Below are 115,241 nucleotides of genomic sequence, written 5' to 3' on the forward strand. Positions count from 1 at the left end.
AATGATAAAGATGAAGAACATATTGTATGCTGTAAGTTCATATAGTTTTCTAAATTTTTTTCCTTTTGTCATAGTCAAATCATATAATGAATAATTATATATAAATCAATTGATAAACTTTAGGAGGTATGTGAATGAAGGAAGTATGTGCAGATTTGACTGTTTACTTTCAAGAGCCTTATTGGGTAGGAGAATACAAACGCATTTCAGAAGAAAAAATTGAAACAAGTAAAGTATTTTTTGACTATGAACCATTAATTCATCAAGTTTATAATTATTATTTGAAAAATTGGAACAAACTTAATTTCACCGTATCTTATGAATAAATAAATGTATGGAAAAATAGCTAGGCTTATGTTTTATGATATAATAATCTAGCTATTTTTATATTGAGTTTTTCATTGCAATATTTGCATCTCCTAGTACATATTAAACTAATGTATGATTTCTTGGTTTTTCTTTAAGTAGGTCTTTTATTACCTCTTTAAACATTATTGGTTTATGTAAAAAATCTCTCAAATCAATTTCTTCATCTGCATAAAGGCAAAGCCTTACAAATCCATCATTAGTAATAATCATTTTATTGCACCTCTCACAAAAACAATCACTAATTGGTGAAATAATTCCTACTCTCCCTTTTGACTTTTCCATCTTATAATATTTAACATTATGATCTTCCTCAAATCCTGATATATTAATATCTTCAAGGCTTTCCATTAATTCTTTTGTATTAACATAACTTAAATCATAAAGTCTTTTACTGCTACCCCATGGTGTAAGTTCTACAAACCTAACATCCACATTATTGTATTTTGTCAGTCTAATAAAATCATATACTTCGTCTGTATTAAATTCATCTATAAGTACACAATTAATTTTAACTGGCAATTTAAGTCTTATACATGTATTTAAAGCATTTAACACTTGTGTTAAACTTCCACCCCTAGTTACTGCATTATATTTATATTCTTTTAGAGAATCAATACTTAAATTTACCCTATCAAGACCGCTATTTTTCAATTCCAATGCTTTTTCACTGAAATGTTGACCGTTTGTTGTAATAGAAATATCTTCTATATTACACTCATGTTTAGCAAAATAAATTAAATCCTTTAAATAAGGATATAAGAGAGGCTCTCCTCCTATAAACTTTATTTTGTTGACACCAAGTTCTTTAAAGTTTTTTATTATAAACTTATAATCATCAAAACTTAGTATATTATTAACATATTCATCTTCAACTGTTTCGTCTTCCTCTTTACAGTAAACGCACCTTAAATCACATTTATCTGTAAGAGAAATTCTAAGATAGTTTATTTCTCTTGAATAGCTGTCTTTCATTTAGTTACCCTCTTTGCTTATAATTTTCCTCTTTAATTATATAATATTACTTAAAGTCAATTAATTCAAATATTTTCATGAAAAATAGCATAAAAATATAAATTTTTATGCTATAAGTCTTAATATTTATCGTATTTATCTAAATTTTCTTCTTTTTTCTCTTTTTGTCTCTCAATAATTTTCATAATAAGTAGAATTATGGAACCAATTATTATTACTCCATAAAATAATATAAATATACTAAAGATAATCATATCCATAAATATGCTCCCTAAAAATTACTCCTCTATTAAAACTGCTGTACCATAAGCAATTACTTCACTAGCACCAGCCATAATTGCTGAAGTACCTATTTTCATACCTATAATAGCATTTGCCCCCATATCCTCAGCTTTTTCTACCATTCTTCCTACGGCAATTTTTCTAGCCTCTTCCATCATTTCTTGATAAGCTTTTATTTCCCCACCAACTAAAGTTTTAAAACTAGCACCTATATCTTTACCTATATTTTTTGTTCTAACTGTACTTGCTGATACAAATCCATAAACTTCTTTTATTTCTTTTCCTGGTACATTATTAATTGTAGTTATTATCATATATACCCTCCTAAAGCTCTTTTTACTTTAATTGTAACAAATGTTGATAATTTATTGCATTACAATATTGTTAGATAATTATATTATCCTATGCCTCCAAGTAGTATTCCTGCTATTAATACTATTAATGTTAAAAATACATATACATATTTGGCCATAGGATTAAACCAAGATCCAAGTAATTTTTTAGAACCAGTTTCAATTTCTGATTTTGCCTTATCAATACCAACTACCCAGAAAAACATTATTGCTGCTATAAATGCTCCAAGAGGTATTATATAAATTGATACAAAATCCATCCACTTTCCTAGCACATCTCCACTTTCCACAAATAATCCAAATATAAATGCCAAGAAGCAAACAAGTATCACAGATAATTTTCTACTTAATTTCAAATTACTTTGTATAGCTTCTATTGGTACTTCTAATAAATTCATTAATGATGTTATAGATGCAAATAATACTGATATAAAAAATACTATGGCAAATATTCTTCCAAAAGGCATTAGTTTAAATACTGATGGCAGTGTTATAAAAAGTAATGGTGGTCCTGCAGTTGGATCCAAATTAAATGCAAATACTGCTGGAATAATTACAAGCCCTGCAGTTAAAGCTGCTAAGGTATCAAATACAACTGTATTCTTTGCTGCATTTGGTATGTCTATATCTCTTTTTAAATAACTTCCATATACTATCATTCCAGACCCTGCTATGGATAATGAGAAAAATGCTTGACCTAGGGCATAAATCCAAGTTTTTGGTTGAGATAAATACTCCCACTTTGGAACAAATAAATAATTTATTCCATCCTTTGCTCCATCTAACATTAAAACTCTTACTAAAAGTAATAAAAATAAAATATAAAATGTTGGCATCATAATTTTATTTACTTTTTCAATGCCATTTGAAACACCAAGTAGTAAAATTAACGCTGTAATTAACAAGGCTAAAAAGTGCCACATTACACTACCAAAAGGTCCTGCTATAGCTCCAAAATATGCACCTGAATCTATAGCATTTAGGGCTTCTCCAGAAATACTTCCTACTAAGAACTTTATAAACCACCCTACTACAACAGCATATCCAACAGCTATACCAAAAGCACCCAGTACTGGTATAATTCCAAATAAACCTCCGCCTTTTTTATCTTTTGTTTCTAATGCATTTTTAAATGATCCTATTGGACCACTTTGTGTCATTCTGCCAAAAGCAAACTCTCCCATAAGTCCTGTGCATCCTAATAAAACTATAAATAAAATATAAGGTATTAAAAAAGCTGCCCCTCCAAATTGACCAATTCTGTATGGAAACATCCATATGTTTCCCATTCCTACAGCTGAACCTATACATGCTAATATAAATCCTGCTTTTGAGGTAAAAAGGTCTCTATTTTCTCTTTGACTTTTTGCATTATTATCAGACATAATCATCTCCTCCTTTGATTTTTTCTGTTATAATTATATGAATTTTTTTATTTTAAATCATATGATTTAAATAATTTTACCATAAATTGTAAATATTAACTATAATTTACTATATAAGCTTAATGGATAGTTGAATATTGATTATTAAAGTACTACTCTTATAATTGGAGGTGTGTAAAGTGAAAAAGGGATATTTATACATAGCTATAGCAACAATTTTATTTAGTTCTATGGAAATAATGTTAAAAACCATTTCTCAAAGCTTCAATCCCATACAGCTAACTTTTGAAAGATTTTTTATTGGAGGCTTAATATTACTGCCCTTTGCAATTAAATCACTTAAATCTAAAAATGAATCCCTTAATAAAGAAGATATAAAACAATTTCTATTATTAGGATTTATGTGCGTTGTTGTCAGCATGACTTTTTATCAACTTTCTGTAAATTATACAAAAGCTTCTGTTGTTGCAGTTATTTTCAGCTGTAATCCTGTTTTCGTAATGATATTTGCTTATATGTTCTTAAAAGAAGAAATCCACTCCCATAATATCCTCTCCCTTATTCTAGAAATAATGGGAATTATTATAATCATTAATCCCTTATCAATTAAATTATCACCTATAGGCCTTACTTTAACCATTCTGGCAGCTATTACATTTGCTTTGTATGGTGTATTAGGTAAGAAAAGTACAAAAAAATTTGGTGGAGAAGTTGTAACTTGCTTTAGCTTCATTTTTGGAAGTATTGAAATGCTTATTTTAATATCAATAGGACATGTTTCTTCTATATCAACTCTTTTAACTTCATTTAACCTAGATAACTTTGCAAATGTACCTTTATTTACTGGATATAATATAAGTAATATTTTAGTTGTAATTTATATTTATGTTTTTGTAACAGGTCTTGGATATGCTTCTTATTTTAAGGCCATGGAAGAAACTTCGGCTAATACATCATCTTTAGTATTTTTCTTTAAACCGGTTCTCTCTCCTATTTTCGCTTTTATTTTTATAGGGGAATTCATTCCTATGAATATGATTGTGGGAATTTTATTTATAGTTATTGGTTCTATTTTTACAATCATGTGTAATATGTCATTGGACAAAAGGTTATTAGAAGAGGAAGATGAAATAAGTTCAAATCAGCAAAACTTCACTTAAAAAAAGTATAAGCTTATCGCTTATACTTTTATATTATGAACTAACAGCTTGTCCTACAAGTCCTATTTCTTTAGCTACTGATTTCATTCCTTCTATTGTTTGTTCTATAACCTCTTCTAAAGGTTTATCTAACATTTCACATCCATTTTTTATAACTTCTCTATTTACACCTGCAGCAAAGCCACTAGATTTAAATTTTTTCTTAACTGATTTCAACCCTAAATCTAATACGCTCTTAGATGGTCTCATAATGGCTGTAGCATTTATAAGACCTGTTAGCTCATCAATTGTATATAATACCTTCTCCATGTTGTTTTCTGGCTTTACATCACAAACTAGACCATATCCATGACTAACAACAGAACGTATTAATTCTTCGTCTAAATCTTTTTCTCTCATTATTTCTATTACTTTCTTACAGTGCTCATCAGGATATTTTTCATAATCTAAGTCATGTAATAGTCCTACTATTCCCCATTTTTCTGGATCTTCATTATAAAGTTTAGCAAAATGTCTCATAACACCTTCCACTGCAAGAGCATGATTAATCAAATGCTCATCTTCGTTATACTCCTTTAGTATATTCCATGCTTCTTCTCTTGTTGGATACATATATTATTCCTCCTATGATTAATATTATCTTATATTATTATATCACCAATTAATACCAATTAACTTAAGATATTATAAATTATTCCAATTTTCTTGAAATTTAAAACATTATTTATCATATAAAAATAACAACCACTTATTCAGTGATTGTTATTTTTCCGTTTTTATATAATGAGTCTATATGTTTTGTATATTTTTCGTTTAATATTTTAGCTTTTATATCATCTTTACTATCTTCAAAGGACTTTGTAACAGACTTTTTATCACTTACTTTTACAATGTGATATCCATAAGGTGTTTCAATTAGATTTGAAACTTTGTTTGTATCTAGTTTAAATACTTCTTTAGTAAATTCAATATTTTTATCACTCTTGGCAAAGTATCCCAAGTCTCCACCGTCTTTTCCTGAATTTTTATCATCAGAGTATTCCTTTGCTAAATTAGCAAAGTCTTCATTATTTTTTATTTTATCTAAAACACTTTGTGCCTTTTCTTTTAATTTTTCTTTTTCTTCTTTACTAACTTCTTTATTGTCTTTATCTAAAGTAGATATTAAAATTTGACTAGCCTTTACTTCTTCAATATTAAATTGGTCTTTGTGATTATTGTAGTAAGCTTCCATTTCCTTGTCTGAAATAGTTATATCTTTTAAGAAGTTTTCCTTATATTTTGCTACAACCAAGTCTTTTTTAATTTGTTCATTTAAAAAGTCCTCTGTAACACCAGCTTCTTCTAATTTTACTTTATAAAGTGGATTTGTATTTAATGTATCTTTAAGTTGGTCAAATTTTTCATTTACTTCACTATCTTCTATTTTAATGTTTTGCTTTTGTGCATCTTGATAAGCCACTTCATTATCTATAATAAATGATAATACATCATTGTTTATTTCATCACTATTTTCATCTTTTTTTTCTATATATCCTGTAGCATCTAAAAATTCTTCTGTCTTTTTATATGCGTCTTTGCTTATGTCCACATCATTAACCTTTGCTAAGTTTTTGTTAGAGCATGCTACCATATTTATAGAGATTAAAATTGTTAATCCCATAAGAGTTATTTTTTTCAATTTTTTACCTCCATTATTTCTCTGACTTGAATAATTTACCATTCCAATAGTTTCTTTGTTCATCACTTTGCTTTATTGGTAATATTTCAAATCCTTCTTTTTTGAAATGATTAATCATTTCATCTAGAACTGCTACTGTTTGCTTTCTTTCGTGCATTAATAAAACTGCATCATCAGTATCATTTGTATGTTTTATAACAGATTGAATTATTTGTGGAGAAGTTGATCTCCAATCTTCTGTATCAAGTGTCCAGTCCCATAACTTGTATCCAGAGTCCATAAGAGCATTATATGAATTTTTTGGAGTATATGGCTTACTACCAAAAGGAAGTCTGATAACCTTTGATGTTTCTCCTGTTATTTCTTTAAATGTTTTTTGATTAGTATCAAATTCATTTTTTGCTGCTGTTGGTGATACATATAATTTGTGAATGTCATGACTTACGCTGTGAAATCCTGCTGTGTTTCCATTTTCAACTATATTTTTTACTTGCTGCGGATAAGCTTGCATATTTGAATTAATCATAAAAAATGTGGCTTTTACATTGTTTTTATTTAATATTTTAATAATTTCATCTGTATATTCTGATGGACCGTCATCAATTGTTATATATACTACTTTTCCATAACTTTTTGATGGACCTTTTTCTATCTCCCTTGAACCACTTAGTGCCACATCAGTTATTGTTTCTCCTTCAAGCATAATATTTCTACTCTTAGCACAGGCTAATGCTTCTTTAGCGTTTAATTTTACAATAGAAACTACACCTACACATATAACAAGAATAGCAACACCTGCTATAACTTTTGTTTTATTTTTATTGTGCTTTATATAATTCAAAACGTGTTTTATTGTTTTCAAAATTTTCTCTTTTGACTTTTCTTTAAATGTTAAATCTTCTTTTTTCATTTTCAAAATCCCCCAAATTTCTTACATTTTTCACAATACAAATTACTACATTTTTTCATAAGTTCTAATTCAAACAATACTACAGCGTCAATACTATTGTCTGCCAACATAATGGTGGAAGTCAATAAAAAAATTGAATCAAAATTGTTACATCTATTTTGTAATACCATTTTTTGTTTGTTATTTTTGCGAATATTTTTTCTTATAACGAGCATCATATTATTGAAATTAATTAATAAAGGAGATTTGAAAATGGCTAAAAAATCAAACGAAAAAAGTAAAATGGTTGACAAAAAGAACAACAAAATGGAAGACAAAAAAGCTAACAAAATGACAGACAAAGTCAATGTTAACGATGAATGCAACGATTGCTCTAATTGCAAATAAAAATTAAAAAGCATAAGTAACAAAAGCAAGCACACATATATTTTTAAAATTGTGTGCTTGCTTTTTCTAAACTTTAATGTGCTCTATCCCTTAATTCATTTTTTATCTCTTCAATTGTTACATTTGAATTTACCATTAATACTATAATATGATAAACTAAATCACTTATTTCATAAATTATTTCATTTTTATTTTCATTTTTTGCACCAATAATAACTTCTGCACTTTCTTCTCCTACTTTTTTAAGAATTTTATCCAAACCTTTATCAAACAAATAATTTGTATATGAGCCTTCTTTAGGATTATTTTTTCTATCTTTTATTAACTCATACAACCTTTGTAACAATTCATTACTTGAAACTTCTGCAGCACAAAATACTTCATTAAAAAAACAAGAATAATTTCCACTATGACAGGCTACTCCCTTTTGCTTAACAAGTAGTAGTATGGCATCTTTATCACAGTCATAATAAAATCCTTCAACCTGCTGAGTGTTTCCTGAAATTTCTCCCTTTGTCCAAAGCTCTTTTCTACTTCTGCTAAAGTAAGTGGCTTTTTTCTCAGCTAAGGTTTTTTTCATAGATTCTTTGTTCATATATGCAAGCATTAATACTTCTTTAGTATCCACATCTTGAACAACTGTTGGAATTAAACACTTTTCATCAAATTTTAGAGTATCTATAAAGTCTAGTTCAATTTCTTTATTTATATTTTTTTCAATTAAATTGTCTCTCATTATTTCATCTCCTAATTTAGGGTCTCACTTCTATCCCCTCTTTTTTCATATACTCTTTCAAATCTTTAATTTTTATTTCTCCAAAGTGAAATACTGATGCAGCAAGTACGCCATCACAGTTAGCTATATTTATTACTTTACAAAAGTCTTCCATTTTTCCTGCACCTCCAGAAGCTATAACAGGAACATTTACAGCATTTGTTATTTTTGATAGTAATTCTATATCATAACCTTTTTTCATTCCGTCTTCGTCAATACTGTTTACAACTATTTCTCCAGCTCCCAGATTCACTCCTTTCTTTGCCCATTCAACAGCGTCTAAATTAGTTTTTTCTCTTCCTCCTTTTACATATACATTCCAAGAACCTTCATCATTTTTCTTTACATCCATGGATAAAACTACGCATTGGTTGCCAAATTTCTCTGCAGCTTTTTTTATAAGGTTTGGGTTTCTTACGGCAGCTGAGTTTACAGAAACTTTGTCTGCTCCTTTTTTAAGTATATTAGTAAAATCATCTATTGATGAAACTCCACCACCTACACAAAAGGGTATAGACAAATTCTCAGCAACTTTTGAAACAAACTCTAGGTAAGTTTTTCTTTCTTCATTTGAAGCTGTTATATCGTAAAATACAAGTTCGTCTGCACCACTATCACTATAATATTTTCCTAGAACTTCTGGAGAGTCCACATCTTCTATATCTTTAAATTTTTTCCCCTTAACTACTCTTCCATTTCTAACATCAAGACAAGGTATGATTCTTTTTGTTAACATAAACTTAAAGCCTCCTTTAGTTCTATTTTATTTTCATAAAGAGATTTTCCTATTATAGCTCCATATAAGTTCATGAGATTTAATTTTTTCACATCTTCTAAAGTTGTAACTCCGCCAGACGCTATAATATCTAAACTTGTTTCCTTTAACAGTTTTTCGTAAATATGAAAGTTTGGACCAATCATCATTCCATCTTTTGATATGTCCGTATAAACTATGGTTTTCACTCCTATTTCTTCTAATTCCTTACATAGCTCAATTGAGTCCAAACTGCTTACTTCTTCCCATCCTTCTATGGCAACTTTTCCGTTTTTAGCATCTATAGATACAACAATTTTTTCTTTGTATTTTTTTACTAAATCTTTCAATAGTTCTTTATTTTTTACTGCCATGCTGCCAATTATTACTCTATTAACACCCATAGATAAAAGTTCTTCTATTCTTTTTTCATCCCTAACTCCTCCACCAATTTGTATGGGAATATTTACACTTTGTAGTATTTTTTTTATACTGTGGTCATTTATATTACCTTCTCCTATTGCTCCATTTAGAGAGACAATATGAATAAACTTAGCTCCTTTTTCTTCCCATTTTTTAGCTATTTCACTTGGATCATCACCATAAATATTTACTTTGTTAAAATCACCTTGCAATAGTCTTACACATTTATTATCTTTTATGTCTATTGCTGGAAAAATTATCATCTAACAATCAACTCCTTATAAGCCTTTAATATGTTTTCCCCCACTTCACCGCTTTTTTCTGGATGAAATTGAAGGCCATATATGTTGTCTTTTCTAACTATTCCTGGGATCTTTTTTTCATATTCTGCAAATGCTATTAATTCTTTATTTGAAGAATTTGCAAAATATGAGTGTACAAAGTAAACATAAGAATCTTCATTTATATATTTTAGTATTTCATCATCTTTTTCAAATTTTAAATTATTCCAACCCATATGAGGAACTTTTAAGTCAACATCAAGAAAGTTTATTTCTCCTTCAATTAAGCCTAATCCTTCATACTCTCCATGTTCATAACTTTTTTCATAAAGTAGCTGCATACCTAAACATATACCTATCATATACTTTCCACTTTTTACAAAATCTTTAATAGGCTGAACTAACTCTAAATCATTTAATGAATTTATGGCATCTCTATAAGCACCAACACCTGGAAGAATAAGAGAGTCTGCATTTTTTATTTCATCTAACTCTCTAGATATTTTAGTTTCAATTCCTGCCCTAGCAAACCCCCTAATAACCGAACCTAAATTACCTAGGCCATAGTCAACTATTATATTCATTATAAAGCTCCTTTCGAAGAAGAAATATCGCCAGATACAACTTCACTTCCTTCTTTTAATGCTCTTGCAAAAGATTTAAATACTGCCTCAATTTTATGATGGTCGTTTTCTCCATAAAGAAGGTTTATATGAAGAGTTATTCTACTTTCATTTACAAAAGCCCTAAAAAATTCCTTAAACATTTGAGTAGACATATTTCCAATTCTTTCACTTTTGAAATTTACATTGAAAACTAAATATGGTCTATTGCTTATATCTATACTTGTATAGACTAAGGATTCATCCATGGGTATATATACAGTGGAATATCTTCTAATTCCTATTTTTTCTCCAAGGGCATCTTTAAAGGATTGACCTAAACAAATTCCCAAATCTTCAACACTATGATGATCATCCACCTGTAAATCCCCCCTACATTTCACAATTAAATCGAAACTACTATGAAAAGTAAACAGAGTTAACATATGGTCTAAAAATTCTATTCCTGTGTCTATCTCGGCTTTTCCGCTACCATCAAGATTTATCTTTACTTTAACTTTTGTTTCCAAAGTATTTCTTTCTACAAAACCCCTTCTCATATTTCCTCCTAGACAAACTTTTTCATAGCTTTAATAAATTCATTGTTTTCATCCACACTTCCTATAGTAACTCTGTAGTGATTATCTAATTTGCCACCAAATTTTCTAATTAAAACATCTTCTCTTATTAATTTATCTTCTAACTTTTTTATATCACTGTGAAAGAAAAGAAAGTTAGCTCCTGATGGAAATACTTTTATATTCATATCTAAAAGAGATTTGTATACTTTTTCTCTTTCTTTTTTTATTCCTTTTACATAAGCTATCATTTTATCTTTTTTCTCTAATGCCTTTGTTGTTAAAAAAGCTGATATGGAATTTAAGTTATAAGGTGGTCTTACTTTTTCCACAGTATTTACAAGCTCCTCACAAGCTATTAAATAACCTGTTCTAATTCCTGCCATGGAAAATGCTTTAGATAGGGTTTTAACTACTATAAGATTTTTATAATTTTCAATTTCTTCCACTACACTTTCCTCTCCAAACTCCATGTATGCTTCGTCAACTATGACAATGTTGTCTGTAGATTTTATTATTCTAATTACATCATCTTTTTTTATAATACTTCCTGTTGGATTGTTTGGATTACATATTATAGTTACTTTAGGGTCTTTTTCTTTTATAAGGTCTATAACTTTATCAGTATTTATTACAAAATCATCTTCAGATTCAGCTCCTATGTACTTAGTGTCAAATATTTTTGCATATATGGAATACATGGCGAAACTTGGGTCTAAGCTTAAGATTAATTCTTCTCTATCAACAAATGTTTTTATGCATAAATCTAGTAACTCACTAGAACCATTACCCACACATATATTCGAAGTTTTGCATCCAACATAGTTACATATTGCTTTTTTCAAATCAATGTAAGAATCATCTGGGTAAACATTTAGATAAAACTCTTCTCCCAATTGTTTAACTAAATCTTTAAATAAATCTTTACTTCCTTCATTTGCATCTAATTTTACTGAACACACTATTGGATTTACTACGTATGGTTGTAACTCCTTTACACTTTGTTTTTCTTTCATAACTAACACCCCTTTTAATATTTTTATTTATCTAAAGTTAAAGCAAATTTATTTACAATTTCTTCAATCTTATTTTTATTAAATTTATAACTTACTCTATTGGCTATTATTCTAGAACTTATGTTGCACATATCTTCCACAATTTCTAGACCATTTGCTTTTAGAGTATTACCCGTTTCTACTAAGTCAACAATAACATCTGAAAGCCCTACTATGGGAGCTAGCTCCACAGATCCATTAAGTTTTATAATTTCTATTTTTTGTCCCCTAGATTTAAAATAATTTCTTGCAATTGTTGGGTATTTTGTTGCAACTTTTAAAATTTCTTCTTTTGCATAATTGTTTTTACCTTTTACTCCTGCCACAGAAAACTTACATCTTCCAAATCCCAAATCAAGTAGTTCATATACTTCATTGTCATTTTCATTTTCTAAAATAGTATCTTTTCCTACTATTCCAAGATCTGCTACCCCTTTTTCCACGTAAATTACTACATCAGATGGCTTTACATGAATATAGGTTATTTTATTTTCTTCATCTTTGAAAATTAACTTTCTGCTATCTGTTTCTATGCACTCTTCCATTTTTAGAATCTTCAGTCTTTTATAAATATCTTTTTCTATTCTTCCTTTAGCTATTGCTATTACAATATTATCCACCTTAATCAACTCCTATTTTTTTGATGCTTTTATAAGTCCATCCACGTCTATACAAAACCCAATAGCAGGAACTCTTCTTCCAAACTCCCCAGTAAGAGAATCATATCTTCCTCCACTTAAAATCTCTTTGTACACATTAGCATAATAACCTTTAATCATTATTCCTTCATAATAATCAAACTTTCCTACCATGGACAAATCACAATTTGTATATTTTTTGTATTCACTATTTTTCAGTAAAATACTTATCTCTTCTAACTCTTTTAAACCTTTTTTCATTAAATCATTTATATATAGTTTCCTAGCTTTTACTATTACATCTTCCATATCTCCATTTAAGTTAAAGAGATTATATATAATTTCTTTTATTTCTTTTCTTGCACTGAATTTTTCAATACAATCTTTTATTTCAATTTTGTTTTTTCTAAGTATTAAACTTTTTAATTTGTTTTCTTCCTGTTCATTAAGATTTAACTCACTAAGTAGTCCATTAATGTAGTTACTATTTCCAATTTCTAAAATAAATTTTTCTCCAAATTTTTTTAGTATATCTAAGGACATATTTACTATTTCTAAGTCTGCTTTTATGGAATTTTCACCCAAGTACTCACAGCCAAATTGTCTAATTTCCTTTATATCTTCTTTGTTTTCGTTTTTGTAAACTGTAGAGTGATAAAATAATTTAAGTACTAAATCATCTTCCCACCTAGGTATTAAGCTTTTTATAATACTTGTTGTAATGTCAGGTCTTAATACTAAAATTTTGTCACTAACTATTTTCACCATGAATTTTGTGGGGATTCTTTTATTTATGGCAATAAAATCGTCGTAATCCTCAAATATACTTGGTTTTATTTGAATATAATTATTTTTTACAAATATAGATTCTATTTCTTTTGTGAGTTCATATCTTTTCTTACAATAACTTAATTCGTTTTCTATGCTTAAATACTTCATAATTCCTCCTTGTAATTCTTAGTATTAATTATTTAAAAAAAGTTTTTTCTAATAAAAAAACCATATAGGCTATGCCTATATGGTTTACAAGTTTCATATACCATCATAGATACAAGCCCATTTACTGTACTTAAAACAGGGCTTGTATCTATGAAAAAATTCATAATTACAATCCCTTGGATCTATGATGATGATAATATAATGTTGTATTTAATTTGCTATTAAGTTTTTCATTTATAATATACATCATACTTACCTCCAAAGAATTTATTAACAATAATGATAATCTACTTTGTATACATTATCAATAATTTTTTTAATTTTCTCTATTTTTTCTTACTATCCATTTTCTTATCTATATTTGATTTTAATTAGTATTTTAATGATTTAATTACTTTATCAATTTGGTTACTAGCTTTATCTATGGAAATTAGCCTTTCTTTTTCTGTAGTTCCAGTACCATCAACCAATATTTCTTTTGTCTTTTTTATTCCCATAAATTTAGAAATATATTTTATGTAGCTAACTCCACGATTTAAAATGGGTTTTGTGTACACAGGTATTTTCCCACCGCTTGATTGAACATATACTAAGCTTCTATCAAAATCATTTAATTTTCCCTTTGGTTTTTTGTTCTCAAATTTAATAGTTTTTTTGTCTTGTATTACACAGTCAAAATATCCTTTAAGTTGTGGTGGAAAAGATGAACACCACATTGGTGCTGAAATAACGTATACTCTAGCTTTCATAAATTGGTCACATAAATTATTAATTCTTTTTATTTCTTTTTGGGCATGGTCATCTAATTGTTTTAAAACTTCATTTTCAACTAAAGCGCTACGTCCTGCAAAATATTCATATTCTAATCTTGGTATATGATCTTTATACAAATCTACTTCTTCCACATCAAAATCGGGATTTTTCTCAATAAACTTTTGTATAAAAAGTTTAGCTACTGTTTTACTTGATGACAATTCTTCTGGTTTTGAATTGCAATTAATATATAATAATGTTTTTCTCATAATTCACCTCAAATAAATAATTGATAATATTATATTATTTGTTAAATATTAGAATCTATTCTATTAACCACTAATTATTAACTCAAAAAGGGGTACACATTTTTGTGTACCCCTTCATCGCCTATCTTTTTTTCCACTTGGCACTCCTACCTTTTGCCACAACTTCTATTTTTCCGCTTTTTCTCAAGTTGTTAAAAACGCGATTAATAGTTGGTTCTGGAATGTCAGGACACTGATTTCTTACATCATCCTTTGTAAAATATCCCAAAGTAGAATTTATAACTTTTTCTATTCTTCTAGTTTTAGTTTCTTTTTTACTTCCAGTTAAGTTCATTTCTTCATTCAAATCTTCGTAGGCATTTAATATAAATGACAAGAAATAGTCTAGCCATTTGTTCATATTGTAAGATTGTCTTTCTAAATCTCCTTGTTTAGAAAATATAGTTTTAAAATATGAGTAATTTTCATCATTATATAGATTTCCCAAACTAGTAAATCGTCCTATCTCATATCCGCTTTTGTTTAATAATAGTAAAGTCAGAATCTTTGACATTGCTAAGTTATCTTCTTTAAATGGAGATATTAACATAAAATCCATTATAAAAGAAGCAATTATTATAAGATCTTGAATTTTATTTTCTTCTAAAAACTTGTAATATTTTTCACATAAACTTTCAACTTTATTTCCTATATCTTGGACATTATCAAAATCATCATTTGATTCTCCAAGGTCATTAAGGACTATTGCTTCATTTCTATATCTGCCACCTCTTGTTAAAGAATATCTGTGTAAATATCCATGAAGTTCTAAAATAGTTTGAGAGCTTATTTTAATATCTTCAAAAGCACTGTTTATTGTCTTAATTACATCTCTAAATTCTACAACACTAATTTCGTCTCTAGACTGTGGTGTAATTTCATTGTGAATTAATTTTACTAAATTTTCCTGCCCCCCAAGAAAACTATCAATATAAGTGTCATAAACAAATTTAAGAATAGCATCATCTGTCATTAAAGCTACCACATTTTTAGGTTGCTTCTTATAGACAATTTGCTCTCCTTTGTATTCATTTATCTTGCATAATTTTTTTACATTGTTCATATCAACTGATATATTAGCCAGCTTTGTCCCCATAGTGTATCCCATAATATCACTCCAAACCCCAATAATATACTTTTCCTACAAAATAGTCGTATTAATTTGATTTTACCATAATTTGTTACTATTTACAATTATATATATATTATTTCCCTTTCATTGACAGAATATTTTAATTATTGCTACAAATTTAACAACTGCATTTTTATTATGAAAAAAGCCTTACTGGATTTTACCCAAGTAAGGCTTTCATTATTATATTAACTTATTATTATAAACACCTAATAAACCTACATCTTTTACTCTTTTTTCTATTTCTTCTTTGTCTATTGTATAAAGTCCAAGTTCTTTCATTCTGTTGAAGTAAATACTTCCTGCAAAGGTAAATCTCATTTTTACTCCTTCTTCCTTATGCATTTTTTCATTAGAATAAGATATAAAGTCTCCTATTAACAAACTGCTTGGTAATTGTAAATAGCCTTTATTTGTTAAATATCTTACAGCATTATGTCCAGCTAAAGATCCTGTACAAATAGCTTCTGTGTGACCTACATAAAATCCTGATTTTTCTCCTCCGACAAATAAATTTTTCATTCCTTTTGCTCTCATATAATTATCTCTTGGAGATACTGCCATATATCTAATAGAATTTCCTTTGCCTCCACTATAAGGGTCAACTATACATGCAGTTTCAAATCCTGGCACACTTCTTAATTTTTCTAAGTCAAAAAATGGTGTCATTAATTTTGCATGACCAGTATCTAACAAAATAATGTTTTCAGCAAATTCATGAAGGGCATATTGCTGACAAACTTTAATATCCAGTTTCTTTTCGTTTCTAAGTTCCTTAGGAAGTGGTATAACTGCAAAACCTTTATCCTTTAATTCTTTTTGTATATCCTCACTTAAGCTTTCTTTTAATAATTTCATAGAACCACTAAATGCTCCGAAATCACCATTTACTCTTTCTCCGATCATATCATTTACGCCACATCTTCCTGTTACACTTACCCTTCCTCCAAAAGAAGGACATCTAAGAACGCACATAGCACATCCATTACCATACTTAGAACAATTACCCATTGGGCCAGAGGACCCAGTTGTATCAACAAAGCTATCGCCTTCTATCCTCTCTCCATCTTCTAATACAACTGCTTTTAATATGTCTTTTTCACAGTCCACGTCCACTACTCTGCTCATTATTCTTACTTCAATCCCCATATCTTTTATAAGTTTTCTAACTGGTGGTTCAATTTTTAAAACATTATATATTGTGGCGTGATTATGCCCTGGAAAATTCACATTTTTGTGACTTGAATTTTCATCTGTTAACGTAAATAATTCACTGGCACCTAAACACATTGCCTCTTCACATGCAGTGTATCTTCCGTTATTTCTCATTATTCCGCCCACGTTACCAAGACCTATTAATAAATCTGTTTTTTCTAAAATTACTACTTGTGCACCGGCTTTTGATGCACTTATTGCAGCAGCGCATCCAGCCCAGCCACCACCTATGACTACAACCTTTGCCATTTATATCCCCCCAATTTATTTAAGATTGCTTAAAAACTCTCGTCCATTCATTTGAGCTTTACATGTCTTTATTCTGCAATTATTTAATCTAATAGTACACGCACCGCATATACCTTCTCCGCAACAGATTAAATTATTATTTGGAATTGCAAATTTTATCTTATTATCAATGCTATCTACTAATTGTAAAATAGACTTATTAAAATATATTAATCCACAACTGTAAACAAAACTTATATTGTTACTTTTTATATAATTTATTAGAATTTCTTTTTTGTCTTCCAAATTAAAAAACTGAATATTTGCTCCTAGATTTTCTATTTTTTCCTCCATCATTTCTAGTCTTTTGCCTTTTTCATTTATAAATACTTCCACTTCATTGTTATTTCTAATTAATCTTTTTATAACTTTTAAGGAATTTACTTGAGATAAGCCATCTAGAACTACCAAACATTTGTTAAATTCATTTGATTTGATTTCTTTTAGTCCAAAAATTCCATTAAAATAAGGAGCCTTTACAATTATTTCTTCACAATTTACTAAAGGCTTTGTTTTTATTCCTCTTGGAACTACTACTACTTCTAGTATATTATTTTCTTCATCCACATCCATTACAGATATTGGTGCATTGAAAAATCCACTTTCTCTATCTTTGTCCTTCAAAAAAACATATGCACCTGGTTCACTTAAATCTCTAGTTAAATAACTAGGTATTTTAATCTTTAAAAAGTAAATATTTTTTTCTATTTCTTTGCTTTCAATCACTTTACAAAGTAAATCTTTTCTTTCTTCTACTGGTACTATTTTGTTGTGCATAAGTTCATTGTAAATACAAACTCCTTGCCACTTACACTCACAAGTCTTTTCCCCTCTAATTAAAGAACATTTTATACAATCCCCGCTGTGAGCTAAATGACATGGACAGTATTTTCCACCTGCATCAGCACAAAATTGATTATTAGGTCTTTCCATTTTGTCCACTTCCTTAAAATGATATTTTCTCTTAAACTCTTTCATCACTATTAAGCTATATTATTAATTTATTAATTATAGGAAAATCAGTGACAGAAAAAAGAAGTTTAAAATATATTTCTTTTAAACTTCTTTTTTATCATTTTATATATATGGATCTGCTGCAAACCACACTGCCGTATAGTAATCCTCCTTGTTTGTATCACTCCAAGCAATAGCAACACTAAAATCATCAATATATTGCAAATCTATAATTTCTGCTTCTAATCCATTTTTTATAACTGAAAATGAATAAGCAAAATTTTGTTGTCCTATATGGTCGCTAATATCATATCCTCCTATTGCTAAATACAAATCATCACTTTCAAACATGGCTTCAACTAAACAATCTCCTCCATCATATTGTGATATTATATTTGTATCAATGATAAAGGTAAGTATATCTCCGCTTTTTATTTGTGATTTATCAATTTCTATCATATATCTTGCGTCAACTTTATAGTTGCAAATTTCTATAGGCTTTAATGGTAGTTCACTTATGTTGTATTTTACTTGTTCATTGTTTATATATACATATAAAGGTCCAAGTGGCGTTTGTAACAATATGTATTCCCCCTTTTCAATTCTATAATATAGTATATGGGTGTAATTACATAAATTATCCCTATATCTTTTTATTTAAAAAACCTCATACTATTTTTAGCATGAGGCTTTATATATAATTTATTTAATTTTTATCCAAAATATCTTTGTAGTAATCCTAAGAATGCTTTACCATGTCTAGCTTCATCTTTACACATTTCATGAACAGTATCATGAATAGCATCAAGTCCTAGTTCTTTGGCTCTCTTAGCTAGTTTTAATTTTCCATCAGTTGCTCCATACTCTGCATCAACTCTAACTCTTAGGTTTTCTTTTGTATCAGCAACAACTACTTCTCCAAGTAATTCTGCAAATTTTGCAGCATGTTCTGCTTCTTCCAAAGCAATTCTTTTGTAAGCTTCACCTATTTCAGGATAACCTTCTCTATCAGCTTGACGACTCATTGCTAAATACATTCCAACTTCAGTACATTCCCCAACGAAGTTAGCTCTTAAATCTTCTATTATTTGTTCATCAACGCCTTGTGCCACACCTATTCTATGCTCATCTGCCCAATTCATTTTGCCTTTCATTTCTTGAAATTTTTCAGATCCTACTTTACAAACAGGACACACTTCTGGTGCTTTTTCTCCTTCATATATATATCCACATACAGTACATACAAATTTTTTCATTTTAAAAACCCTCCCAAATTTTATGATTTATTATAAATGCTTAATTAATTAATTATTAATTTATACTACATATATACCTTAAATTTGGTTAGTTTAAACAAAAAAATAAATTTTTAATTGGGTTTATAAAAGCTAGTGTTAACTAACTCTTTTTTCATAATATTATTTTCTTCATCTAAAAATAATCTATATGTCTGTACAGTAATTTTATTTTTTGTATATTCCTCTACAATTTTTATAATTATTTTTTCTCTATCTAAGTTACATCCATATATTTTTGAAGTTATTGCTCCATTTCCAACTATGTTTTTTATATATACAGGGTGATTAAATGGATTAGAAAATTTTAAGTCAGTATATCCATAAGACACAGTAGCATCTCTTCCCCTTTGCACATATATGGAGGGAAGAGAATGATTATGTACTTCGCCTATGGTAAGTCCTGACACTAAGGCTGCATTATAAATTGTTGTGGAAACTTGACATACGCCTCCACCTTCTCCATTTGTAACCTTACCTCCAACTATTACAGGAGCACTTTTGTATCCGTTAACCCAATTCCTCGCTCCAGTGCATTTATTGTAAGAAAAAGTATCACCAGGCATTAGTAATATATCACTGGTTTGTTGCCCTGCCACATGTATATTACTTCCTCTAGATGTGAAGTTGTTAAAACTTGTACTAAATTCTCCCAGTACTGAATTTATACTTTTAACTTGCTTTGTAGAAATCTTTGGATACAAAGTAATTACAGGCAAATTAATATCTTCAATTTTCTTTTTATTTATCATATCATAAATAACTTCTTTTAATCTTGATAAATCAACTTCCCTACCCTTTTTTGATTCTGTTGCTTTTAACTCTCCACTAAGTTCAACACGAAAAGTTGCATCCACAGCATCTACATTTATTTTATTGCAAATCACTTCTAATTTTTTACTTAATTTTATTTCATCATATGTGGCCTTTAAATTAATATTATGTTCTATCTTTAAATTAAGTTTGCTTTTTCTTTTTATATTTTCTATTGTAGAACTGCTTCTTGTATAATTAAGAGCTTCTTTTACCATTTCTTCTATGTGATAATTCAAGTCTATACTTTCAGGTTTTATTGTCCATTTTTCATTATTATAAGTAATATTAAAATCCTTCAAAGGATAGGTTGATTTAAGCTTGTTTATTGCTTGTTCTTCAGTTAATTTGCCAACATCTATATTTTGTATCGTAATATTGCTATAAATTTTTTTCTCATTTTCTTTTGGTGCTAATCCAAGGGAAGAAAACCCTATAATCATTATCATTACTAAATATGTTAATTTATTTAAAATACATTTTTGTCTTATCATTTTACTCTCCTAACTATAAAATTATATAATTATGTTTTCCCATGAGAGTTTTTATATTCTAATGATTATTTTCATTTTAAATTTTTATTTATACTAACCTTAAGTTTATGCTTTTTCAAACAATAATATCATATCATTCCATTTTGATCCTCCATGAGAAGATATTGAAATACCCTCATGTTTAAATCCAAATTTTTCATAATAATGAATTAAATAGTCTTTACAAGTAAGAACTATGCCCTTTTTTCCTCTTTTTTTTGAAAGCTTTATAAATTCTTCTAATAACATAGCTGCCATACCTTTGTTTCTATATTGTGGTAAAACATCTAAACCAAATACTGTTTGATATTTACCCTTTGGATTGTGTAGCGTAGTGTCACTATATAATTTATCAGGAAGGCAAGCCTTATCTGTAGTACACCCATTTATAAATCCCACAATTTTTTCATCTTCCACTGCAACTAAAAAATTTTCCCCGAAAGCTTTGAATCTTTCTTCCATAACTTCTTTGCTAGCTGCTTCTGATGGTGGAAAACAAATACTTTCTATTTTTATTATTTCTTTTAAATCATCTTTATTTGCTAGTCTAATCTCCATAAGTTCTCCTTTACAATTTTTTAGTTATAATATTTACGTACTATAAATTATAGCACAAATTAATTTTTTGTTCTTTCTCATAAAAAATTCGCTTGCAACAATTTATTCCAAATAATATAAAGCTAGTAAGTAATAATTTCGTTACTAGCTTATAATATTATTTGTATTTTATTACTTACTCCACTACATCCTTGTTATTGTTTAAGTTTTTATCTTCATCTGGATTTTGATTTGGTTTTTCTTTATTGGAATTGTCATCGTCTGGTTTTTCTTTATCTGGCTTATCTTCATCTTTATCATCTTTGTCTTTATCTTTGTCTGGTTTTTCTTTATTTTTATCCTTATTTGAATTGTCTTTGTCTGGTTTTTCTTTATCTTTATTATTCTTCTCTTTATTTTTTGTATTTTCTTTTTTATTTTTTGTGTTTTCTTTTTTGTCTTCTTTTTTAGTATTTTCTTTAATGTTTTCCTTGCTCTTTTTGCTAACATCAATTTTTTCTTCTTTTTTTGTTTCAGTTGAGTCTTTAGGTTTGATCATGTTTTCTTCAATAGGAGTTAAATTTAGGTCACTTTCATCATTTGAACTTTTTTGCACTTTATAAACGGCTTCACTTGTGTTTTTAGTCGATATATTGTCTGTATTTTTGTTTATTACATATTGTGCTCCAAAGGCCGTGGTGCAAAGTAATACTACAACTGAACATGCTATAATTACATATTTTTTAATATTATAATTGGGATTTAATTTACTTTGGTCTTTTAGATTAACATCTTCACTATTAATTAATTCTCCCTTACATAAATATAAATCTATGTCATTTAAAAATTCATTTAAATCTCTATATTTATCTTTTGAAATATGTTTTTTATTTGTAGCTTTAGCTAAAATCTGACTAATATCCTTATCCAAATTTTTATTTTCTTGTGGATTAAATATTTCTTTACCTGTAATCATTTGGCATAAAATTTTTCCTATAGCTTGCACATCTTCCTTAGGTCGAAAATTTTTAGCATCATGAATTTTACAGTTTATATGACCCCTATGATTATTAATAAATGATAAAGTATCAATTTTTATTACACCTTGACCATTTATTATTATATTTTCTCTTGTTAAATCTTCAAAGTTTATTTTTTTATTATTAAATTCCTTAACACCATTTATTACTTCTCTTATTATTTGTAAGCATTGATTTTTGTGAAGCTTATTAATTCTCATTAACTCATCTAACGTTAAACCTTCAAAGTCTTCACTTTCAATATAATAATAAATTTTGTCTTTTTTTATATAACTGTCCATAAGATTTATAGATGTTACATTTTCACTATTAATGTTTCTTAGTAATTCTATTTCTTTTTTAAATGATTCTAAATTTTCTTCATTGCCTTCTAAATTTATAAGTATATTTATAATTATTTTTTCATTAGTCTCTTTCTTTATGCCTGAATAAACATTTGACCATTTTGTTTTATCAATGAAATCTCTGATTGTATATTTATAATTAAAATCTCTCATATCTTCGCCTCTTTTTAATCATTATAATAAAATAATAATTGTATATAAAATATTTGTCTACTATATAATTATAACATTTTAATAAAACACCTCAACCTTTGAATTATAAATCCAGCAATTAAGGTGTAGTAGTTTCTATTTTTCTTAGATTCATAGAATAGATTAAATTAAAAAATCTTATTATTAAGGGATAATGTAATATGTAAAAAAGTAGCTATTAGCTTTTACACATAATAACTACTCTCTATTTACTTAACTTGCTTTTTCAAATTGACTATTATAAAGTTCTGCATAGAATCCATTTACACTTAAAAGTTCTTCATGATTTCCACTTTCTATAATATCTCCATCTTTCATAACTAAAATTACATCAGCGTTTTTTATTGTTGATAATCTATGAGCTATAACAAATGAAGTTTTTCCTACTGTTAATTTATCCATAGCCTCTTGTATTAATAATTCTGTACGAGTATCTACAGAACTTGTTGCCTCATCTAGTATTAATAAAGGTGCATTTTTCACCATTGCTCTTGCTATAGTAATTAACTGTTTTTGCCCAGCCGATAAATTAGTATTATCATCTAATACGGTGTCATACCCTTCAGGTAAAGTTCTTATAAAATGATCTACTCCAACAGCTTTACAAGCAGATACTATTACTGATTGTGACACATCCTCTTTATTATAAGTTATATTTTCTCTAATTGTTCCTTCAAACAACCATGTGTCTTGAAGTACCATACAGAATAAATCATGTACCTTTTCTCTACTTAAACTTTGTATCGGTACTTCATCTATTTTTATTGTTCCACTATTTACATCGTAAAACTTCATTAATAAGTTTACTAAAGTAGTTTTACCAGCTCCAGTTGGTCCTACTATGGCAACCTTTTGTCCTGATTTAATATCAGCAGAGAAATCTTTTATTATTAATTTATCTTTATCATATCCAAACTTAACATGTTCAAATTTAACATGTCCTTCTACATTTTCTAAAGATATGTCTTTATTACTTTCATCTTCCATTTCCTCTTCTTCTAAAAACTCGAATACTCGTTTACATGCAGCTGATGTTGACTGTAGAGAAGTGGCTGCTTGAGCAAATTGAGCAAGGGGTTGTGTAAAAAATCTAATATACATCATAAATGCTACTATTACACCAAAACTTATTTTATTATTGAAAGCTAATACTGCACCTACAACACAAACTGCCACATATCCAAAGTTGCCTATAAAGGCCATTAAAGGCATCATTAAACCTGATATAAATTGTGATTTCCATGCACTTTGTTTAAGATTATCATTTAGTATTTTAAACTTTTCATTTGTTTCTTCACCTGCATTATATACTTTTATTACACTATGACCAGTATAAGCTTCTTCTATATGTCCATTTATTTCTCCAAGATAATGTTGTTGGTTTACAAAATATTTTTGAGATTTTGATATTATTAACATCATTAATCCAAAGCCAATTACTGTAGATACTACTGCTGTAATTGTTAAAGTTCTGTTTGTAGTTGTCATCATATACAATGAACCTAATAATAAGGATATTCCACTTACTAAAGTCCCTATACTTTGATTTAAAGTTTGACCTATTGTATCTACATCATTAGTCATACGGCTTAGAACATCGCCAACAGTAGTTTTATCAAAATACTTTAATGGTAATTTATCTATTTTATTAGATATATCACTTCTTAACTCTTTAGTAGTCTTTTGTGTTATTGTTGCCATTATAAAACCTTGCAAATAAGATAACACAACACTAACACCATATAACCCTGCTAATGTTAAACATATACTAGATATCTTATCCATGTTAATTCCAACTACTATTCCTTTTATAATCAAATTAGTAACTTCACTTAATTTGTCTGGACTTATAACTGTTATTATTGATCCACCTATGGCAAATATAAAGGCTAAAATTAATGCAAAACTATATTTTTTCATATACGCCAATAAGTTGCCTAAGCTACCTTGTGACTTTTGTTTATTTTTATTAAGCATTGGCTAATTCCTCCTTTGAAAGCTGAGAATATGCTATTTCTTGATAGACTCCACATTTTTTCATAAGTTCATGGTGAGTTCCCATACCTGCTATTTGTCCTTCATCTAGAACTATTATTTTGTCTGCATCAATTATAGTACCTATACGTTGTGCTACTATTAAATTTGTAGCATTAGATATTTCATGTTTTAATACAGATCTAAGTTTTCTGTCAGTTTTATAGTCAAGTGCTGAGAAAGAATCGTCAAATATATATATTTCTGGCTTTCTACATATTGCTCTTGCTATGGATAATCTTTGCTTTTGCCCTCCTGATACGTTACTTCCTCCTTGAGAAATACTTGCTTTGTAAGTGTTCTCCATATTCTCAACAAATTCTGTTCCTTGGGCTATTTTCACAGCTCTTTTCACGTCTAACTCAGAATAATTTTCCTTGCCATTATTACCATAAGCTACGTTTGAAGTTATATCTCCAGAAAATAACACTGCCTTTTGATGAACGTATCCTAAAAGATTGTTTAGCTCCTTTTGTTTATATTTTTTTACATTAACTCCATTTACTAATACTTCACCTTCTGTAGCATCATAAAATCTTGGTATTAAATTTATTAAAGAAGTTTTACCACTTCCTGTAGATCCAATTATGGCAACTGTTTCACCCATTTTAGCCGTAAAGCTTATATCACGAAGTACATAGTCTGAACCTTCTGAGTCAGGATATTTAAAGCTAACATTTTTGAATTCTATTTCACCAGTTTTTGAAGTCTTTTCAAATTTTCCATCTCCATCAACTATACTTTCCTTTGTATTTAATACTTCAAGTATACGTTTAGCTGAAACTGAAGCTCTTGGCATCATTATAAATATGATTGTTAACATCATAAATGCCATTATTACCTGCATTGAATAAGATGAGAAGACTATCATATTACTAAATAAATTCATTTTATCCATAATATCTGCATCATTTATTAAATAAGCACCTATCCAGTATATGGCAAGTGTTAACCCATTCATAACAAACATCATTCCTGGTTGCATTATTGACATAACTCTATTTATTACTAAGTTGTTTTTAGTTATCTCTTCATTTACATTTTCAAATTTGTTATTTTGATAGTTTTCTGCATTATATGCACGAACTACACGTATTCCTGTTAAATTTTCTCTTGTTACTAAATTAAGTCTGTCATTTAATTTTTGAATCTTTTTAAATCTAGGTAAGGCAAATATCATTATTACTAAGATAATTAATACTAAAACTAATATGGCTCCACCAGTGGCGCTACTCCATTGCCATCCTTTATCTATAATCTTACAAACTGCCCAAACTGCTGTAATGGGAGCTTTTATTATTAATTGAAGCCCCATAGCCACAACATTTTGAATTTGAGTAATATCATTAGTTGAACGTGTTATTAAACTAGGTGTAGAAAATTTATTAATTTCAGCCATTGAGAATCCTTCTATTTTATCGTATACACTTGAACGAAGTTTCCATGATAAATTTGAAGCTATTTGGGCTGCAAAATAACCTACTATAAAAGCTGCTATTAAACTACCAAAGGCACACAGTAGCATATAACCTCCAGTACTTAATATTTCGCTCATTTCACTATTTGGTGTCTGAACTAATCTTGTTATTTCTGACATATAATCTGGTAGTCTTAAATCAAGATATACTTGCGTTACTACAAATAAAAAGCTGCAAAGTACAAACATCCAGTCTTTTTTTGTTAAATATTTCAATATCTTTAACATTGTTAATCTTCCTTTCTGTCTTAAATCTATGTTCGTATTTTACAAAAGAAAAATTAACTAAAGATTAATTAAAGATGAACCAAAGATGAATTTTTTTATTTCACCCTTATAAATATTGACTCATATTCATAATCTAATATAAACTCATATTCATAATCTAATATAATTAGAATTAAAAAAAGGAGGGATATGATGATTAGTATCTTATTAGTTGAAGATGATAAAAATTTAAATAAATTATTTTATACTGTACTATCTAAACAAGGATTTAATGTTCATACTTCTCATGATGGAATTGAGGCATATGACATACTTGACAATAATCATGTGGATTTAATAATTTCTGACATAATGATGCCTAATATGGACGGATATGAATTTACAAAATCAATTAGAGAAATGGATGCAGAAATACCTATTTTAATGATTACTGCAAAAGACGACTTTACATCAAAGCAAAAAAGTTTCTTAATTGGTATAGATGACTATATGGTAAAGCCTATTGATGTTAATGAAATGATATTAAGAATAAATGCACTTTTGAGAAGAAGTAAAATTGCTCACGATAAGAAACAAGTTGTAGGAGATACAATATTAGATTATGACTCTTTAAGTGTAACTAGATTTGAAGAAACAATAGTACTAGCTCAAAAGGAATTTTATCTTTTATATAAATTATTATCTTATCCAAATAAAGTATTTACCAGAAATCAACTTATGGATGAGATTTGGGGTCTAGATAGTCCATCTGACTCTCAAACAATAGATGTACATATAAATAGACTTAGAAGGCATTTTGAAAATAATCCTGATTTTAAAATTGTCACTGTTAGAGGTCTTGGATATAAGGCGGTAAAAAATGAAACATAAGCATAAGCATAATAAAACATTACACTTTTGGATTAATTTTATAATAAACATTTTTATAATTTCATCTATTACAATATTTATAGTTAGTATAGGTTTTACTCTTGGCACAAAACTAAATATAGTCAACGATGAAAGATTAAACGATTTTTGGGATTTAATTTTATTTATATTAATAGACATAGCTTTAGCATCAGTTTTTACCTTTATTATCATAGCTTTAGCCAATAATTTTATGAAACCTGTAAAAAAATTAATAGAAGCTACAAACGAGGTTTCAAAGGGTGATTTTTCCATAAGATTAGATGAGAAGAGTGTTCATCATGAGGTTTTAGAAATGAATGTGTCTTTTAACAAAATGGTGAAGGAATTAAGTAGTATAGAGACTTTAAGAAATGATTTTATTATAAATGTATCTCATGAGTTTAAAACTCCAATTGCAGCTATTGAAGGATATACCACATTATTGCAAGATGCTTCTTTGACACAAGATGAAAGAATTGAATATACAAATATTATTTTAGATAGTTCCAGACAGCTATCCTCTCTTTCTGGAAATATCCTTAAATTATCTAAACTAGAAAATCAAGAAATTATACCTGACAAAAAATATTTTTCTTTAGATGAACAACTTAGACAAGCTTTAATATTACTGGAAACCCAGTGGTCAAAGAAAAATATTGATATAGATATGGATCTTAAAACAATTAATTATTATGGTAGCGAAGATTTGCTAATGCAAGTTTGGTTGAATATATTTAGTAATGCTATTAAATTCACACCTGAGGGTGGACTTATTGTAACAAGATTAAATAATACACCTAAGGGTATTTCTGTTTCCATAAGTGATAATGGTATAGGTATGACTGATGAGGTCCAAAGCAGAATTTTTGATAGGTTTTACCAAGGAGATAAATCCCGTAGTTTTCAAGGTAATGGTCTTGGTCTAACCTTAGTTAAAAGAATTCTTGATCTATGCAATTGTGAAATTAGTGTTAAAAGTAAAGTAAATGAAGGTACTACATTTAATATAATACTTCCTCCTAAAGAAAAATAAATTGGGTTTGTCAATAAAAGGGGTTTGTCAATAAAAGTGTGTAAGTAGTTTTTATTTTATAAGTCAGGTAGATAAAATTAATCTACCTGATTTTTTAATACTGATATTTTTTAACTCTTTCTTTTAAATTCTCATCCATATCTAATTGATTTCTGACAAGAGCCCAATTTGAAATTGGACGATTATTCCACTTTTTATAAAGTTCAGTTATCCTAAGATAAAGTAATTTAAGTAGTGAATTTTCATTAGGAAAAGCTCCTTTTTTAGTTACTTTTCTAAAGCTTGAATTAACACTTTCAACAGCATTTGTTGTATACATTATTTTTCTTAGAGCTTTGTTTTTTTCTAACCATAGTATCGTACCTCATCTTTTTAAGTTCCTTTCCTTAATGGTATCACACTCTATAATCAAAAAGTGCATAAGCTGACAACAGTCTTGTCAACTTACACACTTTATTTTACATTCCCGATTATTCGGTTTCTGTGCCAGATGATTCTGGTTTTTCATTTTCACTACCAGAGTTACTGTTATTTGATTCATTTGATGGTGGCTTAACTTCAGTATCTTTGTCCCCACTACCAGTTCCATTATCTGGCTTGTGTGTTGTGTTATCTGAGCCTCCATTGTTACTTGGTTTGCTCGGTTTACTTGGCTTATTTGGTTTACTTGTATTATTGCTACTGCTGTTATTTGAGTTTTTGTTGCTACTATTACTTGAACTGCTACTTGAGTTATTGTTTTTCTTTGAACTAGTAGTTGAACTATTATTTTTCTTTGATTTACTTGTATATGAACTCTTATCAGTAGATTTATCATCTTTTTTTTCAGGTTTTACAGTTTTATATTCTTCAGTTTTATCTTCTTTCTTTTCTTCTACTTTTTTCTCTTCTTCCTTCGGTTTAGTAGTTTCTTCTATTTTTGTAGCATTAGCTTCTTCATCTTTTTTGTGTTTTTCTATTATGTCATATCCATATACACAAGCTCCACCTACTAAGGCGATTACTGCACAAACACCTAGAGCTTTGCCTACTTTTCCTTTTTTTCTTTTCTTTTTATTTGGTACTTCTTCTTTTGCGTCATAGCTTTCTTCACTAAGTACTCCATATTGTGAGTAAGATTTAAGATCTACTAAAAATCTGTTTATGTTATTATATTTGTTTTCCAAATTGCTATTTGTAGCCTTTTCTACAATAGATACTAAATTTGCATTTGAAATTTGCCTTTTGTAATTATTTGAGTCAAAACTTAGATTTCCAGTTAGTAGTTCATATAAAATAACTCCCAAATCATGAATATCTTTTTGTGGGTTAAATCTTATTTCTTCTACTTTTTTTTCTATCTTTATCTCCACTGTTTCTTCTGTTTCTTTAGTTTCATCATGAGATAGTACAACAAATTTTTTATTTTCCAAATATGATAAAACATCTGTTTTAACTACTTCTTTAGAATTTATAAATACATTACTTAAACTTAAATTATTAAATAATATATTTCTATTATGAAACTCTTTTAATCCCTGTGCCACAGTTTCAACTATTTTAATAGCTTCTTCTTCTTCTAACTTTCCAGATTGTAATTTTTCTTCTAAAGAAATTCCTTTAAAATATTCACCTTCCACGTAGTAATATATTTTTCCACATCCACTATATTGAAACATATTATTCACATTAATCAAATTAGGATTTTTTATATTTTTCAAAATTTCTACTTCTTTTAATAGATTATTAATATATTCCTCATCATTACTTTTTCTTACTAGTACTTTTAGTGTTACTTTTTCTTCTGTACTTGAATGAATGGCTTTATATGTGTCAGCCCAGTCATTTCTTGTCACAAATCTTCTTTTTATATATGTTTCATTAAAATACTTCATTGCATTCCCCTTCAATTACTAAATTCTTTCATATAATAATTTTACCAATTTAATAATATTTGTAAATATTTATATTAATAATCCTTAATTTTACATACAAATTTAATATTTAAAAATTATAAGAGGGACAGTTTTCACTGCCCCTCATTTTTACAAATTATTATATTTTATCTAAAATAACATATGTGCAATAGGTGTAATAACTAAAAGAGAAATTACTGTTCTTATTAAGAATAAAACTATTAGATCTTTTAATTTAAGTGGTATTTCTGATTTTAGTATTACTGCGCCTGTTTCAGTCATATAAACTAATTGAGAAATAGATAATGCTCCTATTATAAATTTAGTTACTTCTGCAAATCCATCTCCACTTACCATTACTGATGGTATAAACATATCTGTAAATCCGACAAGTACTGCTGGTGCTGCCTCAGCAGCGTTAGGTATTTTAAGTAATTCTAATACTAATATAACTGGGTAAGATATCCACGTAAATATTGGAGTAAACTCAGCCACTGCTAAAGATATTGTTCCCCAAGCTAACACTAATGGTATTAAACTTATATATATATCTACTATATTTTTAAATCCGTTTATTATTATTTCATTAAGAGTTGGTGCTTTTGCAGCTCTATTCATTGCATTATTTAAACCTTGTTTGTATAATCCGCCTTCTTCACTAATCTCTTCTTCTTCGTAAGGAATATTGTTGTAAGTTTCATTTTTTATTTTACATAAAGGATAAATTCTTGGAAGTATTAATGCACAAACAAGTGAAGCTGCACAAACTGTTAAATAAAATGGTACAAATTTATCCATAAATCCTAATTGGTCTGCTATAACTGTAGAAAAAGGTAGTGATACTAGTGAGAAACAAACTGCTATTATACAACTTTCTTTTTTGTTATAAAAACCTTGTTTATACTGAGTGTTCGTTATCATTATTCCTAAAGTTGCATCTCCAAGCCATGAAGATAAAGTATCTACTGAAGCTCTTCCTGGAACTAAAAATAAAGTTCTCATAAACTTAGATATCATTGTTCCAAAGAAATCCATTAAACCAAAATCTAAAACTAAAGGAAGTAAAAATCCTGCTATTAAAAATAAAGCTATTAAACTTGGCATAATTCCTAAGATTACGTGGCCTGTATCTTCAGAAATTATAAATTCTGGTCCCACATTTGTGTATATCATAACCATAAATACTGCTCCAACTATTCTAAAGAATAGCCAAAATGGTGGTACATCTAATATGTTTTTGAAAAATTCATTTTTTATATTTATAAATTTTGCTCCAAGTGATAAAACTGCTGATCCAACAATTATTACTAAGCATATAGTTGGTATATAATCACCTATGGCAAGTTTTAATAATTCCGAAATAAATCCAACACCTATATTTACTGGTGATACATCTGCCATATTAAACATTTCTCCAAAAGGTAATGGTATTATAAATAAAAATAATCCTAATAATGACGGTATAAAAAACTTTAAAAATCTTAAGATACCACTCGACTGTTCTAACGTGTAATTTTGTTGTGTATTCATAATAATTCCTCCATATAATTGTCTTTTTTGTAATTTAAAAATAATTTCAATTATTCCAATAATTTTTTATAATTTCTATGCGTATTCTTTCTCCAATTCTTCCAATTGAATATATTGTTTCTTTACGTATTTTGATGATGTTAAATAAAGCGCATTTGAATAAAACATTCCAAAGCTGATAATATCCCCTATTTGATAGTCCACCTTAGAGTTTTGTATATCTACTATAAGATGATCACTACTGCTTCCTGCTATTTCTATTCCATCTTCCAAAGGAACTAAGTCTCTATCATTAACAAAATCTTGTTTTCCAACGGCTAATATTGCTCTTTTTCTTATGCCTTTGTCTTCATATTCAGGTTTATTTCCAAAAGCATCTAAGAACATTTCTCCAATTGGATAAGTTGGTTTTTCTTTTATTTCTATTATTTCAGCTTTTAGAATCATAGTATCTTTGTGCATTTTGTCTAAATCGTAGCCCCAATAATCTATTAAATCTCTGCCTATAATTAAGGCTTCTCCTATTCGTAGATTATTTATTTTAGATGGCATTTTCTTATCAAATAATAATGGTAGTGATGTAGTTGACCCTCCTGATACTATGTCTAGCTTTCTACCAATTTTATTTTCAACTTCCTCTGCTATTTCACACAAATAACTTAAATTCTCATGGGATGGTTTAATTGATCCATAGCAACTTAAATTTGTGCCTATTCCATATAACTTTACATATTCTAAATTATTTTCAATATATAAAGTAGTATCAATAAGTTCGTCTTTGTCAAAAAATCCTTCTCTCAAATCACCTAAATCCATCATAAGAATTATCTTATGTTCTTTCTTTTGCTTCTTGCACTCTTTTTCTAGCAAGTTTATAGTTTTTATTTCTGAATTTAAAGATATATCAATATGTTTAACTACTTCTTTGACTTCATGTTTCATAGGCATTCTTATTAGCATAGTTTCTTTTTCAATGTTTTGTTCTTTTAATTCAATTAGTTGTTCTATTCTAGAGCTTGCTAAATATTTACATCCTCCATCTGCTAGAACATCTACTACTTCTTGCTGTGCATTTACCCCTTTGATAACTCCTGCAATACTTATGTTATTTTCATTACATAAATCTACCAAGTATTTTGTGTTATCTGCTATTTTATTAAGATTTATTTCTAAAAGTGGATATTGTTGTTTAGTATCCATAATCCTTTCCCCCTTATTTGATAGATTCATTTACTTTGAAGATATAATTTCCTACAAAAAAAGTCTCCTGGTTTCAAAAACCAAGAGACGAAATATTCCGTGTTACCACTCTTATTGATAAGTTTTCAATTAGCATTTCAGAATTTTGCAAATTTTCAGTTTTCAATAGATGCAAACTGACAAATTTGTTTATTCTAAGTTGTGTGCTCTCACAAAATACTTTTTGTACAATCAAAAAAGTCCCTTGGCTATAAAAACCAAGAGACGAAATATTCCGCGTTACCACTCTAATTGATAAAATTCGCTATGCTCAAAATAAGCTGCGAATAAAACTTATCCACTCTAATCTCTTAAGGCGAGACACACCTAATATCCTACTATTAATTCAGATACTCTTCTCCAAAGCTCTCTTCAATACAAACATTGTTGCCAGGCTTCCACCAACCCTAGCTCGCTGAAACATGAATTATATCTACTTTCTTTTTCATCGAATTTAATTTATCTTTATTTGTTAATTATTATTGTAATTGTATTTTTTTATATTGTCAATACATTATTTTTTTATTATATATTCTTTATTTCATATTTTCTATGTTTGATTTTAATTGTGAAAGGAATTGTGCTGCAACTGCACCGTCTATAACTCTATGATCAGCACTTAAGCATAACTTCATAAAAGGTTTAAATACAAAGCCATTTTCTACTTCTACTATTTCTTTTTTTATTGCTCCAATACCTAAAATAGCAACTTCTGGTAAATTTATGATTGGCGAAAAACTTTCTATTCCATACATTCCTAAATTAGTAATTGTAAATGTTCCACCTGTTAAATAGTCAGGTGACAAGCTCCCATCCTTAGCTTTAGATGATATTTCTTTTAATTGAGAAGATATTTCTTCTATATTTTTCTTATCTGCATCTTTAATTACTGGTACTAATAATCCAGCATCTGTAGCTACTGCCACACCAATGTTTATATTTTCTTTTAAAATAATATTTTCTCCATCTATGGAAGAATTAAGTAGTGGAAATTGTTCTAATGTTTGCGTCAACATATAAATTAACACATCAGTGTATGAAATCTTTATGTTTTTTTCTTTATACTCATCTCTTAATTTAGATATATTGCTTAAATCAACTTTTATATCATATGTAACTGCAGGACAAGTATTCCAACTTTCACTCATTTTCTTAGAAATTATTTTTCTCATTTGGCTCATAGGAACTACTTTTTCTTTTATTTGAGATAAAACTGGCTTATTATTCATATATTTTTCTACATCTTCCAGTATAATACGCCCCTTTGGACCAGTTCCTATTACTTTATTAATATCAATAGAATTTTCTTTTGCAAACTTTTTAGCTGCTGGTGACGCTATTACTACTCCACTTTTTTCTATTGATTTTTCTTCTACTATTTTTTTCTCTATATTAATATTTTCTTTTTCTTTTTCTTCTTTTGTTTCATTAGGAATCAAATTGCTTATATCTTCACCTTCTTCTCCAATTATAGCTACTGGAGCTAAGCAGGGTAAAACATCTCCTGGTTCCACGAATACTTTAAGGATAACGCCACTTTCTTTTGCTTCTACTTCATTAACAAGTTTATCTGTTTCTAGCTCATATAATATATCTCCTTCTTCTACGGAGTCTCCCTCTTCTGCATACCATGTTCCTATTTTTCCTTCGGTCATTGTTAAACCTAGTTTAGGTAAAACTAATAAATTTGCCATTTGCATTCCTCCCCCTTAAATATTAGCTAAATAATTTAAACATTCCCCTCTTTTGTGCAATTTCTAAAACTTTATTTGTTATTACTCTATAAGGTCCACTTTTGGTTATTTTAAGAGTTAAAAAATCTCCTTTTTTTAAACGAATTTCTCTTTCACCATCAAGAGCAAGTATGCAATTTTCTCCTATATAAGAACTGTAATCTTGATCTAAAAAACATCTTTTATTATTAGATACCTTAACTTCTTGCAGTACTCCTGCTGCCAATGGTACTAAGTAAGAATCACCTTTTTTATTTACTTCTACACTGTAACCATAGTTATCTGTGGGAGTAACTATTTCAACAGATCCTGCTATAGTAGAAAATCCTATACTGGCTGGATGGCAACGTGTTACCATTACAGATTTTATTCTCTTTGTATCCCAAATAGCGCGAGAACCTAATACTATGTCGGAGGAAATGACTACATCAATTAAAGCAATATCCTTTTTTTCATTATTAACGTATACTTCTACACACTTATCTTTTATACAAGTTTCTTCTTTTTCACCCAATAAAGATGTTGCTACCGCTGCCATACCTGCAACAGTTCCCTCAATCATAGATGGATATACGTTATTAGTTCCTGTTGAAACAGGTAATATAGGCGTATTCACAATGCCTTTTGCCACAGCACGGCTAGTTCCATCTCCACCTAATACTATAATGCAACCCACATTTAGCTTTTCCATACATTGAGCAGCTATTGTGGAATCTTGTGAACATGCATTAATAGGTATGTCTAGTATGGTACACTTAGCTTTTAATACACCTTTAGAATCAAGTTCATTTATAACTTTGTATCCTATTTGATAATAATCTGGCATAAATATTATTTCATCTATTCCTAAAGCTTGGGAGCCTAATACTATTCTTTTTACTATGTTTACTTTTTCATTGTTATCTATAACTGTGGCATAAGAAACTAATCTTCTTATATCCTTACCAGATGCTGGATTTGCAATAATACCAATTGATGACACTGGCATCTCCTCCCTAATATTATTAATTGACTTTACTCAAATTTTTATTAAATTTAAAAATTATTATTTATTCCTGCAATTATGTCTTTTGAATTAGGTAATACATATTGTTCAAGTCCTGTAGCAAAAGGTATTGGTGTATTAAGTGATCCTATTCTAACAACAGGTGCATCTAGACAATCAAAAAACTCCTCTGCTATTATTGCAGAAATTTCACCTGCATAACTACCACGTTTAACTTCTTCTGTAACAATCACTACCTTATTAGTTTTGTTAATAGACTCTTCTATTAATTTTTTATCTAATGGATAAAGTGTTCTTGGATCTAATACCTCGCACTCTATTCCCTCTTTTGACAATTCTTTCGCAGCAATTAAAGCTTCGTGAACCATTTTTCCTGTAGCTATAATTGTTATATCATCACCACTACGTTTAATATCACCTTTTCCAAGTGGTATTGGTTGGAAATTTTCCACATCACCTTTCATAGCATACATTGCTTTATGTTCTATAAACATAACTGGATTATCATCATCAATAGCTGATAACATTAATCCTAATGCATCTTGTGGTGTTGAAGGATATACTACTTTAAGACCTGGTACATGAGTAAGCCAAGCTTCTAATGATTGTGAATGTTGAGCCGCCGCAGATACACCTGCTCCTGAAGGAAGACGAACGACCATTGGCATAGAAATACGTCCACCAAACATATATCTCATTTTTGCTGCTTGATTTACTAATTGATCCATTCCTACTGTCAAGAAATCTACAAACATTAATTCTGCAATTGGTTTAAGGCCTGTAGCCGCTGCTCCTACTGCACAACCTATAATAACACCTTCTGAAATAGGAGTATCTCTAACTCTCTCTCCTCCAAATTCATTAAACATTCCAGCTGTAACACCAAAGCATCCACCAAAAGTTCCTACATCTTCGCCAAATACTACTATGCTGTTGTCTTCTCTCATACGTGTGCTCATACCTTCTCTTATTGCTTCACCGTAAGTCATATTTCTCATCTATTTCGCACCTCCTCTATAATATCAGAGTAAATATCTTCCACTGCACTTTCCAAACTAGGTTCAGGACTTTCCATGGCAAATTGTATAGCCTCTTTTATTTCCTTATTAATATCTTCATCTATTTTATTAATTTCATCTTGAGTTACAACTTCGTTTTCAAGCATAAAACTTATCATTCTTTTAACTGGATCTTTTTCTAGCCACTGTTTTTGCTCTTCAGCTGGTTTATAATTAGCTGGATCACCTTCAAAATGTCCACGATGACGATAAGTTTTGCATTCTATTAATGTAGGACCATAACCATCTCTTGCATGTTTTACAGCTTCTTCAACTGCCTCAAAAACAGCAAATACATCATTTCCATCTATTGCAATCCCAGGTATTCCATAAGCATTGCCACGATCTGCTATATCTTTTATACTTTGATGCTTCGCCTGACTCATGGATATTCCGTAATAGTTATTTTCACATACAAAAACAACTGGAAGTTTCCATATACTAGCTAAATTTAAGGCTTCATGGAAAGTACCTTGATTTGTAGATGCATCGCCAAAGAAACATACGCATATTTGATTACTACCTTTGTATTTAGCAGATAATCCTGCTCCTACTGCAATATTGTGACCTGCTCCTACTATACCATTTGCTCCAAGTATACCTTTTGAAGCATCTGCTATATGCATAGATCCACCTTTGCCTTTGCAGTATCCAGTTGCTTTTCCAAAAAGTTCAGCCATCATTGATTTTAAATCTCCACCTTTTGCAATCATATGGCCGTGACCACGATGAGTACTTGTAATATAGTCATCTTTATTAAGATGTTGACATACACCAGTAGCTACTGCTTCTTCCCCAATATATAAATGTACAAATCCTGGTATTTTACCTTCTGAAAAAAGGTTCATAGCTGTAGTTTCAAATTCTCTTATTTTCTTCATACAAGTATACATCTCAACTACATTATTTTTGTTTATGTCCATTTAAAGTTTCCCCCCTTATTTTTTAATAAATATTTTACATTTAGTCTAAAATATTTACCTCAATACACGCCAAAGCTACTTCAATACTTTCATCTTTATCGTTGAATTTTGCTAAAAAAATTCCTGGTGCCTTCATTCCACCCTGTATAGTTTTCACATTCACTTTTCCTACAGGCAAGTATGTAGCTACCTTATCACCATCTACCTCATCAGGCTTTGTTACTGCTAAAGTAAGATCAATAACCACCTTTTCATCTAAATCTTGTAGGTTTAGAATTTCCAACAGTCCACAAAGGCAGCTTTTAGATGTGGCGTCTTTTACTGCTTTAATGCATGCATTTGTAACGTCTTGTCCATGAAAGTCTAAGCCTAAACCAAACTCAATTATATATCTTCCCGTAATCATCCCCCTTATAAATGTGTATTTATGTTTTCACATTTATTTAGATAGCAATTGTCATGCCAATTGTAAAATTTTTCTTTATAAATAGATTAATACTCGCTTCAAGTTATTGATTCTTCTGTGTTTATACAAATAAAATAAAAAAAGATATGCTTGAAGTCTAATAAGCTCAAGCATATCTTTTTACGATTTTGATACAAATTTGTATCACTATGTATCATAATAATTATATTTTCTCAATTATGAGAATTTTATTGTTTCAACATTTGAGAAACTTTTATTTTTTTAACATCAATTTTAAATTTTTTTATTCGTCTATAAAGAGAGGCTCTACTAATTTCAAGACTTTTAGCTGCCAACTCCACATTTCCATTAGTTTTTTCTAATATATGTTTTATATTTTTACACTCTAACTCATCCAAAGAAGTTTCTCGATTATGAGAATTAATGAGACTACCGGACATATTATTCTCACTATCGCAAATAAAATCATCTGCAGTTATAATTTGACTATTGCACAAATAAAATGCTCTTTCTATATAATTTTGAAGTTCTCTTATATTTCCTGGCCAGTTATACTCTACAAGTTTTTGCAAAAACTCTGAACTCATGTATTTTTTTTGATCTGGATATCTTTCATTAAAGTGATTTAGAAATTTTTCAGCGCAATAACAAATATCATTTGGTCTATCCCTTAATGGTGGAATATCTAGTTTTAATACATTGAATCTAAAATATAAATCTTGCCTAAATCTTTTTTTCTCAATTTCTAGTCTTAAATTTCTATTTGTCGCAACTATTATTCTAATATCTAACTCTTTTTCATAATTTGCACCTAGTCTTCGTACTCTATGCATTTGTACTATTCTTAACAATTTGGCTTGGAATTCAAGTGGCATTTCACCAATTTCATCTAAAAATATGGTACCATGATTAGCAAGCTCAAACTTTCCAGGATTCCCTTCTTTTAATGCTCCTGTAAATGCACCTTTTTCATAACCAAATAATTCACTTTCTACTAAGTCCCTCGGTAGAGACGAGCAGTTTACTGCAACAAATGGTCCATTAAATCTATTGCTTGCATTATGTATTGATTGAGCAAACAACTCTTTTCCTGTACCACTTTCTCCTTCTATAAGTATACAACCATCATATCTTGCATACTTTTTTGCTAACTGAACTATCTTTTTCATATTTTGGTCTGTAAAATATATATCATCAAATGTATAAGTGGCACGATTTCCTGTAACTTTATTTACTGTTTTTAATAAATGTTCTAACTTTTTTAGTGCTATAGAATATCCTGTTACTTTTCCATCAGTAATTATTGTAGATACATGAACACTGCAATTCAAAATTTTATCATTTAAATTAATCTTGCAATCATTAAAAGTAGTTGATTTTCTAGTGTTCCACGAAGCAACATTATCCCAATCAATATCATTTATAATTTTTCTAAAATCTAATGAATTAAGGTCATTTAAATTTTCTTCTAAAATTTTCTCTCCTGATTTATTAATCCAAATGCTTTTAAAAAACTTATCTAATAAAATTATTCCATCTGAGCTTCCGTCTAAAGCTGTTTTCATTATTTCAAAACTATGCTTTTGTTTAATTTCTTTCTCAATTGCAAAGGCTGCAGCAACTACTATTCCCAAAGAGTGTGAAAATACATCTTTTGCATCACCTGATACATCTATACATCCTACTATTTCTCCATTTATCCCATGAATTGGTGTGGCAGAACAAGTCCATCCATGCTGCACTTCACAGTAATGCTGTGCACCTGCCATTTGCATAGCGACATCTTGATCTAGAGCTACTCCTATAGCATTACTCCCAACTATTTCATCTGTCCATAGTTGTCCTGGTTCCAATTTCAGATCTTTTGCCTTTTTATTTACAGTTTCGTCACCCATAGTTTCTATAATATATCCACAGCTATCAGTTAAAACAAGTAAAAAATGTGAGTCTCTTACTATTTGTAGTAGATTATTCATTATTGGTATTGCAATATCAATAAGCCACTTATTTTCTTCTCTTATACTCTTTAGTACCTTTTCGTCTACAGCCTTACCCCTACCTCCGTAAGGATCTACATTGTTATACTTACATTTTTTCCATGAAATAGCCACGTTTTTCTGTACAGACTTATCTATTTTATTATGATTAATGAATAATTCCCAATTTTTTCTCATCATTCCCAGATCCATAAATATATCTCCCCCATTTCCTTTGATTAAATCAATTTTTTAAATATGAGTTTAATCAATATATGATTTGACTGATTATAAATGTTTCTGCTAATGATTATTTTCTATAGATATATTCATTACTCCTTTTATAATATACTTCATAAATTATTTGTATTCGAAAAAAACATATGAAAAACCTGCTTCACTAATAAATAGCGTTGCAGGCTTTTTTAATTTTTATTATTTACTTTACTCCCATTCAAGGCACTTATCTTTAATAAATTTTTTATTGTCTTTAATAAAATCTATACTTCCTGAAACACAAATAACTCTGTCTTTATATCTAAGTAGATACCCATTATTAGATTTATTGTCTTTATAAACTTTTAAAGCACCCCAGTCATTGTCCTTTACTTCAACATAATCATGATATTTATAAAGCTTTAAATAAGAATTGAAAACCTTGTATAATACCCATTTATATTTACTTTTACATATTTCATAATCAAAATATTCCTTACTAGGTTCACTGTTATAGTCATAAAATTCAACATTATTAAATTTATCATAGTAATATTTATAATTACTAGCAAGGAAAGATTCTGATCTTGCATAATATAAATTAGTATTTTTTATTTTAATATTTTCAAAATCATTTATACTCATAACTACTGGATGGTTGGGGTCTCCCACATAATTTACCATATTTTTTCCAGTGACAAAAATATTTGCAGACAAAAATACGCCAACTACAAATATGATAGTTCCTAATATTTTGCTTACTTTTTTATACTTTGATAGTGTTATGTTTATAAATTTAATAATAAAAATCATAAGTAAAAATGTGACAATAGGAATATATATATATGCTACATTGTTTATCTCATCACCAATTATATTAAACATAAAAAGGATAAACATACTTATACAAACTTTCGCAAAAGCATTGTGTATTTTAAATGATTTACATGAAATATACTTTATATCTTCTCCCAGCTTTAAGGCTTTTTTAGATTTAAAATACCATATTCCATGTCTTATTGTCCACGATATATATATAAATATTGATAATAATAAAGTCATCATTGCAACTAAAGAAAAATTGTTTGATATTTCAATAAAAAATTTATAACCTAAATTAAATATAAGATTATATACCCACATTGTAGCAATAAAAATATAAGAAAGTATATTTATCAATATAAATTTACGCATTTTCTTTATTATTATTTCTTCATCAGTATGTATAGGTGTTGTGTTTTCATCTTTGGTATAGAATATAAGGTATTTGCCATAACTTGAACATAAATGTGTCCAACCTCCTGCTTCACAATACTCTATATATTCTCGTTCAGAACCATTTTTAATATTATCAGTAAAGTTATCAACTGCAAATTTACACTTAACTGGTGGTGATTTTTTAAAGATAAAAAGTCCACACTTTATGTCAGATAACATCCACCCTTCTAATGCTTTTTCTTCTAAATATTCTTCTACAGCTTTACACTCATGTTCTCTAAAGAACAAAAACTCAGCAAGCATATTTTTACTTATTCTCATGATTTCCTCCCATATACTTTGCCCCTTCATCTACCATGGATTTAAGTCGCATGTATTCTTTATTTAAAGCTTCATATCCTTCCTGGGTTATTATATAACTTCTTTTTCTTCCATCTACTGCTGTTTCTTTTATTAGCCCAGAGCTTTCAAACTTGCCCAGTAGGGCGTATAAGGTTCCTGGTCCTACTGATATTCTACCTTCAGATATGTGCTCGACTTTTTTCATAATGTCTACACCACAACATTCATTTGTTAAGGCTAGTAATACATAATACATGGGTTCTGATAGTGTCTGAAGTTGCTTTCTAGCCATTTTTAAACCTCCCAACTATTTGATGTTAATTTATAATTATTTTAATAATTTTTACTAAATAAAAAATTGCTGCCAAAATAACTAATACTGTTCCTAAAATTGTATCTAAATTAGTAAAGCTTCCTATTAAAATTATTATTAATATTGAAAGCGTTATTACTACAAGATCAAAATATGCCATCTTTATTTTAAATTCTTTAAGAGTTAGGTATTTTACATCTTCTTTTTGTTTGATACATTTACTAGATTTGACATACCATAAACCTGTTCTTATAAGATCCACAACTAGCCATGTAATAAATATGACAGAAACCATTAGAAGTAATAGATAGCCATCACCATAAGATTCTATGTTATTACCCCAATTAGGTACAAAAGCGTCATATACATTGGAACCTATTAAATAAAGGCTCCATAGAAATAGAAATAAATATACTAGCATTGATTTACGTACTTTTTTTAAAACCACTTCTTCATCTGTATGTATAGGTGTTATATTTTCTTCTTCACTGGAAAATACCAAATACTTATTAGTTTCACATATATACTTCCACCCACTGGCTTCACAATACTCTTTGTACTCACCCGTTTTTAGCTCAGTAAATATATCTACAGTATATTTAATTTTGGTAGGCTTTCCTTTTTTAAATACAAAAAATCCAGCGTTTCTATCTTCTAATATCCACCCCTCTAGGGCTTTTTCTTCTAAATACTCTTCTAAGGCCTCACATTCATTTTCTTTAAACAAAACTAATTTAATAAATGTATTTTTGCTTATTTTCATAATATACCTCCCTATTTTTTAGGTTTATGAATAAAAAATTAAGCCATTGTAATATCGAGTATCGATAATAATATATAAAAAAAATCTGCAACTTATATATTTATTTAAATAATAACATCGAGTATCGATATTGTCAATAAATTCCATTAGCATAACATTAAATTTATTATGTTTATGAAATAAATAAAAACATAAGATACTATGGTAATAGAATAATCATTAATTAAGTAGAGCAAAATCACGATAGTTTTATCTATCGTGATTTTGTTCTTTCTTTTTCTTTTTTTTCTCTTCAGTCATTATTGTCAATTCTCTTACAAAAAAGTAAAATGTACCTATTACTCCAATTACGCCTACTAAAGCTAATATCACATTTAGAAAATTCATTTCCTCAAGTCCAACATATAAGCCTACTCCCTTATAGGTTACTAATTTCCAACTAATATTCGCTAAAATTATTACTATTACATATGTGATATATCTTTTTAAATAAGCCATTATATTTTTCTTTGTTTCTTCCTTCATAAAGCCACCCCTAAAAATATATCTTTATAAGGTTTTATATTTATTATGTTATTTTGTAATAGATTATAACACATTTAAAAAAAGTCCTAAAAATTAGACTTTTACTTACTACATCCCTAGCTAATTGCTAAATTATATATTTTTTTCAAAAGTTGCTGCTACTTCTTTTAAAGTATTTGTTATATCAATATGTTGAGGACAGCTACCTTCACATTTTTTACATTCTATACAGTCAGATGCCTTTCCATAAGTTTTTGCGTAGTTACCATAATACACTCCCTGAGTAGAGAACCCCTTATTATCAGATTGTTTTTCTGCATTATAAAGAGCAAAGTAATTTGGTATTGGAATATTTTTAGGACATCCTTCTACACAATATTGACACGCAGTACAAGGTACAGTTATTGATTCATTTATCATTTCTACTGCTTTGTTTATAATATTTAACTCTTTATTATCTAAGGGTTGGAAGTTTTTCATATATGATGTATTGTCTAATAATTGCTCCATAGATGACATACCGCTTAGTACCATCATTACATTCTCGTGACTTGCTGCAAATCTTATTGCCCAAGATGGTACAGACTTATCTGCATGATAATCTTTAAATAGCTTTTCTACTGACTCTGGCACTTTTGCCAATGTTCCGCCTTTTACTGGTTCCATACCAATTACTGGTTTATTATGCTTTGTAGCTATCTCGTAGCATTTTCTAGATTGTATACTTTCATTATCCCAGTCTATATAGTTTAATTGTAATTGAACAAAATCTACTTCTGGATGAGCTGTTAATATTTCTTCTAGTAAGTTTGCATTATCATGGAATGAAAATCCTGCACTTTTTATTTTGCCTTCTTCCTTTTTCTTTTGAACAAATTCAAATACATTAAATTTTTTGGCTATTTCATAATGTGAAACTCCTAAATTATGTATTAAGTAATAATCAAAATAATCTACTCCACATTTTTCTAATTGTTCATTAAATATTCTTTCTAAATCTTCTTCTTTCTTTAGAAATATTGTTGGCATTTTTGTAGCTAGTGTAAAACTTTCTCTAGGATGACGTTTTACTAATGTTTCTCTTATGACTGTTTCACTTATAAAGTTGTGATACATATATGCTGTATCAAAGTAAGTAAATCCCCTCTCTAAAAATGTATCTACCATTTTATTTACTTCTTCGTAGTCCACAGTTGTTGGATCTTCACTATTTGTTAGGGGTAATCTCATATACCCGAATCCTAGTTTTTTACTCATAGTATACTCCTTTTTATAAACATATTTTTGGTAAATTTTTCATTTCCTTATATTTATATCCTAGCACTTGGAGTTAACTTTAAGTCAACTATTTTTGACTGATTTTTATTTTTGCTTATATCTACTCTTTAATTCTTTGTATATATCTAGAAATTCCTTTATTATAATATAAAATGATACAATAATAATTATAAAAATTCCAATTATTAGAGCAATGGAGATAAATACGTTTAAAGTGTCTATAATTATTCATCCTTTCTATAACTATATTTTTTATATGTATATATTAATTGTATCAAATACACAGATATTAATAATACCGTTGCTATCGTCTTCAATATTTTATTAAAATCGGATTCCCAAACTATAACCAATGAAATAATTAAAACTGGAGTCATCCATAATGTTCTAATAAATTTGCGCCTGTAGCTTAAGTTCCAATATATTAACTCAAATCCTTTATCTTTCTTCATAAACAGTTCCCTCTAATTAAAAATATAATAACACCTAGAAGATTATTTAATATATACATCTTATACTGAAAAATAATCACCCCAATAAAATATACCATGCTTAGTAATAACCCAACTATCCCACATCATCTGTGTAAGCGGTTCCAATGGATATTCATCAACACAATAATAGCATAAATTTTCCTGCACAATATATTTCTTACTAAATCGTTAGGTTATTTTATATTAAATAGTCAAATTTATAATCTATTCAAAATAAAAAATTCGCTTCCCTCATGTCGCCAACGAGATGCCTTTGAGCAACGTGTTGGCGAATCATTTTGCTATCGCTTTAAGCCACTGCGTGGGCGCTATGAAATTTCAGGCAACGACCTTGCTCAAAAATACATTTTTTACATTTCCTAAATGACTTGATATAACTTAATTCCAGAGTTTATCAACAGCGTAAACTTAACTATAATTTTCTTAAATGTAAAAAAAGAAGGAGCATAGCCCCAACCTCTTTTGTTTGTAATATATAGATATTTTAATTATCTACTTTCTAAATTATTAACTTTTTTCTCTAAATTAGAGATTCTACTGTTTACTAATTCCTTATTTTTTCTGTGGTTTTTAATAAATCCATATATGGCAATAGGAATCAGTATGTATAGTATTGTATTAAATATTTGAAAGAAAAATTCATATGATATGGCCAAAAATCCACCCCCTTGTAGATATTCAATTATTCATCATATTTTTTATATAATTACTAATTTAAACTATAGATTTTACGATTATCTATTAGACTAAATAATATTCGCCCCAATAAAATATACCATGCTTAGTAATAACCCAACTATCCCACGGCGTCTGTGTAAGTGGTTCCAATGGATAATCTATCAAATCATATACTGTTTGATCACCTTCTATTACAGCTTCTGGCGGTCTCCTACAACTTTCATAATCTACCTTTAAATTTATTGATAATAAAAGTAAATCTTCTCTTCCTTTTAAAGTCGTTTCATGTGACGTAAATGCTTGTCTAAGTACTGCAAACCTCAATGCCCCTACTGGTGTTAAAAATATATAAAATAGTAATCCTACTACTAAAACTATTGGAATTGCTATCTTATACTTAGTTTTCTTTTTCAAAATATTCAACTCCTTAAAATTAACTAATTATCCAATCTTTTATGGATATTCATCAACACAATAATAGCACAAACTTTCCTGCACAATACATTTCTTACTGAATCGTTAGGTTATTCTATATTAAAAAATCAAATTTATAGAATAAAAATTTCACCATTTTTACTTTCTAAGGTACAAACAACATGATGTACATATACAAATGAAGGTAATTCTTCAAAATGATCTTGTTCTTTTGCTTTTAAATATAACTTCTATCAAATATACATAATTTCATATCACCTTAAAATTTTTTTCCTATTTAAATCTTCTTTTTTTAGAATCTTTTAAAGGTATTAATTAAATCATATTAGAGTATACATGGCTATAATAGACGCACATAGATTAGCACACCCATGAAGCAACCAACTTGGTACTATTGAACCTTTGGATAATCCTTCATCAATATATCCCATTAAACATCCAGCTGTCCCTGTAATCAAAATAATAAGTACTGCTCCACCTATACCTGCTATTGAAACAAACATTGCCCCATGCAAAAGTCCAAATAGTACACCTTGTGCTAAATTTCCAGTTTTTAGCCCAAATTTATTTATTAACCTTTTACCTATAAATCCTCTAAAAAATATTTCTTCTGACAGCCCTGTTGTTACAAAGGAATATATAAGTGCTGGTATCAACGCACTTGTACCTTGACCTACAAATTGAGACGTTGCCATTTTAGATTGTGATACTAGATTAGGAATAATAAAAATTGCTGGCATTAATAACAATATTATGGTTAAAATAAATATTAATATGATTTTTTTCTTATCTTCTGTTTCAATTTTCTTTAAACCTATCCATTCAAAAAACCCACTTGTTTTTCTGGCTGTACTTGACCACCAAATCAATGGAATTACTGAGAATATAGCTACTTGTAAAATTCCATTAATAATAAAATTAACTGTATTCATTTTTTTTTGCCCCCTATAAATTATAAATATATGTAATATCTTTGAATTTTTTCTTTATTATCCATATCTTCTGAATGGAGTATTCCACCATTATTCAATATTGTTTTTGCTGAATAAATATTATCTTTCGAACATGTTATCAAAACTTTATCAATATTTAGAGTTTCTTTGCAATATTTAAGAGCCAGAGATAGCATTTTAGTAGCATATCCTTTATTTCTTTCAGAAGGCTTTATATAATATGCAATGTGTCCACCTCTAAATTTTAGACTATCAGTTAATCTATGACGAATTGATACACTTCCCATAATATGATTCTTACTTTCATCAACCATCCATAAAACACTCTCGGGCACCCAGCCATTAGATAGATTTATTCCCTTTTGTCTATTAGTTAAAGTTATAATATCCCTGTCAATAGTATCATTTGTTGAAATAGGAATACAGTACTCAAATCCATTAGCCTGTATATCTTTTTCACATTCTTTTATAAAATCTAAATACTGAAGTTTATATTTATGATCTGGTAAAACAAGTTTTAACTTTTCCATACTAATACCTCCAATCTCTATTTTAGCTCCAACAGGTAAGTTGAATTTCACTTCACTATGTAGTAAAGTTCTGTATTATATATGCAAAAATGATAAGATACAATCACAATTATTATGTATTAGTGATATTAACACAAAAAACATAACAGTTATAAAAATCCTATTAATCAAATAACTGTTATGTTCTTTTTTCTTTATTTTATTATTTTAGATTTAACTATATCAATAACATAATCAGTTGAATCAACTTTTAAAATTAATACGATTATACTATATGCAATTGCTCCTATCCCAACAGAAACTGCCAATGCTAAAAATTCACTAATTAAAGATATTTTTGCAAATAATTTTAATACTATAAAGGCCATTACACATGATGCTGCAAATGTTTTTAGGAGTGTTGTGAAAATACTCATTGCATTAAACTTTCCTATTTTCTTTCGAAGTTGAATCATTAAAAAACATACAGCTACTATTGCAGCCAGGCTTGAACCTAAGGCCAGTCCTGAAACTTTCATTGTTTGAATCAATATTAGATTAAATATAATATTACATATAACACAGAGTATACTGTTTTTCATTGGGATTTTAGTATCTTGTAAAGAGTAAAATATCCTTACTAGAACGTCTCTCATTCCACTTGCAACCATACCTATCGCATAGCAGGATAATACTTGGGCTGTTATAATAGTTGCAGTTGGATCAAAAGCACCTCTTTCAAAAACTATTTTTACTATAGGTTCAGATAATATAAATGCACCAACAGAAATAGGCATGGTTATTAATATAACTGAATTTACAGATTTACATAATGTAATCTTTAGTTGTTTTAAATTTTTATTTGAGCCTAGTTTAGTAAATATGGGATACATTACTGTTGTTATGGAAGCAACAAACACTCCTATTACAAATATATTTAATTTATATGCAAAACTCAATGCTGCTACAGATCCTGTAGGTAAAAAAGATGATAGATTTTTATCTACCAAACTGTTTATTTGATATGCTGATGCACCTACTAATATGGGACCTATAGCTAAACCCATTTGTTTTACATGTTTATCAAGTAAATTTATATTAAATTTGTATCGAAATCCTTTTTTATAGCAAAATGGAATCAAAAATACCATTTGAACAAAAAATGCAAATACAGTTCCATATGCCAAAATTTCCATGCCAAACCTTTTACTAAGCAAAACAGCTATTATTATAGAAATATTATATGGAATTGGCATTAATCCTGTAACTAGGAAATAGTCATGTATTTCCAAATATGCTTTTAGTACGTATGTTATACATACTAAGCCTACAGAAAACAAAATAATTCTTGTTAATTGCATTGTAAGTTGGAGTTTTTCTCCATTAAAACCGAATGCAAATAATTTAACTAGTGGTTCTGTGAAAAACCAGCCTAAAACTACTACGATAAATGATATTAGAAATATAATGTTTATAATATTACTTGTAAACTTTAAAGCTTTTTGTCTTCCTTCTTTCCCTTCTACCTCCGTGTAGATTGGCATATATGTACTTTGAATAGCAACGCCTAGCAATGCTATAAAGGCCACTGTTATAATATTCAACGCCATAAAATATGACTCAGCTATAACACCTATACCGTATACATATCCAATAGCCTGATCTCTTAATAATCCAACAACTTTTGATATTATTGTAGCAATAAATAATATAGATGCTGATTTTACTGCTTTAGACATATAGCTACCTCTTTTCATATTAGTTATTTTCGTATAATAATTTTTCACATTTTAATACAAATTGAAGACTTATTATAGCACCTTATTAATTGTAGGTAACTTTTCTTATTATTTCAACTTACGATTTAGTTATAAATGGTATAATTTTCCTAGAAAACTATACTATTTGCATTATGGTTTTTCTATTTTTAGAACTTTTTAGTAGAAGGGTTTTTAGCTATAATATATGCATTAGTTTTTATTATATTTATGCCTATACTAACTATAATCCATGAAATGGGTCATGCTATTCCAGCCTTAATATTTACTAGTGGTGAAGTTATCGTTAATATTGGAAATTCTAATTGCAAAAAGCAAATAAAAATTAATAGACTAACAATAAATATTAATGGGTATAAGTCTTTGGCAGATATATCTTATGGTTATATCAATTGGAAACCTATAGATAGTAAATTAAAATCAATTCTAGTTTTTGCAGGCGGACCAGTATCATCTTTATTTATTTCATTATTATCATTTTTATATTTAAAAAATACAAACTTATTATATCTACCAATGATAATATTTAATGCTATATCGATGTTTAGCTTTGTGCAATTCATGTCGACAATGCTACCAATTAAATATAAAAATAGGCCATACAATGGACTTACAAGTGATGGATACAAAATATTACAATTGTTAAAAATGACTGATTATAATAAATAAATTTTATAGAATATCAGTCTATTGTTTTTTCTCTAATTCTTCAACCCTATACCTTGTATAATCTAATTCATGAGTTATAGTTCTCACTTGATGTTCTAATTCAATTATTTGATGACTCAAATATATAAATCCCCCAGCTACTGCAATAAGTAAAATTAAAAATGCAATCATTTGTCTTTGCATTATTTTTATAATCTCATCTTTATCTATCTCTTTTTCCATTAGTTTCTCTCCTTATATTTTTTTATCATGTCATTTATTACTTTTATAAAATCTTCCTTTTCATCTCTCAGAACACTAAGAGGAACATATGCACATAATATATTTTCACTCGATACTATACCAATAATATTTTCATCCATCATTATATCCTTTATGTACTCTACACTTGTAACTTTAACAGATGATGCGCCATGAAGTAAGAATTCATTGTCTTTTATTTCAAATATTCTTTTGGCATATATTATATCCGGATTCTTTTTTGCCATTATTTTAGCAAAAATTTTTGGGTTAGTTGATAATACACGATTTGATAATATAATAGATGAAAAAATAAATACAGCACCTACAACTATTATAAATATATTGCATAAAAGTTTCAGTTCTAATAATCTTAGTATTAAGCTTATGCATATGTAAATTAATGCAAATCTTATTATAAGTTTTTTATCAATTAGGCTTTTTCCTTCCATTAATTTAAAGTTCATTTTTAAATAAGATACATAATCATCAAAACTAAATTCATATTCGTACTTCATAATACTCTCCCTTTTTTTCAGATTTAATATTTCTGGTACTTATATATAAAAGTATTATTATATTGTTGATTGTGATTTTGCCCATGTTTTCCCATTATCTTTTGACTCGTATAGTACTCCTTTATCTCCTTTATAGTCACCATCTTGACCTTGTCCTGCAATCATCTTTAATACTCCACCTTCTTTGTAAGGCACAGTTGGAAAATCAAAAATACTTGTAGTAAGGCCACCTTCTAACTCTTCTTCCTCTTGATTAAATTCTACCATTTTAAAGGTTTTTCCACCGTTTTCACTACGATATAGGGTTGCACTATCACCAGATTTATTTACAGTAACTACAAATCCAAGTTTTTCATTTATAAAGTTTATACCGTATATACTTCCAACAGCATCTCCAAAAGGGTTTTCATTTATTTTTTCCCATGTAACGCCACCATCAGTAGTTTTTATTAATTCATAAAAAATACTTCCAAGAGCTGCATCCACAGGATTTAGTTTATATCCTATTTTATCTGATAAGTAAAATTTCTCTTTACTTGATTCATTAGGATTATTGAATTCATCAGGTTTTTCTTCTTCCTTATTAGGATTTTCTCCAGGAAGAATGTTTTGACTTTTACTCCAGTTAGTGTCATTTATTAAATTATACCTAAAAGGCGTTATCTCTTCTTTCTTATTTGGAATGTATAAAGATACGCTATACCCAGTTATTTCTCCACTAAATTCTTCTAAATACATGTTGTATATATCTTCTAGCTTAAGTTCATGACCATCTTCATAAATATTTATTAGCCCTGTTGTATTATATACCCAGCTTCTTTTTCCACTATAAAGTAGCCCATATTCTTTTTCATTATTTTTCAAGTAGGATTTTTTTATATTAATTGCTCTTACTGTTTCTACTAAAGGATCTAATAACTTGTCTTCAGTGTAGTCACCATTTACTACTCCATCAAGTCTTAGAGTCATTTTATTTGATTTGTTGTCATAAGTTATCAGGTAACTCTTCTCCTGTCCATCTTTATTTTTACCATAAACAAAGGCGTATAAATCTGTAATTTTTCCATCAGAGTTAAACTGTAGCTGAAACTCATTGCTCATGTATAATTTCTTTGGTAGAGGATATTTTTCATTTATATCATTAAAAATTCCTGCCACACCATATTTGTAAAAATTATTGTGTTCAAATTCAACACTTCTTTCTGTTTTTGCTCTAAGTATTAACCATGAAAGTTTTCCACCAAAATTTACTGAGCTTTTGTATATGTTGTATCCATAGAATGACGTAATTGCAATTATTAATGCTATAGATGTGTATTTCCAAGGTTTTGATGTTGCTAGCTTGCTTAGATTGCCCTTCTTATTTTTTATAATTTTAATAGATGTAATTACAATAACAAGTATAAAAAATACAGTTAATAGTATTAATATTTGAAGATTGTAATTATGTCTTCCATATTTGCAAATTTCAGCTAGTTTATAAAAGAAAAAACCATATGCTATAAGCAGTATTGGATTTGTTATTAGTGATACTAGTATTTGTTTTAGTTTGTTCATATGTGATTCCTCTTTTCCTATGATTAAATCTATATTTGTATATCAAATTTTAGTATATTTTATAATCATAAATTTTCTTGTTTATTTATATGATATCAAAAACATTTTCATTTCGCATTATTCATAGGTTTTGGGTAAAATAAAAGCTAGCCTCATGGGCTAGCTTTGTTAATTTTTTAGATATACTTCTTTAACTATATAATTAAAAAACGTTTTTATTTAGCTTAGGTCTAAAGGGTCGACATAAAACCCCATCATTATCATTATATCTAAAAATTACGATAAAAAACAGTCTTTTTCTTATAATATTTTTCATATAAAATTAAGTAAATAAAGCTTATAAGGAGAGATAGTCATGAAAAAGGGAATTCTTTTATTATCGTCTGTAATCTGTGGAGTGTTTTTTGTATTTAAACTAATAAGTAATAAAAAAGATATGGCAAAAATAAAATAGTATGAATAGTAAAAAGATATAGGATTTGGTATTATACTAATTCTATATCTTTTTAATGTATGTTTAATAACAACTTGAATTTTTTTATAACTCTAGCTGTAACTTTGAACAGACACTAGTCTTTACCTTTCCCTTTGTACCCGAAAAAATTCCACTTACTTTTCCAATCACTACTGATGCCCATGATGTGATATTTTCAAGTCATTCTAACTACAACAGCTCTTATGGAATACTCATTTAAGTAAGTTCCACAGTGTGTGTAGACTTGTTTTTTCAACTTCTTAGTTTATTAGCCAGATTAATAATATTTTCTAAAATATCACTATCATTACTCCAAATATCAGGAGTTAATCCTACACCTTCTTGGGTATCATTACAAATTATTATATTATTACCAAAAACAAATTGAATTTTAGAGTTTGGAAGATAGGTCTTGTTAAACTTACTTGATACAGATGCTCCATAAGTATTTGTTCCAACTACTATAACATTATCTAAAGTTTTTAAATATCTAACAAAATTTTCTCCAGATGATGCCACACACTCATCTACGATAATAAATATTAATCTATCATTTTTAAATCTTTTTTCTTTACTCTCATCTAAGTACCATTTATTTTCATTTAATGATATTTTTTCAAGTTCCCTGTTATAATCATCTTTTAGCTCATCTATTAGATCATCATAATTCATATTTTCCAAAATCTTTTTTGAAATATAATTATTAATTTTACTGTTTAGTATAATTCCTTCACTCTGGATATGCGGAACCTGCCCAGTATAATTTTTAAACCATTCTATAGACATAATATCTTGACCTCCTGAATTACCTCTAATATCCACAACTGCTATAGGATATTTTTTTATTAAGTTGGCTGATTCAGGAAATAATTTGCTAATTTTGTCATCAGAGTTTTTCTCATACATTCTAGGTATAGTTATTAGGGGTATTTTATCTTTTACTGTATATTTATAGTCCCCACTAGCTACTGATTTATTTATATGAGAAAGTTCAATACATTCAGATATATCTTTATTGTTAAAACTTAATATAACTTTTAAAGTATTCTCTTTATCAATATCATCTAATATTCCTAAGTAATAGCATAAATCACCAGATTTATTTATAGATAGCTTTAAGTATTCTTCTATATTTTCACTATTATCTATTGATTTTATATAATACTTATTTCCATCTTTAATAGTATAATAGCCCTCTTCTGACTTATTAAATTCTATATTTTCGTTGCTATAGTATACCTTAGAAGTCATTGGTGATTTTTGGTTAACACTAAAATGGTTATCCTCTATAAATTTAATATTTTTAAGTATTAACTGTTCCAACTCAGATACTGAAATTATATCATTATCATATTCTTTAATTGTATTTATTATATCTTTTTTAGCATTTAAAAAGGTTGAATCCCCACCGAAATATAAATATCCTCCATAGGAGTATTTTATTACATTAAAAATGAAATCTACATCTGAAATTGCTTGAGATTTAGTTATTGTGATAGGCTTATTAATTGTTTTGCCTTTACTATCATCTAAAACATATGTTATATATTCTAACTGATTTTCTGATATTCCTAACTCATTTGGATTGTATTCATACATATAACTACTTATATCTTTTTTACTTTTATTTGTATTTTTAGTACTAATTTTTTTCTCATTAACTTTATCTACAAATTCACTACAATTATTCCTTATTCTTAATTTGTTAATTTGAAATATAGCTACCACAAATATTATTAATATAAATAAAATCCCCAACTTTTTTCTCATACCTTTCCCCCCTTCAATCATAATATCTAATTTGTATTTTTCAACCACTTTTTAAGCAGCTCTACATCTTCATCCCTAAACACTCTAAGCTTTATATAATTCTCCATATAACCTCCCATTATATAAATAATTACCCTACAATTTGGAGTTTATAAGTTAATTAATAAAATGCTTACTCCTACAAATAGGCATGGGAATATCCCTACTAACATTCCTACTAGACCATGAACAAAATGATACTTTTTTTGATGATATTCTTTATCCATATGTTCAGTACCAGGTAATCTTATTACCTTAATATTAGCAAATAAAATCCAATCCATAAAGAAACAATCCCAAACATTAATTATAAACCAAATAAAAAAGCTTCCTAAAAACCCATCTAGAAAAGTTTTTGCCTGTGCTAAACTCATTAGTCCAACAAGTACTATAAAACCAATGAAAATAAATATTCCCTTCTTAATTATAGCTGTTTTGCTTAATGGTTCTGCTGGTATTCTTTCATGAGTTTTAAAATATTCTTCTTGAATATCTTTTGGATAATCATGAATCCACCAAACTGGATTTTTACATAAAGGAATAAATATAACTAAATTGAAAATCACTGTTATAATTACAGTTTCTATTAATAATATCCACAAATTCATACTTTAACCTCCAATCCAAATTCCTATTTATTTACATAATTTTGTTCATTTATCATTACAATTTTCATCAAATCTCCCCTACCTAGTTAAACACGAGTCTCACAAATTTTATTTAATTAATCTATCATTATTTTTAGAGTAATTTTTCATATAGCCTAAACCACTTCAATCCATAATTCTCTAATCCTAAATCAACAGTATCAATATATTTAAAACCGAACTTTTCATAAAGCTTGATTGCCGGTAAGTTTTTCTCATAAACATCTAAACGAAGTACCTTAATATCCTTCTTATTTGCCTGTTTCTCTGCAAATTTTAGGAGTTCTTTTCCGACTCCTTGACCCCAATAGTCTGGATGTATAGCAAATGTATAAATTACAAATACATCTGAATATTTAAACTGTTTTTGCCAATTTGCCATTAAATAAGCATGCTCTGGCTTATGACTTAATATTATTGAACCTACAATTTTTCCACTTATACTTGCAACATATAAACCACCATCTTTAATTCCAGCAACTGCATCATCTCTAATTGGATATACTCCCTTTTTCCAACCTGGATAATTTACATGAGCTTGTAAGTAATCATTCAATTCATTATACAATTCTTCTAATTTATCAATATCCTTTTCTACTCCTAGTCTAATTATAATATCTATTCATCCTTTCTATAAATTCCTATTTATCTATATTATATGAAAAGCACCTTTAATTTCCCATTATATTAAAATTATTCATTCAAATCCTTTCCAAAGCATACATTTCTAAATGAAAGTAATAGACCAAATTGTATAAAAAAACTAGGTTAAACCTAGTTTTTTCTTTAAATATGTAAATTAACTTTTTCTTCAAACTCTTTAATCCTCTTTAACAATCTATTCTCAGTGTTCTTTTTAAAGAAAATCATACCACCAAGGAAAATTACAGGAACAAATAAAAGCTCTCTCACTACAAATCCTTCAAAAATGCCCATCATGGGAAACATAAGAGAGAAAATAAATCCGAAAACAATAAAAAATTCGCTTCGTTCATGTCGCCAACGAGATGCCTTCGCTATCGCTTCAGGCAACTCCGTCGCTCAAAAATACATTTTTTACATTCCCTAAATGACTTGATATAACTTGATTCCAGAGTTTATCAACAGCGTAAACTTGACTATAATTTCCTTAAATGTAAAAAATTTTATACCTAAGCCACTTTTAAAACTTCCTGAAATATAGGATGTAGACTCCTTTTCAAATATTTCCCCTTCAAAAGTATATGTGTCTAAAACTCCTTTATGAGTAGCATGGGTTCCAGGGGTATTATTTGTATATAGCATAAATTTTATTTTGTTATTAATTCTCCTACATAATAAATTTGTATTAGTAGAATTGTCTGCATTTATAACTTTTAGTTTATCCAGTTTAGTAATCAAAGTATTTTTAGAACAGTTAAAATCAAATCTATGATTGCCTTTATTCATAAAGTCCCCCCCTTTATTGACCACAATTTTAAGTATTGTTTAAATAAATCTCATGAATAAATTGGAATCTATCTTTATAAATCCAGTTGCATAAATATAGCTGTTTTTGCTGGATTATCATTATATCGATCTATAATCTTAAATCCATACTTTTCGTACAATTTAATTGCTGAACTCATGAAAGGAAATGTGTCTAATCTCATATATTTGTATCCTATTTTCCTGGCATCAGATATTACTTGCTCAGTAAGTGCTTTACTAATACCTTGTCCTCTGAATTTTGGACGAACATAAAGTCTTTTTATTTCACAGTATTCATTATCATTCTTAGTTAGGGCAACGCACCCCACAGCCTCATCATTCACAATTGCAAGATACATTCTACCATAGGGTAAACTATATTTATTTTTCATATCTTTTAATTCTTCATCTAAATTTTGTGAAGAAAGACATTCTTTAACATCATTTCCTTGTTTAATAATCATATCGGTATACTCAACTACAAGTTCCCTTATTTCTTTTTCTCTATCATAAGCCAATACAATATTCATTTTCTCTCTCCTTCATAAATTCATATTTATCTCTTAATTGTAGCAGAAAAGCCACTGATTTTATATCAATGGCTTACTATCTCAAGTAATTCTTATTTTATCCTAAATAATTTTTTAGTCTGTGTTTTCACCACCTACTGACAACAGCCTGGTTTCACAAAAGTATTTCTTTTATACTTTTTTGTGTGGAAATTATCATATGTTTTCCCTTATGTACCTTGTATTTATGATTTTGTAAATATAATTAAAATCTGATGCAATTGTTTTGCCTAATTCTCAAAGGATATCTCTACATTTTTTATCAACTTGTTACCGTAGTATACATGAATAGTTGTAGTTCCAACACCTATTCCTGTTATTCTACATTTGTTAAATTCATCACTTACTTTGCAAATGGATGTGTCGTCTACAACATAAGAAAGATTATTTTCATCTATCTTTTCCTCTTTATCACTATCAAAAGCCAAATTCATTATTATAAAATCCCCTTTTTTAAAAACATATGCAGACTTATCTTTTTTGTAATCTATATCAAATATGACTTCTGTTACATTTACCTGACTTGTGTTTAAACCTATAAAAATTGCTGTACCTATAATTCCTATAAAAACTACTATAAGTAAAGGAATTATGTAATTATGTTTTTTCTTTGCAGAGCTTAAACTAGGGTCATTTTCTTGGGAGTCTTCTAGTAAATCTTTTTCGTAATCCTGAGAGTTTATATTATTTTCATTGTGTAAAAAGTTATTCTCCATTTGATTATCTTCGTTAATATCATCAAGCTCATCCAATATTTCTTCCTGTTCGAAATTACCTTTTAGTAAATACTTCTCTATTTTTTTATCTTTTATTTTAATATATTGTGGCCATTTTAATCCATATTTCAAATTTTCCAATATAAAATTTATTCTTTTTTTGGGAATATGCTTCTCTTCCATTATAAGTCTTGCTTTAGTTAGGGCTATTTTTCTATTTAAGTCATTGGTGTTTTTCTTGTCTAAGAGTATTTCTCCTATACCCAGGTCCAAAGCTTCTTTTAGCCATGCAGATTCTTTAGATAAATTTGGTCTTAATTCACTTATCATCACACTTAAATGAGTAGAGTCTAACAATGAATTTTTACCAAAATTTTTTATTATAAATCTTAATGCTCCACCAAGATTTTCTTCTAATTTTTTATCACTCATTTTACACCCCCTCATATATAAATTATTATTTAATTTGCATGTATAGAACTCTATTGTTTTTGAGATTGGGTGTTATTTGTTCTGCTATAAAAATATGTAAATTTATAAAATAAAAAAGAGCATCTTATCTTGATGCTCTTTTAATTGGCATTATATAAAAATTGTAACCCAAAATCTATACAAATAATTTTTAATTTACTTATTTTTTTCTATTTTATACTTTTGATAAAGGATATCTTTTAAAACCAATACTGTATCTTGGTCGTTAAAATTAAATTCATTTTTGAACTCATCGTATAATTTTGATATTTTTTCACAATAAGTATTTATGTTTTGCATTCCTTGATATGAATCTAAAATAGGATATTTTTTACTCCATGCACTAGTCCAATCAATTTCATCAACTATCATTTCTATACTAGTAATATCACCACTTGGATTGCTCTTACTTATAAGATAATCATAACTTACATTATATAGCTGACTTAGTAGTTTGATATTTTTTAACTCAGGAACTGTTTGATTTGCTTCCCACTTACTTACAGTTTGTCTAGATACATCTAATTTATTAGCAACTTCTTCTTGAGATAAACCAGCCTTTTTACGTAAACTTAATATTTTATCTCCTAATAACATAATAATCACATCCTTCCATTTGTTCAAAGTTAACTTGTAGGTATAGTATACTTTAAGGATGAATTATTTTCTACCAATTGAATTTGGAATTTTGTCAATTAAACTTAACATCTAACGAATTTATATAAATACAAATACTTTTTAATTCGTATTATATAACAATTTTTTCTGACATTGTAACGGCAGGATAAATAAGTGTCTGATTTTTTTCATAATAATAGCATTAAATTAAAAATACACTTTCCAGCCATAGATCACTGAAAAGTGTATTTATTAATTAGATTGCTCTTGTATATTTTCTTAACCACTCAGTTTCTTCTTCATTTAAGAATGGTGATATTTTTTCAAATACTTCTTGGTGATAATTGTTTAATAGTTTCTTGTCTTCAGCTGTCATTATATCTGGATTAATTGCGTCTAAATCCATTGGAATAAATGTTATTGTTTCAAAATGCATAAATTGTCCGTATGCATTTTTATTACCTTTTTTGCAAAGTAATTCATTTTCTAAACGTATACCATGAGAACCTTCAATATATATACCAGGTTCATTTGTTATGATCATACCTGCATGGAATGGTTCTATTTCTCCTTTACGATATTGCCAACGGAATCCTGTTGGACCCTCATGAATATTTAAAAGATAGCCCACACCGTGACCTGTACCATGGTTAAAGTTCATATCTCTATCCCAGAATGGTTTTCTTGCAAGCATATCAAGTGTCATACCTGTGCATCCTTCTAAGAATTTAGCACTTCCAAGTTGCATATTACTGATTGCAACTAATGTAAAGTTATCTTTCATTTCTTGTGAAATTTCCCCAAGAGCGAAAGTTCTTGTTATATCAGTAGACCCTTCATAAAAACCTGCACCTGTATCTGATAGATATAAGCTTCCTTCTTTTAATTCAACATCAGTTTCTGGGCTTGATGTATAATGAACTATTGCTCCATGCTCTCCAAAAGAAGATATTGGTTCAAAACTTGGGCGTATAAAATCACCCATTTCACCACGAAGTTGGTCTAATTTTTCAGACGCACTAATTTCAGTAATTTTAGTTTTCGCCACATTTTCTTTTAACCATTTCATAAATCTTACGTGTGCAACACTGTCTTTAATTTGTGCTTTTTTGATATTTTCAATCTCCACTGGATTTTTTATAGCTTTAAATAAAATCTCTGGATTTCTTTGTTCTACTTTTAATACATTTGATGGAATATTGTTATAAAGAGCATAGTTTACTTTTGATGGGTCAAGAAGTACAACTTCATTTTCTCCAATTTTTCTTGCATCTTCATATACATCATTGTATGGATGAAGTACAACGCAGTCTTTAGCAAGATTTGCTTTCATCTCATCATTTAATTTACTCTCATCAATGTATAACTCAACAGTATCTTTAGTGATTATTGCATATGCAAGAACTAGTGGGAAGAACTCAATATCATTTCCTCTAATATTTAATGTCCAACATATGTCATCTAAAGTTGTAAGAACATGAATAGATGCCCCTGCTTTATCCATTTCTTCTCTAATTCTTTTTAATTTGTCTGATGTCGATTCACCTGTATATTTAACGTCCAATGCAAATGCTGGTTCTTTTGAAAGCACTGGTCTATCATTCCAAATTTCACTTATAAGGTCTTCATTATAATCAACTTTTGCATTATTTGCTTTTGCGATTTTTTCATATTCTTGACCTTCTCCTACTGATACTACACGTCCATCAAAACCTAGTGTTTCTCCAGATTTTAATGTTTCTTTTAAATATTCTTCTATAGTTGGAACTTCTGGTTCACCCATTCTCATTAACTCAACTGTAGTTCCTTCAAGTTGTTTAGCCGCTTGTATAAAATATCTTCCATCTACCCAAAGGCGACCCTCAGTCTTTGTTATAATTGCAGTCCCTGCAGATCCTGAAAATCCAGTGATGAATTTTCTAGATTTAAAATACTCTCCAACATATTCACTTTGGTGAAAATCAGCAGTTGGAACTATGTAAGCATCGATGTTTTTTTCTTGCATAACTTTACGTAAGTTTTCAATTCTTTTTACTATATTCATCTTATATTCCCTCTTTTTTTTTATTTTTATTGTCTTGTGCCAAATCATATAGTTTTTTCTTAAATGTAACTTTCAATTTATATATCTTTATAAGTTAAGAAATTCATTTAAAGAATCAACTAATACCATATTGCTTTATAGCAATTAAATTGTAACACCAAATATATATAAGTCAATATTAAATCAACAAAATAATATGGGTAAATATATTAATATAAATAAATTAGGAATATTATGTCACTAGGTATTTGTGCAGCACTACTGATGCGCATGCTGTGATATTTTCAGTCTTTAGCATATAATCTGATTTAAAATAATAAATTAATTTTACTGATTGTTTTGTTGTTCTTTGTATTTTCCAAAGTAAGATATTATAAGATTGGATATAGGATTAATTAGACAACATCCTATTATTAAAATAATTAAATTTTGTAGAGTGCCAAATTTAAACGAAGTATATAGATAGCAAAGAAATAGAAAATACATAAAAGACCTGATGTTTTTTATTCCTTTTTCATTTTCTATTTTATAAATAGTATTACATGTTTCACATTTTATTTCACAAGGAACATCATGAATTATATATTTTAATTTTATGAAACCTTTTAGTCGACTTAGTAAGGTAATTTTATTATTGCACTTATTACAAACCATCATATAATATCCCTCCATTTAAAAAATTTAATTATATAGTAACTGAAATTATATTAAAAATCTACTAAATAAATAAGAGGTAAAAAAGTCATAAGGCCTAAAAGATTATTAGTTATTGAAGGGCCGATGTACTTATAAGTTCAAATAGTCCTCTACTACAATCCATATTTTTGGCTATTAATCGAATACTTTCCTTCCTGCTTCACGCTCGCTCATATTTTAATTTTTTTTGGGGTGTTCTAAAATATGGTTTTTACACTTTACGACAAACTAACCCGATGTTTCCAACGGGTTAATCTACTTGTTAAGATTGTTTATTGTATTTGATAAATAATATTAGCATTATTAAGTAAATAACTATAAATAAAAATGAGTATATGTTTAAAGAAAAGCCATAACTTTTATAATATAAAGTTGCGAAAGTTATAATACTTAACAGTATTATTATAACTTTCTGTTTGAGAAAAAATTTCATAGATTTACTCCTTTAATTAATAAAAAATTAATATTTGCTCTTTATTTGCAGGTCTTCAGTATACTTTATACTTAATAATTTGTGATTTGTTTGAACTCCCTGCTTTGGCTAATTTAAATGAAACACTAAGCATTGAACAAATTATTAATGAAAAAGCTATGAGTTTAGATTTCATTCTTTTTTTCATAATGATAAAACACCCTCTTAATTTATATTCAATATGTCAATTATATTTTAAATATGTTAATTATATTTTATAGGCATTTACTGACACAAAAATAATTCAAACCATTGACAATACTTAAACACAATGGTATTACGCTTAAATAATGGTTTTATTTTACTATTTTTGTATTCTTTCAATATCTTAATATTTTAATATCTTAATGTTTATAATACAGGAGTTTGATATTATATTAGAGAATGTATTTTAATTTTATAAAGAGGAACATTTCATTATTACTACAGTTTAAAATAAATAAGGAGGTTTATTTTTACGTGTTTAAAAAAATAAGGTGGATATCTGTTTTTATATTATTTATTTTTATTATTTCAATTCCAATAGGAGTTAAAAATGAAGCATTGCAACCTATAATAAGTAAACTGTTTATTATATATAGTGTTGGATTAATAATCTTAAATATTTGCGATCTTATATATCAATTTATAGTAAAAAAAAATAATAATTAATATGAAGATTTAATTAAAAATACTAGGAATAAAAAACAACTGTATCTTAGTATTTTTAATGTATACACTAAGGTACAGTTGTTAAAAGAACTAATGGAACTATTAGTCTAATAATTTTTTATATTCTTCAATATCATCAAATTTTGTTCCAAAACTTGATGGTATATCACTTATATTTTTCATATTTATTGGTTTACCCTTATTTAGTTGATTAATAGTTAAATCAAAAGAATTATCTTCTTTTAAACTAATTTCAAAATTTTGCCCATCACTACTTAATTTATAGGTATTATCTTTTTTTGAAATTTCATACATTCCTTTATCAACTTCTCTATTATCAATATATTCAACAAAACTATTGTCTGTTTTATTAAATGAAATTTGAACATGATATCCATTTACTGCATCACTCTGATAAAATCCGTGCAAAGGTAAATTTGCCTTAGATGATGAACAACCAATTAATAGTAATGTGACAGAAAAAATTAATATAGAAAATATATTTCTTTTCATATTTCTAGTCCCCCTTTATATAATTAATATTAGATAGCTATTATAAGAGTTATAATAGCAGATTTAAACTTTATGCAAAACATATTTATTTAATTGTTTAATATTAATGTTTTGAAATCAGTTTCTATGAACTAGACTTGTATTAGTAAAACCCTTAAGGCATTGGGTGTTATGATGTATTTTAAACTTGGTGTAATGAGAGCATGATATACTTTATATTGTGGTATTTTGTGATTAATAAGGTCTTGAAACATAGGTCTTATTAATAACAAAAGTATTACGAATATGATATTTAATTAAAATAAAAACCTAATAACAAAAAACACATCCGTCAAAATTCGTATGCAGCTTGAATAAGGAAGGAAAGAAAGCGAAGAAGAATGCGACAGTAAAAGAAGAAAATTTGTGTAACAATGCCCTTAGAATCGAATTGAATGAATTTTAAGGGCATTGGCTTTTTATAAAAAATTAAAATATGTTGAGCTTTTGTAAAATATGTATAAAATAACTTACTAAAATTAAAACATTGAATGTAATTGTAACTATCTTGAATTTTATACTTCTACTATCTGAAATATCATAGTTATCTATTTTTTCGCAAAAGTATGATAAAGTAAAATAATTAGATAGTAGTAGAAGTATAAAAAAAATACGCATAGATATTGATGTTTCAAAATCTTTATAAATAAGAGGTAAAACAATCATAAAGCCTAAAATAATATTAGTTAGTGATGGGCCAATGAACTTTGTCTTTTCTAATTCATATACTTTTTCTTTTTTCTTTATATCATTCATAATATCAGATCCTTCCAATAATAAATTATCTAATAATAAATTATAAAGTTTAGCAAGCCGAACTAAACTTTCTATATCAGGGAAATTTTTATCATTTTCCCAATTTGAAATTGATTTAGTAGAAACAAAAATTTTTTCAGCTACTTGTTCTTGCGTTAAGTTTAAATCTAGTCTTTGTTGTTTTAGTATTGCACTTATCTTCATAATCTCTCCTTAAAGTTAAATGTAGTAATAGCATATTATTGGGGTTAAAAATAATCTATCCAAAGTATTTCATATAGCATTTTTTAATATAGAAACAAGTTTCTAGTTAGCTTATTTACTGATTTTACCATAAATAAATTAAATTCACAAAATACAATTGTTCCTTAAAAATACATATCAAAGATAACTAGTAAAAAAGCCCTTAAAATCCATTTATTTGGATTTTAAAGGCTTTAACTTTATGTAAAATACATGACTAGTCCCTAAAGTAAAATTTTAAGACTTGTTAGAGTAATGTTCGTTTAATATATATATCTGACAATCATACGGAAATTTGCTCCTCTAAACTTACATTTAAACACTAATATTGTTTACTGTTTTTAGAAAAATAATAAAGAAATGAAAAGATGCGGATAATCCATAAAGCAAGTATTGATAATGCAAATCCTACATTATTTGAATATATAGCATATGCAGTGATAGCAAAGATAGTAAACGTCTCGATATCATAGGCATTTGTTTTTGCTTTTTCGATTAACATAATATTTCTTTCATCTTTAACAGCAATTTGATCCTTATTATAACTTTCGGAATTTTTTAAAAAATTTAAAATTCTTTTTAATTGGAATAACGAAAGCCCAAGAGAAGCTCCGGAAATACCTAATAAAGCTGATGAATAATGTGTATTATCAAATACGAGATAACCTAATATGAAAAATATAACGGTAATACATATTAACAATATAAGTTTAAATTTTTCTTTATGTAATTTAACAGTTTTCATTTTTAATTCTCCTCATAAATAAATATTTCTTCAATTTGCATACTGAAATAACGAGCAATCTTAAACGCTAATATTATAGATGGGTTATATCTCCCCCTTTCTAATGAGCCTACTGTTTGTCTAGAAACTTCTAATGCATTGGCTAATTCTTCTTGAGTTACTTTATACTGTCTTCTTATTTCTTCTAATCGATTTTTCATATATTAATAACTCCTTTATTACATTAATGGAAAGTATACTTTCCATTAATTGTAGCTTACCATTCGTTTGATGTCAAGTTTACTTTCCATGAAAATAAGTGACCACTAAAACAGATGTTTTAGTGGTCATTCTTTAAAAATACTATTCCCTAAAAACACATTTAGAGTTTAATAAAAAAATATAGTCTGTAGATGCACCAGTGAGAGAATTTATATACTTATTTTTGAGACACAAAAGAAAGTGTTCCATGCCTTTTTTGATTTTAAATTACTATATTACTAGGTTATAATAGGGTAGTATAATTTAAATACACATATATGTTAGTAGGATTGTCAGTTAAGCATTCAAATTCACGATTTTTTAGATATTTTTTATGTTGTTTTGTTTAATATTAATGTTTTAAAATTAATGTTTTGAAATCAGTTTCGATGAACTGGACTTGTGTTAGTAAAACCCTTAAGGCACTGAGTGTTGTGATGTATTTAAACTTTGGAGATCATTTGTACTTACTGTAAAAATGAAATGGTAAAAGTTGCGAGTATTACTGTTATACATAAAAAATAGTCTCCCAAAAACCATAGAATCTTTTTTATTTATTATTTTCTTTTTCTAAAATTGGATATTTATGAGGAACTTTCTCATCATCTATTCCATTACCCATTTTATTATCAATACCTAAACTCATTTTATACTGATGAACTGTGTCAAATCTATTATAACTATATACATATGTCAAATCATTATCGTCTTTGTACTTAACTAAGTATGCTATAGATGAAGTTTTTTTATCCTTTGTTTTTTCTATACTTTCTATATTATTTTTATCTACGTGTTGTGCTTTTATGTATAATTGAAAACTCTTTTCGGCCTCATTCCATTGATAAGGATATATCTCATAACGATAGTAAAAACTGGCCCCAATTAGAAATATCGCAAATAAAAAAATATATATGTATTTCTTTTTCATAATATAGATTTCTCCTTTTTAAACAATGTATATGTTACAACTTAAATGATACTATTTTACTTATAACTATATACAAATCGAACTTACTTTTTTTACTATCAGATAAATTGATTTTTACTTTATATAAACCTTTTTGGGATACAAAATCAAAATTATATTCACTTTTAGATTTTTGATTTGCATTATCATATGTAGTTCCATTTGGATCTTCTATTTCAACTGAAATAAATTCTTTTGATAAGTTCTTTATCATTATCATTTTCTTTTCATCTAAATTTATATCAAATTCATATTTATTTTCCATATCCTTTGTTTCTTTGACTACTTCATCATAATAATTTATATAATTTTTTGACGAATCATTTGGAAATTTTAGGTCTTTTTCTAATGATATAATTTTATTAGACTTTTCTTCTTCATTTTTAATATTAGAATCCTTCAATTCATTTTTATTACAAGAAACTAATATTAATAAAAGTAAACTTAATGGTAATATTTTTTTATTATATTTTTCTTCATAAAAAATCCCCCTATCTATCTGGAATATAAATCGTTATAACACCTGTTGAATGATTACTTATTGCATATGGAGTTGCTATTTTAGCTGTTTGACTTAATTTAGTTACCAATTTACTTCTGTATCAAATAAATTTAATATAGAAAACCTAAAATTATATAATGTAATAGAATTATTAAAATAACTGTAGATAAAATATAAGTGGTTTTATTTTTTAATTAAGTTTTCAGTAAATTTCACTGAGGTAAGGCTAGGAGTATATCCTTCATAATTTAAAAATGCACCAATAATAGAATTATTTTCACTAACTATTAAAGATAATGTTACAATTCCATCATTGAACTTAGAATGTTCATTTAATTGATATGTACTAATTTTAAAATTATTTTTGTTTTTTTCAATAATATCTTCATCATATCCACCTTTTTTACATGATGATACAATCATAGAAAATACATGCTCGTCTTTAATATCTAATTTTAAATCGTATTCACTTTTATCTTTTTTTAAAGAATATCCATTTTCTTTAGCTATTTTTTGACCTTCATTAAATGTATTTAAGTATTCTGTTGTGGTACCTTCTTTTGTCTGACATCCAATTATTAAAATAACTGTAGATAAAATATAAAATAATATAAGTATATATTTCTTCAAACTATTTCCTCCATACACTCTTTATTTGTTAGATTTTTTTACTAATATACTATCAATTATATTAAACGAAATAACACTATTACCCTTTATTTATAAATAAAAAACTTAAGTAATGTTATAGTTTATCAAAGTTAGACAATGAGAATATAATAAGTTCTCGAAAGGCCATATCAAATAGATTTAAAAAGTGGGATATGAATTAAATAAGGAAAGTAATCAGTATTAAAACACTATTGAAATAGTTGCTAAAGATATATAAAAGCAAGAAAGTAGTAATAATGTAGTTAACGAGGATAAATTAGAAATAGACAACTTTGAAGGAAAAGTTGTTGTTAGGTCATATAAACTATATGAGCCTATTTTAAAAGAATTTTTAGATAAATATAGATAAAGACCATACTGTATTTTTACAGAAAAAGTGTAAATTGGCCTTTATCTATATTTATTATACTTTTTCTTTTAGGTTTATACCCTTTCAATTTTACTATTTCAGGTATTAATTTTATATTTTTTATATAAGTTCATACTTATCATAGCTCTCAAATATTATAAAAAATAACGTATATTAAGAACAAAAATATCTGTAATAAAAAGAAAATTGATTTATAATCTCTATAAATTTTCTAGTTCCTTAGTTATTAATTCTTTGTTAATTTTTGATGCTTCAAATTCAATGATTTCATAATTACCTAAATTGTTAATATAAAATGGTCTTCTTTTATAATTCTACTTACTTCTTCTTTATCAGCGTTACATAAAATTATTCCACCTGTTCTAGGGTTCTTTCTTCCTGAACATATAAATTTGTTATTTGCATAATATTTATTTAAAAACCCTATATGTTCCTCTAGTTTTTGTTCAATTTTTTTCAAATCAACTGTATACGTTATGTTTACTATTACCATATGTACATCCCCTTTAATAAAATATATTTACTGTATTAAAATTAGTCCTTTTAAGTTTTAAAGTCAAGTATAAAATAACATAACGAGTAAAATAAGTCGTTCTACTATTTTTCTTTTAATTAATATTATCCTTTAGACAATAAAAAAGTTGCTTCGAAAAGCAACTTTTTTGTTTTTATATATTATAGTAAAATACTCATTATAATTGTATTTTTATATAGATAATTGTTCTGATTCCAAAGAAGTGTTACTTCCTTCTCTTTTATTCAAATCTTTTTTCAACAATTGATAAATAACAGATACTGTAGGAATTCCAAATAGGACACCTTGAATTCCAAACAATCCTCCACCTACCATAACTGCTGCAAATACCCAAATACCAGGAAGTCCAATAGAAGAACCTACCACCTTTGGATAAATAAATTGATTTTCTAATTGTTGTAACACAACTATAAACACTAAAAATAACATTGCCTGAGTTGGTGACACTGTAAAAATCATAATAAATCCAACAATTGCACCAATATAAGCTCCAGCTATAGGAATCAATGCACTACATCCCATAAGTACTCCTACCATAAGTGCATATGGGAATTTAAAAATAAACATTCCTACTGTACAAAGTGTTCCAAGTATTATAGCTTCTGTACATTGTCCAACTATAAAGTTGTGGAAACTCTTATCAATTACTCTTAGCACATAAAATGTTCTTTCACTTATTTTAGGACTTGTGTATGTGTTTATTAGTCTAGTAAATTGATTACTTAGTTTTTCTTTTCCACCTAATATATAAATGGCAAATATTGAACCTACTACAAAATTAAATACTACTGAGAAGACACCAGTCACATATTCTATAACAGTTCCTGCTCCAGAAGTAAACCACTTAAAACCATTATCAATTATTTCTTTCCAGTTTATCATATCCATATTAAAATTGGCTATATCTTTAGGCAGCAAGTTTTGTATATTAGGATTAGAATTTAATAAATTAACCATGTGATCTATAAAAGGCGGAATACTAGAAACAAGCACTTCAATAGATGATTTTAACTCAGGTATTATTAACCTTGCTACTAATATAAATATAATCACAACGCTACCAATTGATAAAAGTATTGATATTGTTCTTTTAAACTTAAGTAGTCTTTCACTTCTACATTTTTCAAATAATACTTTCTCGTAAAACTTCATGATAATATTTAAAATATAAGCAATCATGCACCCAACTATTAGAGGGTTGGCTACTGCTATAAACGTTCTTACTCCTGCCGAAATATTTTTCCAGTAATAAATCATAAGAAATAAAGCCATTATTGAAAGTCCTATTTTTATAAATATATTTTTTTCTATTTTCATTGTAAATCTCCTTTTGCTAATAGGCTATTAGCGTGTTACCAATACGTTCCTTAATTTTGTATATTGTTTTTCTAGCTAATATTACAATATATTTTATTGAAAATCAAGTAAAAAAGATATAGGGCTTAGTATTATACTAATTCTATATCTTTTTAATTTATAATTTCATTAAAATTATTATAGCTGAACCTACAACAACTTTGCACATGTACATTAAAACAGCTATTTTTTTCGTGCTGGCAATTCATCATACATAGAATCAAACAACCTTGTCAAAAAGTTTTTGCTATCCACATCATTAACAAGCAACATTTTCTTTGCTCCTTCATAAGGTAATTCGTAAGAAGCTGTGGGCATAAGTGATTTTGCTGAATCAATAGGTTTTACAAGTAATCTATCGTCATAAATACCACCTACAATTTTACCACGGTAATAAATAATAAATTCTCCCATCATAGCTCTATATGAAATTTCTTCTAAATCAGATAATTGTTCTAAAATAAAATCCAAATACTCTCTACTTGAAGCCATCTTCTCCACCTCACTAATTTATATTAACAATATATTGTCACCAAATATTTGTTTCTTAAAATGTTGGTTTTTACAATAATTTACTCAAAATCCACATCACTTGCTCTCAAAGTTATATAATCGTACTCATACTCGTTGTTGCTGCTTATACCTATGTGAAACTCATATAAATCATCCACTTTATATATTTCATCGTAAATCCAGTATGAATTTTCCTCCAAATTATTTTCTATAATCTGCCCATTTCTATAAATTATCTTATTTATATCTGTAAAACCGCCACTATTATCAAGATCAAAGACAATATCATCTCCAACTTTTTTCACACTTAAAATCTCACAGTCATGAAAATCATAATTGTCTAGGATTTTCTGTGGAATTTGTTTTTCTATCTTTTTAAAGTAATTAAAGTAATCCTTCATTACTTTTTCTGTTGTTTTTTCATTTTCTTTGCAATATTTTTCTATTCTCTTTTTAATATCTTTTGATGCCTTATTAAGAGCCAAGACTCTTATATCTGCCACATCCTCTAGAATATCTTTAGGCAAATTATTTTTCAAAAATTCTATTTCATACTTATGACTTTGGGCAAATTCACTTGTCAATTTTGCCTCATCGTATTCTTCTATTTCTAAGTTTTCTGCTGCTTCTCTTTCTTCTTCTAGTATGTTATTTCTAAGTTCTTCTACTTCCTCTTGTGACATAAATTCACTAACACTTACCATATTACCTTCTTCATCCAAAACAGATATTTCATTCCAATCTGATTCGTCAAATTCATCTTCTTCTGTCATTTCACATAACTCTTTTTGCTCTTGTAAGAAGTTTTTCAATTCTTTTTTATATAAATCTAGGTAATATGTTTCATCGAATTTTTCTGCTTTTTTTGTAGCTCTCATTAACATGTGTATGTCAGTTCTTCCCATGTCCCTTTGATATTCTTTTGTAAAAAACTTCATAATAACTTCCCCTTTTTAAATAAAGTTAATAATTTTTTATTTTATAATGCCGTCTATTTTAATCCTACTTAAAATTCTACATTATTTTTATCATAGATATCAACTTTAATTTAAATTTCCTAAGCAATTTTATATTTATTTTTTATATATCATATCTATATGTGGAATATTATCTTCTAAATATTCCTCTGAAACAGCTTTAAACCCAAGACTGTTATAAAAATCAAGTAAATATGCTTGTGCCTGAATTTTTATAGTATTTTCAGACAAATCATTTTCTATAAATTCAATAGCTTTTTGCATCATTTTTCTTGAAATTCCTTTTCCACGATAACTTTTCTTAACAGCTACTCTTCCTATTGATATTTCATCGTAAGAGACTCCTTTTTCTAAAATTCTCAAGTAAGAAACTATTTCTCCATTTTCTCTCAAAAATAAATGATAGGAATTTAAATCTTTATCATCACAGTCTAAATAGGGACATTCTTGTTCTACAATAAATATTTCATTTCTTAATGCTAAAATCTTGTATATCTCTTCTATATTAAGTTCGTTAAATTTTTTAATCTTCCAATTCATAAAGTTACCTCCATCTACATTCTACTTAAACTCCCTATAAAAACATAAAAGCACCCAGCCTAATCCCTCCTTAAAAAGGCCCTAGTGGGAAAAGACACAGTGCTTTTTAATACTCTTACCCGGGGATAAGAACAAACATCGTATTATTTAATTATCAATAATAATAACATATGTATGACTTTTAATCAATCTGTTGTTTGAATCATAATGCCAAGTTCTTGGAAATATATTTTTCAACAGTATAAATTTGCTATAAACCTTTTTTCATAACAACAGCAGGTAATAGTTTTTTATTCCAGTTTAAGGTTATATTTTCTATACTTTCAAAACCATTTTTTCTCCAAAAATCAAGAACACGTTTATCATAATTTGTAACAACATCAATTCTTAAGCTAGTACTATTGCTTGACTTTATGTACATTTCAAATAATTCATATACCTTTATTCCTATACCTTGTCCTTTAAGATTACTATTAATCATAAGCAATGATAAATATGTTTCTTTATCTACTTTAAAATCAATTATACCTACTATTTCATTTGAATTTTTTTGAACAATTTTACATGAGTAAAACCCTTCATTTTTCATTATCTTTAATTCATCACGTACCCATTTTGTACTTATACTTTCTTTACCTATGTGACTTTTTAAAAAAAGCTTATTTGAGTTATATATTCTTACAATATCATTTAAATCTTTATTCTCAATTAAGTTTATATAAAAATCATTAAATTCAAAATAAATAATTCTCTCACCCCCTTGATATAAATATGATTATATTAATTGGTCTAAAAGTAAAATAAATCTGTTTAATTTAAATTATCTATTTTCTTCAAATATAATCTCTGAAGAATATTTTTTTTCAGAATCTAAACGTAGTTTATAAAAAAACTGTAGCCACTCTGGCTGTATGTCTACTTCATCTGCTAATTTTCTAAGTGTTCTTTTACCTATACGTCTATCCATTATAGCAAACATTCTAATTATTGGATTTTCAGATGCAATACTTTTTTCAATAGGTAATCCTTTATACTCTCTAATTGCTTCAGTAACATCGCAAATATCAAAATCTCCATTATTTATTGACATCTCTATAAATTTATCTTCAATAACTTTGTTTTCTTCTTCATATAAATATCCATCACCAGTCCATTCTCTATCTGGCACATCAAGCGCTACTTTAGTCCTACATTCCAATTTGTAATATCCCTTTACATAGTATGCAAATGGATTTGCTTTAGCATATTCATTTTTATCAACTCTAACACAAAACCTTCCATAGTCATCATGTGCGTCACGATAATGTGTCAAAAAATAATGAACACGACCTCTCAAACTTTCACACAAAAACTCTTCTTCTAATTCTTTTTTTAACCCACTCCATGATTTCCCCATATATATCTCCTTTTATAGATCTCATTTAATTAACTTTTGTTTATATAATAATAACTCAAATTCTTACCTCGTATCAAGTTATACCAACTATATATTCTAATAGGTTTTAAATATATTAACATATAATATTAAGTGAAATACTTACTTATGAGGAATTGTTAAAAATCTAAAAAGGGGGGCACATTTTTGTGCACCCCCTCTCACTTACTTAGTATAATTTAAAAATCTATCTATTATTACAGCAATTGTAATCCCTATAAAATAGCTTATTAAGTCCATCCATAAGAAACCATGTCCAAGTACTAAAGCTCCAATAGTAGTTTTGCGTATGGCATTTATCCACATTTTCATTTCACAATAACTTGAACTAATAACCAAAATTAGCATCCTTGCTTGTTATATAGTTCTGTTATTATTCTAACTAAGATTCATTCTTTTGAGATATTTTTTGTGTTGTTATTTTGTCTATTTCTTTCTTAAGCTCTTTTAAGTAAGGAGAAAATCCCACCTTATCTGCACCATAAGTAAGCTGCAAGTCATATTCTAATGGAATCCAAGTACTAATATCCGCCTCGTTATGCTGAATAACTGCCTCTAAATTATCTAAAGCTTTGTAAATCTTAGCTTCATCAGTCTTACGTTCATTCATTTCCTTTAGAAGTTCTGTGAATTCTTCACGGTAAGGACTCGGGAAACTTGCAATCCATTTGAAGAATACCTCATCCTCTTTTTCACTATCTTCTTGTTTTTTCTCAAAAGCAGGAATATCGCCAGTAAAGGCTTCTCCTAAATCATGAATCAAACACATACGAATTACCTTGTCCATATCGATGTCTGGAAATTCGTCACGCATTAATAATGCCATTAATGCAATACGCCAGCTATGTTCTGCCACACTTTCATGGCGTCCACTGGATGTCCATGAATGTCTAGTATTGCATTTCAGTTTTTCTGCTACTGTTAATATTTCTAGAAACGTTGTTGTATTCATAGAAAGTTCCCCCCTAGAATTTTTATTTACAAGACTTACATAACTTCATATATATAATATCATACTATAGTCTTTTGATTAAATAAAAAGCCCTTCATCTAGCAAAGACAAGAGCCAATTTCTTAAGTTTACTTTGGTATATAAGCGTTAACGTCTTCTTTTGATAACATTGCAGATTTTTAAAAATGCTATAATAAAAATAAGTACGTTATTGTTATATATTAGAAATTAGTATATATAATATAAAGTTTAACAAAAACTATACCTTATAGCTAAAACATTAAAACTTCTAAGATATCGTTATTTTATAGTTGTAATAGTTAAAAAAGTGCAACAATCCAAAAAAAATAACAAAAATTTAATATGTGCCACTTTGAAGATAAATTCGGGTGGTTAATTTTATAGAAATATATGGTATGGAAGGAGAGTGTTTTAAAAATGATACAGACCTTTGGGGTAACATATGGTTTAAAAAAAGGAAAATTGACAGTATATAACAAAAAGATAATTATTACAATATTTTCCTTTATTTTTTAATGGACTCAATATATTTATTAAATCTATGAGGAATTAAATCAAATAACAAACCAAGAATAATAAAAGTTATTAATATAGTTACATATACTATTCCACCTTCGATATCTTTATTTATAGATATCGTAATTAACGGCACTACAAAAAATTCATATAATCTTCGATATAAGATATTTTCAGGAATAGATTCTTTTTTACAGCTATTACAATGTATAATATTTTTATATTTTTTAGATAGTAAAATATCATAAATTTCAAAGTTTTTATTGCAATTAGGACATTTTATAAGTGATTTCATATATTACATGCTCTCCTTCGTTTTTACTTCATTATACTTATTTACTTCTAGTTTTTCTGCTACTGTTAATATTTCTAGAAATGTTGCTGTATTCATAGAAAGTTCCCCCCTAGAATTTTTATTTACAAGACTTAAATAACTTCATATATATAATATCATACTATAGTCTTTTGATTAAATAAAAAGGCCCTTCATCTAGCAAAGACAAGAGCCAATTTCTTAAGTATATTCTTTATGGATAGTTATAATTTTCTTGAGCATCAGGAATCAATTGTAATGTATCCTTTATCTTGAAGTTTAAATACTAAAAAAGCAAGTAAACATCCAATTACCATTCCTGAAGTATTCATTAGTATATCTTCTAGTTGTACAAATCTTCCAGTAAACAATTGTAATACTTCAATAGATATGGAAATGAAAAATCCCATAAAGACCCCAGTTGCAAATTTTTTAAATACCATAATGGTAAAAAATCCAAATGGAATAAATAATATAATATTTAATATTGTAGCCAGTGATAATCCATCTGATAAAATATTTAAATCAATGTATGATCTAAATGAATGAACACTAAAATTGCCCTCAACTATACTTCCAATTATACCTGTTATGTTCAAAATGGCCAATAACATAAGTAACCATAAAAATTCACATAAAATTTCTACGGAGTTCCACTCTTTTTTTATTTTAAGTACATATTTTATGTATAAAAAGTAAGGCGAGAATATAATAAGGGCTAAGGGTATAACTATTATAAACTCTGATATTCCTCTAATTAAGAAATTCATACATACACCTCCATAGAGTTAATATACTATGTGGACATATAATTACCTTTTTAAGTTTCCTTTGGTATATAAGCGTTTACGTCCTCTTTTGATAACATTGCAGATTTAAAAGAATGCTATAATAAAAACAAGTACACAATTGTTATATATTTTAAATCAAAATATTGTATTAAATTTAAGTCATATAAATATTTATATTTGGAGGGAATAATGTGAAAAAAAAGAAAATTGGAATAGGTTCACTTTCTTTATTATTATTTATTGTTGGTTGTTTATTTAGTTTTACGTTTGATAATCTCCGTATAGGAGATAATATCTTAACTTATATTGGTCTAAAAGCATGGTCTAATGGCAATAGTGGAACTCATTATACAATATTTTATTCTCTATTATTTTTTATTCCATCATTAATTTTGGGTTATAAATTTAATGAGGACTTGGGCTCAAAAGTTGGTAAAATACTATCTACGATTATGGTAACAATTATAGTCGTAAATTCCTTGTTATTTACTTCTGTTTTCTAAATCACAATTTTAATATATTACGAATTAAAAAATCCAATATGTCAACTATTGGATTTTTTCATATTAATTTATATATTTACTCTTTTATATTTGTTTGTAAGATTTTTTATATATAAAGACCTTAAACTATCAATAACTTCACTTTCCATATCTTTTTTTCTTATTAAGGTTGCCTTATTAGCATTTAAATAAGTTATAAAATAATCCTTAGACTCAAATACTTCATAAAATTGAGCATATTTAACTTTTATCTCTCCTTCAAATACTTTACTTTTTACTATTAAAAAATCTTCGTAAAAGTCTAATACTTCTTCTGAATCCAATGACCCTGTTTTATCAGTTTTTATTATTCGTCTAAATTTCATTTCGATTTTTAATATAGTAGCTAAAATTGCTACAATCATTAATATAATCCAATAATATATAAATCCTATTAAATCAAATTGATTTTCACTATAAAAAATTAGACCAGATATAATAGCAGTAAATAAAACCATAACTATAATCATCATTTTGCTTTTTAAAAGTGTTGATATGTATAAAAACTTATGGTAATCTTCCTTTGCCATAGTGGTTTTCACTGTAAATAATTTGCTATAATTCATGTTTTCCCCCTTTTAGCTTAAATATATAATAGATTATAATTCAAATGGAAAATATAGTAAATAATTATATCTGTAAACAAAACCATATATAACATGGATTGATGTAATTATTCTAAAGATCTAAAGGGGGGCACATTTTTGTGCACCCCCCTACTATTGTATTATTAATTATATTTATTTTTAGTAGTATAGCCCCTGCCATCACATCAAATAGCTAATTTTTAAACCTTATCTAGTCTTTGCTAATATCTAACCAATTTTCAACAAATCCCATTTCTTTATAAACATCATTTATACTTATGACTTTTAACTCTTTTCTTAAATTAAATATCTCATTATTTATTTCTATAATCATTTTTGTAAAATCTTTATTTGAAAGAAGTAGCTTTAAGCTGATAACTACAGATAATAAATCCTTTGTACCTTGAGCTAATTTACCATTTTCTTTTTCTATTGAAAGCTTTTTGTGAATATCATTTGCTCTTATTTCTGCAGATGATTTAAAATTATATAATCGTTCACCATGTGCACATTTATTTCTACAATATGTAAGATTTTTTAATATATTGACTAATTCTGCATCAGTTAGTTTAAACTCCTTAGAAATGCTTTGTTTATCTGTTTGCTTCATTAATGAATAAAATTTACTTATAGTACCTAGTGGCAATATATTTACTAATACCCATAAAGGTACATATCCATATTCTATCATATAATGTTTTATTGACTCATGCTTGTCTACTTGTTTTGCAATTATACCTTGTACCCCTGTTATTAAGTCCATAACATATTTTATACTTTTAGCATCACCTTGTTTATAATGAAAATTATCCATTTTCATGTAATTATCATGTCCATACTTTTGTGAAAATTTATACGCTATAATTGCTTTTATAGTATTTTCAACTCTTAATATCCTCTTAAGAATGATTGATTTTAATTCAAAATCAAATTCATATAATGCTTTTATTTCTGAAAACTCAGCTTTGTCTTTATATATTTCATCTGTTGTTGATGTTTTTCTTGTTTCTAAAAATAAATCCTTGTATCCATTTATAATATTATAATAATTTTCTTTTTCTAAATATCTTTTTGTTGATTCATCAGTAGAAAAACATAATCCTCTACTTTTCAAAATTTCTAATTGTTCATCAATTGTTTTAAATTCTTTTTGCTCCATAATAATTCCTTTCAACATCAGATATTTCTAGTTACAATAAAAAGGCCCTGGTCCTCGAAGGTTTCCAGAGCTCTAATCTATCATAATTGTATTTATAATATAACATTTTTAATATTAAGTGTCAATAAATAATTTTGGCCCCAGGCCTCGAAGGTTTCTGGAGCTCTAATCATTATAATATATTTAGTTGTATTATAAATTATGTTCAATAGTTTGTAAATTATTAGTAAATTCTTGAAATAAATAGCCAATAACCACACATCCAAGTATAATTATGAAGCACTTTGGTGACTCAGTTCATAACTATTGTGTTAAACATAAACCTTTACGACTAATTTTATATACTCCTTCTTCCTCATTAAATTCTGATATCCATTTTCTATTTACACACTTGCTTAAAAATTCTCTATTTACTTCATTAATTTCAAACCTAGGTCTACCATTAGTAAATATCTTTTCGTACTCAATTAATCCTATACATTTTATAGCTACTTGTGTTTCTGTTTTAGATAGCTTATCTAAAGAATTATTTAAAAGTTGTAATTTTATATCATTTACCATATTATCCTTCTTCAATATCTCTATAAGTAAATCATAATTAATGTCAATTTTATCTTCAATAATTATATTAATGTGCTCTTCACATATATTCACTATAGTATTTTTTATTAAATTGCCAAAATTCATATAATTCGCTATTAGATATATAAGATCTGATTTATCAAAATTATTACCGATTATGAAATTTTTGATACTATCATTGCATTCTATCTGTGATATAGATATTTGTCCTTCAAAATTAGAAATAAGTTCTATTTTAAAATCATCATCTATATTTGAAGATAATAAAGTTATTAACTCATCTTTTTTAACTTTAGGTAAATCTTCAATCTGATCTATGTATTTTTCAATACTTTTTTCAATAAAAATTATAAATAATTTATTATAATTTGATTGTAAAAATTCTATATTTTGAGATGTAACTTCAAATTTATCTAATTTAACTAACACTTCTAACCTTTCTTCTGATAGTTCTTGTATTTCTTGAGTTGGAGCAGGATATATATAATTAAGTTCTTCTAATATTTTTTTATAATTTTCTATTTGTATATCTTCACAACGTGCTATTGATTCAAATATTTTTTGAGAACTACCCTGCCCAAATGTTTGGTCTATATATGTTTGAGAGAATTCAAAGTTGATTCTATCGCTGTTAATAAAATTTATTAACGTTTCATCTAATGTATTATCCATATAAAAATAATAACTAAGAATATTTTCTATAGAGTACTTAATTTTTCTGTTTTGTAATACATATCCCCATAGTTCCCTATTTTCTATATCTTTAAGTAGTGTCAACTCTGTATCCAATAACATTATGTATTCCTTTATTTTAGTTAGATCAATATCATTGTTATTTATTAATTTTAATGCAGCTTCTTGTGTATCTAATATTTTATCTTCACAGTTATTAATTATCATTTCTATGTAATTTTGAATGTTTTCATTTACATATTCTAAAAGTTTTGAATTTGGATTTTCCAATAGAAGAGAATAGTTCTTATTTTTTATATCATCTTCATTTTCAACGTTAAAAATATATTTTAGAATTAAAGCTATATTTTCTTTATTAATCTTGTACAACTTGTTATTATAAACTGACTCAAATAATCCTTTATTAGATTCTTCAAACTCTAAAATCTCAAACTTAATATTCAAACCTATAAATTCTTCTGTAAGTTTTTCCACATTAGGTTCTTCTATATTTAAAAACAACCTATCTGATGATATGGTATTTGATAGAAATCCCTCTTTATTAATATTTTCTATATCAATTCCATCAGAGTAATAAAGTGTTTGTAATATACACTCTTTCATATCTTTGTATGTAAATTCTGAACTAAAATTAATTTCTTCTAAAAATGTAATCCAATATTTATTAGTTGTTTTTATATATGTAGCTAAATCCTTTGTGAAATTAAAGTATCCTTGCATAAACTTAAACTGTCTACTCTCTCTTAATTGATTCATAAATCTATCTAAATATTTTTTATTCTCATGTTGAGATTGTAAAAGGTATTCAAATAAATTAAAGTTTAAGGTTTCTATTTCATCAAAATCTACTTCTTTAAGTCTAGACAATACTAATTTGGGATTTTCTATATTATAAGTCCATTCTTTAGCTTTTTTATCTGTTACACTACGTAAAAATATTTTATCATTTCTTGATAAGCTATTAGGATAAAAATATGTCATATAATCTGTATATGTTTCATCAATATAACCATTTCTAATTAAATATTTTATTAGATCAAAATATTGACTTGATTTAATTTCATTGAAGTCATTAATTTCACCTATAAAATTTTTATAATTTACATCAAAAATTTCATTAATATTTTCTCTTGTTATAACCTCACTTAATTTCTTATAATTTAATATTACTTTTTCATCATTTAAAATACTAATTCTATCTTTTATTTCGTAATGCTTATTGCTTTGTATTAGTTCAAAGTTTTTCTTTCTCTCAACATACTGTGGATTATTACTGTTTACAGTCAATTCTCCATAGTAATTCTTATTTCCATATATTAAATCTAATTCTCCTATATTATTAATATGTTCCTTTTCACAATCATTAAATTTATCTTCTAGTTCTTGTATCTTAATATTTATTTTATCTATTTCTTCTTTTATTAATTCATCTCTACTTTCAAATATTGTTGATACAAAACCTATATTAATCTGTGTATCGCTAAAATCACGTGGAAATATATTTTTATATACAATCATTGCTAGCAACTTATTATAATCTTGCTCTGTTGTTCCAATTCTATTGTAATAAATTACAAATTCATTATAAATATTCTTCAAGATTCTCATATCATCAACATATAGAGATATGCCTTGTAAAAAATGTTCATCAAACTTATCAAATATACTACCTGCTTTAAGGTGCGCTATAAATTGATTATATGAATTTGAGCTATCTATAACAGGTACTATAGGCATAATAAAATCAAAAAACTTAGTTCTATCTTTAGATATAAAAATATCATCTCTAACTAAATAGAAGAATCTTAATACTTCTTTATGACTTCTCACTCTTTTAGAATTAACTAGTATATTTATTTCTCTTAGTCGTTGAAATATTTCATTTAGATTATATCTATCTATATCCTCAAAAACAATAACGTCTGCATTACAATTTTCAAATATATATAATACTTCATTTAGATATTTATCAAAATATGATTCGTCACTTTTTTCAAAAATCTCTATTTCATTACCGCTAAAGTTTAACTTTTTAAAAATACTTTTATTTTTTTGCATTCTTACAAAATTAAATACTGCTATTGCAAATATTACACTAAAAATAGCACCACTTAAAAATAAACTTATACCTTTCGTTGTTATCTGCATAAATCTCAAGGTATAAAATTCATTCAAACTATTTACAAAATTAATCCATTCTTTGTGATAACGTAGATGCAAACCTGAAACAATAAAAGCTATGATAATTGTGGTTGTCTTAATAATACTTTTATTCGGTACTGTGTTTTTTATTTTGAAATTGGTTTGAGGTATATCAGATGGATTCATTTGATGAATTAATTGATTAAGTATTTTACCTTCTAATCTAGATTCCTTTATATAATTTTTTGTATCATTATTTTCTTCTTGCTCTTGATTATCATCGTCTATTTCATTTAATTGATCGTGTCTTTCAAAATTTGCTAAAGATATATGTAAAAATTTTTTATTTGGAACTCGCCTTTTATAAGATTCTACAACACTACTTTTACCAGCACTATAAGCACCTGTAATAGCAATATTTTTTATTTCATTGTTTTCGAATACAAAATCTAATGCTTCTTTATATGTTTTTAATTCGACGTCTTTAATTGGAGTAAGTTTTTCAAAATGTATTTTCCCCATTGTCATCCCCCCTATTTTAATAATATTTTATTAACAAAAACCGCTACAGTTAAAGGTACAAATTTTAAGTATAAATCTAATTATTTCATATAATCTCCCCATTCATAAGTTTTGTAATTAAACTTCTAACATGTACGCATCTTCGTCTTCTTCCATTAACTCTTTTTATTTTTTCTGTATTTATTATAACATGTATTTCTACAAAACAATCTACTGTGTTTTTCATCAAAATATATACTATAAATAAAAAATATCATTTTGAATTTTGTCAAAATGATATTTTTTATTACAACATTACTATACTATTAAATTAACTGTTCTAAAATTTCTTTATAAGTTCCTCTAACTAAAATGTCTTCATATATAGCCTTATACATACTTTTCCATGCTACATTATCATTTATAAACATCTCATTTTCTTTTTTATCCTTTATAACTTGATTTAACAGATTATATAGATCTTCTTCACTTAGTTTTAAACTCTTTGTTATTTTTTTTATCCAGTCTATAATAGCAGGTGCTAAGAATATCTGATTTTTATCATATGCTAATTTTATTGATCCACCATTTGTAGCTCCATTTAAGTCATAATAACATGCTATCATATATAACTTTAGAGCTTCTTTTAGATTTCCCATTCTTTCATATATTCTTCCTATATCCATAATATAGCATCTGTATATACCCATATTATTATTTAATTTTTCATTAACAGCTATTTTTTCTATTTCCTCAATTAATGCTTCTTCAATAGTAATATTTCTTTTAGAAACTATATTTTTCACTTTCTTTGCACTAACTGGTGAATTATTAATTATATTATCAATAAAATGTCTTCTAGCTCTTTCATTTCTTATGTTAACCATTAATTCATTTTCTTCTTTTGTTAATGCTATTTTAACACCTGTAAATATACTATTTTTTATTAATATATCGTTTTTACATTTTATGCATTTACCTTTAGACACAGGTAGCTTTTCCACCTTTTCCTTACAATATGGGCAAATATAATTGTCATAGAATTCTTCATTTTTATCAAAAATGTTAGTATCTATCTTTTCAAATAGAATGCTTTCTTTAAATATTTTATCTGGTTCTTTCTTATCTTTCTTCTTCGGCTTAATAGATGGAACATAAGCTTCTGATTTTCTAATCTCTTTCAATTTAATCTTTGTAATTTCATGAGTAGCTGATAATAAATCATAAATATATGATTTGAACTCACAATTCTCCAATAAACTTGGAATTTTAGTATACCTTTCATCTATTGAAATATTTGCTATTAATGTTATATCTTTCTCAGGACATTTTTTCAAGTCAAATAGTCTTAAGTCTATGCCATTTTTATTGTATCTTTCAAATAATATATTTGAAAGCTCATTCTCAAAAACTAAACTTTCATTCTTAATATATCTATTATTTTTAAATCCAACTTTGCTAGCTATAGCCATTACCTCTTTAGGCGTAATTTCTCCATATAATTTATACTTAGCTAAAAGATACAAATCGGATATGTACACATCATCTACATCGTCTGTATCTTTTAATAGCTGTATAAATAAATCTGGTCTATTACGTATTATACAAGTAGCAATCAACGCATTTGTAGAGTATGATGTAAAAGATTTATTTTTATGATTTTTTCTCAATCTGCATATTATATTCCATGCTTTTGCGTAGTCACCAAATAATAAATGTCTTTCTAATCCATAATAAAATAAAAATACATAGCTAATATCTATTTTATTGTCTATGTTTTGAAGCCAATTTAAATAAATCCATCTTTGCTGAGGAGTTAATTCATCGTAGGATGGATAGTACCCTGGAGTTTCAACGTCTTTATTTTGTGAGTTTTTAATCATATCATTTATACTTATTAGGCTTGGTTCTTGCTTTGATAAAAAGGAAAAGGTAATAGTTATTCCATTTGATTCTATTTTTTCTTCTTTAGCCTTTTTTTCTTCATAGTTTTTGTATTTTCCATCTTTAAACCAAAGCAATTCCATAATATCATTAGGTATATTTACAAACATATTTTCCTTATTTGATGATAAATTATTATTAACATTTATTAAGTTACCTATCTTACTTAGTAATCCCATATTTATTCCACCCTTTTTAATTTATTAGTATTCCAAAATACTACAATTACAACATGCAAAAGTAAGGTCCATACAAATCTTTTTCACGAGTATTTACATAAGTCCATCTAAAATACTTATCTACTATATAAACATCATTTTCTTTATTAAAACCCTTAGCTTTTGCTTTATTCCAATCAAATACCTAAAAAGCTTTATTTTCATATTGATATAAATCATAATCATCATATCTATGATGTTCAAAAAAAATATAATATCCTCTTTTTTCGCAATTTATCAAATGATTTTCTTGCATCATTACTTTCTAAATAATCTATTTTATCATAACTAAATACATGCCATAAAGAACCATCCCTCCCTATTGTATCTATTCTTTCTCTTTCAGTTAAATGTCCTGCAAATACTTCTATCCATTTACTTTTAATTTCTTCTAAACTATATAAGCTTGAAATTCAACTTTTTCGTCAATCAGTAACCCCCCCTAAATATAATTAATTTATATTTTCAATCTATAACTATTGTTTTCTTAATCTATTTCATAAGTTTTATAATATATTCTTTCTTTTCTTAACTTAATGTTATCTCATAGTTTCATTACTGTAAATCTAAAGTCTCAATAAATTTATCTCTCTCATTTTTACTAGAAAAACATAAGTTAACACCATAAAAAAGTACATTCATTTTACCAATTACCAATAGTGAAAGGGGGTACACATTTTTGTGTACCCCCTTTCACTTACTTACTATAACTTAAGTGTAGGTATAGAGATACTATCTATCTCACCATTAACTTTACTTCCAACAAAAGCTTTATAAATATATGTCTTTTCAGGTTTATTTTCAAGATTGATCTTAGTACTTACTTCTATTTCTGACATATCTACTTTGTAGTTATTAAAAAAAGATAAGTTACCTAACTTTTGATTAGAATAAGTTATAAACATTATGCTAAAATAAGGAATTGTAACCATTAAAGGTATTTGATAAGCTATTATGGTTGAAATTTTTTGTCTTTTTTCTTTTCTTCTAAATATTGAATTAATAAATATTATTACTCCATACCCTATAATACAACATAAGGCTATTTATCCCAGAAATGTTTTATCCTATATCGTCTTATTTCTTTTTTAACTGCTTTATCAATTTCTTTATTTCTCAAATAACGAACTTCTTTGGGCTGTTTGATATCTTCTGAAATATCATATTTAGAAGTATAAGTTTTTGTGAATAATTTAATATAGGTCGGGTCATAATTTAAGTAATCCAGTAATTCTTTCCAATATATAGTCATAAAACGTAAATCTGTAAAATATGAAGATAACCTATTTCCCAAATATATTAACTCCTTTTTTTCTCCATCTGATTCATATTTTTCATATATTTCCTTAATTTCAGGGTAACCGTTTCGTAAATTAGGCAGTCTGTTTTTTATATTATTAACAATATTGAGTAGTTTAAAATTCAGATTGAGGAAAAAACACGATTGCAAAGAGTCAATAAGAATATCATTATTTATATAAGACAAACTTAAAGTAATCAAATCCACATCAATCTTGTTTTCCTTATAGAACTCATAGAACATCAAAGAATCTTTTTTTATTTTCTCATAGAAATCTTCATCATGCTTTCTGTCTACCCTTTCAGGAATTTTGTCCACTATCTTACAATATGTTTCTATACCGTCATAAATATCTTGTATAATTTCGTTACACCTAAAATCTTTCTTTAACATGCTTTTACTATAACGGACTTGAATAACATAAATGCACAAAACAGCTAAAATACTACATAAAATGCCACTAACATAAGTATTCTTCATAACCGACACAATTACTCCGAACACAGAACTCATGCTAAAATCGGCAAAAGCCTCTATTTTAATAACAATTACTATATGCAATACAAGACAAATCATAAATATTGCAAACATTACTTGTCTATACAAAGATTTTTTCAATAATTTTCACCTCCATAGCTTGGATCTGTGTCAATATTTTAGACACAAATAATTAAATTTTTAACTTGCTCTAGCTATTTTTTCGCATTAGTTTTGTGATATAAAACCAATGCTTCTATGAATTTGTTTTCTATTATACCAACCTTCTATATATTCAAATAGCTTTAGTTTTGCATACTAAAAATCAAAATACTTAACCCTATAAACTTCTTCTTTCTTTAAGAATAGCATGGAAAGATTCTATACAAGCATTATCATAATGACATCCTTTTTTACTAAAGGATTGAATCATTTTGTTTATTGATCATAGTTACTAGAATCAGAACTCGTATATTGCGATCCTAAATCAGAATGAAATATAAGCCCCTCATCGGGCTTTTGAACTAGAACAGCATAATCTAAAGCTCTTATTATTAAATCCGTTGTCATTTTCTTATCAGAAGCGTAGCCCACTATCTTCTTTGTATGTAAATCTATTACTGACGCTAAATAGCACCCACTATCTCTTATTGTGTTTATGCAGGTAATATCCCCAACCCATTTTCATTTTTTTTATTTGTTGTAAAATCTTGATTTAAAACATTATCCTTATCTTCTATTTTTGCTTTGGTAGTCTGATGCTTAAACTTTTTTATTATCACTGATTTTAATCCTAATTCACTCATAATTCTCTGTTTACATCAAGTTTTTAGATAATACCTTATGATTTTTTGTTGCACCATTACTATCATCATAAATAGATTAGATTTCTTGTTTTAAAATTTCTCTTTCAACAGCTGTTTTACTAGTTTTTTTGTATCTAAAAGAATAGTACGTACTTCTTGGAATACCTAACACTTTACACAATAATTCAACCTTATGTCTTTCTTTTAATTCATTAATTAGGTTAACAACAGATTCTACTTCTTTGCAAGTATGGCCATATCCTTTTTTAAGATTTCATTTTCTTCCTTAATTTTAAATAGTTCTCTCTTAAGAGCTCTTAATTCTTTTAATGTCATTTCATCTTCAGAACTTGAAGATACTTGAGAATTATCTTTTATCCATGTAGATATTGTTGACTTTGGTATGCCATACTCACTATGTAATACTGCTAATGATTTTCCTTATTTATATAATTCTGTAATTGTATTTTTAAATTCTTCTGTATATTTTGCCATATTTAGACACGTCCTTTCTAATCTACCTCTATTATAATTAGTTCGATTAATTGTGTCTACATGCTTATACTAACATCATGGTCACTTGTCGACGGCTCTGATACACTTTCACTTATATTTCAGTAAGTTTATAAATCATCCTTTCTGGGCATAGAAAAAGCGACCAATCGTAATGACTAACCGCTTGAAATGCTACTTTAATTCCATACTTTTAAATTTTATTGAGTTTATATTAGATCCTTGTTTTTGTAAAAACTCTTTTAACCTTGTCCCATCATCATATGCTTCAATCTCCTCATAGATTTACTCTTCTATTTTCTTATCACATAAATAAAAATTTTCGTCAAATTTCAATATATATTTATGTTTATTATCTACATACTTTAAGAACATATTTTTTAGTTATGTTAGCCTATCTTAACAAGAAATATTTTATGACTTACATTTCAATAGTAACATTTTCCCCTTTTTCCAGATTATTTTTACTGTACTCAAATATAGTATTCACAAACGTCTCCCAAAAAGTTAAATCTATCTTTTCAGCTTTAAAGATATTTTCATAAATATATCTAAAATCAACAAAAACATTTGAACAATCGCGGAGCTTTTTATCAAAATCTTTCTCATTTATAACTCTCTCTAAATGTTCCTTTATTTCTTTTGGGAGTAATTTATATAATTCGTATAACATGTGATTTTTACCATATTTTATTCTCTTTTGCTCTAAAATAGCTTTCAAAAATATTTCACAAGCAAATGCAGAGTTAACCATATACGGTATTGGTAAATATTCTATCCCCCCCTGTCTAATAGTCATAAGACACCTGTCACTTGCATACTTAAAATTTAGAGCTTGCTCATATTTCGTGTACAATAATAACACCTCATTTCGTTTTATAATAATCTTGAAATAATTATATCGTTACTACAAGAAGTTATCAACACTAAATACGTAATACGTTTTCTACAATACCTACACCTACTGTCAATTTCGTCCAATGCTATGTATCGGAAGCGTAAAACCTCTGTTGTCAGTAATGCGGTAACAATAGCCGCATGAGCAATGAAGCACGTGCATAATCGTTTCAATATCTTTTTCCTTTAGTTATATAAAAAAATAAACGCTCATTTTTGAACGTCTGTAAATAGAAAAGAAGCACCGTGTTGTATGTGTTCATCTTAAAAATCATATTTAATTTTATTTTTTCTAAAAAGTGCAGAAATTTTATTAGTATTGTTGTGTATGGGTTGTTTTCAATATCCTTTTGTATGGGAATTGCCTTTTTCTCATTTATCAACTGCAGGAGTTGTCACTCCTAAATGCTCAGCTATTTGTTCTTGAGTTAAATCAACATCAATAATTTTAACTAGTAGTTAAACATAAAAATGCACCCACATTTTTTTGTAGGTGCATTTATTATTCTAACCTTTCGTAGGTTTTACTCATTTAATCCCTTCCTTTTTATAGATATTTGGTGATTATATGTAGTATTCTTCTATATCTATTTGTGGTGTAAATGTTTTGCAGCCACATTCACATTTGTATACCTTTCTATTACTTACCTTATCAATCTCTACTTCAATATCTAACTCATTTTTAACAACACCGCACTCGCTGCATCTCAAATCCATTGTGTTTTTATCCTTTTGTATAAGATATATTACATTACCTTTTTTTATTTTTCTCATACTCATTTCTCCCTTCATTTTATACCTTTTTTCTTTTGATTAACAGATACTTTATGTTTTGTAGTCTCTATTTAATGTTTAATCTCTAAAATTCTATTAATTTTCACTTCCAAATCTTTTGTCATGTTTATTATACCCTTATTTTTTATCATTAAAAGTCATCAATATATTTTGTAACTTTTTGTTTCTTCTTTATATTTTTTTAACGAAACAGTATATTAAAATGATAAATTATGGAAGTATTCCTACATACAAAAATGGCCTATGGAACATATAACGTTGTTCCATAGGCCTTGATTGTGAGTGTGCTTTATACCTATTTATGTCAATATCTAATATTTAAGTCTTTTAATTAGTTATTAATTTTTTCTATATATTTGCAATTTGTTTCAATATGATTTAGGAAAAGTAATAACCTTTCGTAAAGTGGGTTTACTTTTTCTCCAAACTTAAGTTCAAGTTTTTTTCCAACTTCTTCAACAGTTTTTTTGCCATCTATTTCTAAAAATACTGCACTGCTGTATTGATCTAACTCTATTTTTTTATGAGTAGGAATTTTAAATTTTAGTTTTCTAAAAAACTTCTGAATCTTATAATCTTGTTTTTCAAGTATAGTAACTACTTTATCTTCATTTACATCATATTCTATATTATCACAAATTTTATAAATAATATCTAAAATTTCTTGATTAGTTTTCATTTTTCTTAATTTTAGATATCATTATTGGCACAGTTGTAGTTATAACTAGTAAGATTAATATTACTAATGCCATCATATTTCCAGCTGCAAATCCAGTTGGAACTTTAGGAGTTATTACTCCAGATACTTGTAGGATTATACCTATTAGACCTATTATAGATCCACCAGCAACTAATCCTGAAGATAGACTTATACCGTTAGAAACTCTAGCTTCTTTTTCAGCATCATCTTTACACATTTTTTCAACAACTACACGTATTAATGCTCCAACTAATATTATAGAAGTTGTTGATATTGGTAAGTAGAATCCTATAGCTATAGTCATTATTGGTAAGTTTAATAAGAATAAGAATAAAGCCATAACTACACCAGCTATTACCATAACCCATGGTAAATTTCCTGACATTATACCTGAAGTTAATGTAGACATTAAGTTAGCTTGAGGTAGTGCAAATTGTGCATCTGCTCCAGTAACAGCTAATTGATCAGCAAGTAATAATATTGTTCCTGTAACAACAACAACACCTACTACAGAAGCTATTGCGAAGTAGTTTTGCATTTCTTTCTTACTTCCACCTATTACATAAGTAACTTTTTGAGATTGAGTATATCCACCAGCTGTTGATATTGCAACAACCATGAATGCAGCAAATAATAATAATGATTTGTTATCAGCATTGCTAGTCCATCCCATTATAACAAACACTAATGTTAATATAACTAATGAAGCTATTGTCATTCCTGATACTGGAAGGTTAGATGTTCCTATTGTACCAGTTAAACGTCCTGCAACTATTACGAATAATAATGATAATATTAGAGAAACTATTGCTCCTACTATTGCCATTTTTATACTTCCAGATATAATAAATGCTGCTACAAATGCTATAACCATACTAGCTATAAGTATTAACATTTCACCTGAACTACCTTCAGAACTTCCGTCTTTACCAGATCTTGCATTTAAAGTTTCTTTTACAGATACAACTATTGTTGGTATAAGCTTTATTGCTCCTATAATACCACCACAAAGCATCATACCTGCACCTATGTACTTAACATAACTTCCAGATATTGCATTTACGTCCATTTGGTTTATAACTACTGACGCATCATTCCATGCATTCATATTGTTAGAAGCCATATCAGTGAAGTAACCTATTAATGGAGCTATCCCAAAGTTAGATAATATAGAACCAGCAAACATTGTTAAAGAAACTTCTAATCCAACTATAAATCCTATACCTAATAATAATGGGTTTACTTCCATAGAGAACTTCCACTTGTAGAACTTACTTCCTAAGAATGTCATAGTGTTATTAACTACATTGAAGAATGATCCTGTTAAAACATTTATAATACCACTTATTCCAAAACCTATTCCCATGAATTTGATAGCATCTCCGCCACCTTCAGATGCAACAAGAGTTTCAGATATAGCCATTGACTCTGGATACATAAGTTTTCCATGTTCTTCTACTATTAAGTAGTTGTAAACTAAAGATGAACATCCTATACCGAATAAGCATCCTCCAACTCCTACTATTACTCCTTCTAAGAATGTTATTTGACTTCCTATAAGGATAACTGCTGGTAATACAAAAATCATACCACTTGCTATAGATTCTCCACCACTTGACATACCTTGGATTATATTTTTCCCAAGTATACCTTTTGATTTAGCGAACACTCCTATAAGCATAGAACCAATAATAGCTCCAGGAATTCCTGCTGCAACTGTTAACCCCGACTTCATACCAGAGTAAGCTGTAGATGCTGCAAATAGTGCTGCTAGTACAATACCTATTAATAATACTGCAAGGTTTGTACCTTTTTTTGACTTATCGTTTATATATGGCACATAATCTTTACCATTTACACCGCCATAAGCCTCTTTTGATAATTTCTTATTCATATCAATTATTACCTTTCTTATTTAATTGTTTTCAATTATAGCATAATTCGATATTATTTGATATATTTTTTATTTTTCAAAATATTTTTTAAAAGTTTTTTATCTTTTTCATTACATTTTTTCTGTTTTTATCAAAATTCCAACATATTAGCATCCTTTTACAAGGTCTATTTAAACAAAAAAACTCATACATTTGCATGAGTTTTTATATTTATTAAATATTATATTAATTTCACCTACTTTATTATCTGCTAAATTAGGTTAACTTTTTCCCCGTTTAGGTTTTATCTAAGAATCTTCCAATGTCCATTTGTAAATTTTTACTAATTTTGGTATTATTATATAAAAATACTCAAACTTAGGGGGTAATCATGACAAATGATAAATTAATCAAGTTGAATAGAATTTTACTGGGAATAATAGTATCATTAACTATTTTATTAATTTTGCTTTTTATTTTGCTTTTTTTTAATATAATTGGTAGTGAAATAGTTCTCCCATTTGTTCCTGTATATATTGTAAGCTTTTTATTATTTGGGACTTATGTATTTATTGTAACCTTAATACAACTAAAAAATTTAAATAAGAAAGATCGCAAAATAAGAATTGTTAAGTTTATAAAAAGTTTTCTTGCCTACTTTTTGTTTATAGGTTTAATTTATCTATTTTTCCGACCTAATAATATTGATTTCTTTAATATTTTTGGTATATCTTTTGCCTGGTCATTTGGATTTAATTTTTTAGATTTATTATTTTTTAGAAATACTAGCGAGTCCAACTGGTATTAAAATCCACACTTAAAATAGTACATAGAAAAAGAGTTAAAGTATTGAAATTCATATATTTCACTACTTTAACTCTTTTTTCATATCATCATCACTACAAAACTACTTCATTATTTTTTTAATTAGTTTTATCTTTTTCTTGTATGGTGGAAATACCAACTTAATATCTATTTTAGTGCTTTTTTTAACTATTGATTTGGTATGAGTAAAAGTATCAAAGCTTGCTCTTCCATGATAGTTACCCATTCCAGAAGTTCCAATCCCTCCAAAAGGTAGATGAGCTGAGGCCACATGACTTATGGTGTCGTTTACACACCCTCCTCCAAAAGTAAATCTTCTTATTATATCTTCACTAAAATCGTCATTTTCTGAAAATACGTATAGTGCCAGTGGATTTTTGTGCTTAGAAATATAATACTTTATATCTTCCAAATCTTTATACTTGATAACTGGAAGTATGGGACCAAAAATTTCGTCTTCCATTACACTATCTTCCAAAGTTACATCTCTAATAATTGTTGGTGAAATATATCTTTGTTCGAAATCCACATCTCCACCCACTACTATTTTGTCTTTGTCATTTTCAAGAATGTTGTTTAGTCTATTCATATGCTTTTCGTTTATTATTCTGCCAAACTCTTTGTTGTTTATAATATCATTTCCATAAAATTCAACTATGGTATTTTTCAGTTCTTCTATAAGTTCTTCATATATATGTTCGTGAGCCAATAAATAATCCGGTGCCACACAAGTTTGTCCAGCGTTTGTTAGTTTTCCCCACAATATGCGTTTGGCACTTACTTTTAGATCCGCCGTATTGTCAACTATTACAGGAGATTTTCCCCCAAGTTCCAATGTTATTGGTGTTAAATGCTTACTGGCTTTTTCCATTACTATTTTTCCAACATTAACACTGCCAGTAAAGAATATGTAGTCAAACTCTAAATCTAAAAGATCACTATTTACTTTGTAGTCTCCAGTAATAACTGCAATATATTCTTCGTCAAAAGTTTCTTTAATTATTTTTTCTATTATAGTTTCCGTTGCAGTTGCGTATTCAGAAGGTTTTATAATCACAGTATTTCCTCCTGCTATGGCACCAATTAATGGCTCTATAGTTAATTGAAATGGATAGTTGTAGGGCCCTATTATTAGTACTGCTCCATAGTGAGACTTATAAATATATGATTTACCAGGAAGTTGTGCTGCATCATTTTTTACTTTTTTAACTTTTGTCCAATTTTTTAAGTTTTTTATAGCAAAGTCTATACTTCCATAAACAAACCCAACTTCGTTGGAATAAGCTTCGAAAATATGTTTTCCCAAGTCTTTATTTAATGCATCAATTATTTCGTCTTCATATTTCTTTATTACTTTCTTTAATTTTTTCAAATTATTAATTCTTTTATCCACATCTATTGTTCCAAGATGAGATAAATAACTTCTTTGACCTTCTAAGATATTTTCATATTTATTCATAATTAACCTCTTTTTATCCATTTGTCATTTTTGTTTCCCTACATTATATTATACACAAATTTTCTACTATTAAAAAAATCTATTTCCTTATTAATAAAACTTTAAGGAAATAGATTTATATTTGAGCCTAATTATAATTATTATGTTAATTTTTATTTTTATTATGTTTTCTTAGAACTTAGAAACATCACTATTTGTTGATCTATTTTTTGTTGCAGAAAATACAAATGCTACCATACTAGTAAGAGTTAATGCTAGTAAAATCATGTTTATTCCTTTGTATAATGCTTCAACTGTAATAGACATTTCCCCACCCCCGTTTATGAATTAACTATATTATGTAAATAATTTCCAAATCTATATAATAAATTGTATCAGTTTTTTACAAAATTATCATCAATTTCTACATTTTTTGTAAATCTTTTAACAATCTTTTTTATTATTTATTTAACTAGGTTTAATTTTATATCTCCGTTTCAAAGTCTAAGTCTAATTCTGTATTAGGAGCTTGTGGTCCAGCTTTAATTGCTTTTTGTGTAGTGATTACTCTTATATTTGTTAACAAAAGCCCTAAAAAAACAAGTAATATAGCTAAATCATCTTCGTCAAGTTGTTCAGCCAAACTATAAGATAATGTGGCAGCTAATACTATAAGTTCAGCATAAGTAAAATCAGAAAACTTTATATTATCCTTATTATTTTCCTTGGAATTACTATTTTTTTTTGAATTGCTACTTTTTTTTGAGTTGCAATTTCGGCTTGATTGCTTATTACTTTTCTTCTCTGTGCTTTCCCTTTTTTTCTTTTTAGCCACCCTAACTTCCTCCTTGTAAACTTATATATGTATATTAAAATCTACTTATTATTCATATGTTTTAATTTACAAAAATTCGCTTTGCTCATATCGCCAACGAGATGCCTTCGCTCCGCTTCAGGCAACTCCGTTGCTCAAAAATACATTTTTTACACTTTTTAAATGAGTTCATATAACTTAATTACAGAGTTTATCAACAGCGTAAATCTAGCTATAATTTCCTGACATGTAAAAAAATAGTACTCATTAAAGAATACTATTTTATTTATATAATTATGAATATTTTTCTATTTGCTAAACATTATACTTTCTTTTTCATCCGCTTCTCCAAGAAGCAAGTTTGTAACATCTGCATCAGATTTTATATTCCATTTATTATCTTTTTTAGTTAAGTTAATTTGGCCAGTTCTAGTTTCTGCTTTGCTATTTTTAATTTTTGATTCTAAGCTTTTTTCCACATCAGATTGTTTTACATCTTTTCCAACTAAACTTTCTTTCATGCTCTCTTGCATAACTTCCAATAACAAATTGCTATAATTAGGTGCTTTTACTTCCACCTTTACAGTTGCACTATCTTCTTTTACATTTTCAGATACTACCTTAGCATCTATCTTTGAAAGATACATTTTTAGTGATTCATCTAAATTTTTGCTTTCTTTATTTGATTCACTAGATTTGTCAGGTGTTTTGTTAGTTGTTGAAGTTTCAGTAGTTTCTTCATTTAGTATTTCATCTGAAAGTGTGTTTTCTATAAGTTTTTTAGCTTCTTTGCTATCACTTTTCTTTATAGATGAAAAATATGTGTTTACCGCATCTGTTGGTGTTTCACTTTTGCAACCAGTCATCATTATAGGTAAAAATAGCATAATCATAAGAAAAGTTAATACGTTTTTTTTCATTTGTTTTATCCCCTTTGTTCTTTTTTATTCTATTAGTCTTTTCCCCTAATTTTGTTGAATAATTTGTATATATCTATTTTCTTCTATAAGAGTGTAACATTTTTCTTATATATAAATTGTTGTATTGTGGTGGATAAAACAAGAAATTATAGACTTTTTTTCTTATTATTTGATAAATAAAATCTAATTCCAAACTTATTACATATAATTTGACTTAATTCAAAGAAATATTTTTTCATATATTAGAGTCATATTTGTTTAAATTAATTTATTTTCTATCTTTATTTTCTCTTTTTGCTTTTGTTTCCTTTTTTAATTTTGTAAAGTCCACATCAACAAACTTACCTTCTTTTATTTCTACTGCATTCATATTTATTTTAAACTGTCTTTTGTAATCTCTAATTGTATTTAAGTTTTGATTAGTAACAATTGATATTGCGCTACCTTTTTTATTACCCCTAGCACTTCTACCACATCTGTGTAGATATTCGTTTTTGCTAGGTGGAAAATCTAAGTTGAATATATGACTAACATCAGGTATATCTAGTCCTCTTGCAGACAAGTCAGAAGAAACTAAAATAGCTGCTTTTCCACTTCTAAAAGAAGTCATTGCATTTTTTCTATCTTCTTTACTCATTTTACCTGAAATACACACAGCTTTGTAATTATGGTAGTTTAATTTTTCGTTAATAACTTCTATACTATCTTCGTCATTTACAAAAACTATTGCTCTCTTAGCCTTAGCACTAGATAAAGCCTTTCTAAGAATTATGAACTTTTCTCTTCTGTCACCATAGATGTACATATGGTTTATATTTGGGTTTATAGCTGACTGATCAGTCGCTTTTATGATTTCCATATCCTTCATCATATAATCACAGAAACTTTCAGATTTTTCGTCTAAACTTGCTGTAAATCCTAAAAGTTGTCTATCTCTTAAAGTAGTTTTTATTATTTTTTCAACAATTCCTTCACCTTTACCACTTACTAAACTATCAACTTCGTCTAGTATTATAGTCTTTACATCATGTACTCTTAGTTTTTTTTGTTGAATTAAATCAAGAAGTCTACCAGCAGTTCCTACTACTATATGAGGCTTCATTGCTTTTATGTTTTTAATTTGTTTTTGGATGTTAACTTCTCCTATTATGGCAAAAGTAGTTACATCCATATTAGAGTTTTCTGCTAATAATTTTGATTGGTTTGCTATTTGCATTACTAGCTCATGAGTAGGTGCAAGTACTAAAACTTGTGTCTCTCTCATAGTTGTGTCTATTTTTTCAAACATTGGAAGTAAATAAGCTAGGGTTTTTCCACTTCCAGTTTCACTATTTACTAGTAAGTCTTTGTTTTCTCTTATTTTTTCTATTGTTAATGACTGAACCTTTGTTGGCTCTGTTATATTTTGCTTTACTAGTCCTTTTATAAGTTTTTCATTTATTACCAATTGATTAAATGTTTTCATTTGTTGCTCCTTTAAATATAGTTATCTTCTATTATACACTTATATCATGAAGTATGTCTATGTCTCCTTCTTCCTACAATTTATTATATCCAAAATTCGCTTCGCTCATGTCGCCAACGAGATGCCTTCGCTATCGCTTCAGGCAACTCCGTTGCTCAAAAATACATTTTTTACACTTTCTAAATGAGTTGAGATAACTTCATTCCAAAGTTTATCAACTGCGTAAATTCAACTATAATTTCCTAACATGTAAAAAATCAAAAGGCATATATTTTCCAAATTAAAAAATACACGCCTTTTGATTTAATTTCATTTTTAAATTAAACTCTATGCAACTTGAGATATTTGATCTCTTTCTTCACTTTCTTCTAAAACACCAAGTTTTTTTGCAACCATTTTAGTAGTACTAGCTTGTACTATTAAAGTAACAAGTATTGTCATAAATACTACTGATGATATTATTTCATATCCTGGAATTTTCATAGAAACTATTATTCCTGACAGAGCTGCTGGTATAACTCCTGTTTCCCTAACCCACATCATAAATAATCTATCTTTAAAAGTCCAGTTTGCACTTTTGTCAAATGCTGTACATATTAAAACTACAAGTGGTCTCGCTACAAACATTAATACTAAGGCCATTAATAAAGATGGTGCCCAATATGTTGCAAGAGCTCCTAAGTCTACTTGTGTTCCAAGAACTACAAATATTGTCATACGACACATTGTACTTACACTTTCTGAGAAATGTTGTACTGATTGGAAGTCGTATTCTGGTATCCATAGACCAAATAATTTTCTATTTCCAGAAATTAAACCTGCTATAAATACTGCCATATATCCACTACCACCAAGCTTAGTTGCTATTTCATAAGCTAGGGCAACTTTTAGTAAGGCCATTATTGGTGCATAAGAGTGGAATACTCCTATTTTTTTGTCTGACATAAATACTGTTAATAAGTATCCTATTACTACACCTACCCCAATACCTACACCTGCTGATACAAGCAATTCTTTTACACTAGCACCCACAGAAAACTCACCACTAGTTAATACTCCGAGTAATGTAGAAACTAATATAGCTCCTACTGCATCATTAAATGCTGACTCACTTACTACTGTTTGTTTTATTTTATCCTTTATAGTAACCTGTTTAAAAACTGGTATAAGAGCCGCTGGGTCAGTTGATGCTACTACTGATCCTAAAAGTAAAGCTGTTACCATTGGAATTCCAAAAACTTTGCCTGATATTACACCTACTACAACAGCTGATACTATAACACCTACTGTTGACAACATTCCTACGCTTATCTTAACTTTATTTAATACTTTTAAATTTATTTCTTTTCCACCTTCAAACAATATAAATGCTGACCCAAATGTTAATATAAGGTTATTTTCCACTGGAAAAGATTGCACGCTTATTATGTTTAAAACTGCTGGTCCTATTATTATTCCGGCTATTAAATAAAGTATTACGTCTGGAATTTTTAATATTTCACTTAGTCTCCCTAACACTATTCCTGTAATACCTATTGTTGCAAAAATAAAAATTAAATGATTAGTTGCAATTGCTTCTACTGTACTTTCCATATCTTTTTCTCTCCCTTTTCTTGATTAACAAATGCTAATTATATTCCTTTAATTTCATTAAGTCAATAAGAAAACTAAACATTTCCACCAAATTTTTCCTGGTATATACAGTATATTTAGTAATTTTTTACAATATTTTCAAATATTTTCCATATTTTACAATTTATATTTTTCTTTATTTTCACATTTATTTTATGAGATTTTATTAAAGATAAATTTTTATATGTCGTACATTTATATTGAATTATATTTAGAAAGTATTTATTAAATAATGGGGGTGAATATATGAATATTTTAAATATAAATAGTGGTAATACTCTGTTAAAAGGTTACAACTGTAGTTCTTTAAAAAAAATACAAACTAATGGTGTTAACAATAAAAACATAGATATATCATCAAAAGAATTACATGTTATTAGTAAAGGTAAACATTTAGCTAGAGAAAACTTAGACGCTACATACAATTCAAGTATAAATAAAAAACTCCAAGAGTCTTTGGAGCATAAATTATCTCAACTTAGCGAAATAAAAGGCATGATTGAAAATAAAGATAACAAAAATGAAGCATTACTTAGTGAAGGACAGCTTACTCTTGAAGATATAGACAAAAAAATATCTGAAACTCATATTGAATTAAAGGCCACTAGAAAGTTAGCTAAAGAATTTAGTCAACAGTCAGAAATAATTGATGACAAAATATCTATGTATAAAAAAACATATGGTAATGATATGTACAAAATTGCGGAAAAAGAAGTAATTTTAAAAAAAGTCTATGATCTTCGTAACAATCCATTAGTCAAAGAGTTAAAGAATACTTTTAATGAAGTTATAGAACTTGAATCACAATTAAAAGATAAATTAAATAAAGATAAACCAGAAGATAAAAAAGAAACATATATTACAATTTAAGAATTGGCTATGTTATCTTTCTTCGTGATAAATAAGGCACAAAAAATAACCACAGCTTAGCATTGTCAATGTGTTGGATTCTAAGATGTAGTTATTTTTATAGATTACTTTAAACTGTTCGTACTTTATTAAAAGTACGAATTAGATTTACTATAATTCAAAAACCATTTCATATTGCTTCAGCATTACTTTAAATCCTAATTCAAGCAGGAAATTCTTCAGAGAAGTACACTGACTATCTACATTAACAACACTAATATTATGTGATTGTGTACTTAGTAATAGTTGTGCAAATATGCTAGTTCCAATCCCTCTACCTCTATATTTTTTATCTACTGCTATTTGTGGAATATCTCCTGTTTTTTTATCAATGATTCCATATCCAACAATAACATCATTAATTCTTACAATAGAATATATAAATGTATCTGACACAGTATTAATTGAGTCAATTGAATTCTGCCATGACGGTTTAAAATCCCAAAACTTTGTTAATTGTATCCAATCATTTTCATTAATTGAATTAATATATTCAACTTCATATGTTGGTGTATAAGTGAATAATTTTTTATCTAAATTAAAACATTCATACTCTCTTGAAACTTTAAAACCTTGTTTTTCATATAGGTGAATTGCAGGTGTGTTTGATTGAATTACTTCAAGTAAATATTGTTTGACTTCCATTTCTTTCAGAGATTGCAAAGCATTTAAAAACATCTTACTTGATATACCCTTATTTCTATATTCCTTTATAACTCCAGTTCCCGTATCATAAGCAGTTAGCTTCTCATCCCATTGTCTAATTGCATTTAATAAGAATCCAACTAACATATCATCATCAGATGCACATATTGAAGCTTTTGGAACATAACCTCTTCTTTGAATACTTTGACGTAGCTGTGAAATAGGCATATCTAGTTTTACTTCATAATCTGAAAAAGCTTCTACGAATGTACTATGTAATTTTTCAATATCTATATTTTCAAGTGTACTATAATTAATCATTAATAACCTCTCCTAATTGATAAATTTTATATTTTTCGTACTATATTAACATTTGCGAATTTTACTTTATTATATATAATGTTAATTTACCTTCAAATAGTAAAATGATTTCATTAGTTTAAAGTATAGTATAAATTTAAAGTATAGTATATTATTTTAAGTTAGTTCAATAAGTCTACTTCTAATAGTAGCTCTCGTTATAAGTGTTTCTTTAGTAGCAACATTCACTAGCATATCTTTGATTGTATCAGTATTTTTATTCTTCTTGCTTAATTGAAGAAATTTAAACCAAGCTAAATAGCCTTTTAGATTCATTCTAGATGGAATAGATTTTTAAACACTAGTACACTTAATCAAAATAAAATATATCCTCAAACTTTTTATCTAAGGCAATACATAAAATTAAAGCCAACTTTGCTGTTGGATTGAATTGGCCTGTCTCAATTGAACTTATGGTATTTCTTGAAACTCCAATAAGCTGGGCTAGCTCTCTTTGAGATAATCCCTTTTCTTTTCTAATTTTTTTTAAGTTATTATGTAAGATTAGTGGAGTTTCCATATTATATCACCTCAAACAGAGTTAAAATTTTTATTACAGCTGCAAAACCTATTATTATACTTAAAATTAAATATATCTTTTTTTCTCTATTATAAAAATATTCTGTTGCACCTTTGCTCCCTATTCCTATTATAAGTACAAGTACAAAGTAATCTATATTAATGTCCATGTATCCCATAAAATGTTTTAATATAAAAGCAATTATTGTTAGCAATCCAAATATGCCAAGGGTTACATTAAAAGCATAACTTTCGCTACGTTCTTGAATTTTTAATTCCATTTCATCACCATTTTTATTTTCTTCACGACTTTTCATAAGTATATCTTCTTTTTTCATTTTAATACATCCTTTCTGCCAAGTTTTCTTATCAAAATTGTAACACTCGCCAAGTTTTCTTGTCAACAAATTGTTTTTTAATAAATCCTCAAACTGGTTCTAAAATTTCACCTTAAAGATTAGCAAAGATAATGCCATTAGAATCTAAATAAATGGATTTTAATGGCATTAACTTTGCTTAAATATATTTGAATGTTGTTTTAAGATTATTTATATGTTACTAAATCATTACTAAAAGTACTGTTCTTCTTATCATTAATAAATTCATCATTAAATAAATCGCTATTATCTCCCAGTCCGCTATTTACACTGTCAATTCCTTGCTCTTCAATAATAGTATTCTTGTTTGAATATAAATTAGTTCCAAGACCTAATCTATCTCCTTCAATCTCCACTCCTAAAGTAGAAAGAATTGTAGGAAACATATCAAATGGTGCGAATTGTCTATTCGCTACATTGTCAGTAGTTACAGGAGCATTTAGTATTAAATTTACTATAGTTCTTTCATAATTTGGATCAAAGTCCTTAAAGAATTTTTTGTCCATACTTGGATGGTCCCCAGTTATAACTATTGTAGTATTTTCATAAAATGGCTGTTTTTGAATCCATTTTACAAAATTAACTGCTTCTTTTGTAGAGTAAGAAATAACATTGGCATATTGAGAATCATGTTTATTCTCAGCTTTTTCTGATAAATAACCATCAGGGAAATGGGTATCTGCTGTTTCCATTGTAAAATTAAATGGTTTGTTATCCTTAGAAAGTCTAGTTATCTCATCCTTTGCATATTCATAAAGTTTGTCATCTTCAAATCCCCACCATACATTGTAATCTTTAGGTATTAAGTTTTTTTCCTTTGCCGCTTTATAATCAAATATATTAAATTTGCCATGGGTTGTAAAATAAGTTGTCAGTCCTCCAAAATCTGCATCTGCTCCAAACATTATTGTTTGATTGTAGCCTTGTGCCTGTAAAATATCTCCTATGCCAACAGCTCCAGGCAAGAAACTACCATCTTTTCCATAAGAGTTACGTCTCATAGGAATTTTTAATGGAAGTCCTGTGTCCATATTTATCATGGCTGCCACTGACCACTCAGAAGCATATGTAGTATGAGGCCCACCAAACTTGTCCGTATTAGAGAATGATAAACCTTCTTTGTAAAGCTTTGTTAGTTCTGGCATTAAATTCACATCCATATATCCGCCCAATTCTTTAGTTAAATACGAATTTTCCACTGATTCTAAATAAATATGAACTAAATTTCTCTTTTTATTTGGGAAAGTCATCTTCACATCTCTAGGATTCACGTAATTATCAGCTAGATATGTGGATGATGATAAATAAGCTTTGGCAATCTTTTGCAGTTGTAATTTATTAATACCAAAAGTTGCTCCACCTATCATAGTAACAATTGATAAAAGTATAGATATAATTCTCACTCTTTTTTTATTCAAAATAGTTTTCTTTTCATTATTTTTATTAATCAGGAAAACATTATATTTCCAATTAATAACAATTAAAAATGGTATGGTACAAATAACAATACTTAACACTGGTGATTTAAGTATTTCCTCTGTCATGCCAAATTCAGTTCCTTTAAGTGGTGCTTTTAAATTAAACAAAAGTTGCTCTGGTGTTATTTTCCCAAAGAATTCCACATACCATGTTGAGAAAAATGCAAAAACAAGTCCTAATACAAAACCTAATACTAATAAGGTTTTCACTATGTAATCTCTTTTCCTAGATTTATCCTTATCTCTTACAAAGATGAGTTTTCCTTTTGCAATCATTCCTATTATTATGATAATTATTATGCATATTATCAATTTGCTTAAAAATCTCATAAATACCTCCTATATGTAAATATCATCCAAATTGTCTCCAATTATATATAATATAGTATTTTGTATATTTATGTACTATTTAATTTAAATAATTACAAAATCTTAAAAAAATATAAAAAATTTAAGTACTTAATACTAGGACTTTTATTACATAGCATGCCAAAATTCACTTACAAATTAAGTTACAAAAGTTGTATCTAACTATAATATAAATCCTTCTTATATTATATAAGTGGAAAGTGAGCTCACTAAAATTCGCAAGGCTCATATCGCCAACGATATATCCTTGCTAGCGCTTCGGATAAATCCGTTGCTAAAAAATTTAAGGAGGTAATAATATGGCAGTTGTTTCAACACCCAATGCGTCATCTATAAAGGTTAAATTTGATCATGGTACAGATTTAAATGGAGACAGAATAGTAAAAACTAAGACTTTTTCCAGTATAAAATCAGGTGCTTCAAATGAGGATATTATGGCTGTAGTAAATGCTCTAGCAGCTATGCAAAAACACACTTTAGCTGGTACAAACAGAGTGGATAACTCTTCTTTATCAGAGTAGTAAAATTCCCTTTGCTCAATACACTGCGTGGGCGCTACACTTCATAGGGCCAACGAGTTACCTTCATTATCATTTCAGGTAACTCCGTTACTTTAAAAAATTTAGGAGGTTAAAATATGAATGAGAAAAAACTTGTAATGACGTTTAAAAATACTTTAGGAAATAGCTTTTCTGTTGCTGTTGAAGATCCAAGGGAAGACCTTGGTGAACAGGAAATAATAGATGCTATGAACTTAATAAAGGATAAAAATATCTTCCAGCCAAAAGGTTATGACATAGTAACTTGTGTATCTGCTAAAGTGGTTGATTCTACAACTACTGAGTACGATTTGGAAGTATAGGCTGAGGTGATATATATGGATAATATTCAATCTATCATTGCAAATCTTGGTTTTCCCATTGCAATTTCACTTTATTTGTTGGTGAGAATTGAAGGAAAGATGCAAGGTTTAACAGATAGTATAAATGAGCTATCCAACAATATTATTAAAATGAATAGATAAAGTAAATATAGACTAATACCAATGGGGTACACATTTTTGTGTACCCCATGTTTTTGTATTATTATATCTGACTTTTACTACTTATTATATTTCTTATTGACTCAAGTACATAGTCAATATCTTCTACTATATTAAAATGTCCAAAACTAAATCTTACTGTACCATTTGGAAAAGTTCCTAGAGTTTTGTGAGCAGATGGAGCACAGTGAAGACCACTTCTTGTTTGAATATTATAAGTCTTGTCCAACTGATGACAGACTATGCCGTTGTCCAAATCTTTAAAATCAAGACTAACTACAGCAGTTCTGTTTTCTGTATGTTTTTTACCTACTAATAAACTTTCATCTATAGATAAAATACCATCTATAAATCTTTTTGTTAAACACATTTCTTTTTCATATATATTTTTAGTTCCTACTTCTTTTAAGTATTTTAAAGATGCATTTAGACCGTATATTCCAGGAATATTGGCAGTTCCACTTTCGTATTTGTCTGGCATATATGTAGGTTGAATTTCTTCTTCTGACAAACTTCCTGTCCCACCTTCAATAAGAGAATCTACTAAAGGTACAATTTCATCTCTAATCAAAAACCCACCTATTCCTTGTGGGCCAAGAAGACCTTTGTGACCAGTAAAACATAGTATATCAATGTTGCTTTTTTTCATACTTATATCTACTATTCCAGCAGTTTGAGCGCTATCCACAATAAAGATTATATTATTATCTTTACAAATTTGACCAATCTCATTTATGGGAAGCAAAGTTCCACAAACGTTAGATCCGTGAGTCATAACTACTGCCTTTGTTTTTTGGGTTATAGATGACTGAATATCTTTTATGTTTATTTCACCTAAAGAGTTGCAAGGAACTTTAGTAATTGTCACACCTTTTTTTCCTAGCGAGCTTAAAGGTCTCATAACAGCATTGTGTTCCATGGATGATACTATAACGTTATCCCCCGGGCAAAGTAGTCCCTTTAGTACCATATTTAAACTAGCTGTAATATTAGCAGTTATTATTGCATTTTCAGCTTTGTCAAAATCAAATAATTCACATAATAGTTCTCGAGTTTCGTAGACTATGTTCTCTGCCTCATATGAAGATGAATAAGCCCCTCGATTTACGTTACAACCAATATTATTTATATAATTAATCATGGAGTCACCAACTAAAGGCGCTTTTGGATAAGATGTAGCTCCATTATCACAATAAATTTTTCTCATTAATACCCTCCTATTATTATCTCTCAAATTTAATATAGCACTCTTTATATATAAAATGCCTATAGTTTTTTCCTATAATTACCACACTTATATTGAATCTTTGCATACTGCTTCTAAACCATTTATTTCCTATTCTATTGTGATACCATATTAATTGAAATAATTATTGTAATTTTAGGAGGGTAGTATATGAAAGAAAAAAGAAATATTATTATTGGGGGAGCTATTATAGGTTTATTAGCTGTAGTTTCTGTGCTCTTAGGCAATCCAAAGAACATGGGTATTTGTATAGCATGTTTCATAAGGGATATATCCGGTTCACTAGGACTACATAGTGCAGGAATAGTACAATATGCAAGACCAGAAATAATGGGGATGATACTGGGAGCATTTATAATAGCTGTTACTAAAAAAGAATTTGCATCTCGTGGAGGGTCTTCACCTTTTATTAGATTTTGCTTAGGATTTATGATAATGATTGGGGCACTAATGTTTTTAGGTTGTCCTACAAGAATGGTACTAAGATTAGCTGGCGGTGATTTCAATGCTATATTTGGTATAGCTGGGTTTGCTGTAGGTATAGTTATAGGAATAGTATTTTTAAATAGGGGATTCTCATTAAAGCGAAATTATAAACAAACTAAGGGGGAAGGATATATTCTTCCAATTATAAATGTGGTTTTATTTGTAATGTTAATCACATCTTCTACATTATTAATATTCTCAAAAGAGGGACCAGGTTCACAACATGCACCAGCCTTTGTAGCACTAGGTATAGGTCTTGCAGTTGGTATCATATGCCAAAGAACTAGACTTTGCATGGTTGGTGGAATAAGAGACTTAATATTATTTAAAGATTCTTATTTAATACTTGGATTTTTAGCAATGCTAGTAGCAGCTTTTGTTGGAAATCTTGTATTTGGATTATTCACACCAGGATTTACCCAACAACCAGTTGCTCACAATGATGGATTATGGAATTTCTTAGGTATGATAGTTGTTGGATGGGGGTCAATTCTTCTAGGTGGCTGTCCTATGAGACAATTAGTATTAGCTGGAGAAGGAAATATTGATTCTGTTGTTACAATCCTTGGACTGTTAGTAGGTGGCGCATTTGCTCACAACTTCAAACTGGCAGCATCTCCAAAAGGTCCAACTCCAAATGGACAAATAGCAGTTATAATATGTTTTGTTGTTCTTGGATTAATATCATACTTTAGTTCAGAAATAGGAAAAGCGAAGGTAAAAGAGAAAGGAGATGTTAAAGTTGGCTAAAAAAGTAGATGCAAGAGGATATTCTTGTCCTCAACCAGTTCTTATAACAAAAAAAGCATTGGAAGAAAATGTTCATGGTGTTGAAGTATTAGTTGATAATAACACAGCTTGTATGAATGTAAAAAGATATATGGAAAACGCTGGCTACAATGTAAGTATAGAAAAAATAGAAGATGATGATTTTCTAGTAACAGGTACAAAATAAAATGAAGTACTTTACTACATTTTTTACTCATTCTGGAGCAATTAAGTTTTCTAGATTGCTTAATAGAAAAAACATTTCAAACGAAACTTCGCCAGTTCCTAGAAAAATAAGTTCCAATTGTGGCATAGGAGTAAGCTTTACATATGATGATCTTGTTGAAGCATTGTACACAGAAGATATGGAAAGAATTTATCATGTTTTAAATGATAAATATAGTCTATATAAAGATTTTGATGAGTCTTAAAATAAACTTTAGATAGTAATGTTGTAAATCAGGTAGATAAATCTTATCTACCTAATTTTATGATATTTACAATTTAAAGTCCTGTTTCATGCCTCAATATACATTTAAATATCATTCAATAAATTTATGAATTTTTCATATAGTCTATTATTTATTTTTAGCAGACTTTTTTTACCGTCCTTAAACTCTAGACTAACAATATGGTAAGATATATACATATTTGATGTAAATATTGCGAGAATCCCTACAGGTCCCGCTAAGCATATAGCTATAACTAACCTAGCAATTATATCCAAAATATTTCTTTTATGAATTGTATGTATTAATTTATATTCTTCTATTATATCATTGGAAATATCTAGATTTAAATTTTCCTTTTCTAATGTTAATTTCCCCTTGTCATATTTAATCAAGCAATTTTTATAATCTCCATCAATAACCGTGTTTTTCATAACCTTAACTCCTCCATGCAATCTATTTTATATATATTCATATTATAATATTTACTTGTACAAATGTTGCTGAAAATAGGTACAAAAGAACCTATAAGGCTTTTGTTTTATTTTTTACCATAAAAATACAGCCTCCTACAATAGTTAAATATTATATGAGGCTGTTGAGTTTTGTTATTTACAAATTTTTTCACATACTCAAAATAGTAGTTTATTACTTTTTATTATTTTTATAATTCCTTACACCAAAATAACCAATTACAATAACTACTACAACTACAAAATAAATCCAAGGAAAAGTTTCAATACCCACTCTTCCACCCCCTTTTTATATGTAATGTACATGAAAATCAAATAATATATATTATCTAATTCATAGTATATTATACCATATTATTCCAATAATATGACAGTTCCCCAGCTTTAATATGCTTGTTTTAGTATTTGAATAGGAATTATTTGCCCGCTAATCTTTTTAATTGTAGCTCTGTCATTCCATATTTCATTCTAAGTTGGTTAATATTTTTGCCGTTATATGTTCTTGCAATTTCTCTGTTTCTCTCTCCCATAGTTACTCTGTGATAAACTGGTATGTACACATTAGTTCCTCCATAAAGTTTACTTAGTTTCAAAAAATTTCCCATTCCTATGATTTCCACCATTGCGTGTAAGTTATAAGGTATATCATCTATTAAAACATCCATAATTTCTCCTCCTTTTTTATTAAAATATATTTAAATTATTTTCTACTAGGCATTATATGAGTTTATATAGTTTTTTAATCTGTAGTTATTACTTGCTTCACTAAAGGTTATAATATTGTCTTTTGCCATTTCCACAAGTCTACTTCCCACAGCTTCGTCCCAGCTTATTATTTCATCTATAGTTTTTTCTGTTGAAATAATTAAGGGCATATTTTTTAAATATCTACTGTTGATGATTCTATAAATATAGTTAAGATCTGCTGCTGTGATTTTCCCCTTCAAAAAATCGTCTATAAAAAGCACTCTAGGGTTTAGGTACTTGTTCATTTCTCTTATGAAGTTTTCCTCGTCTGTTACACATTGTTTAAGGTTCATAATCATGGAGTTGTACTCCACATAGCGACAGCCAACATTTTGGTCTATTAAATTGAGCATGGCAGCTATTCCTAGATGTGTCTTTCCTGATCCAGGACGACCACAAATTAAAAGAGATGAATTATTATCTGTAAAGTCATTGCAAAACTTAAGTGCCCTATGCCTTGCTTTAATTTGATATTTTTTTGCACAATTAAAAGAGCTAAAGGTTTTTTCCTTAAAAGCTTCACTTAGACCGCACTTCTCCAATTTTTCTAGTGACTGTTTTTTTGCTAAACATTCGCAAGGTATGGCAACTTCACAGTTATGGCTGTTTTTCTCAAATACATACCCAAAATCTCTGCATTTTTTACAGTCATAATTATCTTCCTCAGTTTTGCAGTTTTCCATTAGTTTTTTCATTCTTTCAAGTAGTTTTCCATCCATCTGCTCCCCCCTACACTACTCCAAGCTTAGCTTCAAGCTCTTTCATTTCTTTTAACAAATCCTTGTCAATTTCTTCGTCATAATCCTCATGATTTTTTATGGAAATTTTCTTGTTTTTAGGCCCACTTACCCTATTTTCTTTATTCAAAAGCTCCATTTCCTTAGCTTTGTACTGATCTAGAGTAAATATCTTGTCATTTGTCCATTTTTTGATTATGCCTTTTAGGTATGACGGAGTTACAACAGACTTATCAATGCATATTTCTATGGCCTTGTTAAAAAGGTCTGCCTCAATTTGTTGTGATATTTCCATAAACCAGTCCCTATTTGCAGGATAAATAGGCCCTATGTTTGACTCATAAAGTTTTGTGATTTTGCTTAAGTTTTTATCACCATTTTTTATTTTTTTAGTTTTGTCACTTAAATAAGTCACACATGCTTTTTCTTTGTTTATATATTTATCTTTCTCTTTCTCTATATCTATATCTTTCTCTTTCTCTTTCTCTATATCTATATCTTTCTCTTTCTCTAGCGTTTCATTTTTGTTACCATGTGTTTCATCTGCGTTACATAGCGTTTCATTTTTGTTACTGTGTGTTTCATTTTCTTCTATTATATTATCTTTTTTATTTTCTCTATGTTTTCTAACACGTTTAGTAGTTTTATCTTCACTACCTGTCAGTTCAAAAGTCTCTAAAAGAACATATTCACTTTCACTTACACATTCTATAAGATTTTGTTTTTTTAGATATTCCAATGTTTCTTCTATTAACTTTGGATCTTCATCTATTTCCAGAGCTAAGTCTTTTGCAAAAGTATCTTCCACATATTCAAATATTAATTTGTTGTCATTTTCCAAAGATAAAGCAAGTAGCTCCAAATATATAAGCACCTTTTCATTTCCATTTTCACTTTGCTTTAACTTTTTCACTGATTTTTGTCTAAAAAAATTTCTTTGAACTTTTAACCAATAATATTTTTTTCCCATTTCATTCTCCTTAGTTTAATAGTTTTGTTTTCTCATTTCCAATCACATTATCATTATTAATTACATTTTCATCTATTAATAAAGCTTTAAATACTTCTCTTCCTTTTGAGTTAATCATAGTCTGTATTCCACTGTGGTTATGTTGTGTTGTATAAAATCTAAATGTAAAGTATTCCATGGCGTGGGCATAAGGTTTAAGATTGTCTGATGCATCTCTGTAACAATAGTTATTAAGAAGTAGCCAGCTTACAAACAAGTTTTCTCTAATACCTATTATCTTTGCTGTGTCTCTAAAGTTTGTAGACAAATCAATAGAGCTTATTTCACTTTTGTGTGTGGAAGTTTTTATAGTAGGATAAGTTTTCCTATTACTCTTTGTAAATGGTGATGTGTTTTGATTTTTCATTTTATTTTTTAGTTGTAGCAATCTGGCAATAAGAGCCTCTGGTGAGTTAAATTTCTTATCCATTTCAATAAAATGCTTTCTTGCTTGTCTTCCTCTTTCACTTCTTTGGATCATACAAATTTCCTTTGCCATGTCTATTTTCAATATATAATCTGTTTGATTTTGGATTCCTCCTGGGGTGTCACATTTTTGTGTAACCCTTTGATAATCTTCATTTTCTTCAAATCCGTATTCCAACATTCTAAGTATCCATACCTTATATCTTGTTTGGATATGAAGATATTTGTGCAAGTCTCTGGAGCTTATAACTACCTCCTCATTATCATTCATTGTTACTGGTACTAATTGTTGAATGTTGTGCATAGCTTCCATAATTCTTCCTCCTTAGTTTTTATAAATTTATTAATAAAATTATAGAGTAATTAATTGAACTGTTTATAAAATATATTTTTAGAAGTTATATTGAAAAATTCGCTTCGCTCATGTCGCCAACGAGATGCCTTCGTTATCACTTCAGGCAACTCCGTTGCTCAAAAACACATTTTTTACACTTTCTAAATGAGTTGACATAACTTCATCCCAGAGTTTATCAACAACGTAAATTCAACTATAATTTGTTAACATGTAAAAAACTGCCATACTAAAATTAATATGACAGTTTTTTGATGATATTTTAATTATTTGATTTTAGAATTGGCACACATAAATATATCTCTGATTTTACTTCAGAAATATAAACTTTTAATTCATTTATTTTATGATTTTCTAGTAAATCTTTTATTATGTAGCTCTTTATTTTATCTTTTGTTTGTAAATTTAGCTCTTTCAATAATGCTAAACTTCTTTTTTTAATCTTTTGTGCTTCTACATTATTTTTATCATTATTAAGTACTTTGTTACAACAATTAATAGATTTAAGATATCTTCCTGATTTTTTATAAAGAAATGCACATGTTAATAAGTAACTGCTATCATGTTCAAATATATTGCAAAATAATAAGTAAATTTTTAAAGATTCTTCATACTTTTCATTTTTCAATAAATCTTCTGCTTCTTGCAGTTTCTTATCTACTTTTGTTTTTAATTTAGATATTTTGTTTTTGTAAAGTTCCTTATATTCCCCCAGATGCTCAATTGATTTATCATTTACAGCATCCCTATATTCATCGTAAGACATTTCTACACCAAGATGTTTTAACACACTATCTAAAGTTTCTTTTTTTACTAGCTTTTTATAGTTTTCTATGATGTATATATTTGTTACGGAAACATTAGATCGGGCTGATAATGCCTCTTGGGAATAACCTATACTTATTCTTATTTCCTTCAAGTTTATCCACATAACTACCTTATCCACCCTTTTCATATAAAGTTTATTACAAATAAATTATAATTAATTTTCCTATAAATGTCTCGGTAGAAAACCGGTAGATTTATAAATTTGCTATTTTTTTACAGTATTTATTCCTAAATATGTATAAATAGTTTTTTTTACTAAAAAATGCCCCCTTCATGATAGCAGTTTATAATTTCAACTATTTATCATAAATGGAGCACTTTATAAGTCTATAGGGTTAATTTTTATATTTATTATTAAAACATATGTATTTTATAAAATTCCTTTATTAAAAAAATGAATTAGGTTCACTCTCAGGTGCATCTTCTGGTAGACCTGCTTCTTTTTTAGGAGAATCTTCTTTTAGGTGCCATTCATACCATCCACCATCATAAACACAAATATTTTTGTATCCCATAGATAAAGCGTAAAAATAAGTTTCACTAGCTCTCCACCCTGTTCCACAATGGAAAGATATATTTTTATCAGAAGTTATACCCCACTTGTCCCATCTTTGTTTTATAAGATTATAATTAAACATAGTGTCATCTATATTTCTATAATCTTCCATGTTGTATGGATCAGATCCTGCATATGCAAATCTGGCATTTTTTATTTCACCAGCATCTTTTATATAAGTATAACCACTTTTTTCACCCTTGTATTCTACAAAACTTCTAACTGAAGCTATAACAGAATTTTTTGTATCATTTACCATTTTAAGTTCTTCTTCATAATCTATTAAAATTCCTGGATTTTGAGGAACATCACTACCAAAATCTTTAACAGGCTTATATTCATTAACTTCACTTTCTAAAGGCATATTCATACTATTAATTAATTTTTTGCCACCATTTAGAAGCCTTACATCCTTAACCCCTGCATACTTCATAACTACACCAAGTCTAGCTGCTGCTGTTGTATTTAATCCATATACAACTACAGTAGTATCTTTAGTAATTCCCATTTCCTCCAATTTTTGTTTTATCCATTTATCCTTAGGTCTATTCCAATAACTAAATTTCTTTTCATCACTCATTTTATCATAGTTTGGAAGTATTCTTTCACCTTGTATATGATTTAAACTATCGTCAATTGTAATTGCAGATGGTATATGACCTTTATTGTAATCACCCTTATCTTTACCAAAAGCAATTTCTACCACCTTATATTCTCCACCTTTAAATGTATCTGGTTTTTTCCCATCAACCAAATCATATACCCATTGTGGATGAACTAATGTTTCATAATTTTTCATTTTTTCAACAGGTAATTTTTTTGATACATACTCATTAAATCCACCTGTTAGTATACTTAAATCCGTAAACCCAAGTTCTTTAAATTTATTATATATCTCTTTATCTACCTCATTGTTTGAATATATTACAGTTTTTTTGGACTTATCAATTTCTCTTCTTTTTAACTCTATGTCTATCTTAGAAGAATTACTTTCTATGTTTAACCAAGAAGCTGGAAAATCTATAGAGCCATCTATGTGTCCACCTGAACCTTCTTTATTATCCCAACCTATATATTGGTACTCTTCTCTTATGTCTATTACTTGTGTTTTTTTGTCAATTTCCTCGTTTAATTGTGATACCTTAATACTTTTAATATCATTATTATCTTCTTTGTCTGTGCTAGAACATGCAACCGTTATCATGGACATGCTTAATAATGAGATTACTATTAATACTTTTTTTACTATATTCACTACTTTCCCTCCTATTTTGTAAAATACTGCATTATTAATGCTATCACAGTAGTAATTCTACCTCAAATAGAATATTTCTATAAATTTCCATCTATTATAGATTTTTTATATAAGTTATGATTTTTACTATTTATAAGTTGCAAAATTGTTGCATACAAAAAAGGCATACACATTTTTGTGTATACCTTTTTTGTATGCAACAACCTTTACCTAAATTACAATTAATAATGTACATATCTAGTTTAAAAATATAATAACACCTAGGAAATTATTTAACATATGTAAAATAATATTGTATTTTATATCCTTTGTTTTAATATAAATATATGTGATTGATATTGAGCCTACTAATCTTGGAAGAGCACTTGATATTACTGATAAAATAATATTGTAATTAGAATAACCCCAATTCTCAGTGTGTAAAAGCATAAATAATATAATATTAGTTATTATTACCATATTTTTAACTACATTATTTTTCATGTCTAAATAATCAGATGCAATATTAAAATATACACCTCTAAAGATTAATTCCTCCATCAATGGACGAAATGTAAATGCACTTATTAATAATATATTACTAAGTTCCATATTAGGAGCATTTCCATATGGCATTTGCTCAGTAATGTGTGAACACAAATACCCCCATAACATACTCATTATTGGCAATGATAACGTTAATAATATATATTTTTTATTATAGTCAAGAAGACTCTTTATAGATATTTTCCTATAAGCATTTTCTAATATTCCATTATTATATGTAAATTGCAATATATATTTGTATAAAAAGAGGAAAATAATTATGTACAAAAAATATACTTTTAAGAATTACCTGAAGAAGAACTATCTAAATAATTAAGTTTAGACTTTAACCTATATGATGGAC

General features: G+C 27.7%; 127 protein-coding genes, 2 pseudogenes and 1 other annotated feature (1 of these 130 only partly in view). Of the genes and pseudogenes, 16 read left to right on the forward strand and 113 right to left on the reverse strand.

The annotated features are described in order from the left end of the window. Both K0040_RS01920 and K0040_RS01925 read left to right on the forward strand, forming a co-directional pair. Nucleotides 1-45: the 3' portion of a hypothetical protein gene (locus K0040_RS01920; protein ID WP_228107287.1), read on the forward strand. The gene continues 147 nt to the left of window position 1, outside the view; the window shows 45 of its 192 coding nt (coding positions 148-192); its start codon lies beyond the left edge, outside the window; its stop codon occupies nucleotides 43-45. An 89-nt stretch (nucleotides 46-134) separates the two neighbouring features. Continuing rightward, nucleotides 135-326, forward strand: a complete 192-nt coding sequence (locus tag K0040_RS01925; protein WP_228107288.1) for a DUF2992 family protein — start codon at nucleotides 135-137, stop codon at nucleotides 324-326. Nucleotides 327-429: 103 nt separating this feature from the next. Here K0040_RS01925 and moaA read toward each other — a convergent pair whose 3' ends face one another. From moaA to K0040_RS01945, 4 genes are all read right to left on the reverse strand, one after another. Beyond that, complete coding sequence (gene moaA, locus K0040_RS01930; RefSeq protein ID WP_228107289.1) at nucleotides 430-1,341, reverse strand: GTP 3',8-cyclase MoaA; 912 nt, start codon at nucleotides 1,339-1,341, stop codon at nucleotides 430-432. A gap of 119 nt (nucleotides 1,342-1,460) precedes the next feature. Further along, entirely contained in the window at nucleotides 1,461-1,601 is a 141-nt protein-coding gene (locus K0040_RS01935) for a hypothetical protein (protein ID WP_175487602.1), read from the reverse strand. 18 nt (nucleotides 1,602-1,619) lie between these two features. Next, nucleotides 1,620-1,937 (reverse strand): YbjQ family protein, encoded by a 318-nt coding sequence (locus K0040_RS01940; RefSeq protein ID WP_228107290.1) that lies wholly within the window; start codon nucleotides 1,935-1,937, stop codon nucleotides 1,620-1,622. 83 nt (nucleotides 1,938-2,020) lie between these two features. Next, the gene (locus K0040_RS01945) at nucleotides 2,021-3,361 is read right to left on the reverse strand and encodes a sodium-dependent transporter (protein WP_228107291.1); all 1,341 of its coding nucleotides are present in this window, start codon (nucleotides 3,359-3,361) and stop codon (nucleotides 2,021-2,023) included. Nucleotides 3,362-3,540: 179 nt separating this feature from the next. Here K0040_RS01945 and K0040_RS01950 point away from each other — a divergent pair, with 179 nt between their 5' ends. Beyond that, the gene (locus K0040_RS01950) at nucleotides 3,541-4,521 is read left to right on the forward strand and encodes a DMT family transporter (RefSeq protein WP_228107292.1); all 981 of its coding nucleotides are present in this window, start codon (nucleotides 3,541-3,543) and stop codon (nucleotides 4,519-4,521) included. A 33-nt stretch (nucleotides 4,522-4,554) separates the two neighbouring features. Here K0040_RS01950 and K0040_RS01955 read toward each other — a convergent pair whose 3' ends face one another. The 3 genes from K0040_RS01955 to K0040_RS01965 all read right to left on the reverse strand — a co-directional run bounded on the left by K0040_RS01955 (nucleotide 4,555) and on the right by K0040_RS01965 (nucleotide 7,112). Next, the gene (locus tag K0040_RS01955; RefSeq protein ID WP_228107293.1) at nucleotides 4,555-5,133 is read right to left on the reverse strand and encodes an HDIG domain-containing metalloprotein; all 579 of its coding nucleotides are present in this window, start codon (nucleotides 5,131-5,133) and stop codon (nucleotides 4,555-4,557) included. Nucleotides 5,134-5,269: 136 nt separating this feature from the next. Further along, entirely contained in the window at nucleotides 5,270-6,202 is a 933-nt protein-coding gene (locus tag K0040_RS01960; RefSeq protein ID WP_316718935.1) for a peptidylprolyl isomerase, read from the reverse strand. A 13-nt stretch (nucleotides 6,203-6,215) separates the two neighbouring features. After that, complete coding sequence (locus K0040_RS01965) at nucleotides 6,216-7,112, reverse strand: polysaccharide deacetylase family protein (protein WP_228107295.1); 897 nt, start codon at nucleotides 7,110-7,112, stop codon at nucleotides 6,216-6,218. A gap of 252 nt (nucleotides 7,113-7,364) precedes the next feature. Here K0040_RS01965 and K0040_RS20620 point away from each other — a divergent pair, with 252 nt between their 5' ends. Then, nucleotides 7,365-7,499 carry a hypothetical protein gene (locus K0040_RS20620; protein ID WP_018591156.1) on the forward strand — a complete coding sequence of 45 codons (135 nt, stop codon included), beginning with the start codon at nucleotides 7,365-7,367 and terminating at the stop codon, nucleotides 7,497-7,499. 73 nt (nucleotides 7,500-7,572) lie between these two features. Here K0040_RS20620 and hisIE read toward each other — a convergent pair whose 3' ends face one another. From hisIE to K0040_RS02060, 19 genes are all read right to left on the reverse strand, one after another. Next, on the reverse strand, nucleotides 7,573-8,235 hold the full coding sequence (hisIE, locus tag K0040_RS01970) for a bifunctional phosphoribosyl-AMP cyclohydrolase/phosphoribosyl-ATP diphosphatase HisIE (RefSeq protein WP_228107296.1): 663 nt from the start codon (nucleotides 8,233-8,235) through the stop codon (nucleotides 7,573-7,575). Nucleotides 8,236-8,251: 16 nt separating this feature from the next. Further along, nucleotides 8,252-9,010, reverse strand: a complete 759-nt coding sequence (gene hisF, locus K0040_RS01975) for an imidazole glycerol phosphate synthase subunit HisF (protein WP_228107297.1) — start codon at nucleotides 9,008-9,010, stop codon at nucleotides 8,252-8,254. Next, a complete protein-coding gene (gene hisA / locus K0040_RS01980) occupies nucleotides 9,004-9,714 on the reverse strand; it encodes a 1-(5-phosphoribosyl)-5-[(5-phosphoribosylamino)methylideneamino]imidazole-4-carboxamide isomerase (protein WP_228107298.1) in 711 nt (236 codons plus the stop codon). Before hisA ends, hisF begins: the two co-directional genes overlap by 7 nt. Next, nucleotides 9,711-10,316, reverse strand: a complete 606-nt coding sequence (hisH, locus tag K0040_RS01985) for an imidazole glycerol phosphate synthase subunit HisH (protein ID WP_228107299.1) — start codon at nucleotides 10,314-10,316, stop codon at nucleotides 9,711-9,713. The genes hisA and hisH overlap by 4 nt, the downstream gene beginning before the upstream one ends. Continuing rightward, on the reverse strand, nucleotides 10,316-10,894 hold the full coding sequence (gene hisB / locus K0040_RS01990) for an imidazoleglycerol-phosphate dehydratase HisB (RefSeq protein WP_228107300.1): 579 nt from the start codon (nucleotides 10,892-10,894) through the stop codon (nucleotides 10,316-10,318). Before hisB ends, hisH begins: the two co-directional genes overlap by 1 nt. 8 nt (nucleotides 10,895-10,902) lie before the next feature. Further along, on the reverse strand, nucleotides 10,903-11,928 hold the full coding sequence (hisC, locus tag K0040_RS01995) for a histidinol-phosphate transaminase (protein WP_228107301.1): 1,026 nt from the start codon (nucleotides 11,926-11,928) through the stop codon (nucleotides 10,903-10,905). A 23-nt stretch (nucleotides 11,929-11,951) separates the two neighbouring features. Continuing rightward, nucleotides 11,952-12,587 (reverse strand): ATP phosphoribosyltransferase, encoded by a 636-nt coding sequence (gene hisG, locus K0040_RS02000; protein WP_228107302.1) that lies wholly within the window; start codon nucleotides 12,585-12,587, stop codon nucleotides 11,952-11,954. Nucleotides 12,588-12,599: 12 nt separating this feature from the next. Next, the gene (locus tag K0040_RS02005; protein ID WP_228107303.1) at nucleotides 12,600-13,544 is read right to left on the reverse strand and encodes an ATP phosphoribosyltransferase regulatory subunit; all 945 of its coding nucleotides are present in this window, start codon (nucleotides 13,542-13,544) and stop codon (nucleotides 12,600-12,602) included. Nucleotides 13,545-13,915: 371 nt separating this feature from the next. Continuing rightward, the gene (locus tag K0040_RS02010) at nucleotides 13,916-14,566 is read right to left on the reverse strand and encodes an FMN-dependent NADH-azoreductase (RefSeq protein ID WP_228107304.1); all 651 of its coding nucleotides are present in this window, start codon (nucleotides 14,564-14,566) and stop codon (nucleotides 13,916-13,918) included. A 121-nt stretch (nucleotides 14,567-14,687) separates the two neighbouring features. After that, nucleotides 14,688-15,713, reverse strand: a complete 1,026-nt coding sequence (locus tag K0040_RS02015) for a Fic family protein (protein ID WP_228107305.1) — start codon at nucleotides 15,711-15,713, stop codon at nucleotides 14,688-14,690. 207 nt (nucleotides 15,714-15,920) lie between these two features. Continuing rightward, nucleotides 15,921-17,201, reverse strand: coding sequence for an FAD-dependent oxidoreductase (locus tag K0040_RS02020; protein WP_228107306.1), 1,281 nt, complete (start codon nucleotides 17,199-17,201; stop codon nucleotides 15,921-15,923). 15 nt (nucleotides 17,202-17,216) lie between these two features. Then, the gene (locus tag K0040_RS02025; RefSeq protein WP_228107307.1) at nucleotides 17,217-18,173 is read right to left on the reverse strand and encodes a sulfide/dihydroorotate dehydrogenase-like FAD/NAD-binding protein; all 957 of its coding nucleotides are present in this window, start codon (nucleotides 18,171-18,173) and stop codon (nucleotides 17,217-17,219) included. A gap of 144 nt (nucleotides 18,174-18,317) precedes the next feature. Then, nucleotides 18,318-18,776: a hypothetical protein gene (locus tag K0040_RS02030; RefSeq protein WP_228107308.1), complete on the reverse strand. Its 459-nt coding sequence runs from the start codon at nucleotides 18,774-18,776 to the stop codon at nucleotides 18,318-18,320. Nucleotides 18,777-18,907: 131 nt separating this feature from the next. Beyond that, entirely contained in the window at nucleotides 18,908-19,450 is a 543-nt protein-coding gene (locus K0040_RS02035) for an NADH peroxidase (protein WP_228107309.1), read from the reverse strand. A 113-nt stretch (nucleotides 19,451-19,563) separates the two neighbouring features. After that, nucleotides 19,564-20,796, reverse strand: coding sequence for a VanW family protein (locus K0040_RS02040; RefSeq protein ID WP_228107310.1), 1,233 nt, complete (start codon nucleotides 20,794-20,796; stop codon nucleotides 19,564-19,566). Between the two features lie 105 nt (nucleotides 20,797-20,901). Further along, entirely contained in the window at nucleotides 20,902-21,393 is a 492-nt protein-coding gene (locus tag K0040_RS02045) for a GNAT family N-acetyltransferase (RefSeq protein ID WP_228107311.1), read from the reverse strand. A 175-nt stretch (nucleotides 21,394-21,568) separates the two neighbouring features. Continuing rightward, entirely contained in the window at nucleotides 21,569-22,909 is a 1,341-nt protein-coding gene (locus K0040_RS02050; RefSeq protein WP_228107312.1) for a protein kinase domain-containing protein, read from the reverse strand. 252 nt (nucleotides 22,910-23,161) lie between these two features. After that, nucleotides 23,162-24,925 carry an ABC transporter ATP-binding protein gene (locus K0040_RS02055; protein ID WP_228107313.1) on the reverse strand — a complete coding sequence of 588 codons (1,764 nt, stop codon included), beginning with the start codon at nucleotides 24,923-24,925 and terminating at the stop codon, nucleotides 23,162-23,164. Beyond that, nucleotides 24,918-26,687: an ABC transporter ATP-binding protein gene (locus K0040_RS02060; RefSeq protein ID WP_228107314.1), complete on the reverse strand. Its 1,770-nt coding sequence runs from the start codon at nucleotides 26,685-26,687 to the stop codon at nucleotides 24,918-24,920. Before K0040_RS02060 ends, K0040_RS02055 begins: the two co-directional genes overlap by 8 nt. A gap of 192 nt (nucleotides 26,688-26,879) precedes the next feature. Between K0040_RS02060 and K0040_RS02065 the strand changes: the two genes are divergently transcribed. Then, on the forward strand, nucleotides 26,880-27,557 hold the full coding sequence (locus K0040_RS02065) for a response regulator transcription factor (RefSeq protein WP_228107315.1): 678 nt from the start codon (nucleotides 26,880-26,882) through the stop codon (nucleotides 27,555-27,557). After that, nucleotides 27,547-28,611 (forward strand): sensor histidine kinase, encoded by a 1,065-nt coding sequence (locus K0040_RS02070; protein WP_228107316.1) that lies wholly within the window; start codon nucleotides 27,547-27,549, stop codon nucleotides 28,609-28,611. The genes K0040_RS02065 and K0040_RS02070 overlap by 11 nt, the downstream gene beginning before the upstream one ends. 94 nt (nucleotides 28,612-28,705) lie before the next feature. Here K0040_RS02070 and K0040_RS02075 read toward each other — a convergent pair whose 3' ends face one another. From K0040_RS02075 to murJ, 21 genes are all read right to left on the reverse strand, one after another. Continuing rightward, nucleotides 28,706-28,969 carry a transposase gene (locus tag K0040_RS02075; protein ID WP_438948020.1) on the reverse strand — a complete coding sequence of 88 codons (264 nt, stop codon included), beginning with the start codon at nucleotides 28,967-28,969 and terminating at the stop codon, nucleotides 28,706-28,708. 112 nt (nucleotides 28,970-29,081) lie between these two features. Beyond that, a complete protein-coding gene (locus K0040_RS02080) occupies nucleotides 29,082-30,485 on the reverse strand; it encodes a protein kinase family protein (protein ID WP_228107317.1) in 1,404 nt (467 codons plus the stop codon). A gap of 171 nt (nucleotides 30,486-30,656) precedes the next feature. Then, nucleotides 30,657-32,036, reverse strand: a complete 1,380-nt coding sequence (locus K0040_RS02085) for a YjiH family protein (protein WP_228107318.1) — start codon at nucleotides 32,034-32,036, stop codon at nucleotides 30,657-30,659. 75 nt (nucleotides 32,037-32,111) lie between these two features. After that, nucleotides 32,112-33,236 (reverse strand): alanine/ornithine racemase family PLP-dependent enzyme, encoded by a 1,125-nt coding sequence (locus tag K0040_RS02090; protein ID WP_228107319.1) that lies wholly within the window; start codon nucleotides 33,234-33,236, stop codon nucleotides 32,112-32,114. Nucleotides 33,237-33,493: 257 nt separating this feature from the next. Beyond that, nucleotides 33,494-33,733: a binding site (T-box leader), on the reverse strand. 78 nt (nucleotides 33,734-33,811) lie between these two features. Continuing rightward, nucleotides 33,812-34,969, reverse strand: a complete 1,158-nt coding sequence (locus K0040_RS02095; RefSeq protein WP_228107320.1) for a dihydrolipoamide acetyltransferase family protein — start codon at nucleotides 34,967-34,969, stop codon at nucleotides 33,812-33,814. A gap of 22 nt (nucleotides 34,970-34,991) precedes the next feature. Next, entirely contained in the window at nucleotides 34,992-35,990 is a 999-nt protein-coding gene (locus K0040_RS02100) for an ATP-NAD kinase family protein (protein WP_228107321.1), read from the reverse strand. Between the two features lie 53 nt (nucleotides 35,991-36,043). Then, the gene (locus K0040_RS02105; protein WP_228107322.1) at nucleotides 36,044-37,012 is read right to left on the reverse strand and encodes an alpha-ketoacid dehydrogenase subunit beta; all 969 of its coding nucleotides are present in this window, start codon (nucleotides 37,010-37,012) and stop codon (nucleotides 36,044-36,046) included. Further along, entirely contained in the window at nucleotides 37,009-37,995 is a 987-nt protein-coding gene (pdhA, locus tag K0040_RS02110) for a pyruvate dehydrogenase (acetyl-transferring) E1 component subunit alpha (protein WP_228107323.1), read from the reverse strand. The genes K0040_RS02105 and pdhA overlap by 4 nt, the downstream gene beginning before the upstream one ends. Nucleotides 37,996-38,035: 40 nt before the next feature. Next, the gene (locus K0040_RS02115; RefSeq protein WP_228107324.1) at nucleotides 38,036-38,401 is read right to left on the reverse strand and encodes a Lin0512 family protein; all 366 of its coding nucleotides are present in this window, start codon (nucleotides 38,399-38,401) and stop codon (nucleotides 38,036-38,038) included. Between the two features lie 248 nt (nucleotides 38,402-38,649). Then, a complete protein-coding gene (locus K0040_RS02120; protein ID WP_228107325.1) occupies nucleotides 38,650-40,611 on the reverse strand; it encodes a sigma-54-dependent Fis family transcriptional regulator in 1,962 nt (653 codons plus the stop codon). A 231-nt stretch (nucleotides 40,612-40,842) separates the two neighbouring features. Then, on the reverse strand, nucleotides 40,843-42,153 hold the full coding sequence (locus K0040_RS02125) for a DUF2812 domain-containing protein (RefSeq protein WP_228107326.1): 1,311 nt from the start codon (nucleotides 42,151-42,153) through the stop codon (nucleotides 40,843-40,845). Further along, entirely contained in the window at nucleotides 42,140-42,466 is a 327-nt protein-coding gene (locus K0040_RS02130) for a PadR family transcriptional regulator (protein ID WP_228107327.1), read from the reverse strand. Before K0040_RS02130 ends, K0040_RS02125 begins: the two co-directional genes overlap by 14 nt. Before the next feature lie 25 nt (nucleotides 42,467-42,491). Then, nucleotides 42,492-43,250, reverse strand: coding sequence for a DUF2812 domain-containing protein (locus K0040_RS02135; RefSeq protein ID WP_228107328.1), 759 nt, complete (start codon nucleotides 43,248-43,250; stop codon nucleotides 42,492-42,494). 249 nt (nucleotides 43,251-43,499) lie between these two features. After that, nucleotides 43,500-43,775, reverse strand: coding sequence for a hypothetical protein (locus tag K0040_RS02140; protein ID WP_228107329.1), 276 nt, complete (start codon nucleotides 43,773-43,775; stop codon nucleotides 43,500-43,502). 132 nt (nucleotides 43,776-43,907) lie between these two features. Then, the gene (locus K0040_RS02145; RefSeq protein WP_228107330.1) at nucleotides 43,908-45,032 is read right to left on the reverse strand and encodes an aldo/keto reductase; all 1,125 of its coding nucleotides are present in this window, start codon (nucleotides 45,030-45,032) and stop codon (nucleotides 43,908-43,910) included. Nucleotides 45,033-45,277: 245 nt separating this feature from the next. After that, nucleotides 45,278-45,505 carry a hypothetical protein gene (locus tag K0040_RS02150; RefSeq protein ID WP_228107331.1) on the reverse strand — a complete coding sequence of 76 codons (228 nt, stop codon included), beginning with the start codon at nucleotides 45,503-45,505 and terminating at the stop codon, nucleotides 45,278-45,280. Between the two features lie 530 nt (nucleotides 45,506-46,035). After that, nucleotides 46,036-46,203 carry a hypothetical protein gene (locus tag K0040_RS02155; RefSeq protein WP_228107332.1) on the reverse strand — a complete coding sequence of 56 codons (168 nt, stop codon included), beginning with the start codon at nucleotides 46,201-46,203 and terminating at the stop codon, nucleotides 46,036-46,038. Nucleotides 46,204-46,288: 85 nt separating this feature from the next. Next, nucleotides 46,289-46,639: a hypothetical protein gene (locus K0040_RS02160; RefSeq protein ID WP_228107333.1), complete on the reverse strand. Its 351-nt coding sequence runs from the start codon at nucleotides 46,637-46,639 to the stop codon at nucleotides 46,289-46,291. Between the two features lie 341 nt (nucleotides 46,640-46,980). After that, a complete protein-coding gene (locus K0040_RS02165) occupies nucleotides 46,981-47,592 on the reverse strand; it encodes a CPBP family intramembrane glutamic endopeptidase (RefSeq protein WP_228107334.1) in 612 nt (203 codons plus the stop codon). Between the two features lie 20 nt (nucleotides 47,593-47,612). Further along, on the reverse strand, nucleotides 47,613-48,143 hold the full coding sequence (locus tag K0040_RS02170; RefSeq protein ID WP_228107335.1) for a GNAT family N-acetyltransferase: 531 nt from the start codon (nucleotides 48,141-48,143) through the stop codon (nucleotides 47,613-47,615). Between the two features lie 194 nt (nucleotides 48,144-48,337). Further along, entirely contained in the window at nucleotides 48,338-49,861 is a 1,524-nt protein-coding gene (murJ, locus tag K0040_RS02175) for a murein biosynthesis integral membrane protein MurJ (RefSeq protein WP_228107336.1), read from the reverse strand. A 249-nt stretch (nucleotides 49,862-50,110) separates the two neighbouring features. Here murJ and K0040_RS02180 point away from each other — a divergent pair, with 249 nt between their 5' ends. Next, nucleotides 50,111-50,569, forward strand: a complete 459-nt coding sequence (locus K0040_RS02180) for a hypothetical protein (protein ID WP_228107337.1) — start codon at nucleotides 50,111-50,113, stop codon at nucleotides 50,567-50,569. An 18-nt stretch (nucleotides 50,570-50,587) separates the two neighbouring features. Here the strand turns inward: K0040_RS02180 and K0040_RS02185 are convergent, their stop codons facing one another. The 31 genes from K0040_RS02185 to K0040_RS02335 form a co-directional block, all read right to left on the reverse strand. Continuing rightward, nucleotides 50,588-50,791, reverse strand: coding sequence for a hypothetical protein (locus K0040_RS02185; RefSeq protein WP_228107338.1), 204 nt, complete (start codon nucleotides 50,789-50,791; stop codon nucleotides 50,588-50,590). Beyond that, nucleotides 50,791-51,327 carry a hypothetical protein gene (locus K0040_RS02190; RefSeq protein WP_228107339.1) on the reverse strand — a complete coding sequence of 179 codons (537 nt, stop codon included), beginning with the start codon at nucleotides 51,325-51,327 and terminating at the stop codon, nucleotides 50,791-50,793. The genes K0040_RS02185 and K0040_RS02190 overlap by 1 nt, the downstream gene beginning before the upstream one ends. Before the next feature lie 57 nt (nucleotides 51,328-51,384). After that, entirely contained in the window at nucleotides 51,385-52,884 is a 1,500-nt protein-coding gene (locus K0040_RS02195) for a glycosyl hydrolase (protein WP_228107340.1), read from the reverse strand. A 727-nt stretch (nucleotides 52,885-53,611) separates the two neighbouring features. After that, nucleotides 53,612-55,129 (reverse strand): S41 family peptidase, encoded by a 1,518-nt coding sequence (locus K0040_RS02200; protein ID WP_228107341.1) that lies wholly within the window; start codon nucleotides 55,127-55,129, stop codon nucleotides 53,612-53,614. 149 nt (nucleotides 55,130-55,278) lie between these two features. Continuing rightward, a complete protein-coding gene (locus K0040_RS02205; protein WP_228107342.1) occupies nucleotides 55,279-55,776 on the reverse strand; it encodes a hypothetical protein in 498 nt (165 codons plus the stop codon). 133 nt (nucleotides 55,777-55,909) lie between these two features. Then, the gene (locus K0040_RS02210; protein ID WP_265588779.1) at nucleotides 55,910-56,383 is read right to left on the reverse strand and encodes a GNAT family N-acetyltransferase; all 474 of its coding nucleotides are present in this window, start codon (nucleotides 56,381-56,383) and stop codon (nucleotides 55,910-55,912) included. A 218-nt stretch (nucleotides 56,384-56,601) separates the two neighbouring features. Then, nucleotides 56,602-56,847 carry a hypothetical protein gene (locus K0040_RS02215; RefSeq protein ID WP_228107343.1) on the reverse strand — a complete coding sequence of 82 codons (246 nt, stop codon included), beginning with the start codon at nucleotides 56,845-56,847 and terminating at the stop codon, nucleotides 56,602-56,604. 33 nt (nucleotides 56,848-56,880) lie between these two features. Then, nucleotides 56,881-57,243, reverse strand: coding sequence for a hypothetical protein (locus K0040_RS02220; RefSeq protein WP_228107344.1), 363 nt, complete (start codon nucleotides 57,241-57,243; stop codon nucleotides 56,881-56,883). A 74-nt stretch (nucleotides 57,244-57,317) separates the two neighbouring features. Further along, nucleotides 57,318-57,794, reverse strand: coding sequence for a GNAT family N-acetyltransferase (locus K0040_RS02225; protein ID WP_228107345.1), 477 nt, complete (start codon nucleotides 57,792-57,794; stop codon nucleotides 57,318-57,320). Nucleotides 57,795-58,063: 269 nt separating this feature from the next. Continuing rightward, a complete protein-coding gene (locus tag K0040_RS02230; RefSeq protein WP_228107346.1) occupies nucleotides 58,064-58,981 on the reverse strand; it encodes a hypothetical protein in 918 nt (305 codons plus the stop codon). A 195-nt stretch (nucleotides 58,982-59,176) separates the two neighbouring features. Then, nucleotides 59,177-59,617: a helix-turn-helix domain-containing protein gene (locus tag K0040_RS02235; RefSeq protein WP_228107347.1), complete on the reverse strand. Its 441-nt coding sequence runs from the start codon at nucleotides 59,615-59,617 to the stop codon at nucleotides 59,177-59,179. Between the two features lie 277 nt (nucleotides 59,618-59,894). Beyond that, nucleotides 59,895-61,682 carry an aminopeptidase P family N-terminal domain-containing protein gene (locus K0040_RS02240; protein WP_228107348.1) on the reverse strand — a complete coding sequence of 596 codons (1,788 nt, stop codon included), beginning with the start codon at nucleotides 61,680-61,682 and terminating at the stop codon, nucleotides 59,895-59,897. A 327-nt stretch (nucleotides 61,683-62,009) separates the two neighbouring features. After that, on the reverse strand, nucleotides 62,010-62,339 hold the full coding sequence (locus K0040_RS02245; RefSeq protein WP_228107349.1) for a hypothetical protein: 330 nt from the start codon (nucleotides 62,337-62,339) through the stop codon (nucleotides 62,010-62,012). A 1,264-nt stretch (nucleotides 62,340-63,603) separates the two neighbouring features. Next, nucleotides 63,604-64,014, reverse strand: a complete 411-nt coding sequence (locus K0040_RS02250; protein WP_228107350.1) for a hypothetical protein — start codon at nucleotides 64,012-64,014, stop codon at nucleotides 63,604-63,606. 468 nt (nucleotides 64,015-64,482) lie between these two features. After that, on the reverse strand, nucleotides 64,483-65,013 hold the full coding sequence (locus K0040_RS02255) for a helix-turn-helix domain-containing protein (protein ID WP_228107351.1): 531 nt from the start codon (nucleotides 65,011-65,013) through the stop codon (nucleotides 64,483-64,485). A 361-nt stretch (nucleotides 65,014-65,374) separates the two neighbouring features. Continuing rightward, entirely contained in the window at nucleotides 65,375-65,797 is a 423-nt protein-coding gene (locus K0040_RS02260) for a hypothetical protein (RefSeq protein WP_228107352.1), read from the reverse strand. Nucleotides 65,798-65,799: 2 nt separating this feature from the next. Beyond that, entirely contained in the window at nucleotides 65,800-65,997 is a 198-nt protein-coding gene (locus K0040_RS02265) for a helix-turn-helix transcriptional regulator (RefSeq protein ID WP_228107353.1), read from the reverse strand. Nucleotides 65,998-66,587: 590 nt separating this feature from the next. Beyond that, the gene (locus K0040_RS02270) at nucleotides 66,588-66,965 is read right to left on the reverse strand and encodes a DUF3139 domain-containing protein (RefSeq protein WP_228107354.1); all 378 of its coding nucleotides are present in this window, start codon (nucleotides 66,963-66,965) and stop codon (nucleotides 66,588-66,590) included. Nucleotides 66,966-66,999: 34 nt separating this feature from the next. Then, a complete protein-coding gene (locus K0040_RS02275) occupies nucleotides 67,000-67,407 on the reverse strand; it encodes a hypothetical protein (protein WP_228107355.1) in 408 nt (135 codons plus the stop codon). A gap of 282 nt (nucleotides 67,408-67,689) precedes the next feature. Continuing rightward, nucleotides 67,690-68,136: a hypothetical protein gene (locus K0040_RS02280; RefSeq protein WP_228107356.1), complete on the reverse strand. Its 447-nt coding sequence runs from the start codon at nucleotides 68,134-68,136 to the stop codon at nucleotides 67,690-67,692. A gap of 689 nt (nucleotides 68,137-68,825) precedes the next feature. After that, nucleotides 68,826-69,041, reverse strand: a complete 216-nt coding sequence (locus tag K0040_RS02285) for a YciI family protein (protein WP_316718970.1) — start codon at nucleotides 69,039-69,041, stop codon at nucleotides 68,826-68,828. 213 nt (nucleotides 69,042-69,254) lie between these two features. Next, complete coding sequence (locus K0040_RS02290) at nucleotides 69,255-70,400, reverse strand: AI-2E family transporter (protein ID WP_228107357.1); 1,146 nt, start codon at nucleotides 70,398-70,400, stop codon at nucleotides 69,255-69,257. Between the two features lie 222 nt (nucleotides 70,401-70,622). Then, on the reverse strand, nucleotides 70,623-70,931 hold the full coding sequence (locus K0040_RS02295; protein ID WP_228107358.1) for a TfoX/Sxy family protein: 309 nt from the start codon (nucleotides 70,929-70,931) through the stop codon (nucleotides 70,623-70,625). An 80-nt stretch (nucleotides 70,932-71,011) separates the two neighbouring features. Next, a complete protein-coding gene (locus tag K0040_RS02300; RefSeq protein ID WP_228107359.1) occupies nucleotides 71,012-71,890 on the reverse strand; it encodes a DUF4085 family protein in 879 nt (292 codons plus the stop codon). 135 nt (nucleotides 71,891-72,025) lie between these two features. Further along, nucleotides 72,026-72,469, reverse strand: coding sequence for a GNAT family N-acetyltransferase (locus tag K0040_RS02305; protein WP_228107360.1), 444 nt, complete (start codon nucleotides 72,467-72,469; stop codon nucleotides 72,026-72,028). Nucleotides 72,470-72,719: 250 nt separating this feature from the next. Further along, on the reverse strand, nucleotides 72,720-73,217 hold the full coding sequence (locus K0040_RS02310) for a GNAT family N-acetyltransferase (RefSeq protein WP_331476263.1): 498 nt from the start codon (nucleotides 73,215-73,217) through the stop codon (nucleotides 72,720-72,722). 72 nt (nucleotides 73,218-73,289) lie between these two features. Beyond that, nucleotides 73,290-73,865: an SF0329 family protein gene (locus tag K0040_RS02315; RefSeq protein WP_228107362.1), complete on the reverse strand. Its 576-nt coding sequence runs from the start codon at nucleotides 73,863-73,865 to the stop codon at nucleotides 73,290-73,292. 204 nt (nucleotides 73,866-74,069) lie between these two features. After that, the gene (locus tag K0040_RS02320; RefSeq protein ID WP_228107363.1) at nucleotides 74,070-74,243 is read right to left on the reverse strand and encodes a DUF2809 domain-containing protein; all 174 of its coding nucleotides are present in this window, start codon (nucleotides 74,241-74,243) and stop codon (nucleotides 74,070-74,072) included. A gap of 43 nt (nucleotides 74,244-74,286) precedes the next feature. Continuing rightward, nucleotides 74,287-74,856 (reverse strand): HD domain-containing protein, encoded by a 570-nt coding sequence (locus K0040_RS02325; RefSeq protein WP_228107364.1) that lies wholly within the window; start codon nucleotides 74,854-74,856, stop codon nucleotides 74,287-74,289. Nucleotides 74,857-75,382: 526 nt separating this feature from the next. Beyond that, nucleotides 75,383-75,688, reverse strand: a complete 306-nt coding sequence (locus tag K0040_RS02330) for a hypothetical protein (RefSeq protein ID WP_228107365.1) — start codon at nucleotides 75,686-75,688, stop codon at nucleotides 75,383-75,385. Nucleotides 75,689-75,948: 260 nt separating this feature from the next. Beyond that, nucleotides 75,949-76,476 carry a VanZ family protein gene (locus K0040_RS02335; protein WP_228107366.1) on the reverse strand — a complete coding sequence of 176 codons (528 nt, stop codon included), beginning with the start codon at nucleotides 76,474-76,476 and terminating at the stop codon, nucleotides 75,949-75,951. A 212-nt stretch (nucleotides 76,477-76,688) separates the two neighbouring features. On the opposite strand from K0040_RS02335, the gene K0040_RS02340 reads away from it, so the two are divergent. Next, a complete protein-coding gene (locus K0040_RS02340) occupies nucleotides 76,689-77,000 on the forward strand; it encodes a hypothetical protein (protein ID WP_228107367.1) in 312 nt (103 codons plus the stop codon). A gap of 68 nt (nucleotides 77,001-77,068) precedes the next feature. Here K0040_RS02340 and K0040_RS02345 read toward each other — a convergent pair whose 3' ends face one another. The 15 genes and pseudogenes from K0040_RS02345 to K0040_RS02400 form a co-directional block, all read right to left on the reverse strand. Further along, nucleotides 77,069-77,605: a YcxB family protein gene (locus tag K0040_RS02345; protein ID WP_228107368.1), complete on the reverse strand. Its 537-nt coding sequence runs from the start codon at nucleotides 77,603-77,605 to the stop codon at nucleotides 77,069-77,071. Nucleotides 77,606-77,837: 232 nt separating this feature from the next. Then, complete coding sequence (locus tag K0040_RS02350) at nucleotides 77,838-78,803, reverse strand: Abi family protein (RefSeq protein WP_228107369.1); 966 nt, start codon at nucleotides 78,801-78,803, stop codon at nucleotides 77,838-77,840. A gap of 285 nt (nucleotides 78,804-79,088) precedes the next feature. Continuing rightward, complete coding sequence (locus tag K0040_RS02355) at nucleotides 79,089-82,724, reverse strand: YobI family P-loop NTPase (RefSeq protein WP_228107370.1); 3,636 nt, start codon at nucleotides 82,722-82,724, stop codon at nucleotides 79,089-79,091. Nucleotides 82,725-82,809: 85 nt separating this feature from the next. After that, nucleotides 82,810-82,950 carry a hypothetical protein gene (locus K0040_RS02360; RefSeq protein ID WP_228107371.1) on the reverse strand — a complete coding sequence of 47 codons (141 nt, stop codon included), beginning with the start codon at nucleotides 82,948-82,950 and terminating at the stop codon, nucleotides 82,810-82,812. A gap of 79 nt (nucleotides 82,951-83,029) precedes the next feature. After that, complete coding sequence (locus K0040_RS02365) at nucleotides 83,030-84,826, reverse strand: TerB N-terminal domain-containing protein (RefSeq protein WP_228107372.1); 1,797 nt, start codon at nucleotides 84,824-84,826, stop codon at nucleotides 83,030-83,032. Between the two features lie 46 nt (nucleotides 84,827-84,872). Then, nucleotides 84,873-84,983 (reverse strand): annotated as a pseudogene (locus K0040_RS21420) (DUF4275 family protein); the annotation flags it as partial. An 82-nt stretch (nucleotides 84,984-85,065) separates the two neighbouring features. Further along, nucleotides 85,066-85,278: a DUF4275 family protein gene (locus tag K0040_RS21425; RefSeq protein ID WP_369123721.1), complete on the reverse strand. Its 213-nt coding sequence runs from the start codon at nucleotides 85,276-85,278 to the stop codon at nucleotides 85,066-85,068. Between the two features lie 291 nt (nucleotides 85,279-85,569). Beyond that, nucleotides 85,570-85,770 (reverse strand): hypothetical protein, encoded by a 201-nt coding sequence (locus tag K0040_RS02370; protein ID WP_228107373.1) that lies wholly within the window; start codon nucleotides 85,768-85,770, stop codon nucleotides 85,570-85,572. 137 nt (nucleotides 85,771-85,907) lie between these two features. Then, nucleotides 85,908-86,783: a hypothetical protein gene (locus K0040_RS02375; RefSeq protein ID WP_228107374.1), complete on the reverse strand. Its 876-nt coding sequence runs from the start codon at nucleotides 86,781-86,783 to the stop codon at nucleotides 85,908-85,910. Between the two features lie 297 nt (nucleotides 86,784-87,080). Next, complete coding sequence (locus K0040_RS21960) at nucleotides 87,081-87,311, reverse strand: DDE-type integrase/transposase/recombinase (RefSeq protein ID WP_416390185.1); 231 nt, start codon at nucleotides 87,309-87,311, stop codon at nucleotides 87,081-87,083. Next, nucleotides 87,299-87,448: a hypothetical protein gene (locus tag K0040_RS21965; protein ID WP_416390164.1), complete on the reverse strand. Its 150-nt coding sequence runs from the start codon at nucleotides 87,446-87,448 to the stop codon at nucleotides 87,299-87,301. The genes K0040_RS21960 and K0040_RS21965 overlap by 13 nt, the downstream gene beginning before the upstream one ends. A 934-nt stretch (nucleotides 87,449-88,382) precedes the next feature. Next, the gene (locus K0040_RS02385) at nucleotides 88,383-88,760 is read right to left on the reverse strand and encodes a HEPN domain-containing protein (RefSeq protein WP_228107375.1); all 378 of its coding nucleotides are present in this window, start codon (nucleotides 88,758-88,760) and stop codon (nucleotides 88,383-88,385) included. A gap of 662 nt (nucleotides 88,761-89,422) precedes the next feature. Continuing rightward, entirely contained in the window at nucleotides 89,423-89,632 is a 210-nt protein-coding gene (locus K0040_RS02390; RefSeq protein ID WP_074916160.1) for a hypothetical protein, read from the reverse strand. 352 nt (nucleotides 89,633-89,984) lie between these two features. Continuing rightward, nucleotides 89,985-90,332: a PqqD family peptide modification chaperone gene (locus K0040_RS02395; protein ID WP_228107376.1), complete on the reverse strand. Its 348-nt coding sequence runs from the start codon at nucleotides 90,330-90,332 to the stop codon at nucleotides 89,985-89,987. Beyond that, a complete protein-coding gene (locus K0040_RS02400) occupies nucleotides 90,322-92,247 on the reverse strand; it encodes an OPT family oligopeptide transporter (protein ID WP_228107377.1) in 1,926 nt (641 codons plus the stop codon). The genes K0040_RS02395 and K0040_RS02400 overlap by 11 nt, the downstream gene beginning before the upstream one ends. Nucleotides 92,248-92,618: 371 nt before the next feature. Between K0040_RS02400 and K0040_RS02405 the strand changes: the two genes are divergently transcribed. Continuing rightward, a complete protein-coding gene (locus K0040_RS02405; protein ID WP_228107378.1) occupies nucleotides 92,619-93,035 on the forward strand; it encodes a hypothetical protein in 417 nt (138 codons plus the stop codon). A gap of 99 nt (nucleotides 93,036-93,134) precedes the next feature. On the opposite strand, the gene K0040_RS02410 is transcribed toward K0040_RS02405, so the two are convergent. The 6 genes from K0040_RS02410 to K0040_RS02430 form a co-directional block, all read right to left on the reverse strand. After that, nucleotides 93,135-94,511 carry an aldehyde dehydrogenase gene (locus tag K0040_RS02410; protein WP_228107379.1) on the reverse strand — a complete coding sequence of 459 codons (1,377 nt, stop codon included), beginning with the start codon at nucleotides 94,509-94,511 and terminating at the stop codon, nucleotides 93,135-93,137. A gap of 171 nt (nucleotides 94,512-94,682) precedes the next feature. Next, nucleotides 94,683-94,817 carry a hypothetical protein gene (locus K0040_RS20625; protein WP_265588780.1) on the reverse strand — a complete coding sequence of 45 codons (135 nt, stop codon included), beginning with the start codon at nucleotides 94,815-94,817 and terminating at the stop codon, nucleotides 94,683-94,685. A 157-nt stretch (nucleotides 94,818-94,974) separates the two neighbouring features. Beyond that, nucleotides 94,975-95,325: a hypothetical protein gene (locus tag K0040_RS02415; protein WP_228107380.1), complete on the reverse strand. Its 351-nt coding sequence runs from the start codon at nucleotides 95,323-95,325 to the stop codon at nucleotides 94,975-94,977. A gap of 287 nt (nucleotides 95,326-95,612) precedes the next feature. After that, on the reverse strand, nucleotides 95,613-96,224 hold the full coding sequence (locus K0040_RS02420; RefSeq protein ID WP_228107381.1) for a hypothetical protein: 612 nt from the start codon (nucleotides 96,222-96,224) through the stop codon (nucleotides 95,613-95,615). Between the two features lie 268 nt (nucleotides 96,225-96,492). Then, the gene (locus K0040_RS02425) at nucleotides 96,493-97,689 is read right to left on the reverse strand and encodes a DEAD/DEAH box helicase (RefSeq protein WP_228107382.1); all 1,197 of its coding nucleotides are present in this window, start codon (nucleotides 97,687-97,689) and stop codon (nucleotides 96,493-96,495) included. 327 nt (nucleotides 97,690-98,016) lie between these two features. Further along, the gene (locus K0040_RS02430) at nucleotides 98,017-99,282 is read right to left on the reverse strand and encodes a cation:proton antiporter (RefSeq protein ID WP_228107383.1); all 1,266 of its coding nucleotides are present in this window, start codon (nucleotides 99,280-99,282) and stop codon (nucleotides 98,017-98,019) included. Nucleotides 99,283-99,567: 285 nt separating this feature from the next. On the opposite strand from K0040_RS02430, the gene K0040_RS02435 reads away from it, so the two are divergent. Beyond that, nucleotides 99,568-100,191: a hypothetical protein gene (locus tag K0040_RS02435; RefSeq protein WP_228107384.1), complete on the forward strand. Its 624-nt coding sequence runs from the start codon at nucleotides 99,568-99,570 to the stop codon at nucleotides 100,189-100,191. Between the two features lie 150 nt (nucleotides 100,192-100,341). On the opposite strand, the gene K0040_RS02440 is transcribed toward K0040_RS02435, so the two are convergent. From K0040_RS02440 to K0040_RS02460, 5 genes and pseudogenes are all read right to left on the reverse strand, one after another. Further along, complete coding sequence (locus tag K0040_RS02440) at nucleotides 100,342-101,196, reverse strand: GNAT family N-acetyltransferase (protein WP_228107385.1); 855 nt, start codon at nucleotides 101,194-101,196, stop codon at nucleotides 100,342-100,344. Between the two features lie 156 nt (nucleotides 101,197-101,352). Next, nucleotides 101,353-101,505 (reverse strand): annotated as a pseudogene (locus K0040_RS02445) (IS1595 family transposase); the annotation flags it as partial. A 40-nt stretch (nucleotides 101,506-101,545) separates the two neighbouring features. Then, on the reverse strand, nucleotides 101,546-101,755 hold the full coding sequence (locus K0040_RS02450) for a helix-turn-helix transcriptional regulator (protein WP_228107386.1): 210 nt from the start codon (nucleotides 101,753-101,755) through the stop codon (nucleotides 101,546-101,548). A 1-nt stretch (nucleotide 101,756) separates the two neighbouring features. Then, nucleotides 101,757-102,092 (reverse strand): DUF6442 family protein, encoded by a 336-nt coding sequence (locus tag K0040_RS02455; protein ID WP_228107387.1) that lies wholly within the window; start codon nucleotides 102,090-102,092, stop codon nucleotides 101,757-101,759. A gap of 206 nt (nucleotides 102,093-102,298) precedes the next feature. Further along, nucleotides 102,299-103,939: an LTA synthase family protein gene (locus tag K0040_RS02460; RefSeq protein ID WP_228107388.1), complete on the reverse strand. Its 1,641-nt coding sequence runs from the start codon at nucleotides 103,937-103,939 to the stop codon at nucleotides 102,299-102,301. A gap of 338 nt (nucleotides 103,940-104,277) precedes the next feature. On the opposite strand from K0040_RS02460, the gene K0040_RS02465 reads away from it, so the two are divergent. From K0040_RS02465 to K0040_RS21245, 3 genes are all read left to right on the forward strand, one after another. Then, nucleotides 104,278-104,499 carry a DUF1659 domain-containing protein gene (locus K0040_RS02465; protein ID WP_228107389.1) on the forward strand — a complete coding sequence of 74 codons (222 nt, stop codon included), beginning with the start codon at nucleotides 104,278-104,280 and terminating at the stop codon, nucleotides 104,497-104,499. A 116-nt stretch (nucleotides 104,500-104,615) separates the two neighbouring features. Next, nucleotides 104,616-104,840 carry a DUF2922 domain-containing protein gene (locus K0040_RS02470; RefSeq protein ID WP_228107390.1) on the forward strand — a complete coding sequence of 75 codons (225 nt, stop codon included), beginning with the start codon at nucleotides 104,616-104,618 and terminating at the stop codon, nucleotides 104,838-104,840. Between the two features lie 15 nt (nucleotides 104,841-104,855). Beyond that, nucleotides 104,856-105,002 (forward strand): YvrJ family protein, encoded by a 147-nt coding sequence (locus K0040_RS21245; protein WP_074916128.1) that lies wholly within the window; start codon nucleotides 104,856-104,858, stop codon nucleotides 105,000-105,002. A 61-nt stretch (nucleotides 105,003-105,063) separates the two neighbouring features. On the opposite strand, the gene K0040_RS02480 is transcribed toward K0040_RS21245, so the two are convergent. Continuing rightward, nucleotides 105,064-106,227 carry an aminotransferase class V-fold PLP-dependent enzyme gene (locus K0040_RS02480; protein ID WP_228107391.1) on the reverse strand — a complete coding sequence of 388 codons (1,164 nt, stop codon included), beginning with the start codon at nucleotides 106,225-106,227 and terminating at the stop codon, nucleotides 105,064-105,066. A gap of 189 nt (nucleotides 106,228-106,416) precedes the next feature. Between K0040_RS02480 and yedE the strand changes: the two genes are divergently transcribed. Genes yedE through K0040_RS02495 form a run of 3 tightly spaced genes read left to right on the forward strand, consistent with a single transcriptional unit; the run spans nucleotide 106,417 to nucleotide 107,951 of the window. After that, complete coding sequence (gene yedE / locus K0040_RS02485; RefSeq protein ID WP_074916124.1) at nucleotides 106,417-107,502, forward strand: YedE family putative selenium transporter; 1,086 nt, start codon at nucleotides 106,417-106,419, stop codon at nucleotides 107,500-107,502. After that, nucleotides 107,486-107,707: a sulfurtransferase TusA family protein gene (locus K0040_RS02490; RefSeq protein WP_074916122.1), complete on the forward strand. Its 222-nt coding sequence runs from the start codon at nucleotides 107,486-107,488 to the stop codon at nucleotides 107,705-107,707. Before yedE ends, K0040_RS02490 begins: the two co-directional genes overlap by 17 nt. A 1-nt stretch (nucleotide 107,708) precedes the next feature. Then, nucleotides 107,709-107,951, forward strand: a complete 243-nt coding sequence (locus K0040_RS02495; protein WP_148556557.1) for a putative Se/S carrier protein — start codon at nucleotides 107,709-107,711, stop codon at nucleotides 107,949-107,951. 104 nt (nucleotides 107,952-108,055) lie between these two features. Here K0040_RS02495 and K0040_RS02500 read toward each other — a convergent pair whose 3' ends face one another. From K0040_RS02500 to K0040_RS02535, 8 genes are all read right to left on the reverse strand, one after another. Continuing rightward, nucleotides 108,056-108,403: a hypothetical protein gene (locus tag K0040_RS02500; RefSeq protein ID WP_228107392.1), complete on the reverse strand. Its 348-nt coding sequence runs from the start codon at nucleotides 108,401-108,403 to the stop codon at nucleotides 108,056-108,058. A gap of 455 nt (nucleotides 108,404-108,858) precedes the next feature. Continuing rightward, on the reverse strand, nucleotides 108,859-109,107 hold the full coding sequence (locus K0040_RS02505; protein ID WP_228107393.1) for a Mor transcription activator family protein: 249 nt from the start codon (nucleotides 109,105-109,107) through the stop codon (nucleotides 108,859-108,861). A gap of 45 nt (nucleotides 109,108-109,152) precedes the next feature. Then, nucleotides 109,153-109,908, reverse strand: a complete 756-nt coding sequence (locus K0040_RS02510; protein WP_228107394.1) for an ATP-binding protein — start codon at nucleotides 109,906-109,908, stop codon at nucleotides 109,153-109,155. A 10-nt stretch (nucleotides 109,909-109,918) separates the two neighbouring features. After that, nucleotides 109,919-110,896 carry a phage replisome organizer N-terminal domain-containing protein gene (locus tag K0040_RS02515; RefSeq protein ID WP_228107395.1) on the reverse strand — a complete coding sequence of 326 codons (978 nt, stop codon included), beginning with the start codon at nucleotides 110,894-110,896 and terminating at the stop codon, nucleotides 109,919-109,921. Nucleotides 110,897-110,906: 10 nt separating this feature from the next. Then, nucleotides 110,907-111,674, reverse strand: a complete 768-nt coding sequence (locus K0040_RS02520; RefSeq protein ID WP_228107396.1) for an antA/AntB antirepressor family protein — start codon at nucleotides 111,672-111,674, stop codon at nucleotides 110,907-110,909. 301 nt (nucleotides 111,675-111,975) lie between these two features. Next, the gene (locus K0040_RS02525) at nucleotides 111,976-112,644 is read right to left on the reverse strand and encodes a helix-turn-helix domain-containing protein (RefSeq protein WP_228107397.1); all 669 of its coding nucleotides are present in this window, start codon (nucleotides 112,642-112,644) and stop codon (nucleotides 111,976-111,978) included. 283 nt (nucleotides 112,645-112,927) lie between these two features. After that, nucleotides 112,928-114,352: a sulfurtransferase gene (locus K0040_RS02530; RefSeq protein WP_228107398.1), complete on the reverse strand. Its 1,425-nt coding sequence runs from the start codon at nucleotides 114,350-114,352 to the stop codon at nucleotides 112,928-112,930. Nucleotides 114,353-114,589: 237 nt separating this feature from the next. Beyond that, a complete protein-coding gene (locus K0040_RS02535; RefSeq protein ID WP_228107399.1) occupies nucleotides 114,590-114,943 on the reverse strand; it encodes a CPBP family intramembrane glutamic endopeptidase in 354 nt (117 codons plus the stop codon). Between the last annotated feature and the right edge of the window lie 298 nt (nucleotides 114,944-115,241).

This window comes from Terrisporobacter petrolearius (assembly GCF_020748185.1).
GTDB classification, from domain to species: domain Bacteria; phylum Bacillota; class Clostridia; order Peptostreptococcales; family Peptostreptococcaceae; genus Terrisporobacter; species Terrisporobacter petrolearius.

Excerpts from the sequence above, each read along its gene's own strand:
- K0040_RS01935 (WP_175487602.1), bottom strand. The coding sequence starts at position 1,601 with ATGGATATGATTATCTTTAGTATATTTATATTATTTTATGGAGTAATA.
- K0040_RS02230 (WP_228107346.1), bottom strand. The coding sequence starts at position 58,981 with ATGAGTGATAAAAAATTAGAAGAAAATCTTGGTGGAGCATTAAGATTT.
- K0040_RS02295 (WP_228107358.1), bottom strand. The coding sequence starts at position 70,931 with ATGGCTTCAAGTAGAGAGTATTTGGATTTTATTTTAGAACAATTATCT.
- K0040_RS02245 (WP_228107349.1), bottom strand. The coding sequence starts at position 62,339 with ATGATGGTTTGTAATAAGTGCAATAATAAAATTACCTTACTAAGTCGA.
- K0040_RS02400 (WP_228107377.1), bottom strand. The coding sequence starts at position 92,247 with ATGAATAAGAAATTATCAAAAGAGGCTTATGGCGGTGTAAATGGTAAA.
- K0040_RS02165 (WP_228107334.1), bottom strand. The coding sequence starts at position 47,592 with ATGAATACAGTTAATTTTATTATTAATGGAATTTTACAAGTAGCTATA.
- K0040_RS02490 (WP_074916122.1), top strand. The coding sequence starts at position 107,486 with ATGTTAAAGTTGGCTAAAAAAGTAGATGCAAGAGGATATTCTTGTCCT.
- K0040_RS02125 (WP_228107326.1), bottom strand. The coding sequence starts at position 42,153 with ATGAGAATAAGTAAAAATATGCTTGCTGAGTTTTTGTTCTTTAGAGAA.
- hisIE (WP_228107296.1), bottom strand. The coding sequence starts at position 8,235 with ATGAGAGACAATTTAATTGAAAAAAATATAAATAAAGAAATTGAACTA.
- hisC (WP_228107301.1), bottom strand. The coding sequence starts at position 11,928 with ATGAAAGAAAAACAAAGTGTAAAGGAGTTACAACCATACGTAGTAAAT.
- yedE (WP_074916124.1), top strand. The coding sequence starts at position 106,417 with ATGAAAGAAAAAAGAAATATTATTATTGGGGGAGCTATTATAGGTTTA.
- K0040_RS02045 (WP_228107311.1), bottom strand. The coding sequence starts at position 21,393 with ATGGAGATTAGACTAGCAAATAAAGATGATTTAAAAGAAATAATAAAA.
- K0040_RS02440 (WP_228107385.1), bottom strand. The coding sequence starts at position 101,196 with ATGATTAATTATAGTACACTTGAAAATATAGATATTGAAAAATTACAT.
- K0040_RS02355 (WP_228107370.1), bottom strand. The coding sequence starts at position 82,724 with ATGGGGAAAATACATTTTGAAAAACTTACTCCAATTAAAGACGTCGAA.
- K0040_RS02205 (WP_228107342.1), bottom strand. The coding sequence starts at position 55,776 with ATGAATTTGTGGATATTATTAATAGAAACTGTAATTATAACAGTGATT.
- K0040_RS01940 (WP_228107290.1), bottom strand. The coding sequence starts at position 1,937 with ATGATAATAACTACAATTAATAATGTACCAGGAAAAGAAATAAAAGAA.
- hisH (WP_228107299.1), bottom strand. The coding sequence starts at position 10,316 with ATGAATATAATAGTTGACTATGGCCTAGGTAATTTAGGTTCGGTTATT.
- K0040_RS02195 (WP_228107340.1), bottom strand. The coding sequence starts at position 52,884 with ATGAACAAACTAAAACAAATACTAGTATCACTAATAACAAATCCAATA.
- K0040_RS02455 (WP_228107387.1), bottom strand. The coding sequence starts at position 102,092 with ATGAAAAAAGAAGATATACTTATGAAAAGTCGTGAAGAAAATAAAAAT.
- K0040_RS02515 (WP_228107395.1), bottom strand. The coding sequence starts at position 110,896 with ATGGGAAAAAAATATTATTGGTTAAAAGTTCAAAGAAATTTTTTTAGA.
- K0040_RS02465 (WP_228107389.1), top strand. The coding sequence starts at position 104,278 with ATGGCAGTTGTTTCAACACCCAATGCGTCATCTATAAAGGTTAAATTT.
- K0040_RS21245 (WP_074916128.1), top strand. The coding sequence starts at position 104,856 with ATGGATAATATTCAATCTATCATTGCAAATCTTGGTTTTCCCATTGCA.
- K0040_RS02315 (WP_228107362.1), bottom strand. The coding sequence starts at position 73,865 with ATGGGGAAATCATGGAGTGGGTTAAAAAAAGAATTAGAAGAAGAGTTT.
- K0040_RS02140 (WP_228107329.1), bottom strand. The coding sequence starts at position 43,775 with ATGAAGGAAGAAACAAAGAAAAATATAATGGCTTATTTAAAAAGATAT.
- K0040_RS02495 (WP_148556557.1), top strand. The coding sequence starts at position 107,709 with ATGAAGTACTTTACTACATTTTTTACTCATTCTGGAGCAATTAAGTTT.
- K0040_RS02185 (WP_228107338.1), bottom strand. The coding sequence starts at position 50,791 with ATGGAAAAAGAGATAGATAAAGATGAGATTATAAAAATAATGCAAAGA.
- K0040_RS02325 (WP_228107364.1), bottom strand. The coding sequence starts at position 74,856 with ATGAATACAACAACGTTTCTAGAAATATTAACAGTAGCAGAAAAACTG.
- K0040_RS02270 (WP_228107354.1), bottom strand. The coding sequence starts at position 66,965 with ATGAAAAAGAAATACATATATATTTTTTTATTTGCGATATTTCTAATT.
- K0040_RS02300 (WP_228107359.1), bottom strand. The coding sequence starts at position 71,890 with ATGAAGTTTTTTACAAAAGAATATCAAAGGGACATGGGAAGAACTGAC.
- K0040_RS02510 (WP_228107394.1), bottom strand. The coding sequence starts at position 109,908 with ATGGATGGAAAACTACTTGAAAGAATGAAAAAACTAATGGAAAACTGC.
- K0040_RS02435 (WP_228107384.1), top strand. The coding sequence starts at position 99,568 with ATGAATATTTTAAATATAAATAGTGGTAATACTCTGTTAAAAGGTTAC.
- K0040_RS02360 (WP_228107371.1), bottom strand. The coding sequence starts at position 82,950 with ATGAAAAACACAGTAGATTGTTTTGTAGAAATACATGTTATAATAAAT.
- K0040_RS02070 (WP_228107316.1), top strand. The coding sequence starts at position 27,547 with ATGAAACATAAGCATAAGCATAATAAAACATTACACTTTTGGATTAAT.
- K0040_RS02450 (WP_228107386.1), bottom strand. The coding sequence starts at position 101,755 with ATGGAAACTCCACTAATCTTACATAATAACTTAAAAAAAATTAGAAAA.
- K0040_RS02225 (WP_228107345.1), bottom strand. The coding sequence starts at position 57,794 with ATGAATATTGTATTGGCTTATGATAGAGAAAAAGAAATAAGGGAACTT.
- K0040_RS02470 (WP_228107390.1), top strand. The coding sequence starts at position 104,616 with ATGAATGAGAAAAAACTTGTAATGACGTTTAAAAATACTTTAGGAAAT.
- K0040_RS02460 (WP_228107388.1), bottom strand. The coding sequence starts at position 103,939 with ATGAGATTTTTAAGCAAATTGATAATATGCATAATAATTATCATAATA.
- K0040_RS02190 (WP_228107339.1), bottom strand. The coding sequence starts at position 51,327 with ATGAAGTACGAATATGAATTTAGTTTTGATGATTATGTATCTTATTTA.
- moaA (WP_228107289.1), bottom strand. The coding sequence starts at position 1,341 with ATGAAAGACAGCTATTCAAGAGAAATAAACTATCTTAGAATTTCTCTT.
- K0040_RS02520 (WP_228107396.1), bottom strand. The coding sequence starts at position 111,674 with ATGGAAGCTATGCACAACATTCAACAATTAGTACCAGTAACAATGAAT.
- K0040_RS01925 (WP_228107288.1), top strand. The coding sequence starts at position 135 with ATGAAGGAAGTATGTGCAGATTTGACTGTTTACTTTCAAGAGCCTTAT.
- pdhA (WP_228107323.1), bottom strand. The coding sequence starts at position 37,995 with ATGGACATAAACAAAAATAATGTAGTTGAGATGTATACTTGTATGAAG.
- K0040_RS02505 (WP_228107393.1), bottom strand. The coding sequence starts at position 109,107 with ATGGATGTTTTAATAGATGATATACCTTATAACTTACACGCAATGGTG.
- K0040_RS02130 (WP_228107327.1), bottom strand. The coding sequence starts at position 42,466 with ATGGCTAGAAAGCAACTTCAGACACTATCAGAACCCATGTATTATGTA.
- K0040_RS02385 (WP_228107375.1), bottom strand. The coding sequence starts at position 88,760 with ATGACTATTAGACAGGGGGGGATAGAATATTTACCAATACCGTATATG.
- K0040_RS02390 (WP_074916160.1), bottom strand. The coding sequence starts at position 89,632 with ATGAGAAAAATAAAAAAAGGTAATGTAATATATCTTATACAAAAGGAT.
- K0040_RS02150 (WP_228107331.1), bottom strand. The coding sequence starts at position 45,505 with ATGAAGAAAGATAAAGGATTTGAGTTAATATATTGGAACTTAAGCTAC.
- K0040_RS01955 (WP_228107293.1), bottom strand. The coding sequence starts at position 5,133 with ATGTATCCAACAAGAGAAGAAGCATGGAATATACTAAAGGAGTATAAC.
- K0040_RS02500 (WP_228107392.1), bottom strand. The coding sequence starts at position 108,403 with ATGAAAAACACGGTTATTGATGGAGATTATAAAAATTGCTTGATTAAA.
- K0040_RS02260 (WP_228107352.1), bottom strand. The coding sequence starts at position 65,797 with ATGAAAACTGTTAAATTACATAAAGAAAAATTTAAACTTATATTGTTA.
- K0040_RS20625 (WP_265588780.1), bottom strand. The coding sequence starts at position 94,817 with ATGTCTATTACAGTTGAAGCATTATACAAAGGAATAAACATGATTTTA.
- K0040_RS02025 (WP_228107307.1), bottom strand. The coding sequence starts at position 18,173 with ATGGAAAGACCTAATAATCAATTTTGTGCTGATGCAGGTGGAAAATAC.
- K0040_RS02240 (WP_228107348.1), bottom strand. The coding sequence starts at position 61,682 with ATGAATATAGTAAAAAGAATTGAAAACTTACGTAAAGTTATGCAAGAA.
- K0040_RS02395 (WP_228107376.1), bottom strand. The coding sequence starts at position 90,332 with ATGAAAACTAATCAAGAAATTTTAGATATTATTTATAAAATTTGTGAT.
- K0040_RS02365 (WP_228107372.1), bottom strand. The coding sequence starts at position 84,826 with ATGGGATTACTAAGTAAGATAGGTAACTTAATAAATGTTAATAATAAT.
- K0040_RS02005 (WP_228107303.1), bottom strand. The coding sequence starts at position 13,544 with ATGAAGTATTTAAGCATAGAAAACGAATTAAGTTATTGTAAGAAAAGA.
- K0040_RS02170 (WP_228107335.1), bottom strand. The coding sequence starts at position 48,143 with ATGGAAAAGTTAAAACTTGTTTTACCAGATCATAAATATAAACTTCAG.
- K0040_RS02055 (WP_228107313.1), bottom strand. The coding sequence starts at position 24,925 with ATGCTTAATAAAAATAAACAAAAGTCACAAGGTAGCTTAGGCAACTTA.
- K0040_RS02345 (WP_228107368.1), bottom strand. The coding sequence starts at position 77,605 with ATGAATTATAGCAAATTATTTACAGTGAAAACCACTATGGCAAAGGAA.
- K0040_RS02335 (WP_228107366.1), bottom strand. The coding sequence starts at position 76,476 with ATGAATTTCTTAATTAGAGGAATATCAGAGTTTATAATAGTTATACCC.
- K0040_RS02050 (WP_228107312.1), bottom strand. The coding sequence starts at position 22,909 with ATGAGAGATTTTAATTATAAATATACAATCAGAGATTTCATTGATAAA.
- K0040_RS02370 (WP_228107373.1), bottom strand. The coding sequence starts at position 85,770 with ATGTTTATAACTTATTCTAATCAAAAGTTAGGTAACTTATCTTTTTTT.
- K0040_RS02350 (WP_228107369.1), bottom strand. The coding sequence starts at position 78,803 with ATGTTGAAAGGAATTATTATGGAGCAAAAAGAATTTAAAACAATTGAT.
- K0040_RS02305 (WP_228107360.1), bottom strand. The coding sequence starts at position 72,469 with ATGAATTGGAAGATTAAAAAATTTAACGAACTTAATATAGAAGAGATA.
- K0040_RS02065 (WP_228107315.1), top strand. The coding sequence starts at position 26,880 with ATGATTAGTATCTTATTAGTTGAAGATGATAAAAATTTAAATAAATTA.
- K0040_RS02015 (WP_228107305.1), bottom strand. The coding sequence starts at position 15,713 with ATGGGATACACTATGGGGACAAAGCTGGCTAATATATCAGTTGATATG.
- K0040_RS02040 (WP_228107310.1), bottom strand. The coding sequence starts at position 20,796 with ATGATAAGACAAAAATGTATTTTAAATAAATTAACATATTTAGTAATG.
- K0040_RS02060 (WP_228107314.1), bottom strand. The coding sequence starts at position 26,687 with ATGTTAAAGATATTGAAATATTTAACAAAAAAAGACTGGATGTTTGTA.
- K0040_RS02180 (WP_228107337.1), top strand. The coding sequence starts at position 50,111 with ATGCCTATACTAACTATAATCCATGAAATGGGTCATGCTATTCCAGCC.
- K0040_RS02135 (WP_228107328.1), bottom strand. The coding sequence starts at position 43,250 with ATGAAAATAAGCAAAAATACATTTATTAAATTAGTTTTGTTTAAAGAA.
- K0040_RS02285 (WP_316718970.1), bottom strand. The coding sequence starts at position 69,041 with ATGGTAATAGTAAACATAACGTATACAGTTGATTTGAAAAAAATTGAA.
- K0040_RS02535 (WP_228107399.1), bottom strand. The coding sequence starts at position 114,943 with ATGGAACTTAGTAATATATTATTAATAAGTGCATTTACATTTCGTCCA.
- K0040_RS21965 (WP_416390164.1), bottom strand. The coding sequence starts at position 87,448 with ATGAGTGAATTAGGATTAAAATCAGTGATAATAAAAAAGTTTAAGCAT.
- K0040_RS02255 (WP_228107351.1), bottom strand. The coding sequence starts at position 65,013 with ATGAAGATAAGTGCAATACTAAAACAACAAAGACTAGATTTAAACTTA.
- K0040_RS02010 (WP_228107304.1), bottom strand. The coding sequence starts at position 14,566 with ATGAGAAAAACATTATTATATATTAATTGCAATTCAAAACCAGAAGAA.
- K0040_RS02425 (WP_228107382.1), bottom strand. The coding sequence starts at position 97,689 with ATGAAAACATTTAATCAATTGGTAATAAATGAAAAACTTATAAAAGGA.
- K0040_RS02105 (WP_228107322.1), bottom strand. The coding sequence starts at position 37,012 with ATGAGAAATATGACTTACGGTGAAGCAATAAGAGAAGGTATGAGCACA.
- K0040_RS02200 (WP_228107341.1), bottom strand. The coding sequence starts at position 55,129 with ATGAGAAAAAAGTTGGGGATTTTATTTATATTAATAATATTTGTGGTA.
- K0040_RS02085 (WP_228107318.1), bottom strand. The coding sequence starts at position 32,036 with ATGAATACACAACAAAATTACACGTTAGAACAGTCGAGTGGTATCTTA.
- K0040_RS02290 (WP_228107357.1), bottom strand. The coding sequence starts at position 70,400 with ATGAAAATAGAAAAAAATATATTTATAAAAATAGGACTTTCAATAATG.
- hisB (WP_228107300.1), bottom strand. The coding sequence starts at position 10,894 with ATGAGAAGGGGTTTTGTAGAAAGAAATACTTTGGAAACAAAAGTTAAA.
- K0040_RS02525 (WP_228107397.1), bottom strand. The coding sequence starts at position 112,644 with ATGTGGATAAACTTGAAGGAAATAAGAATAAGTATAGGTTATTCCCAA.
- K0040_RS02095 (WP_228107320.1), bottom strand. The coding sequence starts at position 34,969 with ATGGCAAATTTATTAGTTTTACCTAAACTAGGTTTAACAATGACCGAA.
- K0040_RS02410 (WP_228107379.1), bottom strand. The coding sequence starts at position 94,511 with ATGAATAAATATGAAAATATCTTAGAAGGTCAAAGAAGTTATTTATCT.
- hisA (WP_228107298.1), bottom strand. The coding sequence starts at position 9,714 with ATGATAATTTTTCCAGCAATAGACATAAAAGATAATAAATGTGTAAGA.
- K0040_RS02035 (WP_228107309.1), bottom strand. The coding sequence starts at position 19,450 with ATGAAAAAATTTGTATGTACTGTATGTGGATATATATATGAAGGAGAA.
- K0040_RS02145 (WP_228107330.1), bottom strand. The coding sequence starts at position 45,032 with ATGAGTAAAAAACTAGGATTCGGGTATATGAGATTACCCCTAACAAAT.
- K0040_RS02250 (WP_228107350.1), bottom strand. The coding sequence starts at position 64,014 with ATGAAAAGAAATATATTTTCTATATTAATTTTTTCTGTCACATTACTA.
- K0040_RS02420 (WP_228107381.1), bottom strand. The coding sequence starts at position 96,224 with ATGAAAAAAAACGTATTAACTTTTCTTATGATTATGCTATTTTTACCT.
- murJ (WP_228107336.1), bottom strand. The coding sequence starts at position 49,861 with ATGTCTAAAGCAGTAAAATCAGCATCTATATTATTTATTGCTACAATA.
- K0040_RS02120 (WP_228107325.1), bottom strand. The coding sequence starts at position 40,611 with ATGGATCTGGGAATGATGAGAAAAAATTGGGAATTATTCATTAATCAT.
- K0040_RS02235 (WP_228107347.1), bottom strand. The coding sequence starts at position 59,617 with ATGTTATTAGGAGATAAAATATTAAGTTTACGTAAAAAGGCTGGTTTA.
- K0040_RS20620 (WP_018591156.1), top strand. The coding sequence starts at position 7,365 with ATGGCTAAAAAATCAAACGAAAAAAGTAAAATGGTTGACAAAAAGAAC.
- K0040_RS02265 (WP_228107353.1), bottom strand. The coding sequence starts at position 65,997 with ATGAAAAATCGATTAGAAGAAATAAGAAGACAGTATAAAGTAACTCAA.
- K0040_RS02080 (WP_228107317.1), bottom strand. The coding sequence starts at position 30,485 with ATGAAGTATTTTAATGAAACATATATAAAAAGAAGATTTGTGACAAGA.
- hisF (WP_228107297.1), bottom strand. The coding sequence starts at position 9,010 with ATGTTAACAAAAAGAATCATACCTTGTCTTGATGTTAGAAATGGAAGA.
- K0040_RS02430 (WP_228107383.1), bottom strand. The coding sequence starts at position 99,282 with ATGGAAAGTACAGTAGAAGCAATTGCAACTAATCATTTAATTTTTATT.
- K0040_RS02405 (WP_228107378.1), top strand. The coding sequence starts at position 92,619 with ATGACAAATGATAAATTAATCAAGTTGAATAGAATTTTACTGGGAATA.
- K0040_RS02330 (WP_228107365.1), bottom strand. The coding sequence starts at position 75,688 with ATGAAATCACTTATAAAATGTCCTAATTGCAATAAAAACTTTGAAATT.
- K0040_RS02115 (WP_228107324.1), bottom strand. The coding sequence starts at position 38,401 with ATGATTACGGGAAGATATATAATTGAGTTTGGTTTAGGCTTAGACTTT.
- K0040_RS01965 (WP_228107295.1), bottom strand. The coding sequence starts at position 7,112 with ATGAAAAAAGAAGATTTAACATTTAAAGAAAAGTCAAAAGAGAAAATT.
- K0040_RS02220 (WP_228107344.1), bottom strand. The coding sequence starts at position 57,243 with ATGAATAAAGGCAATCATAGATTTGATTTTAACTGTTCTAAAAATACT.
- K0040_RS01945 (WP_228107291.1), bottom strand. The coding sequence starts at position 3,361 with ATGTCTGATAATAATGCAAAAAGTCAAAGAGAAAATAGAGACCTTTTT.
- K0040_RS02090 (WP_228107319.1), bottom strand. The coding sequence starts at position 33,236 with ATGGATACTAAACAACAATATCCACTTTTAGAAATAAATCTTAATAAA.
- K0040_RS02480 (WP_228107391.1), bottom strand. The coding sequence starts at position 106,227 with ATGAGAAAAATTTATTGTGATAATGGAGCTACATCTTATCCAAAAGCG.
- K0040_RS02020 (WP_228107306.1), bottom strand. The coding sequence starts at position 17,201 with ATGGCAAAGGTTGTAGTCATAGGTGGTGGCTGGGCTGGATGCGCTGCT.